The sequence below is a fragment of the Nocardia sp. NPDC060255 genome, assembly GCF_042727395.1.
Classification (GTDB): domain Bacteria; phylum Actinomycetota; class Actinomycetes; order Mycobacteriales; family Mycobacteriaceae; genus Nocardia.
On the sequence record NZ_JBHXAU010000016.1, the window covers coordinates 1 to 115,343 of the forward strand.

The window sequence follows — 115,343 nt, forward strand, 5'->3', positions numbered from 1 at the left end:
TAGGATCCAGTGTTTCGCTCATCATCGATCCTTCCCGCCAAGCAACGCTCGGCGTGTCAGACCAAGATCAAATCCACCGTTTCCCGGACACTCCCAAGCACTTGCCCGGATAAGTGAACCTTTCCGAAGGTCCCTGCGTGTACTGGCCCGGGTTCGTGTACTGAGAGATCTCCGATTGTGTGCTTTCTCAGGGGTTTTCGACTGGTTCATCGGATGACCGGAGTAGTGCTGGGCGCGTCGTGTGCGGTACCCGGCTTTCTCTTCCGCGGCTTGTGATGGGCAACGCTTGTGTTCCAGCGTGAGGACTGGCTGTGGTCCGGTTTAGAGAGGCTGGGAAAACGAGGCAGGCACGGGGTTGTTGATGCCGTCGAGGCGAGTCAAATGGTCGTTGGCGTGATCGAGCAGAGTCATATGGTTACTGGTGAAGATCGTTTAGCGACCATATGACTCTGCTCGATGTTGGGCCCCTGCGGATGGCTAGATGAGCCAGCTTTTGCGTTGGTAGAAGGCGGCTTCTTCGTCTTCCTGGTCGAGGGGGAGGACGTCTCGGTTGGCTTTGCGGGCGGCGATCGAGCGGGCGATGGCTTCGCGTTGTTCGCGGGCCTCGGTCTCCAGCCGCTCTCGCTCTTCGGCTTCGGCGCGGGCCTTTTCCAGCTCCTCCGAGTGCTCTGACCAGAATTCCCGCATGTCGGCGGCGGCGGCCTCGGCGAGGTCGCGGCTGGTGTCCGCGGTCTTGCGGTTGATCTGCTCCAGCTCGTCCAGCAGCAGCGCCGAGCGGCGACGGCATTCCTCGGCGACGCGCTCGATCTCCTCGGCGTAACTCACGATGTCGATTCTCCCCGATCCGCAGGTGGACATCAGCGCGCGGCTTCGCGCCGACACTCGGCTCCGCGTTGTGCGGGCAGCGCGCCATCGACGCGCACTCCCCGCCGCATCCGCACTAGGCTACCGGCTCACCGCTGCACCGCGGAGGCTCACAACGGACCCGCCTCTGCCAGATCTCCCATCGGGCCTGCCTCGGCCAGTTCCGCGCCGCTGTCGAATGGCGCGTCCGGATTCTGTTCTCCTGGCAGGCGTTTGGGCCGGTGTTCGCCGTCTTCACCGCGGCGCATGGGCGGCGGGGTGCCGACCCTGCCGTTCGGTTGGCTGGTGCTCTCTTCGTCGGCATGCGGCTTGTCGCCTGCTTTGTCCTGGCCGGGTGCAGCCGGGGCGGAGTCGGAAGGCAGCGGCTGCGCACCGGGCGCGGGCGAAGGCCTTTCACCGGGCGCGGGCGATGGCTTCTCGCCGGGCGACGCGGATGACGGCTTCTCGTCAGTCGCAGGCGAGTGCTTTTCTTCGGTCGCAGACGGCGCGGGATCCTTCGGCTCGTGCACCTCGATAACCGGCATCCCGTGTTCGTCCAGCCGCACGCTGAACTCCTGCGCCTTGCCGTCGGCTTCGGACATCACCAGTTTCAGCTGGCCGTCCGCCATCTCGAACTTCAGATGCTTACCGGCAACATCGAATTCGGCCGCGGGCTTACCATCCGGCTTTCCGTCGCCGTTCTTGTCGACCTGCGTCGGATCGACGATCCCCTCGACCATCTTCACCGCGTTGTCGACACCGTCCTTGACCGTCCCGGACAGCGAGTTGATCCCGGATTCGACCAGGTTGCTGATCCCGGATGTCAACGGCGACAACTGACTCGCCACTTGGCTCAGCGCCGGTAGCCCCGCCAGCGACGACGTATTCGGAACCGTCGGTGTCGTAGGCGTAGTCGGCGTCGCAGGCGTGGTGGGTGTTGTCGGCACGCTCGGGGTCGGCACCGTGCTTGCCGGAACGGTAGGTGTCGAGGGTGCCGACGGCGACGCGGGCGTCGACGGTGTGCTCGGCGTCGACGGCGCAGGCGTAGTACTCGCCGGAACCGTTGGCGCGGCTGGATTCCCGGGCTGGACGGTGTCCTTCGGCTTATCCGGTGCCGGGGCACCCGCCGGACGCGGGTAGGCAGCGACCGTCATCAGGCTCATCGAATTGATGATCGAGCCGTAGGTACTCGTGACAGCCTTATCGGTCAGGTCGCACGCGTCGGTGAACTTGTGCACCTTGGCCAGATAGTCAGGCTTGAACACGTTGTCCAGCCAGTGCTGGCAGCGATTATTGATGCGTTTGCGGTATTCGTCTCCCGGCCCGACGAGGAAACTTCCCGATCCCTGACCTTCGTTCAAATCAGGAAAGATCTTCCGCAGTTTATCCAGCAAAGTGTCACCGAAGATGGAAGTGCTCACACCCACTGATGTGCCGGAGATGATGTCATCGATATCCTCCGGAGTCTTATCGGCGATCTTGATATCCTCGCCGTTCTGCAGGATGTAGCGCACCACCTCCGCCTTGATCTTGACCGCGGTTCGCAGTGCGTCTCCCGCGGCCGCAATCGTCTTCCAGGCGTCGTTCGCGGTCTTCCAGTCGGTGCTCGCGCGATCGATCTGCTGGTTCAGCATGATGGCGGCCGAATCGGCGGCCGCGCCTTGCCAAATGCTCCCGAGCACGTTCGACTGCGTCCGCTGCTTGTCTAGTTCCGAGTTCGTCACCTGCAGCGCCACTTGCAGCGCCGCCGCGAGGTCGCGCAGCTTGCCCTCGTCCATCCCGTTCTGCTCGTAGAACCGCTTGTGCAGCTGCGCGTAAGTCGACGGGAGTTCGTCTTTGTTGAATGCGCGCGTGAATCGCGGTTCGAACTTCTCGAAATACAACAGGCCGCGCGACCCGATATCCAGATACTCTTTGACGGTCGCGTTCGCGGGAACACTGAAAGCCATGTCCGCCCCTATGCCTTGTTACCGTTGTCGATCTTATCGATATCGAACGAAGTCTGTTCATCGGTATTCGAGATCTTCACCACGGCGGCCCCCACCGCTTCCCCCATGGCCAGCGTCGCCTCCGACCAGTTCCCGAGCCACGTGTAGATCGTTTCAAGCCCGGCCTGAATCTTGCGGCCCTGATCGCCGTAGTGCTCGCCCGCTTGGGCCGGGCCGAACATATGGTGACTCAAGTCCTTCGCGCGGTCCCGCACGGCATGTCCGGACATGCTCAGCTCATTGCCGAGCCGCCCCAACTCCCCCGTCTTGACGCCGACCAACTCGGATCCGGTCACGCGATCCCCTCCGTCCCTGCCTCGTACGATCTCCCCGGACTTACGTCGGCGCCGGGCGTCCCCATACTTCCTTCGACGCGGCACGACGACGTTCGGTTCCATCGAATCCGGCACAAGGCCGTCCCCGGGGAAAATCTACTTGGACGGAAACGGCACGAACAACCGGCCGACGACGAGCTACGTGCCGATCTTCCCGTGGTCGGTGCGCACCCACTCCGACGTACCGTCGGGATGCCGGTGGAATTCCCACGCCGCGTAGTCGCCGTCGCGCTCGACGACCGTGACGTGGTCGGCGAGGCCGTCGTGGTCGTAATCGGTCCAGACCTGCATCGAGTCGCCACCGTTGGTGGTGATGGTGTCGAGGGTGCCGTCACCATCGATGTCCTGGGTGGGGTGGTGCAGTTCGACGGCGCCCAGGCCGTCCAGCGACGAGGACGCGTCGATGCCGGGTAGTTCCAGACCCGGCAATTCACCCGAGGTGATCATTACTCCTCCTCAGCAGGACTCGTGGTGCTGTCATCCAATGACCCGACAACAACGCTATCGCTCCATCCTGACATCCATAGCAGCCCGACGCAGCCCCCTGGGCCTCACTTCTTCGGCATCAGCAGCCACAGCACCAGGTAGACGATGAACTGCGGGCCGGGCAGCAGGCAGGAAAGCACGAACAGCAGGCGCACGATATTGGCATTCCAGCCGAGGTATTCGGCGATGCCGCCACAGACTCCGGCGATCCACTTGTCGTGGGTGGAGCGGGCGAAACGGCGGGTAGGTGCGGTCATGGTCTTCCCTCTCTGATGATGATCTCTTCGAACTCCACTCTGCCGATCCGCACACCGTGGCACATCGGTCCGTGGTGCTATGCCGACCCTGATTTCCTACATCCCTGGTTCAGGGTGTTACCCCGAGTAGGGGGTGGGCTGCGCGAACACGGCAGACTTAGGAAAGTGAGTACCACTCTGCACGCGCGCGGACTGTCCGCGGGACACGGCGAACGCACCCTGTTCGACGACCTCGATCTCACCCTGGCCCCGGGTGACGTGATCGGCTTGGTCGGCGCGAACGGCGCGGGCAAGTCGACGCTGCTGCGCATGCTGGCGGACCGGCGCACCCCCACCGGCTCCATCACACTGAGCCCGCCCGACGCGACCGTCGGCTACCTCGCGCAGGAACCCGAGCGGGTGCCCGGCGAGACGGTACTCGAATTCCTCGGCCGCCGAACGGGTGTCACCGAGGCGCAGCGAACCATGGACGCCGCCGCGGAACGCATCGCCGACGGCGGCGAAGACGAGTATTCACCAGCATTGGAGCGGTGGCTCGCTCTCGGCGGCGCCGACCTCGACCAGCGCGCCGCGGAGGTCGCCGCCGATCTCGGCCTGATCGCCAGCCTGCCCACCGGCCTCGACACCCCGATGACGGGCCTGTCCGGCGGCCAGGCCGCGCGCGCGGGACTGGCGTCGGTGTTGTTGTCCCGCTTCGACATTCTGCTGCTCGACGAGCCGACCAACGACCTGGACCTGGACGGCCTCGCCCGCCTGGAGCAGTTCGTCACCGGTGTCCGGGTGCCGCTGGTGGTGATCAGCCACGACCGAGAGTTCTTGGCGCTGACCGTGAATCGGATCGTCGAGCTGGATCTGGCACAGCAGCAGGTCGGCGTGTACGACGGCGGCTACGAGGCGTACCTGACCGAACGCGAGATCGCCCGCCAGCACGCGCGCGAGGCCTACGAGGAGTTCGCCGACACCAAGGCGGGCCTGGAGGCGCGGGCGCAGATGCAGCGCAACTGGCTCGAGCACGGGGTGCGCAACGCCCGCCGCAAGGCCCGCGACCCGAAGAAGGTCGACTCGGACAAGGCGGGCCGCAAGATGCGCGCCGAGTCCACCGAGAAGCAGGCCGCCAAGGCCCGCCAGACGCAACGCCGCATCGAACGCCTCGACGCGGTCGAGGAGCCGCGCAAGGAGTGGGAGTTGCGGATGACCATCGGCGCCGCGCCCCGCAGCGGGTCGGTGGTGGCCACGCTGTCCGACGCGACGGTCACCCAGGGCGATTTCACCCTCGGCCCGATCACCACCCAGGTCGACTTCGCCGACCGGATCGTGCTGACCGGCGCGAACGGCTCCGGCAAGTCCACGCTGCTCGCGCTGCTGCTCGGAAAGATCAAGCCGCACACCGGATCCGCCACGCTCGGCTCGGGGGTGGAGATCGGCGAGGTCGATCAGGCGCGCGGCCTGTTCCGTGGCACCACCTCGCTGGCCGACACTTTCGGCGCGCAGATGCCGGACTGGCCGGACGCCGAGGTCCGCACCTTGCTCGCCAAGTTCGGCCTGCGCGGCTCACATGCGTTGCGCGCCTGCGAAACCCTGTCCCCCGGCGAACGCACCCGCGCCGCCCTCGCACTGCTGCAGGCGCGCGGCGTGAACCTGCTCGTGCTCGACGAACCGACCAACCATCTGGACCTGCCCGCCATCGAACAGCTCGAGCAGGCCGTCGAATCCTTCACCGGCACACTGCTGCTGGTCACCCACGACCGCCGCATGCTGGACACCGTCCAGGCCACCCGCCGCTGGCACATGGACTTCGGCAAGCTCACCGAAACCGCCTGACGAGCCGAACTCGTCAGGCGGCGTACGGATCAGACCGACCCGACGCGCTTGGCGAGGTCCTCGGCGAGCTGCCTGGCCTGGGCGGGATCGGTGGCTTCCACCATCACGCGAACCAACTGCTCGGTGCCGCTGGGGCGCAGCAGGACTCGGCCGGTATCGCCGAGGATGCGTTCGGCTTCCCGCACCGCGTCCCGGATTTCGGGTGCCGCCGCGACCAGCGATTTGTCGCTGACCGGTACGTTCACCAATACCTGTGGCACCGTTCGCAATACGGCGGCGAGGTCGGCGAGGCTGCGCCGGGTCCGTGCCATCCTGGCCATCAGCTTCAGGCCGGTGAGGATGCCGTCGCCGGTGGTGCCGAACTTCGGGAAGATGACGTGCCCCGACTGTTCGCCGCCCAGCGTATAACCGCCGCGGCGCAGTTCCTCCAGCACATAGCGGTCACCAACGGCGGTGGTGAGCAAGGTGATTCCGGCTTCCCGCATGGCGATGTGCAGGCCGAGGTTACTCATCACGGTGCCGACCAGGGTGTCCTTCGCCAGCTCACCGGCCTCGTGCAGATCGAGCGCGAGCACCGCCAGGATCGCGTCGCCGTCGACGACATTGCCGTCGGCGTCGGCCGCTAGGCACCGATCGGCGTCACCGTCGAGGGCCAGCCCCAGATCGGCGCCGTGCTCACGCACCGCCCGCTGCACCGTGTCCAAATGCGTTGAGCCGCAACCATCGTTGATATTGAGGCCGTCCGGCTCGGCGTTGATCGCGATCACCGTCGCGCCCGCCTCCCGGAACGCGGCGGGCCCCACCTCGGACGCCGCGCCGTGCGCGCAGTCGACCACCACGGTCAGCCCGGACAGGTCCTGCCCGGTCGCCTCGACCAGATGCTCGACGTACCGCTCATGGGTGCCCGCGACGCTGTACTGGTCCGGCACCACCTGTCCGTGGTCGCGCGCGCCGGAGGCGTTGACGACCCGGCCGATGCCGCGCCCGGTGGGTCGCAGTGCGGTGTCCTCGGCGAGCAGCGCCTCGATGCGGTCCTCGATGGCGTCGTCGAGCTTGTGCCCGCCCGCCGCGAAGATCTTGATGCCGTTGTCCGGCATGGGATTGTGCGAGGCGGAGATCATCACGCCGAAGCAGGCGTCGTAGAGACCGGTGAGGTAGGCGACGGCGGGCGTCGGCAGCACGCCGACCTGCAGCACGTTCACCCCGGCGGCGGTCAGCCCCGCGGTGACCGCGGCCTCCAGCATCTCACCGCTTGCCCTCGGGTCGCGGCCGACGACCGCGAGGGGACGCTCCTTGCCACTGCTCAAAATCTGGGCGGCCGCACCCGAAACGCGCAGCGCCAGTTCCGGACTCAACGACTCGTTGGCCAGCCCACGGATTCCGTCGGTGCCGAACAAACGTCCCATACCTCAGCCCCTCATCGGTGGATCCGCGGCGCGTCCGAAGACGACAGCCGGTGTTGCCACGAAGGGCACCCGAAACGCCGCGGCTTATACAGCACGAGAGCAGGCGACCAGCCGTTGCTGGAAGCCTGCTCTCGTACAGGTTGCCCGCCGACCGTACCGCCCCCGGCACCTCCAGGGTGCCGGATGACGGTGGTCGGCGAGGCCAAAATCAGCGCTTCGAGTACTGCGGCGCCTTACGCGCCTTCTTCAGACCGTACTTCTTACGCTCGACGGCACGCGGGTCACGCGTCAGGAAGCCGGCCCGCTTCAGGGCGGGGCGGTCGTCCGGGGTGACCTCGATCAGTGCGCGGGCAATGGCCAGACGCAGGGCGCCGGCCTGTCCCGACGGGCCGCCGCCGTGCAGCAGGGCGATGATGTCGAAGTTCTCGGCCCGCTCGACGGTCACCAGCGGCGACTTGACCAGCTGCTGGTGCACCTTGTTCGGGAAGTAGTCCTCGATGGTGCGGCCGTTGAGCACGAAGTTGCCGGAGCCCGGCACCATCCGCACGCGAACGACGGCTTCCTTACGACGGCCGACGGTCTGCACCGGGCGGTCGATCACGATCGGGGCGAAGGTCTCGACTGCGACCTCGGCCTCTTCGTAGCCTTCGCCGTCCTCGACAACCTCGGCGGCGTCGAATTCCTCGACGACGGCTTCCTCGTTGAATTCCTCAGGAGCGGTCACTGGGCCACCTGCTTGATCTCGAATGGAATGGGCTGCTGAGCGGCGTGCGGGTGGTTCGGGCCTGCGTAGACCTTCAGCTTGCCCGCGATCGCGTTGCCGAGCTTGTTCTTCGGGATCATGCCCTTGACGGCCTTCTCCACGAGCCGGTCCGGACGGCTCTCCAACACCTGACCGACAGTGCGCGACTTGAGGCCGCCCGGGTGCCCGCTGTGGTGGTGGATCAGCTTGTCCGCCTTCTTGTTGCCGCTGATGGCAACCTTGTCGGCGTTGATGATGATGACGAAATCGCCACCGTCGAAGTTCGGTGCGTAGGTCGGCTTCGTCTTGCCACGCAGCAGGTTCGCTGCTTGAACGGCGAGACGGCCGAGCACTACGTCAGTGGCGTCGATGACGTACCACTGACGGGTGACGTCACCAGCCTTGGGGCTGTACGTAGGCACAGTGCTTCCCTGTCTGTAGTCGGTGTTGCCGGCCAGGCATGTGGTCGAAGCTCCCGGCGGCCGGTGGAGACCCGGGATTCGATTGCACGACCGGTTGCCCGGCCGTCCATACGCCAACGAGCCACAATACCAGCCACGATCCGGCGATCGAAATCGCGTCAGATCTCGATCGGTGGCCCCGGATCGATGGCGCGGCGCGGGCCGGGCAGCAGGTAGCGCAGGGTATCGACGCCCGGCTGCCGGCAGTCCTGGTCCGCAGTCCCCTGGTCGTCACGTGCACCGCCCGCCGACAGACCGCGCACGGACGAGATGCCGGGATTGACCTCGTTGGTCACGTACGGCGTCAGCGGGCACACGATCGGGTCGGCCGCGGACGACGGCGCGGGTGCCGCGGTCAGCGTCACCTCGGCCGCGGTCAGCGCGACCCGATCACCGCCGCCCGGCAGCGCGACCACCGCCAGCGCCAGCGCGCCGACCACCGTGTGCGCGCCGAACAGGTTGTCCTTCATCTTGTTCCACAGTTTCCCCTTGCGGGGCCGGCCCTCGTCGTCGTCCTCGGACTCCGGCTCCCGCCACCCGTGCCGCCCGGGTTCGGCATCGGACTGCGGCGCCTGATACGACCGCGCACCGGGCGCCTGGCCGGCCAGTGGCGCGCCACCGGGCGGTCGACCCTGCTCCTCGGGATACTGCCCCGGCGGGCGGGTGAAGCGCTCGGCGAGATTCGGTGGCAGCCGCGGCACCTCGTCGCGGGTGATCCTGGTCGTCGGTTCCTCGCCCTGTGTCGGATAGCCGGGCCCGTATTGCACGGGCGGCACGGTCCGCGGCGGGGACGGATCCATGTGGGGTTGTGGCACGTCCGTTCGGCGCTGCGACGACTCCGCTTGGCGCTGCGCGGACTCGGCCTGACGATGTGCGGCACCGGCCTGACGCTGCCCGGGCGCCGCCTGCTGCGGTGCGGATTCCGCCCGATAGTGCCCGGCCGGATCGCGGTACTGCGGTCCCGGATCCTGGAACTGGGTGGGATCGACCCGCGGCTGCGCCGGCTCGGCATGCCGACCCGACGGCTCCGGCTCCTCGGCTTCGGTATCGGTCACCAGCAGGTGTGCCGCACCGAGCACGAGCGCGTGCATCGGATGATCGGCGACCTGCAACCGGTGGCCGAGATGGTTCTGGAAGGCCAGCCGCAGCGCGTCGTTGAAGCAGACGTTGCCCGACAGCAACACCGTCGAGGTGTCCGCGCCGATCGAGCGGGCCGCGGCCATCACCTCGATCACCACGTTGTCTGCGGACCTGGCATCGCGCATCGACTCCATGGTCACCGGCACGTCCACCGATTCGGTCGGCTGCTCGTCGTCGCCGTGCACCGCGACGACCAGCACGGTCCGTCCGTCGGAGTACACCCCGGTCGCGCCGATGCCGTGCGGCCTGGCCTGGTCCGGCGGGTGCACCAGCCCGAGCGCACGCACATAGCCGGACAACGCGACGCTCTCCGGCAGCGGCTCGACGGTCACGTCGAGCTGTTCCACCAGCCCGGCGTACACCTCGACCTTCTCGTCCGGCCAGCTGTCCGGGAACGGCAACGCCACCAGATCCGGCTTGCCGCGCAAGTGCTTACCGATCGAGGCCAATGGGTTGTACATCCTGGCCCGGAACACCAGCTCCGCGGGCCAAGTGGCCCCGGCCACCACGATCTGCGGATGGCCGAGAATGTCACGGACATCCGCGATCGCCATGCCGAGATCCGGTCGCTGCCGGTCCACGCCCGCCGTGTGCAACCGCCCCGACGAATCCGCCAGCAGATACGCCGGTGGTGTCCACATACCTTCCACCTGGACCGGGCGGATCGGTGTGCCACCGCCACCCGCGGCCACGGACACCACATCCCAGCCGAGATGTACCGCCCCTACTCGCACCGTCACAGGCATAAGTGTGCCTGGTGTGCGGCCGAGATGCTTGCTCTTGTCCGGAGCCCCCGGTAGTGGCCGGAAAATCGCTCGCCCGTCACGCCGCCGACGCCTTCAGTCGCAGCCGCCGCCAGGTGATGACGGCGAGCACCAGGGTGATCAGTACCAGCGCGGCGACGTCCAACGCCCAGATGCCCGGCGTGTGCTGCCATAACGTGTCCGGCTGCGCGCTGGGGAACACCTCACGAATGTTCACCGTCGAGGCACCGGCCGCATACCCCCAGCGCGCCGGGAACAACCAGGACACCTGCTCGAGCACCACCCGGCCGGTGACCGGGATCAGCCCGCCCGCCATCACCAGCTGCACCATGATGGCCACCACCAGCAGCGGCATCACCTGCTCGTTCGACTTGGCCAGCGACGAAAGCAGCAGGCCGACAACGACACAGCACACCGCGGTCAACGCGATGTCGATGTACAGCTCCCCGCTGCCCGAGGCGAGCACCGCGCCCTCGTCCGGCCGTTTCTTGCCCGCGAGCACGATGCCGACCAGCACCGCCGACTGAAACAGCGCGGTGATACTGAACACCGCGATCTTCGCCGACAGATAGGCCGACGGCAGCAGCCCGACCGCGCGCTCGCGCTGGAAGATGGTGCGCTCGCCGACCAGATCGCGCACGGTGAGCGTGGATCCCATGAAGCAGGCGCCGAGGATCAGCACGACGAGCAGCTGCTGGGTCTCGCCGCCGCCGGTGGGCACAAAGGTGCCGTCCGGCAACGCCTTCAGCGCGCCGCGCTGGAAACCGTCCTTGCCCGGCACCACCAGCGACAGCGCGCCGAGAATGAACGGCAGGATCACCAGGAACGACAGATAGCCGCGATCGGCCAGGATCAGCCGGATCTGGCGGCGCGACAGCGTCGAGAACTGTTTGCCGCCACTGGATTGCGGTGGTGAGCCCGCGGACCCGTACTGCTGGGGTGGCGGTGGCGGCGGTGGCGCGAACGCCTGCCTGGATCGATAGGCGGCGAACGCCTGATCCGGGTTGGCCGCCACGTTGGCGAAGATCTCCGCCCAGTCGGTGGTGCCGAGCGCCGCGCCGACCCCGGCCGGGTTGCCGCAGTAGGCGGTCTTGCCGCCGGGCGCGAGCAGCAGCACCTGGTCGCACATGTCCAGGTGGGCGATGGAGTGGGTCACCACGATCACCACGCGGCCCGCGTCGGCCAGCTCGCGCAGCATCACCATCACCTGCCGGTCCAGCGCCGGGTCGAGACCCGAGGTCGGCTCGTCCAGGATCAGCAGCGAGGGGCCGGTGAGCAGTTCCAGCGCGACCGACGCGCGTTTGCGCTGACCGCCGGAGAGCCGGTCCACCCTGGTGTCGGCATGCTCGGTCAGTGAAAGTTCTTTCAGCACACCGTCGATCACCTGTTGCCGGTCGGCCCTGCTGTTGTCCGGCGGCAGCCGCAGCTCGGCCGCGTAGCCGAGCGCCTGCCGCACGGTGAGCTGGCGGTGCAGCACATCGTCCTGCGGCACCATGCCGATCCGGGAGCGCAGCGCCTCGTACTCGGCGTGCAGATTGCGGCCCTCGAAGGTGACCACACCGCCGGAGGGCCGGGTGGTGCCCGCGATCAACCTGGACAGTGTCGACTTGCCCGCGCCGGACGGACCGATCAGCGCGGTCAGCGTGCCCCGGCTGGCCTGCATGTTCACATCGACCAGCAGCTGCTTGTTGCCCTCGACGGTGAACGCCACCCCGTGCACCGCGAGCCCCTGCTCGGCCACCGGCTTCTGCCGCAGCACCAAAGTGCCCTGCTGGACAACGAAGTCGATGTTGCCGATGGTGATGATGTCGCGCTCGCGCAGCACCGCCTGCTGCTGGCGGTGGCCGTTGACGAAGGTGCCGTTCGCCGAGCCGAGGTCCTCGATGGTCAGCCCGTCGCCCGCCGCGACGAGGCGCGCGTGCTTGCGCGAGGCCAGCGGATCGTTGACGACGATCTGGTTGTCGGTGGTGCGCCCGATCGTCAGGCCACCGGCGGGCAGCCGATCGGCCCTGGCGATCGGCGCGGTCGAGGCCCGTGCCCGCACCGGCGGCATGTTCGAGGTGTCGGCGCGGGTGGTCAGATTGACATTCACCTGCGGCGGCGCGTCCTGCGGCTGCTGATAGGCCGGGCGCTGGAACTGCTGGGCGGGCCGCTGACCCGACTGCGGCGGGTGCGCCGAGGGGCGCTGCGGGGGTTGTGGATTGGCGGGCAATAGATGGAGCAGCGGTCCACTGATCGCGTCGCCGAGGCGCACCTGCGTCGGCCGATCGATCGACACCGGTTGGGCGAGCCGGCGCGCGTCGACGAACACGCCGTTCGTGCTTCCGTTATCGGACAGCACCCAGGCGCTACCCTGCCAAGCGAGCGTCGCGTGTACCCGCGAAACCAGCGGGCTGTCGACGAAAAGCGTCACCTCCGGCGCACGGCCCATGGTGACCTGCTGGCTCGAATCGAAGACTCGTTCGTTTCCATCATGGCGCACGGTGATGGTCTGCGCCCCCGGTGAAGACATGCAGCGGATACTATTCCATCACCCGGACATCGGCGGTGCCCCCGACGCGCCTTTTGCCCCGATCCGGCGACGATATTGAACGTGATACCGGCCGATTCAGGGGGAGCCTTGCCGAAAGTCCGTGCGACGGCGATCATTACCGCCGTCTTGATCGTTGTGGTGCTGGTCGCGGGCTGCACCAGACTGGTGGACGGCCGCGCCGTCTCCATTTACGACGACCCGTTCAAGGTGGCGGGATTGCCGACCACGAGTGGTCCGAGCGGCCCGCGCGACGGTGTTCCGGACAGCCCCCTCAAGGCCACCAATGGTGACGGCGGCCCCGAGGACACCCTGGCCCTCAACGCCGTCGACGACATCCAGACCTACTGGCACGCCGAATTCGGCAAGGAATTCCAGAGCGGCGATTTCAAGCCGGTCGACACCCTGCTGTCCTGGAGCGCGAAGGCGCCACGCAGCGATGCACGGGAATTCTGTAAGGAGACCACCTTTCACCTGGTGAACGCGGCCTACTGCCGATTGGACAATTCCATCGGCTGGGACCGTTCCGTACTGCTGCCCGCGATGACCGACACCTTCGGCAAGATGGCCGTGGTCATGGTGCTCGCGCACGAATACGGGCACGCCGTGCAGACCATGGCCAGGCTGGTCGGCGCCAAAGACCCGGTGATCGTCAAGGAACAGCAGGCCGACTGCTTCGCAGGCGCGTTCATGCGCTCGGTCGCCGAGGGCAAATCCAAGCACTTCACCATCAACACCTCCGACGGCCTCAACAACGTGCTCGCCGCCACCGTCGCCATCCGCGACTCCGACCCGAGCGACCCGGAGAGCGTGCACGGCTCGGCCTTCGAACGCGTCACCGCGGTGCAGGCCGGTTTCACCGATGGCGCGAAGGGCTGCAAGCGCATCGACATGGACGAGATCAACCAGCGGCGCGGCTCGTTGCCGAAGGATTTCAACGGCGACACCGGTCGCGGCGAATACGAGATCAACAAGGACACCCTGGTCGAACTCAGCAAGGCCCTCGGCGCGCTGCTGCCGACCAAGCCTTCGCCGACCTACGACTACTCCGGTGCGAAGATCAACTGCCCCAACGGCGTCGCCACCGAGCCGGTCAGCTATTGCCCGGACACCAACACCATCGGCACCGACATTCCCTCCCTCGCCCAGCGCGGCACCTCGAACTGGGATGTCGACGATCCGCTGCCGTTGAAGGTGACCGGCGACTACAACGGTTACATAGTCTTCATTTCCCGATACACCCTCGCGGTGCAGAAGAACCACGGCCAGGACCTGATCGGCCCGAAGACCGGGCTGCGGGCGGCCTGCCTGTCCGGGGTGGTCACCGGCAAGCTCGCGGCGCCGAACCGCCCGACCTCGCAGGGCGACATCGGCCTTGCCGCAGGCGATCTCGACGAAGCGGTATCCGGCCTGCTCACCGACGGATTGGCGGCCAGCGACGTGCAGGGCAACACCGTGCGCAGCGGCTTCGCCCGCGTCGACGCGTTCCGCGCAGGCGTGATCAACGGCGAAAAGACCTGCATCTCGAGGTATTCGTAATCGGCTAGCCGCCGAAGGGCGGTGGAGCGGTGTGTTCGAAGCGCAGGACGCGGTTGCCGAGCATGACCTCGGCGCCGGGCACCAGGACCATGGATTGGTTGGGGGCCAGGCGAATCCAGTCGCGGTAGCCGGGCAGGCGGGTGCGGGTGCCGTTGGTGGAGCCGCGATCCACCACGGTCACATCCCAATTCAGTAGGTGGATCTCGGCGTGCGCGCGGGACATGCCGCCGGAGGAGTCGTCCACCCGCAGCGGGACCAGCCCGCGCTGCGCGGCGTCGGAATGTTCTGGGTCGCGGCCGATCACGGCGTCGGCGGCGAGCACGTAGGTCATGCCGTCGTCGAGGATCAGCATGCCGAGCGGCGGGCGGATCACCTCGATCAGCGCCTGGGTCTGATCCACCGGCATGCCACAGACGGTGCAGAACGCCGCGCGCGGATCGCTGGGATGCGCTCTGGCGCACTTGAATCCCATCACCTTGACGGTGAGCGCGGTGGCCTTCGCGGTCGCCTCCAACCGGCGCTGCAGCTCCGGATCGGGCGGCGGGGCCGGGGTGGTTCCGCTCCCCTCGGTGTGCGCGTTGTGCAGGTCCTCGTCGGGTCCGTGCGCGGCGGTCGAGGCCTGACTTCCGGTGTGCGGCTCCGGTTCTCGCTGCTCTTCGGGCAGGTCGTGGTCGATCCGCGCGGTCGGCAGCCGTTCCTCTTCGTCGTGCTGCCGCGGGCCCGTGCGCGGCAGGCCCGACAGCGCCCTGGTGCGCACCTCGTCGGACCAGATGATCGCGCCACCCGCCTGTGCGATGCCCTCGACCAGCCAGCCGATGCCGCGCTGCGCGGGCAGTTCGGGGATCCGACCCTTCGCGTCGTCGGCGAACAACGCGACGGCCCGGGCGGGCACGCCCGCCACCCGGTCCACGGTGAACGCCGCGTCACCGCCCCGATACCGCTCGACCGTGCCGTGCCCGGCCAGCACCGCCGTCACCGCGCCGTGCAGAAATACCGCCACCCCACCGTTTTCCGCGGTGGACAGGATGCCGAAATCGATCGGCTCCCCCGGACTGATCTGCTCGGCGTGCTTCATCAGCCACCGGGTGGCCTGGCGCGCGATCAACGCCCCCGGCCCTTTCGGCTGCTGCTCGGTCGCCTCGCGCACCAACTCGGCCAACGATTCCAGGGCGAGTACGGCGGGCGAATCCGGTGTCGGCCTGCCCTGTCCGCGATGCCCGACCACCACCACCGCCCCCGCGACACGCACCACCGCGTGACCTCCGACGACGACCTCGACCTGCCGGTCCATCAGAGGTATCGGCCTCTGCCGAGCACGCGGTCCGGGGTCGTCGTCACACGAACCAGGGTATTGCAATCCGACAACTATCGACCCCCCTCGCAGGCGTCCGTCCGGTAACTTCAGTGACAGCACGTGAAGAAACGAGGACCCGTCATGGTTCGGACATCGCGAATCGCGCTTGCCGCGTCGTGTATCGCATTGGCTGGTCTTTTGACCGGGTGCGGCGGCGTGCGGGGCACCGCAACCGCGGGCGAAGTCGACGTACGCCAGCTAGAGGTCGGGACCTACGCGGTCGACCGTCACCAGTACAACCAGGACCCGGGCGACAAGGCCGCGCTCCTCGAGGGCATGCGCATGTCGGACGCGGTGGTCCCGACCGTGCAGATCGATCCGTCCCTCAAGGTCGGCCGGGGCAGCACGGTGATCGCCGACGCCGATCAGGCGCTGGATTTCGTCGCCAAGGTCTCCAAGCCCGTCTTCGACGACCGCAAGCTGATCACCGGCTACGCCGCCAGCGGCGCCGACCAGCCCGACCCGGCCGGGCAGACCAACCCGGCCCCCGACGCCACCGCGGTCACCACCGCGCTGTTCCGCTTCCCCGACCCGGCGGTCACCAAACTCGCCGCCCGCGAGCTCGAGGACGTCGACATCGCCATCTCGCCGGACAACCGCAAACTGCCGTCGACCAAGTACCCCGACGCCTATATCCATTGGCGCCCAGGCGTTCCCACCGTCGGCACCTTCATGGCCTACAAGGAATTCGTCATCTCCCTGTTCATCCAGCGCCCGCGCGCCGACAGCGCCGACCTGACGAGCTGGGTCGACAAGACGCTCGCCGCGCAGGTCGCCCAGCTGGACAAGTTCCAGGCGACGCCGCAGGACCAGATCAAGAATCTGAAGGTCGATCCCGACGGACTGCTCGCCCGGGTCGCCGTCAGCGATCGCAAGAACCGCGCCCCCGACGCCGCCACCTTCGCCATCTTCGGCCCGCACTATATGGTGCACCGTGCCGAGGACGAATCCGCGCACCTGCGCCTGGTCGACGACGCGGGCGTCGACCGCCAGGCCATCGCCGACGACAGCTACGTCGCGCGCACCAGGGACACCGCCGCCGCGCAGAAACTGGCCGACGGTCTGATGGAAAGCGAAGGGGCGCACTACGACACGCTCGGCGCACCCAAGGACGTGCCCGGCGCCAAATGCTTGCAGCTCAATAGCAAAGGCAATCCGGACCGCGAATACAAGTTCCGGTGCTACGTCTCGTACAAGCGTTATGTGGGTGTCGTGACCAGCGACAAAGAACCGGATGTCCGGCAGAAGGTGGCCGCCGAGTACGCGCTACTGGCGAACAGTCTGTGAGGTCGGATCCCGAACGTTGTGGTCGGGTGCCGCGGTGGGTGGTGACGTAGGATTCCGCGGGTACCACAGCCGTCAGGGGGAGATGTTGCAGCTCAGCGCGCGGACGACGCCGCGAAGAACGGCGTATGCCCTGGTCATGGCGGCAGCATTGGCGTTCGTCAGCGGCGGGTGCGGATCGGATGAGCAGCCTGCGGACCACTCGGCTCCCGCCGTTGATCTCGGCAAGCTGGACGTCGGGAATTACGATTCGAATCCGCGTCAATTGGGTGCGGTGAAAAGTCTCGAACAGGCTCGGATAATCGAAGCGGAACGACTGGGCAATTTCGTGCCGGTGCCGCGGGACATCGATCCCGGGTTCGTGCACAGCAATCCGTTCATCGCCACAGTCTTCACCGACCCGAAGTTCGCCCTCGGCAGGATCATGGCTGTCGACCGGTTCGCCGAGGCCGCACCGGATTTCGTCGCAGGCTTCCAGGCCTTCGGCCGCACCGAAGAAGGTCCCCGTGGCGTCGATTTGATGAACGCGGTCATGATCTTTCCGGACGAACAGAAGGCCGCGGACGCGGCGGTCGCGCTGGAGCGGGTCGATCACGAGGCCAGCGACCGCAATACCACCGTGGCGATACCGAAATACCCTGCGGCACATGCACACTGGCAACCGAACCAGCAGTCGATCGGATCCTGGTATGCCACCGGCAAATTCGTCGTCTACACCTGGATCTATGACTACCTGAAGATCTACCTGGAAAAGGTCGATCTACCCGCATTGCTTGCGCTGGTGGAGAAGAGCCTCGACACGGTGGTTCCGTCCATCGCCGAGTTCAGTCCGACCCCGCCCGACAAACTCATGAGCCTGCCGATCGACCTGGACGGCATGCTCAACCGCACCATCGCGCGACCGACGGAAGACGCGTGGCTCAATCCGCCCGGCGCGTACAACGCCCGCACCGCGCTCCATCTCGTCAGTGACCCGGCCAGCACCCTCAGCGCCATCGAGAAAGCGGGCGCCGACAGGTACGCGACGAATGGCGTCGAACTCTATCGAGCCCGCGATTCCGCTGCGGCCGAGACGCTGCAAAAAGACATCGGTGCTCTGACGAAGCGGTTCAAGAAAGCCGACTCCCCGGCGGGTCTGCCCGCGGCCGAGTGCCGGGAGTACATCGGGCGGGGAAGCCTGGCGATTCGCTTCTACTGCTCGGTGTCCTACGACCGCTATGCCGCCTTCTCCGCGTCGCACCAGTTGCTGGACGCGCAACAGCGGATCTCCGCCGAGTACACGTTGTTGGTGAATACCCGATGAAGCGCGCGTTCGTCCTGCCCTTCGCCGCGTTGCTGGCGGCGAGCCTCACCGCGTGCGGATCGACCACGGCCGGGACCTCGCATCCCGCCGAGGTCGACATTCGCAAACTCGATGCCGGGTCCTATCCCACCGAGCCGCCCAATGCGCATGACGACGACTACCTGCCCGATTTCACCAGCATGCCGCACGTCGCCGCAATGCGATTGTCGGACTACGTGCTGCCTGCCTATGAAATCGACCCGGACCTGAAATTCGGTCAACGACCCGCCGAGATATCCCGCGGGCTGCTTCCGGCCGAGCTGGGTAACGAAGACGATTTGAAGCCGATCGCCGACCGGAACAAATTGCTGTTCGGTTTCCGGACAACCGGTTTCGATCAGAAAACGTCGATCGTCCCCTCGAGCTGGCCGATCAAGACAACTCAGCGCGCGACGGTGATCTCGACCATGGTCATGCAGTTCCCCGACGCCGAGCGGGCCACCGCCGCGGCCGCGGAGTTCTACGACGCGGATCTGAGCGCCAACCGGGATAACAATCAGCCGGTCGCTCTGCCGAAATACACTACCGCCCACGCACATTGGCGGCCTGGCACGCCATTTCTGCGCTCCACCCTCGCCCGTGGGCCTTATGTCGTCGCTTTTCTCGTCTCTACCAGCGAGCCCGACCTGAACGCACTCACCGCGCTCGCCGAAAAGTCCTACGACGCCCAGCTTCCCGTGCTGGACCAGCTGAAACCACTGACGGATGAAGAACTGTTCCAACTGCCATGGGACCCCGATCACCTACTGAGCCGCACGTTGAATCCGATCGCGGTCGAGATACCTGCGATCGGCAGCCAGGCCCTCTACGATGTGCGCGGCATCACCCAGTATGCCGACGATCTGAGTGTCGCAAAGCAACGCTTCAGTGCGATGAATGCGAATCGGTTCGCCGTTTCCAATGGCACGATCGTGGCCCGCACGTCGGATTCGGCGGCAGCGAAGAAGATTGTTGCCGAACGACTTACCCCCGCACCGGCGGCGCGCGATGCCGACGCCCCGCCGAATGTGCCGGATTCGACCTGTGTCGAGAACAAGCGCGACCCCGACGACTTCGAGACGAAAAGATTCACCTGCGTCGTCGCCTACCGTCAATACGCGGGATTCGTCACCGGGGATCAGTTGCTCGATGTACAGCAACGCGCCGCCGCACAGTACGCAATCTTCGCGAACAGCCGGTAATGCTACGCACCGAGCCCACCCCGTGCGGTCCAGTATGCTGCCGCATGGGGAGCACGGACTCAGGAGATTGTGGATCATGGCGATAAGCCCCGGCACCATCGTGGGCGGGTACCGCGTCCAGGGCGTGCTCGGTGCGGGCGGCATGGGCACCGTCTACCTCGCCAAACACCCCAGTCTGCCGCGCATGGACGCATTGAAGGTGCTCAGCGGCGAACTCAGCAACGACCACGAGTTCCGCACCCGCTTCGAGCGCGAGGCCAATCTCGCCGCCGGCCTCGACCACCCGAACATCGTCTCGGTGTACAACCGCGGTGAAGAAGACGGTCAGCTGTGGATCGCCATGCAGTACGTCGACGGCACCGATGCCGCAGCCGAGTTGGCCCGCGACAAGCGTGCGATGAATCCGCTTCGCGCACTGCGCATTACCACCGAGGTCGGCAAGGGCCTCGATTACGCGCATCGAAAAGGGTTGCTGCACCGCGACGTAAAGCCCGCCAACTTCCTGCTCTCGTCCACCGAGGGTGACGAAGAGCGCGTCCTGCTCACCGATTTCGGCGTCGCCAAATCCAACGACGACACCACCGAGCTCACCCAGACCGGCAGCTTCGTCGCCACCATCGCCTACGCCCCGCCCGAGCAACTGGTCGGCGGCCACCTCGACCACCGGGCCGACATCTACAGCCTCGCCTGCGCGTTCTTCAAGCTGCTCACCGGCCGAAACCCTTATCCGGCAACGCAACCCGCGCTGGTCATGATGGGACACCTGCACGAGCCGCCCCCGCTGGCCACCGCGGTCGATCCGGCGCTGCCGCCCGCCATCGACCATGTCTTCGCCAAAGCGATGGCGAAAGATCCCACCGATCGGTTCAACAGCTGCCGGGAATTCACCGACGCGGCGGCGAGCGCCCTCTCCCCCGGCTACCACCCGGCCCCTACCGGCACCTCGCCGGCCTATCCCGTTCAGGCCTTCGATCCACGCCCGAATACCGATCCGCGCGTTGCGATTTCGGGTCCACACACGCAGGCGGCGGCTCCCAGCTCCCGCCGACGATGGGTCATCGGAGCCGGCGCGGGTGTCGTCGTTATCGCGCTGGCAGCGGGTCTCGGGATCTGGGGACTCGGTGGTAGCGACAAGCCCGGCACCAACGCGGTCGCTACCACTACGGCCAACGCCACGGTCGCCGTGAGTGCATTGCCGTCGATCGAGCAGGCCCGCGCCACCAATCCCGCCTTCCGCGGCAAGACCATCACGGTCGTGGATGTGCAACGCTCGGTCGCTTCGAGCAAACCGGTGTCGATCTACCTCGGCGGCAGCACCCAGTCGAAGTTCCTCGAGGACCTGGGCTTCGTCTACAACTTGAACTACGTGACGCAGGGTGGCGAACCATCACCGCGCGCGATGAAATCGGCGGACTCGCTCGAGGTGGCGTCCGACAGCTACGTCCTCGCGGTGCGCACCGACGAAGACGCCGGCGGTGGCGGGCTGCGCGGGCTGCCCTACCAGGTCGCGGGCACCCGGGCCACCGTCATTCCGCTCGACGACCCCGAAGCCGTGGCCGCCTTCCGCAATTGGACGCCGGCCTCGGAGCAGACCCTCCTCGACAAGCTGGTCCCGCTGCTGCAGAAGCGCGTGAAGTAGCTCGAGCGGTGTCGCGGGACGACTGTCCCGGATGTTATGTTGCCGGCTGCGATACGTCCGCCGCCGGCTTGGTCAGCTCGCACGAATGCCCTGTGGAGAACACCGCTCGATGGCTCGTCCTCCTGCTCGTCAGCTGATGGAGGAACGATGCGGAGAACGCTGGCCGCCGGACTGGCCGTCCTGGCGATGGGCACCGCGGGATGCGGATCGGACTCCCCGCCACCATCGCCCGCCATCGATATCAGCCAGCTCGACGTCGGCAGCTATGCGACCGCACCACGCCAGATCGGCAAGCCCCGTTTCGATCACGCACGACTCAGCGAAGGCCAGCGCCTCGGCGGCTTTGTCCCCCTACCGATGGACATCGACCCGCGATTCATCTTCCAGCCCTACTCCGAGACCGGCCCGGTGCTGGCGTTCATCGAAACTTTGTACAGCCTCAACCTGTCCATTGACAGCTTCAAGGCGAATGCACCGGGCTTCATCGCCGGTTTCGATGGCCTGGCGTACTCCGAAAACGACGTTTCGATCGCCACCTCCCTGTCGAACGCAGTGCTGCTGTTCGCTGATCAGCAATCCGCCGCGTCGGCCACCGCAGCGCTCGCACACGCCGTCGCCGCAAAGCAGGATTTGCGCGAACCGGTCGCCATCGGCGAGCACCGAGACGCTCTCGCGTTCTGGAAGCCGGGGACGCAGGAGCTCTACTCGTTCCAAGCCGACGGACCTTACGTGATCTACACCGAAGTCAAGGACCAAGCCAAGATCGCAGTCGGCACCACCGATCTACCTGCCATGATCTCCCTCGCGCAGAAGAGTCTCGATACGGTCGGCACTCGGCTGCGCGGGTTCCGGCCGACACCCCCGGACCAGCTGACCGATGTCCCCATAGACCACGACGGCATGCTCGGCCGTTCCCTTCCGCGACCGAACGAAGACGGTTGGCGCAACCCACCCGGGCTGTACGACCGCACCGGCGCGCTGAATCTGAGTAGCGATCCCGTGCGAGACAAGAAGCTGTTCGACGAAGCAGGCGTCGACTGGCTGGTATACAACGCCGGATATCTATACCGCGCCGAAAATCGGAAAGGCGCACAGCTCATTCGAGACAGCCACAGCGCACCGAGCAAGCTGTATCGCCGCATCGATCCGCCGAAGACGCTACCCAATGCACGCTGTCGCGAGTTCCGCCTGAAAGATGTGTTGACCAACAGGTTTCATTGCATAGCGTCCTACGATCGCTACACCGCCGAGGTCTGGTCGAATCAGCTCATCGACGTGTACCAACGGATCTCGGCGCAGTATGCGATTCTCGCGAAGGCGACGTGAGTCGCAGGTCGCGGGACGACGGCCCCGGGTGTTATGTTGCCGACTGCGATACGTCCGCCACAGGCTTGGTCAGCGCGCACGTATACCTCGGGGGGATAACTGGTTCGATGGCTCGTCCTCCTGCTCGTCAGCTGATGGAGGCAACGATGCGGAGACCATTCAGAACGCTGGCCGCCGGACTGGCCGTCCTGTCGGTGAGTACAGCGGGATGTGGGTCGCAATCCCCAGCCCCACCGCCTGTCGTCGATATCAGCCAACTCGATGTCGGCAGCTATGCGACCGCACCACGCGAGATCGGCAAGCCTGGATTCGACCGTGCGCGACTCAGCGAAGGCCAGCGGCTCGGCAGCTTTGTCCCGTTGCCGATGGACATCGACCCTCGGTTCACCATCCAGGCAGGCTCCGAGACCAACCTGACATCGGGATTCATCGAAACCCTATATTCTCTGGAACTTTCCGCTGACAGCTTCCGGCCGATTGCACCGGGCTTCATAGCGGGTTTCTACAGTCTCGGGTATTCCGAGAAAGACACGCTGATCGCCACCTCGATGACGAACACTGTGCTGTTGTTTTCCGACCAGCAGGCCGCCGCACTGGCCGCCCCGGCCCTCGCGCAGGCCGTGGCCGCGAAGAGAGGACTGAGCGAGCAGGTCAGCATAGGAAAACTTCCGGACGCGCACGCGTTCTGGAAGCCCGGGACACAGGAGCTTTACACGTTCCAGGCGAGTGGCCAGTACGTCATCTACACCGCGATCAAGGACCACGCCAAAATCACGCTCGACACCACCGATCTCCCCGCCATGGTCGCGCTCACGGAGAATTGCCTCGACGTGGTCGGCGCGCGGCTGCGTGAGTTCCGCCCGACACCACCGGACAAGCTGACGGATATCCCCCTTGACCACGACGGCATGCTCGGGCGCTCACTGACGCGGCCGAAAGAAGACGACTGGAGTAACCCTCCCGGCCTGTACGACCGCAACGGCGCGCTCCATCTGACCAATGATCCGGTACGCGATAAGAAGCTGTTCGAGGAAGCCGGGGTCGACTGGATGGCGAACTACGCTGGACAGCTCTTCCGCGCACAGAATCCACAAGGTGCGCAACGCATTCGAGACAGTCACAGCGCCCTGAGCAAGACCTACCACAGCACCGAATCGCCGAAGAATCTTCCCGACGCACGCTGTCGCGAGCTCCGCGTGAAGAATTTGTTCATCCCCAGGTTTCACTGTGTCGTGTCCTACGACCGTTATTCCGCGGAAGTGTGGTCGGATCAGCTGATCGATGTGCACCAACGGATCTCGGCGCAATACGCGATTCTCACGAAGGTGAAGTGAGCCGCATGGTCAGCAGAAGCGTACGACTCACCGCAGCTACCGTCGCGCTGCTCGGCGTTGCCGGGTGTGGATCATCGGTGACCGGCCTCCCGACGGCGGGCGAGGTAGACGTCCGCACCTTCGATGTCGGCCAGTACCCCACCGAGCCGTTCGACACCTATGAGGAATACTCACACTCGCTGCCCAGAGGAACCTCGCTGGCGATCTCGCGCCTGGCCAACCATGTGGTGACAGGCATCGATATCACCCCCGAGCTGCGGTACGGCACCGGCGTCCAGGAGATCACCAAACCCGACGACGTCAAGAACGTCTTGGCGGAGCAGAGCGTACCGATCGCCGCGCGCAACAAGATTTTGTTCGGGTTCGCTTCCGGCAGTAGCGATTTCCTGCCGCAGCCTGCGGTTGCGGTACCGCCGGAATCGACACTGACCACGGTGACCGTCATGCAATTTCCGGACCACGAGTCCGCCGAGCGGGCCGCGACAGAATTCGACCAGGCCGATTTCGCCGTGGCTCCGGACCAGAACGAGCGCGTGCAGCTCGCGAAATACCCACTGGCGCATTCTCATTGGCGGCCCGGATCGCCGACGATCGGTTCGGTAATCGCACACGGCAACTATGTGATCAACACATTCATCTCCGCCGCCCAGCCCGATCTCGCCGCCCTGACCACCCTTGTCGAGAAGGTCTACACAGCACAGCTGCCGATGCTCGACACACTCACACCCCTGACAGCCGAACAGGTCCTGAGATTGGACCTCGACCCGGAGGGCGTGATCCGTCGAGTCCTTAATCCGACGAAGCTACCCGTCCCCGAGGTCGGCGGGCTCGCGGCATACGAACTGCAGGGATTTCTGCATTGGCAGACCGACCGCGCGGCGGCGAAGAAGCTTTACGCGAATGGCGAGCGGTTCATTTTCTCGGACGCCTACTCGGCGACGACGAACAGCTACACCAGAGGAATCGCCCAAAGCTTCGGAAAGGGAATTGGGCGGTATCTGGACGGAGCCATCCTGATCCGAACGCGCGATACCGACTCGGCTCGCGCACTGTGGTCGACCATTCTCGACGCACCGGATGCCGGCCAGGCGCCGACAAACGTCCCGGACAGCAAATGCGCCGAGCTTCCGACGGATCGATACGTCAAGGACTGGGTTTGCGCCGTGCGGTATCGCAACTACGTCGGCTATGTCTGGAGCACTCAACTGCAGGACACGCAGCAACGCGCGGCAGCTCAGTACGCGCTACTCGCCAACAGCCAGTAGGCGCGGCCCTGCCACCACTGACGTTTTCCTGTCGATATACCTGCGATCTGCTGTAGCGGGAGCCATAGTGGTTGGGTAAGGTACAAGCAGCCAGCCCACTCGCCAATCAAGACACCAGCGAGCAGGGGGAAGGAGGGGAGCCGAGCGCTGGCGTTGCAAGCATGCCAAGATGACTACGTCCGTCACCTGACGAGCGGCCCACATCCGGCCCCGACAGTGCAGACGAGCAGGGCAAGGGACGCTGGGGTCTGATCTCCGTAGGGGGAGATCCAAAATTTCTCGAGTCGGATGGAACCGATCAGACCTATCGAGCGTCCAATCAGATGTACAGGCCAACTGGGGGCTTCTGCCGTTGGCCGAGACGGGAAACCGAGAAGGAGCCGAAATGGCAGGACAGCTCGAAGCGAATGACACCATCATCGCGAAGTTCGCAGAAAACTGCAGGGATCGTCACGCCGCCCTGCAGAACGCGATCACCGCGCTGAACACGAAGTCGGATGACACCACGGCGACCTGGAAGGGTCAGGCCCGGGGCGCGTTCGACACGCTGATGGACAACTACTTCGCCCAGGCGCGCAAGCTGAACGACGCACTGGACCAGACTGCCGACAAGCTGACCAAGGCCGGCAAGGCCTTCGCGGCGCAGGACGAGCAGTTCGCCCAGCAGGTGGCGCAGCAGGCTTCCAGCCTGACGCTTCCCTGATCGATCAGCCGAACACCAGATACCAAGGAGGAGCCCCAGATGACAGCGAACGACCCCAGCACGATTTCCTCTAACTTCGGAGCGGTCGAGGCTGGCGCCCAGTCCATCGTGTCCGAAGCGAAGAACATCTCGAGCATGCTCGAGGACTTCCACAAGCAGGTCACCGACTTCGTGACCAACTACTGGAAGGGTGACGCCAACGACGCGTTCGCCCAGCTCCAGACGCAGTGGAACACCAGCGTCACCCAGCTGAACGCCACGCTGGAGACCGCTGGCCGGGCAGTCAGCTCCGGTAACACGGATCTGCAGAGCACCGACACCAGCCTCGCAGGACTTTTCTGAGAACCCTGTCTCGGCCAATTCGGCCCCCGGCAAGCTACTTGCCGGGGGCCGAATTATGTGAGTTTCAAACATAGTCGTGCGGCGGTGCGCGGCTACTCGCCTCCGACATCGAGAGATACCTGGGCTTTTCGGCCCAGGTGCCACGCCTTCGCTATCCAGTAATACTTCGTGACGGCGGGGCCGAGGTTACTGAATCACGCGGACTGAACTACCGAAGTTCTCGCAGGTAGTCGATAAAGACTGCCAATCGTTTCCAATATATTGGCAGCCGATACTGACCTGAATTCCGTACTCCAGCAACACATGCCAGCGGACGGTCGAGCCGTCGCCGGGTCGTTCGGTGTACGCAAGGGTGGATCGGCCGCCGTAGACGACGTCGCGCTGCAGATCGGACATCACGCCGGCGGGACGCTGGTTCATCTGGGTTTCGAGCTTTGCCGCGACCTGCTCGTAGCTCGCGCCCGCTGCGACCGGGGTTTGCGTCACTGTGACACGTAGGCGGGCACCGTCATCCGGGGACAGATCAACTCGGGATTTGCCGTTGGCATCGGGGGTCGACGCGATGTGCCAGCCATCCGGGGCCTGAAAGCGTACGCGGCCATACGTTTCCGGCCCGGCAGTGGTGGTCGGCGCGGTCGCACTGGTCGTCGGCGCCGCGGCACTGCTGCTCGGCGCGGCTGCGTTAGGTACAGCGGCAGGAGTGTCGTCGGATCGATTCAGCAGCACAACGCCGCCCACGACAACGGCCGCAACCACGACCACTGCGGCGATGGCCGCGCCCACATAACCGAGGCCACTGCGGGGCGGCCGCTGGGCGGCGGCGCGTGCACGCAGCGGCTGCATCCACTCGGTCTGCGACAGGATGGACGGCACCTCCGGCTGGTGCAGCGGTTCCGTCTGATGACCGCGAATGAGCTCGGGCCCGGTGAGTGCCCGCAACCCGACGCCCGCACCGCACCGCTGTTGCACGGCGGCGCGCAGGAGGTCGAGTTTGCCTGCATCGGTGACACCGACGGTTTGGGCAAGGTCGGCGGGCTGCCCGTCGAGCACCCGGTCGATCAACGCACACAGGGCGGTGAAGCCGGGCGATTCCGGCAGTACTTCGGCGAGCGCGAGAGTTGGCTGGTGCTCGCAGGATTCGATGTGCACACCCTGGTGGCTGCGGATGACCGCGGTGGCCGTGGTGGTGAGGGCGCCGAACTCCAGCACCAGCGTGCGACGGCTGTGGCTGGTGCCCTCGTCCGCCGCTACGGCCCGCACCGCCAGGTCCTCGAACACGACACCCGTCGTGAAGCGACGAGCCGCCTGGTCCAAGACGGAGCGACGCGACGCACCCCATTCGGTCGGGCAGATCAGGGTGATCCGCTCACACGGCGCGGCAATGCGCAGGTTCTCCAGCACCGCGGCGAACACCGCGGTCAGCGCATCGATAACGGACGGGACGCGCGGCAGCAACGCCACAGCCTCGGCCGCCACATACTGCACCGCGGAACTCACCTGGGTCGGCGGAGTCAGCGACTCACCGACCACCAGATCGAACCCGTTGCTGCCCAACACGATCGAGGGTGGCAGGTCCCAGTGCGTCGTCGCGCCACGCGCCCAGACGCGCGTGTCGGTGACAACCAGCTCGACGGTGGACATCAGTTCTGTGGCGGCGTCCAGGCCGTCTGGATCAAACCCTCGAAGTTTCGAGTGACATATGTGCCGCGCCCCGGCGGCATCGCGCTCGGCCGCGTCACACCCATCAGCACACCCTCGTCGCGGCTGCAGCTCATGATCAGACCGGCCGATCCGAGGTCCTTCATCCTGGCCAGCGTCGCCTCGAACATGGCGCGGCCCGCGCCACCCGAACGCCGGGCGATGATCAGATGGAAACCCAGGTCGCGGGCGTGCGGCAGATGCTCGAGCAAGGCCTGGACCGGATTGCCGCTCGACGTGGACACCAGGTCGTAGTCGTCGATGACCACATACAACTCGGGCCCGCTCCACCACGAGCGGTCCCGCAGTTGCTGCGGCGTCACGTCCGCGCCCGGCGTCCTGTTGCTGACGTACGCGGCGAGATCGGCCATGTTCTGGGTGAATTGAGGCGCGGTCGAGCCGTATCCGGCGAGGTAGCCTTCCGGCACCATGCCGAGCATCGAGCGCCGATAGTCGCCCATGATGATCCGCGCACTGTCCGGAGTGTTCGACGCGCAGATGCCCTCGACGATGGAGCGCAGCAGCGCCGTCTTTCCCTTCTCCGTATCGCCGATGATGATGAAATGCGGGCTCTCGGCGAAGTCGATGTATACCGGCGCCAACTCGGCTTCGTTGATACCGATGGGGATTCGCATGCACTTGACCGATTGGTCGACCTGCGAAGGCCAATTGCCTGCCAGGTACAGCAGCTGCTCGCGCGCAAGTTCCTCGGGCAGCATGCGCACCGCCGGTGCCGGACGGCCTGGCGTCAACCGCGCGATCGTCGCGACCGCATCGCCGACGGCCTGGCCGATATCGGTCGGGTCCGAGCTGCCATCGATGCGCGGCAGACCGGTGAGCATGTGCAGACAGTCCGGCGTCATACCGCGACCGGGACGAGCCTGCGGAACCATCGAGGCGAACTTGCGACCGAGATCGGAATCCATCGGATCACCAAGTCGCAGTTCAATTCTGGTGGCGATCTGATCCTTGAGGGCGGGTCGCGCCTCACGCCAGCCTGCCAGCGCGATGACAATGTGCACGCCATACGACAGACCCTGTACCGCCAAGTTCATGATCGTCTGTTCGAGCGCCTCGAAGTCCTGGCGGATGGAACCGAAACCGTCGATCACCAGGAACACATCGCCGAACGGATCCTCGTGCGCACCGGTCGCGGCCGGGCTACTGGACGGATCCATGGCGCGCAGGCGACGGAACTCGGTCATCGACTCGATGCCGAGCTGCCGGAATCGCGCCTCGCGCGTGCGCACGATGGTGGTCATCTCGGCGACGGTCCGCCGGACCTGGTCCCCGTCCAATCGGCTTGCGACAGAACCGACATGCGGCAGGCCCTGCAGGCTCATCAGTGTGCCGCCACCGAAGTCGAGGCAATAGAACTGCACCTGCTCGGCGGTGTGTGTCAGCGACATGGCCATGATCAGCGTGCGCAGCGCGGTCGATTTGCCCGACTGCGGGCCGCCGACGACGGCGACGTTGCCGCGGGCACCGGACAGGTCGACGACCATCGGGTCACGCCGCTGGTCGTACGGCCGGTCGACGATGCCGATCGGAGCGCGCAGCGTGGCCACCGCGGCGTACTCGCCTGTGAGGATGGAGCGCGGGATGAGCTGGTCGAGCGTCGGCGCCTCGTCCAGCGGCGGCAGCCAGATCTCGTGCGCGGGACGGCCGTGGCCGTTGATCCGCGAGACCAGCATGTGCACGTTGGAGACCTGTTCGCCGTCGTCGCTCTGCTGCTCGCCCTCGCTGGGCTCGGCGGGCAGCGGAACCCGGTCGATCGCCCGGAAATCCACGTGGGTGGCGGTGAACGGCCGCGCCTTGATGTCGATGTCGCCGGATTGGGTGGCGACGGTGATGTCACGCTGCGAGCCGCCGCCGACGTAGGGGCCGGAGACGTAGGAGGCCTGGAACCGGACGATCTCGCCGGAGTCCGACTTCAGGTAACCGCCACCGGGGTTGTTCGGCAGGTTGTAGGCGTCGGGCACGCCGAGCACCTGACGGGATTCGTTGGCGGAGAAGGTCTTCAGGCCGATCCGATAGGACAGGTGGCTCTCCAGGCCCTTCAGCTTGCCCTCTTCGAGGCGCTGCGAGGCGAGCAGCAGGTGCACGTGCAGCGAGCGGCCGAGCCGGCCGATCATCACGAACAGTTCCGCGAAATCCGGGTGCTGGGTGAGCAATTCGGAGAACTCGTCGAGCACCACGAACAGCGCGGGCAGCGGATCCAGGTCGGCGCCCGCCGCGCGGGCCTTCTCGTATTCGGAGACGTTGGCGAAGTTACCCGCGGCGCGCAGCACCTCCTGGCGGCGGTTCATCTCACCGGCCAGCGCGTCCTTCATACGATCGACGAGATCGGCTTCTTCTTCGAGGTTGGTGATGACGGCCGCGACGTGCGGGACACTGTCCAGTCCAAGGAACGTCGCACCACCCTTGAAGTCGACGAGCACCAGGTTGAGCTGGTCCGGCGAGTGGGTGGCGAGCAGGCTGAGCACCAGCGTGCGCAGGAACTCCGACTTACCCGAACCGGTGGCGCCGATGCACAGGCCGTGCGGGCCCATGCCGTTCTCGGCGGCTTCCTTGATATCGAGTTCGACGGGCAGGCCGTCGGCGCCGACACCGAAGGCCACCCGCAGCCGTTCCCGGCCATAGCGCGGGCGCCAGGCGTGTTCGGGGTTGAACATGCCGATGTCGCCGAGGCCCATCAGCTGGCTCCAGGTCGAGATCACCTCGGAGTCATCGGTTTCCACGTCGCTGCTGCGCTGGGTCGCCGCGCGATAGGGCGCGAGCCTGCGAGCCACCTGCTGGGCCTGCTGCGGGCTGATCCGGTCGATCAGCGCGAAGCGCTCCTGGTTGCCGGTCGCGCCGCGGCCGACACACTCGCCGTTCTCCACGATCATTTTGATGCCGCGCGACACCGCCAACCGCGGTGCGTACCCGCACAGATCGATGATGGTGACGCCCTCGTAGCCGGATTCGCGCAGCTGATCGTCCTCGGCCTCCAGCAGGCCGCCGTCGACGATGATCACGATGTGCACCATGTTCGCGTTGGCCGGCTGGTTACGCGAGTAGCGGACCCGGTTGCCGAGCAGCGGCTGCAGGCCGGCCATGGCTTCGCGGATCGAGCCGTAGAACATCCGCTGGGTGCCGATGCCGTCCTGCGCGTCGGGGTGCTGGGTGTGCGGGAGCCACTTGGTCCACTCCCATTCACGCGCGGTGTCCGGACCGCAGACCACCGCGAACAACACCTGGTCCGGCGCCTGGAACATGCTGAGCTGCAACAGCATCGCGCGCGTCATGTCCCTGGCCTCGGCCCGGTCGCCGTCCAGGGCGATGGTCGCGAAGCCCTTCACCGCGATCGCGGTCGGCAGGTCGGGCACGGTCGAGTGCGCGCGCACGAAGCGGCGCAGCGAGACGGCCGCGATCGGCTCCAGCTCTTCGACCGGTCCGGTCTCCGGCGCGACCAGGCGAGTCGCCAGCCGCTGGCCGCCGACGCCGATGCGGGCGTGGCAGAAGTCCTTGTCGCCGGCCCGGCGCTCCCACATGCGGCTGGTGCCCGCGAGCATCCAGATCAGGGTGGGCTCGGGGTGGCTCCACTCGACCGAGGCGCGCTGCTGGGTGGCCGTGGTGTCGACGTCGCGGCGCACCTGATCCAGATAGCGCAGATAGTCCTTGCGGTCCTCGTTCGCCTCGGCGGCCTTGGCGCCCTTGCCGCCGCCCTGGCCCGCGAACATGCCGACCATCGAGAACATCATCATGAGCGGGAACATCATGCTCATCGGGTTCGACCCGATGCCACCGCCCTGGGTGAACATCAGCGCCATCATGCCGACCATGCCGATGATCATCACGACCGGCATCAGCTTCATCAGCAGGTTGCCCGGCGTCACCCGGGGGATCTCGGGCGGCGGCTGCAGGGTGACCTCGCCACCGGGCGAGCGCGGCATCTCCCGGCGCGCGCGTCGCTGGAACCGGACGGTACTCATTCCTGCACCTCGCCGGCGCTCGGTTCCCTCATGGTGCGAGAATCCCCCTCCTCGACTGCTGTGATTCCGGCTCAGTGTAGAGGCCGCCGCCGACATGTCGTACAGTTCGACCAGCATTCTGCTGCCCGAACCGTGGGTTCGCAAACTCGACGTAGGGTCTCGGGTTTGCGAAAATACGAGGTAGAAGACGAGTTGGGGGAAGCTTGACGCACGCGCGACTTGACCACATCGATGAAAACTCCTCGCACGGCATCGTGCGCGCACCGGACCTTGCCCGGGTCACCATCCTCGCCAAGCACACCCAGGTGGATATGGCGATCCCGGTGGACGTGCCTGTCGCACTGGTGATCCCGAGCGTCGTCGACATGGTCGCACAGCACAGCCGTACCAACGACTTCGACAACGAGGGCGAGCGCTTCGAGCCCGCCGAGTGGGTGCTGGCCCGGATCGGCCACCCGCCGTTCTCCAATTCGCTCAGCCTGGGCGAGCACGGTGTCCGCGACGGCGAGCTACTCATGCTGGAGAGCGCCTCGCACACCGCGCCGACGCCGCTGTTCGACGACATCATGTACAACGTCGCGATCGCCGACACCGACCACTACCGCAGCTGGACCCCGAAGGTCGCGCGGATCACCGGTTCGGTGCTGGCGGCGCTCACCATGCTGGTCGGCTGTCTCGGCCTGCTGCTCGCGCCCGGTTCGCTGCCCTACTGGGTCAGCGGTTCGGTCGCCTTGGCCGTGACGATCCTGCTCGTGGTCGCGGCCATGGTGCTCAGCCGGATGTACGGCGACACCTCCACCGCCCTGGTCCTCGGCGGCTGCGCGCTACCGACCGCCTTCACCGCGGGCATGCTCTACGTGCCCGATCATTACGGCTGGCCACACCTGCTGCTCGGCTCCGTATTGCTAGGCGCCACAGCGGTATTGGCGTGGCGAGTCAGCGGCGTCGGCCTGGCCCTGTTCATCGGTGCGACCACCCTCGCGGTGTACGCGGTCCCCGCCGCCCTCGTCGGCCTGCTCACCGCACAGCCGGAACGCGCGATCGGCGCGGGCGCCGCGGCACTCGGACTCGCCGGACTCGCCATGGGACCGCGCATCTCCATGCTGCTGTCCAAACTGCCGCTGCCGCCGGTCCCCTCCCCCGGCACCCCGATCGACCCGACCGAGGACGACCCCGACGATCACCGCGCCCTGCCCACCATGGAGGCACTGCGGGTCAAGTCGGAGCGCGCCCGCATGTACCTGGCCGGGCTCGTCGCGGCCACCACCATGGTCACCGTCGTCGGCGCACTGGCCGCGACCGACCCGATGGCCGACGACCCGTACTGGCAGGGCATCGCCCTCGCCCTGGTGTGCGCCGTGGTCCTGATGTTCCGCAGCCGCACCTACGCGGGCGCCGAACAGGCCGTCGTCCTCATCGCGGGCGGCGCCGGCATCGTGCTGATCATGTTGATCGGCGCCAGTTTCGAGATGGACCAGCCACTCGCCGTCTTCGGCACCGCCATGGTCATCCTGATCGCCGCCCTCATCTTCGGCATCATCATCCCCAACCAATCCGCCACCCCACCCATGCGCCGCGGCGTCGAACTCCTCGAATACGCCTTCGTCGCCGCCGTCCTCCCCCTCGTCTTCTGGGTAGCCGGCCTCTACTCCCTCGTCCGCGGACTGTGAACCGGTACCTGCGCACCAGCGCAGCGGCAGTAGTTCTCGCACTGAGCATGTCGGTCGGGCTAGGCGCGAGTCAGGGTGTGGCACACGCGGATCGGCCACCGCCGGTCGATCCGGCCTTGCTGCCGCCGGGCGACCCGGCCCGACCGCCGGACAAGACCGAACATCCGGCCAACTCCCCCTGTTACTCCACGCAGCAGGGCGGCGACGGCCCGACCGTTCCGGCACCGCAGCTGGCACTGAATCTGAAGCGCGCCCAGGAGTTCTCCAAAGGAGAGGGCCAGCTCATCGCCGTCATCGACACGGGAGTCGTCCGTCATCCACGCCTGCCCGACGTGGAGGCGGGCGGTGATTATGTGGCAGACCCTGGTGACGGTGTCAGCGAGGACTGCGATGCGCACGGCACCATCGTGGCGGGCATCATCGCCGCGAAACAGGTAGACGGGCAAGGGTTTTACGGTGTCGCGCCCGAGGCCCGCATTTTGTCGATCCGCCAAACCAGCGCCCTGTACGACACCCCCGGCCGGCAGGACAAGAGACCCGAGGACCCGGCCAAGGGATACGGCAGAATCGAAGCGCTTGCGTCCGCTATTCGTCGCGCTGCCGACCGGCATGCTTCAGTCATCAACATCTCCTTGGTTTCCTGCTTGTCAGCGGACGAACAGCTCGGCGATGGCGCAGTCGGCGCCGCCGTGCGCTACGCAACGCTCGAGATGAACGCCGTCGTGGTGGTGGCCGCGGGCAACACCGACGACAAGTGCAAACCCAGTAATCCCAACCTGATCGACCCGCTGCATCCCGACCGCGACCCGTGGAAAAACGTGACAACCAACGTCACGCCCGCACGTTTCGACGACTACGTTCTCTCGGTCGGATCAATCGACGAAAATGGCGCACCCTCGAAGTTCACTGTTCCGGGACCGTGGGTCGGCATAGCCGCACCCGGAGAGAACATTGTCTCGCTCGATCCACGCGGCACCGGAACCATTACCGGCAAATACGAGAGCCAAGGGCTGATTCCGAACGCAGGCACCAGCTTTGCCGCACCCTATGTATCCGGTGTGGCCGCATTGGTCCGCGCCCGCTTCCCCGAACTCAGCGCGCTCGAAGTGATCAAGCGACTCGAGGCGACCGCGCACGCCCCGGGCGGAGGCTGGAACCCTTACGTCGGCTACGGCGCAATCGATCCGGTCGCGGCACTCACCGCCGAAGTCACCGAACCCCTGCCACCGAAACGCTCCGCCGCACCCAAGCAAGTGCAGCTCGCGGTACCCGCACCAACCCCGCCACCAGACAACCGAGCCCGCAATATCGCCCTGATCGGCAGCGGCACCGTCGCCATCCTGCTAATCCTCGGCATGCTCGCATCCTTTCCGATCCGCCGCCGATTCGGCATCTCCGGCGACGACATGTAGCAGCACGACCTGACCGAAATTCGGGTGCGGTCCCTGTAGCGTCTGCACGGCAAACTGCGGTACACAGGGTGCCGGATCCGAATCGACGCAGGTAGTTCCCATGGAGCAGCAAGTACAAGCGGTCAGCAGCACGTCCATTACCAAGGGGCCGAGTCGCAGGCAGGCGTGGGAGCGGGTCACCGCGGTGCCGATGGTGGTGCTCGCGGTGTTATTTCTCGGCGTCTATGCCTGGTTCGTGCTCGATACCGGCGCTTCGCCGCAGTTGGATGCCTGGCTCGAACGGGTGGACGTGGTGATCTGGGTGCTGTTCGCCGCCGACTTTCTGATGCGGTTCGGGTTGTCCACTCGCCGTTGGCAATTCCTGCGCACCCATCCGGTGGAGCTGTTGATCGTGCTCGTCCCGCCGTTTCGCCCGCTGCGGCTGGTGCGGGCGGCGGTGCTGGTGCTCGGCACACTGAACCGGCACACATTGACGCATCGCACCCGGCTGGCGGTGTTCGTCGGCACCAGCTCGGTGCTGATCCTGTTCCTGTGCAGCCTGGCTTTTTTCGACGCCGAGTACGGCGTCGAGGGCAGCAAGGTGCTGAATTTCGGTGACGCACTGTGGTGGTCGGCCGTCTCGGTCACGACCGTCGGTTACGGCGACGTCTACCCGGTCACCGGCGAGGGCAGGCTGATCTCCCTGGTGCTGATGACCTTCGGCATCGGCATCATCTCCTTCGCCATCGGCACCACCACCAGCTGGGTGATCGATCAGCTGAAGACCGTCGAGGAGTCCGCCGACCGCACCGATCGGGAGATCAATGTGCTGGTCGAGGAGATCCGTGCTTTGCGCGCCGATCGGGAGATCAACGTGCTGGTCGAGGAGATTCGGGCGTTACGCGCCGAGGTCGCCGCGCTACACGCGGACGACCCCGCGGAAACCTCGAATTCCGTTGGCGCGGACGGTCGATAGCTACTTCGACGAGGCGATCGGCTGCTTGGCCGGGCTCGGGTCGGGGGCGATGCCGTCGTGCGCGACCATCGCTTCCTCACGACCCATGGTCGGCCCACCCGCAAGTAGACCGACGATCGGCCATGGTGCGGGTTCCGGCGTCACGCCTCCGTCTATGTCCATACCGAGCGCTTTCGCCGCATCTTTGTTCTTGATGCCGTAGCGGACGCCGGTATCGGAAACGTAGAACAAGCTGTCTTTGCGGCGGCTGTCTACTTCGATGCCGGTGGTTTGGATGAAGGCACCCGAGCCCGGCTTGAAGTACACCGAGTCGACGTTGTCGCCCTTGCCGTCGGCCTGCGCGAGCGGAACCAGCTTGGCGCTCTTCGGCATCGGGAGATCGGTCGCGTCGATCACCGCCAGGTTCGCGCGCACGGCGACGTCGGCGTTACCCACTGCGGCGGCGATCGGCTTCCACGACAGGCAGCTCACCGGACGAGCGGAGGGCTGGACGATCGTAGGCGCGGTCACCGGATACGAGTCCACCTGCAAGGCCTTGGACGGCGGCGGCAGCGTCACCTCGTTGTCGCTGACGGCGGTGCCGTGGTCCGGGTTTCGCTGCGAAGCCCGAATGATGTCGGCGGTCAACGGGTTGATCTGCTGCAAACCATCACGCAGCAGCACGTAATTCTGGTCAGCCTTGCCGGATCGCTGAACAACCGTGCCGATCTTCAAATTATTGATCGAGTAGCCGTTGGGAATCCCACCCGGATCGTCGATCTTCGGCGGCACGATCTGCATCACTTCGGGAATGGAGTTCAGCAGCCCCTCGCTGATGGGGCGCGGCGTTGCCCCGCGGATATTCAACGGCCCGGTGACGTACGGGTCGTTCATGTCGACGCGCGCCCGCGTGTTGTTCCACACCAGGTAAGTCGCAGTCTTGCCCTTCACCAGCAAGGCCTGGTCCTTGCCCAGCTCCGATGCCCTGTCACCGGTGTCGAGATCGCCGATCAGCACCGACGTGGTGCGGTCGTCGCTGCCATCGGTCTTCAACGAATCACAGACGGTCCAGCTCCGCCCCTTGCCCGCCTTGTCGAAAATCAACGAGCTGGGCGCACCGGGGATACCGATCAGCTGGCCGCGCGGCTTCTTTCCGAGCTCGGAATCCTTGACGATCGTCGGCTTGGAGGAATCATCGGCGGCCAAGCGGGCCGAGGCCAGGTTGAGCGTGGGGTACACGACGTCGTCGATCTGCACATAGACGCCGCCGGATTCCTTCGCGATCAGGATCTTCTTGTCGCCGATCTTGTCCTGCGGACGCAGCAGCGCCAGGACACCACAACCGGCCAACACGACGATCGCCAAAACCAGCCCGGCCGCGTACGCCCGCGACTGCGAGCGCATCGGGTCGTGCAGCATCCGCACGTCCCGGCGGACCAGGGCGTGCTCCATCCGGCGGACCAGAAAGCGGTAGCCGCTGACCTGCCACCGAGTGGTGGGTTTTGAAGGCATTATTCCTCCCCCGAACAGTGCTCACGTTCGCGCAACACAGTACAGTTCCCGAGGACTCTTGTTCAGCTCGGCCACTATTAAAGGGCCGACACCGGGTACTTGGGGGACGACGATGGCGGAACCTGCCGGGGCGGGACCACGGCCGCTCTTTGGCCGAATCTCGCTGCAGAATCTGTTGATTGCGCAGGTCATCGGCTTTATCGCAGGCGTGGTGGCGTTGCTCGCCGGACTGCAGCCGCTGATCGCGCTCGGGGTGGGCATCGTCGTCGCGCTGATTCCGCTGATCCCGATCGCCAAGCGCACCGTGCTGGACTGGATCGCGACCTGGTGGCGCTACCTCACCAAGCGTGAGTACACGATCGGCCAGACCGTCGACTATCGCGGCACCGACGGACGCTCGCTCGGCCTGTACTGGGAGGGCAGCCGGGTGGTCACGGTCGTCGAGGTGCTCGCTCCTCCCGGCGGGCTGACCAGGATCGCCCGCAACACCGTGCACGCCTCGCACCTGCTGCCGCTGCCGGAACTGGCGAAATGCCTCAGCCAGCACGACATCCTGCTCAGCGGCATCGACATCGTCAGCCACGGACACCGCAGCAGGTCGGGTACCCCCGCGGGCAAGATCTACGAATCGCTGCTCGGGCCACTGCCCGCCACCGCGCATCGCACCGTCTGGTTGGCGATCAGCTTCGACGCGGTGGCTTGCCCGGAGGCCGCCGCCCGGCGTGGTGGCGGCGCGGAGGGCGCGTCCCGCGCGGTCACCATCGCGACCCAGCGCATCATGCGCACGCTCGAAGACGCCGACTGCAACGCGCGCATCCTGACCGCGCCGGAAATCCGCAAGGCGGTCCTGCAGATCACCAGCGGCTTCGACCCGCGCACCCTCGAACATCGGTGGCGCTACGCCGAAATCGGCAACAGCGTGAACATCGGCATGGCCGTCGACCCGAAGCGGCTCGGCTCGGACCTGCTCGCGCAGCTGTGGGTGGCGCCGTCGCGCGGCACCACCGTGGCGGTGCGGCTGCGGCCGGGTAGCTCCGCCGAGTCGGTGAGCATCGGCGCCGCGTGGCGGCTGACCGCGCGGGAACTGCCGGAGCGCAGCAAGCTTGCCGGCATGGTGTCGATGCACGGGCGGCACCGCGACGGGCTGCTCGCCCACCTGCCGCTGGCCGTGCCCGGCGTGGACGCCGCCGTTCCGATGAGCGAATACCCGATCGACCTGATCGACGCGCTGCACCTGCCGTCGTCCGGCTGCGGGCAGCTGATCGGCTCCGACGACGAGGGCAACGGCGTCGCGGTCCGCATCGTCGGCGCAGGCATCTCGACCGTGTACGTGGCCGGGGAGCTCTATCTCGCACAGCAATTGGTGTTCCGCGCGCTCGCGGTCGGCGAGCGCATCCTGATCCGCACCGATCGCGCGCACGCCTGGGAAAACCTGGTCACCACCATCGGCAACCCCGAGCGGCTCACCCTCGCGGTCGAAACCCACCAGTCCGACGCGGGTTTCACCGCGACCGTGGTGGACGGCGTCCTCGCGCCCGCCCCGCACGCCGGTGTCACCACCATCTACGTCACCGGCGACCCGATGGGCTGGCCCGCCACCCGCCCCGACCTCGCCATCCACCAGCCCTCGGCGATCGGCAACCACGTCATCCTGCGCACCGGCACCGCCCAGGTAGACCTCACCCTCGTCTCCATCCCCCGCGAAGCCACCTACATCGGCCACCCGCGCGGCCGCCGCGGCGCCCCCGTCCCCAGCGCAGGCTGACCCCGCACCCACCGTGCGCACCGACGTGCCGCGCACGTTCCAGTCCGCCGCGCACGAATTAGCCAGCAACTTCGTGCGCAGCAGAACAATCAGTGCGCCGCAGGCACATTGATGCCCGCACGCTGATCGGTGCGCGGCGGGCGGTGGTCAGCCTGGGTACGGATCGGTGGTTCGGGCGGTGCGGAGGGTTTTTGCCCACCAGGACAATTGGCGGAGCATTCGGTCTGCGGCGTCGATGGCGGCGCCGCCCTTGGTTTCGCCTGTGGCGTCGAATTGGCGCTTGGCCTGGTGGAAGCTGACGGTTTCGCGGAGCGAGACCATGTGGATTTCGGCGACGACCTGACGCAGCTGTTCGACGGCGCGTAGGCCGCCGGAGAGTCCGCCGTAGGAGACGAAACCGATGGGCTTGGCGCGCCATTCGTGTTTGGCGGTGTCGAGGGCGGTCTTCAGGGCGGCGGGATAGCCGTGGTTGTACTCGGAGGTGATCGCGACGAAGGCGTCGGCGGCGGCCAGGCGGGAGCGGTAGGCGGTGACCTCGGGGGTGTCGGTGAGGTCGAGGGGCAGGTGGGTTTCTGCCAGATCTATGACACCCGTGTCGAATTCGGGATGCGCGCGTAATGTGCGCAGGAACCAGTCTGCGACCACCGGAGCGAACCGCTCCGGACGCACGCTGGCCACTATGACCTCGAGCCGCAACGGAGTGTCCATCGCGTGAGCTTAACGCGGGCGCGGCGGTCCGAAAGGAAGACGAAATGATCTTGGTAACCGGCGCCACCGGAAACATCGGCGGCGAACTCGTGACGGCGCTGAGCGAGTCCGGCACCCCGGTGCGCGCGCTGGTGCGCGATCCGGCGAAGGCCGCCCTGCCCGCCGGTGTCACGGCGGCGACCGGCGATCTGAACCGCCCGGAGACCCTGGCCGACGCCCTCGACGGAGTGAGCGCGCTGTTCCTGCTGCCGGGTTACGACAACCAGGCCGACTTCCTCGACCGCGCGAAAAAGGCCGGTGTGCAACGGATTGTGCTGCTGTCGAGCGCCGCGGCGGGACTGCGGGACCTGGACAACGCAGTCTCTCGCTACATGACGCTGTCCGAGCAGGCGGTGCGCGAATCCGAACTTGCTTGGACGTTCCTGCGTCCGCGGTCGTTCATGTCGAACGCCCTGCGCTGGCTGCCCCAGCTCGCGGCCGGCGACACGGTCCGGGTGCAGTTCCCCGATGTCCGTGTCGGCGCGATCGATCCCGCCGACATCGCCGCCGTGGCCGCCCTTGCCCTCACCGGCGACGACCTCGACGGCCGAGTCCTGGACCTGACCGGCCCGCAGGCCTTGCTTCCCGCCGACCAAATCGCCGTGCTGGCAGCAGTTTTGGACCGGCAACTGGTCTCGCACGGACTCACCACCGAGGAGACCAAGGCGGAATTGGCAGCCACCATGCCACAGCACTACGTCGACGCCTTCCTGAGCTTCTTCGCCGACGGCACCCTGGACGAGGCGACCCTGTACCCCACCGTGCGCGACCTCACCGGACGCCCGCCGCGTACCTTCGAGCAGTGGGCGCACACGCACGCCGCCGACTTCGCGCACTGACCTCGCAACCGGGCCCCGTGCTCGACCCGCGCTGCCGAATCAGGCACGATATGCACTGGCTATCAGCCTGACCGTGGCATAGTGTTCGACTCGGGAGGGGGATTTGTGATACTCGGGCGCTGGCTGCTCATCGAAACGCTCGGACACGTCGATACCTGGTCGCTGCTTGCGGTCGGTACGGCGCCGCGCGAATGGAAGTCGTTCCAGCGCACGGTATCCACACGATTACAGCCTCTCGTCGCCACCGCCTACACCACCGGTTCGATCGTCGACCAGCAGCTGCCGCAGTCCCGGCACAACTGGTCGGGCCAGCGCATCCTGGTGGTGCCGCTGCACGGGCCGGACCACCGGGTGCATGCCGTCCGGGTCTGGGTGGGCTCCGGCGATCCACCGCCGCCGGTCGGCGTCGCCGCGTTCGGGGTCGACGCGCGTACCCGCCGAATCGAGGCCCTCCCGCACGACCTCGGACCGTATTTCGCGCACGACCGCATCGTCTGGATCGGCGCGGAGTCCTTCGAGCTGATCGAAAGATTCGATGGCGCACTCGATCTCGTGGCCATACTGGCCAGGTCCGCACCCGGCGACCGGTGGCTCGACACGGCGACCGTGCGTGCGCCGACCGGTCCGCGCACGCTGCTGCTCGCCGCCCGCAACCCGGACGAGAACCGGTACCACTGGGTCGGCCTTGCCGTCGATGTCACCGACAGTGTTGCGCCGCAACGGAAATCGTTCGAGGCCGCGACCCTCGACCTACTGCGCGGCGCACAACCGAATCTCTACCTCGCGATCGTCGACCTGGCCCAGGTGCGGCTGATCCGGTGGGTCACCGACCCCGTTCCCGGGCTGCGCTGGGGTCGCGGCACCGACGAACGGACCGTGCCGCACCCCGCCGACCGAGACCGAATCATTGTTGCCCGCAACGACATCCGATCCGGCGCCGAACGGGTGACGATGCCGGGCATGCGGCTGGCCACCGACAACGGCGACTGGCTCGTCGCCGACCTGGCGGCCTCACCGCTACCCGGCGGCAGCACGGGCGCGCCTGAATTCGCCCTCATCCAACTGGATATCATCGAGCGCCCACCGGCCCGGTGACTCGTCAGCCGGCCGCCGCTCCTTCGGCCGAAACCGGCACGCCTGCCGCCGAAGCCACCTGCACCGGAGCCGCAGCCACCTCGGCCGGAGCCGCCGTGAACTCGGCCAGCCCCCGCCTCGGCGCCACCACCGCACTGAAACCCAGTGTCCGCCTGGCCCGTTCGGGATCGGCAACGAAATGCCGCACATCGCCGAGGTGATACTCCCCGGTGACCACGGGCGCCGGTCCGCCGCACGCCTTGGCCATGATCGAGGCGACCTCCCACAGCGTGATCGGCCGCCCCGACGCGATATTCAGCGGAACGAACCCGGGCAGCGCCCGCTCGATCGCCGCGAGCATGGCGGCGGCGACATCGCGCACATGCACGAAATCCCGAACCTGCCCACCGTCCTCGAACACATGCGGCGCGCGCCCCGCGTCCAGCGCGGCCCGCACCTGGCCGACCATCCCGGCGCGCGCGCCGTCGCCGTAGACCTGATGCAGCCGCAGCGCGGTCACCGCGCCGCCGACGTTCAATCCCCAAGCGAAGGCGTAGTTTTCCTGCGCCACCTTGCTCGCGCCGTAGCTCCCGCGCGGGCGCAGCGGCGCGTCCTCGCTCACCGGCTCCCAGGTCAGCACATCCCCGGTGCGCGGAGCCCGGTGATCGAACAGACCCCGATCCATGTCCGCGCGCCTGCGCAACCCCGGAAAGAACGGCCCGCCGCGCACGCTGCGGTAGCGGCCCTCGCCGTACACGGCGATCGATGACGCGAGCACCAGCCGGCGCACCTTCGCCCGCTCCATCGCGCCGAGCAGCGCCGCGGTGCCGAGATCGTTGTGTGTCGCGAAGTCGGCCGGGCCGCCCGCACTGACCGCGGCGAGATGACAGACCACGTCGATGCCCGCCAGCAGCGGCACCAGCGCGTCGGCGTCGCGCACGTCCACCCGCGCAACGCCCGCAGGCGGCTGCGCGTCCGGACCGTGCACCGCGTCGAGCATCAGATCGACCGCGATTACCTCATGTCCTGCGGAAGACACGACTTTGCACACGTGTGTTCCGAGGAAACCGGCCGCGCCGGTGACCAGCACTCTCATTCACCGCACCTTTGTTCGGCACCCCACCTGGGTCACGGTAGCTCGAAAGGCAGCGACACTCCGGTATGTACGCGGCACCGATCGCAGGTGTCGGTGTCGGTGACCGCGGCCACCGAGCGGCGGATCAGGTCCTTGAACGGGGCCAGGTTGCGCTTGAACTCGGCGAAGACGTCGATCGCGTGCACACCGCCGCCCTCCTCCAGTCCCGCGTCCAGGTCGGTCACCAAAGCGACTGCGGCGTAGCACATCTCGAGTTCCCTGGCGAGCACAGCCTCGGGGTGTCCGGTCATGTTCACCAGGTCCCAGCCCTGCCCGGCGAACCAGCGGCTCTCGGCCCTGGTGGAGAACCGCGGGCCCTGCACGACGACCATGGTGCCCGCGCCCTTCATCGGCAGCGTGTCGTCGGCGGATTTGATCGTCGCGGTGCGCAGGTCGTCGCAGTACGGGTCGGCGAACGAGACGTGCACGCCGCCGCCGTCGAAGAAGGTCTGCGGGCGGCCGGAGGTGCGGTCGACCAGCTGGTCCGGCACCGCCACCGTGCCGGGACCCCAGTCCGCGCGCAGGCTGCCCACCGCGCACGGCGCGAAGATCCGGCGCACTCCCAGCGAACGCAGCGCCCACATGTTGGCCTGGTACGGCAGGGTGTGCGGGGCGAATTCGTGGTTCTTGCCGTGCCGCGGCAGGAACGCGACCGGGCGGCCCTGCACCTCGCCGACCGCGATCGGCGCGCTCGGCGGCCCGTAGGGGGTTTCTACCTCGACATTGGTCGACTCGTCGTCGAAGAAATCGTAGAAGCCGCTGCCGCCGATGACGGCGAGCGCGGGCTTGGCATGCGAACTCATGCACCAATTCTCTCGTCTCGGCGCGCCCGCCGCGCGACGGGGATCGAAACTTCCGGCGCGCATCGGGCCGCAGCACGCCCGCGCTACCCCGGCGGACCAGCGCCTGCCTGACAAGTCCGACGGAAAACTGTACCCTAGGGGGGTATTAATTCCGGTCCGGCCGCCGACCGGGCGGCCAGCGAGGAGACACGGTGACACCCACCCCACAGGACCACACCGCGCACGATCACGCCGCGCACGGCTACATCACCGCAAAGGACGACTACCTCAAGCGGCTGCGCCGGATCGAGGGTCAGGCGCGCGGCCTGCAGCGGATGGTGGAGGAGGAGAAGTACTGCATCGACATCCTCACCCAGGTCTCCGCGATGACCAAGGCGCTGCAGGCGGTGGCGATGGGGCTGCTCGAAGACCACATCAGCCACTGCGTGGTGGACGCCGCAGTCGCCGGTGGGCCCGAGGCCGAGGCGAAGATCAAAGAGGCCACCGACGCCATCGCCCGGCTGGTCCGCTCCTGACCCACGCTCGTACGGCCGCTAGCCATGCCAGCGGCGGTAGACCTCGGCGGCGCCCGGATGCAGTGGGACCGGTGCGGTGCCGATGAGGGAACGGCCGTCCAGGAATTGCGTGCCCGCCGCCTCGGTGGGCACCAGCGAATCAGCTTGGTACACCAGAAGTTCCACGATCGATGCGGCGATATTGTCGGGCATGGACGCGGCGGCGAGCAGATAGTTCGCCACTCCGATGGTGTGCACGGCAACGCCGCCGGGGTAGGCGTCGGCGGGGACCTCCACCCGGTCGTACGCCGGGCCGAATCGCTCGCGCATCGGCACGGCCAGCTCACCCATATCCACCAGTCGCATGCGTTTGGGGATCTCCAGCACGCTCGTCGGCACGCCGCCCGCCCACAGCAGCGCGTCCGCCTCCCCTGATATCAACTCCGCCATCGCCTCCCGCAACGGCCGATGCGAAACCTCCACGTCCGCTTCGGGATTCAGCCCGGCCACCCGCAGAATCCGGTCACCGGTCAACGCCGCCCCCGACCCGTCGGCCCCCAGGCTCACCCGCCTGCCGCGCAGTCCCGCGACGCTCCCGATCGAGCTGTCCGACCGCACCACGAGCTGCAGGTAGTTCTCGTACACCCGGCCGAGCGCCAGCATCCGATCCGTGTTGTCCCCGACCGAATCCGACAGTGCCAGAGCCGCATCCACCTGCCCCCGCGCCAGCATCATCAGATTCTCCTGCGACCCCGACGTGGTCACCCGCTCGATCCGCACGTCCCCCGACCGAGCCGCCGCCGCACCCAGCAATCCCGCGAACGCGTAATAGAACCCGCCGACCTCCCCCGAAGCCAGCCGCACGACCGGCCCACCACCACTCGGCCCACACCCGGCAATACTTGCCACCGCTGCCGCACCGCTCAGCGCCAGAAATCCCCGCCTTCCCATCATCGCCACGGCACCCCGCATTCGCCTGCCGCGTCGGATGCCGCCTGGGCCAACCAGTTCCGCTCCGACTTGCACACTCCGCCGCAGGAAGCCTGTCGTGCACGACGAGGCCGCGCGGGTCGACCGCCGCGGTGGGCAGGGCACCGCACCAACCGATTCCAGCGCTCAGTCATCTGGATTCCGCCACACGCAACATGATCTGCACGACGAGGCCATGCGAGTTCGTCCCCGCGACGGCGAGAGTGCTGCACCATGCAGTCCCAGCGCTTAGCCATCTGTACTCCGCTGCGGGCGGCCTGATCTGCACGACGAGGCCGTGCGAGTTCATCGCCGCCATGGCGAGGGTGCCGCACCAACCAGTTCCAGCGTTCGGTCATAAGGACTCCGCCGCGGGCAGTCTGATGTGCACGGCGAGGCCGTGCGGGTTCATCGATGCCACAGTGAGGGTGCCGCCGCGGGCTTGGGCGAGGGCGGCGGCGATGGGGAGGCCGAGGCCGGAGCCGCCGCTGACGGCTGTCGAGCCGCGGAAGAAGCGGGTGGTGAGGCGGTCGATCTCGTCGGCGGGGACACCCGTGCCATCGTCGTGGATGGTGAGGGTGACCCAGCCGGGCTCAGTGCGCACGGTGACCACGGTTCGGGTGCCGGGTCCCGCGTAACGACACGAATTGCTCAGCGGCACATCGAGAATCTGCGCGAGTACATCGGCGGAGACGGCAACATCGGCGTGTTCGGACGATGGGCTGACGCGCAGTTCCTGCCCCGCGGCCTCGTATGCCGAGCGCCATGCGTCGAAACGATCGGCGACCACTTGCACCGCGTCGCAATGATTGTCGACCGTGCCGAGCTCGGTCAGGTCGAAGGCGGCCGGAGTTTCGGCGGAGGCCAGCGCCAGCAGGCCGTCGAGCAGTGCGGTCAGCCGTTCGACCTCCGCGCTGGCGCTGCGAAACGTGTTCGCCGCGTTGCCGGGTACTGAATGTTCTAATGAATCGAGTCGAATTGTTAAGGCAGCCAACGGGTTCCGCATGGCATGCGCGGTATCGGCGACGAGCTGACGTTGCGCGTCCACCGAGTCGGCGACAGCCAGCGCCATGGCGTCGAAAGATTCCGCGACGGCACGCATTTCGGGTGGCCCACCGTGATGTCTCGCGATCGATACCGGATGTGCCGCGGCATCGCGCGGTTTGGGCAGTGTCGCGGTGAGATCCGCGACCGCATGGGAGAGCGCCGCGAGCGGCCGCAGCACCCAGCGGCTCAAAGTCAGCGCCAGCAAGGTGAACAGGGCCATCGCGACCGTACCGCCGAGCACGATCAACGCCCAGGTCCGCGCGATATCGGCGCGCGCACGCGCGGTCGACGCCTCGATCACCACCGCGCCGTTCACCTGCACACCGGTGCCGACCGGACGCGCGATGAGCATGGTCCGCGCACCCCACGGCGTCAGCTGATCCTCCGCATGCGGTCGCTGATTGCGCCGCGCCGCCGCCACCGCCGCCCCGATACCGGGATCGTCCATGTTCGCGCCACCGTTGGCGGTAGTCGCGCCCTTGGCATCGACTACCAGCACGTTTTCGCCGTACAGCTCGTGATAGCGACCTACCTCGTCCGACAGCGCGCGACTGTCGCCCGCGGTCGACGCGGCGGCGGCGAGGTTGGCGAACCGATCGGCGTCGCCGGACCGGGCGAGCACCAGCTGCTGGGTCCGGCTCGTCGCCACCGTCAGCGACAGCGGGACGGCGAACGCCAGCACCGCGATCGCGGCGAACACTGTCAGCGCGATGAGTAGCCGGCGCCGCATGGCCTCCCCCTGGTCACTGCCCCCACCGATATCCGTAGCCGCGAATCGTGGTGATCAGCCCCGGCCGATTCAGCTTCGCGCGCAGCCCCGTCATGTGCACATCCAACGATCGCGAGACCGCGACGAACGCGTCGCCCCAGATCCGATCCATCAGCTGCTGGCGGCTCACCGCGGCACCCGGCCGCTCCACCAGCGCCTGCACCAATTCGAATTCCTTCTGCGTCAACGTGATCGGCGCGCCGCCCACCTCGACCACCCGCGCCTGCAGATCCACCCGCACGTCCCCGGTGACCACCACCTGCTTCGCCGGTTGCGCCGCGGCGGCCGCGCGCCGGGTCACGGTCTCCAGCCTGGCCATCAGTTCCGCGATCCGCGGCGGCTTCACCAGGTAATCGTCGGCCCCGCCGCGTAATCCACGCACGATCGACCGTTCGTCGCTGCGCGCGGTCAAGATCAGCACCGGCACCTGACTCACCTCACGCAACTGCCGCAGTATCTGCAGCCCGTCGGCATCGGGCAGACCGAGATCGAGAATGACCGCGTCATAGCCACGGTGCGACATCAGCAGATCCGCGCCGCGCCGTTTGCGCTCCGCCCGGTAGCCCCGGGCGTTCAGCGCCTCGACCAGCGCGTCACCGACGCCGTCGTCATCTTCGACCACCGCAAGCCGCACGCGCCGATCGTCCCACAGCGGGTCGATCGGCGCGGGTGGCGGGCGGTCAGTCACGCATGCTGGGCCAACGGACGGCCCGGCTCGGCGTCCGTGGCGGTGGGCTGCTCGGTGTCGATGGTCGACGAGGCCGACGTCTCCCGCATGAAGAAGTAGGTGACCAGCGAGATGAGGATGCACCCGGCGACGTACCAGAAGTACACCGATTCGTGGCCCGCCTGCTTCAGCCAGAGGGCGATGGTTTCCGCGGTGCCGCCGAAGATGGCGACGGTCAGCGCGTAGGGCAGGCCGACGCCGAGCGCGCGGATCTTGGTCGGGAACAGCTCCGCCTTCACGATGGCGTTGATCGAGGTGTAGCCGGTGATGATCACCAAGGCGAGCATCATCAGCGCGAACGCGGCGAGCACGTTCGTGGTGTGCGCGAGCACGGTCATGATCGGCACGGTCAGCAGCGTGCCTGCGACGCCGAAGAAGATGAGCAGCTTGCGCCGCCCGATCCGGTCGGACAGCGCGCCGGCCAGCGGCTGCAGCACCACGAACACGAGCAGGGCGATGAAGTTGATCCAGGCGACGGTGCCCTTGGAGATGCCCGAGGTGTTGATCATGAACTTCTGCATGTAGGTCGTGTACGTGTAGAACGCGACCGTGCCACCGAGGGTCAGACCCATCACCAGCAGGCATTCGCGCGGGTACTGCAGCAGCATCCGCAGCGAACCACGCGCGGGCGGCGGCTTCGGCTCGCCTCGCTGCGCGGCAGCCGCGGCGGCGGCCTTATCCTTCCCGGACTGGTAGGCGTGCTCGGCGATCCCGTCGGTGATGAAGACCCGGTTCTCCGGGTCTGCGGCCGCGGCCCGGAACTGCTCGGACTCGTCCATGCTGCGCCGCAGCCACATCACGATGAGCGCACCCGCCGCACCGATGAAGAACGGGATGCGCCAGCCCCAGTTGTTCATTTCCGCGGTGGTCAGGAACTGCTGCAGGATGATCTGCACGCCGAGCGCGACGAGCTGGCCTGCGACCAAGGTGACGTACTGGAAGCTGGAGTAGAACCCGCGCTTGCCCGACGAGGCGACCTCGGACAGATACGTTGCGCTGGTGGCGTATTCACCGCCGACCGAGAGGCCTTGCAGCAGCCGGGCGATCAGCAGGATCGCGGGCGCGGCGAGGCCGATGGTCTGGTAACCGGGGGTCACCGCGATCAGCAGCGAACCCGCCGCCATCACCGTCACCGAGAGCGTCAGCGCCGAGCGGCGGCCGAACTTGTCGGCGTAGCGGCCGAGCAGCCAGCCGCCGATGGGACGCATCAGGAAGCCGACGGCGAAAACGGCGGCGGTGGACAGCAGCTGCGCCGTCGGATCATCCTTGGGGAAGAACGTTTTCGCGAAGTAGACGCTGAACGCGGCGTAGACGTACCAGTCGTACCACTCGACGAGATTGCCGATGGATCCGCGCAGCACGTTCGCGACGACCCGCCGCTCGCTCACGGGCTTTGTCGTAGTCACAAGATCTCCTTCTTCGACGCATCAGCGCGTCAGCCGAGATCGAGTGTGTCTGCTGTCACAGGCGCAAGGGAACTGTCCGAGCCCGTTCTTAACACTCCGTTAGGGCGATCGCTCGCCGAACTTCCCCTGGTCACCGCCGGTACAAGATCGCACCCCGCACAAGGTGTCTCGACTTGGTGCGGGGTGCGAATGGTGGTGCGTGCGCCGCTCAGGCGTTGCTGTTCAGCAGCGGTGCCAGCGTGCGCAGCACGGCGAGGTAGTCCTCGTTGAGGACCTGGATCGCGACGTGGTTGCCGCCTGCGTCGAGGTGCGCATTGAGCTGGGCGACAACCTGATCCGCGTTGCCGTGGGCGATGACGGCGTCGAAGACGCGACCGCCGGGGTTGGCGAGTTCTTCGTCGGTGAAGCCGAGCCTGGACAGATTCGAGGCGTAGTTGGTGAGGCCGAGGTAGAAGCCGACGATGCCGTCGGCGAGCGAATGTGCTTGTTGCGCATCGTCGGTCAGGACGACCTTGTGCTCGGTGGCGATCCAGGCGTCCGGGCCGAGGGTGGCGCGGGCCTGCGCGGTGTGCGTCGACGGGACGAAGTAGGGCAGCGGACCCGCCGAGCGAGCTGCGGCGAGCTTCAGCACTCGCGGGCCGAGGGCGGCCACCGCGCGGCGCTCGACCGGAACGCCCAATTCGTCCAGCTCATCGAGATATTCGACGAGGGCGTCGTAGGGCTTGCGGTACTCGCCGGTGTGCTCGGGGTGACCCGCGCCGACGCCGAGCAGGAAACGTCCGGGGAACCGCGCCTCGATCCGGTGGAACGACTCGGCGGCCTGCTTCGCGGGCGAGGACCAGATGTTGACGATGCTGGTCGCCACGTTGATCGTCTCGGTTGCCTCGAGCAACGGCTCGACAGTCGACAGATCGGCGGGCGGAGACGACCCGAGCCATAGCGTGCCGTAGCCGGATTTCTCCAGCTCCTGCGCGTCTTCCGGGGTGAAATTGTTGTACGCCCGCCACACACCGAACCGTCCGAGACCCTCGTTTGTCATGCTTTGCGGAACCACCGTGCCAACGTTCCTATTCCGGCACAGCGAAACCTCGGAGTGCGTGATTCAGCTGCCGCAACAACCTTCGCCGGACGGCACCGTGCGTACTTCTCTGGTCTGCGCGTTCCGGGCGGCGAGGTCCGCGTCGGCGGGATAGTCGACGGCGACCAGGCTCAGACCGTGCGCGGGAGCGACGGTGACCGAGCTGGAACGTTCGGTTTCGGCCAGTAGACCGCCGACCCAGTCCGGGGTGCGGCGGCCCTCGCCCACCGCCAGCACGGCGCCGACCAGGCTGCGCACCATGGACCAGCAGAACGCGTCCGCGCTGACATAGGCGGTGAGCAGATCGCCGTGCCGGGCCCAGTCGAAACGCTGCAGTTCGCGGACCGTGGTCGCGCCCTCACGGCGGCGACAGAAGGCGGCGAAGTTGTGCAGGCCCAACAGCTTTCCCGACGCCGCGCGCATGGCGTCGATATCGACGTCGTGGCGGCAGGCGACAATGCCGCGCGCCAGCAGCGGTTCGGCGCCATAGGGGGCGGTGGTCAGGCGGTATACGTAATGACGGCGAATCGCCGAGAAACGAGCGTCGAATTCGGGCGGGGCGACACGAATCTCCTTGATGCGCACGTCTTTCGGCAGGAAGCGTGCCATCCGATGCACCAGCTTGCCGGTGTCGACCTCGGCGGCCGTATCGAAGTGCGCGACTTGCCCTTCGGCGTGCACCCCGGCATCGGTGCGGCCCGCGACGGTCAGTTGGACCGGTTCCCGGAACACCTTGCTCAGCGATTCCTCCAGCACGCCCTGCACGGTGCGCAGCCCGGGCTGTCGCGCCCAGCCGGTGAAATCGGTGCCGTCGTAACTGATATCGAGCCGAAAGCGGCTCGACGGACGCCCGGCCGCTACCGAATCCTGCTTCGGTTCAACCGAATCCGACGACGTGGCAGCCGACAGCATCGAGTCCTCCGCGCTCACTTCGATCTCCTGGTCAACGAACGAACCCGCCGACCCGCATAAGCGGGCGGCGGGCTCGTGTCAGAACTGGACGCGACCTCAGGCCTTGTCTTCGTCCTTCTTGTCCTCAGCGGCCTCATCGGCAGCAGGCGCCTCGACCTCAGCGGTCTCGGCAACAGCCTCGTCAGCGGTCTCCTCGACAACCTCAGCGGCCGGGGCCTCTTCGGTCTTCTTGGAGGAAGCGACCCGACGAGCCCGGTCGGCCTCGTTGGTCACGGTCTTCTCGCGGACCAGCTCGATGATGGCCATCGGCGCGTTGTCACCCTTACGCGGCAGCGTCTTGGTGATGCGCGTGTAGCCGCCCTCGCGACCCTCGAACGAGGGGCCGATCGTGGCGAAAAGCTCGTGCACGACGTCCTTGTTGCGGATCACCTTGAGCACCTCGCGACGGTCGGCCAGAGTGCCGCCCTTCGCCTTGGTGACAAGCTTCTCGGCGTAGGGGCGCAGCGCCTTGGCCTTGGACTCGGTGGTCGAAATACGACCGTGCTCGAAGAGCGCCGTCGCCAGATTGGCGAAGATCGCCTTCTGGTGCGACGCCGACCCGCCGAAGCGAGCACCCTTCTTGGGCTTGGGCATTGTTTGTTCTCCTTGTGTGAGGCCGGGCCGGGGTGCCTACCCCAGCGGCCTAGAGCTGTTCGGTCTCGGCGTAGTCCTGCTCGCCACCGTCGGTGTCACTGAACGTGCCGCTGTCGCTCCACGTTCCGGTGCTCGCGTCGTAACCCACCACAGACGAAGGATCGAACGACGCCGGGCTGTCCTTGAGCGAGAGGCCGAGCGCGTGCAGCTTGACCTTGACCTCGTCGATGGACTTCTGGCCGAAGTTGCGGATGTCCAGCAGGTCCGACTCGGTGCGGGCGACGAGCTCGCCCACGGTGTGCACACCCTCGCGCTTGAGGCAGTTGTAGGACCGGACGGTGAGGTCCAGGTCCTCGATCGGCAGACCGAACGAGGCGATGTGGTCCGCCTCGGCCGGCGAAGGGCCGATCTCGATGCCTTCGGCTTCGACGTTGAGCTCACGGGCCAGGCCGAAGAGCTCGACCAGGGTCTTGCCCGCCGAGGCGAGCGCGTCCCGGGCGCTGATGGAGTTCTTGGTCTCCACGTCCAGGATCAGACGGTCGAAGTCGGTGCGCTGTTCGACACGGGTGGCCTCGACCTTGTAGGTCACCTTGAGCACCGGCGAGTAGATCGAATCCACCGGGATCCGGCCGATTTCCGCACCGGACGCCTTGTTCTGCACGGCGGGGACGTAGCCGCGACCGCGCTCGACCACGAGCTCGATCTCCAGCTTGCCCTTGTCGTTCAGGGTGGCGATGTGCATGTCCGGGTTGTGTACGACGACACCGGTCGGCGGCACGATGTCACCGGCGGTGACGGTGCCGGGGCCCTGCTTGCGCACGTACATCGTGACCGGCTCGTCCTCCTCCGAGGACACGACCAGACCCTTGAGGTTCAGGATGATGTCGGTGACATCTTCCTTCACGCCGGGGACGGTGGTGAACTCATGCAGCACGCCGTCGATACGAATGCTCGTGACCGCGGCCCCCGGAATCGAGGACAGCAGGGTACGCCGAAGCGAATTGCCCAGGGTGTAACCGAAACCGGGCTCGAGCGGCTCGATGGTGAACTTCGAGCGGTTCTCGGCAACGACCTCTTCGGTCAGTGTCGGACGCTGTGAAATCAGCATTTAGGATCATCCTCCTGTTTGGGCGCCCGCTATTTGACGCCTCGTTTAAGGGGTTGTGTGTGGTCCACCGACTAGATGGACCACACACCATGTAGCAGCGTGTTACTTCGAGTAGTACTCGACGATCAGCTGTTCCGAGAGCGGCACATCGATCTGGGCGCGCTCGGGCTGCTGGTGCACCAGGATCCGCAGGCGGCCCGGGATGACCTGGAGCCAGCCGGGAACCGGACGGTCGCCGACGGTCTCGCGCGCGACCTGGAACGGCAGCGTGCTGAGCGACTTCTCCTTGACATCGATGATGTCGTACTGGGTCACCTGGAAGCTGGGAACGTTGACGCTCCGGTTGTTCACGGTGAAGTGACCGTGCGACACCAGCTGGCGCGCCTGACGACGGGTACGGGCCAGACCGGCGCGGTACACGACGTTGTCCAGACGGCACTCGAGCAGGCGAAGCAGGTTGTCACCGGTCTTGCCCTTGAGGCGGTTGGCCTCTTCGTAGTACCGGCGGAACTGCTTCTCCATGACGCCGTAGGAGAAGCGAGCCTTCTGCTTCTCCTGCAGCTGGAGCAGGTACTCGCTCTCCTTGATCCGCGCGCGGCCGTGCTGGCCGGGCGGGTAGGGGCGACGCTCGAACGCCTGGTCGCCGCCGACGAGGTCGACGCGCAGACGACGCGACTTGCGGGTGATGGGGCCTGTATAACGAGCCATTTTTTATCTGTTTCCTTTCCCGCTAGACGCGACGACGCTTGGGCGGACGGCAGCCGTTGTGCGGCTGGGGGGTGACATCGGAGATCGTGCCAACCTCCAGGCCCGCGGCCTGCAGCGAACGGATCGCGGTCTCGCGGCCCGAACCCGGGCCCTTCACGAAGACGTCGACCTTCTTGACGCCGTTCTCCTGCGCCTTGCGGGCAGCGTTCTCGGCGGCGAGCTGCGCGGCGAACGGGGTCGACTTGCGCGAACCCTTGAAGCCGACGTGGCCCGAGGACGCCCACGAGATGACGTTGCCGGCCGGGTCGGTGATCGACACGATGGTGTTGTTGAACGTGCTCTTGATGTGCGCGTGGCCGTGCGGGACGTTCTTCTTTTCCCGGCGACGCGACTTCTGGGTCTTCTTGGGGCCGGAGGCCCTGGACTTCGGAGGCATCGGTTATCCCCTACTTCTTCTTGCCGGCGACGGTGCGCTTCGGGCCCTTGCGGGTGCGCGCGTTGGTCTTGGTGCGCTGACCACGCACGGGCAGGCCACGACGGTGACGCAGGCCCTGGTAGCAGCCGATCTCGATCTTGCGACGGATATCGGCCTGCACCTCGCGGCGCAGGTCACCTTCGACCTTGAGCTCGGGCGAGCTCTCGATGTAGTCACGCAGCTGCGTCACCTGGTCGTCGCTGAGATCCTTGCTGCGCAGGTCCAGGCTGATGCCGGTGGCCGCGAGGATCTCCTTGGAGCGGGTACGGCCGACGCCGTAGATGTAGGTCAACGCGATCTCCATGCGCTTTTCGCGCGGGAGATCAACGCCCATGAGACGTGCCATGTGGCAGGTTCCTTCAACTGTTGCGGAGGTCTGCTCCCTGTCCGTCCCCGCGTCTTGTTGGGGCACCGGCCTCCGTACCGGTGGTTGGCGCACACGCCTTCCGAGCGAACCCGGAATACCGCAGCGTGCGGCTGGAGCTGGGAGTTCTTCTTTATTTGGCCAAGCCGATCAGTGATCGGTGCCCGGCTGGTGATCGACGGGGCGCGAACCCCGCTTGATCAGCCCTGGCGCTGCTTGTGGCGCAGGTTGTCGCAGATCACCATGACCCGACCGTGACGGCGGATCACCTTGCACTTCTCGCAGATCTTCTTGACGCTCGGCTGAACCTTCACGTCCGTCCAATCTTCTTGTGGTTCACACGGGTGTGAACACAGTTTTTCCCCAGCCCAACTGGCTGGGGAAGTCTGTTGTGTCGCTCTGTCGAGCGACAGTCTCACCTTGTCGGCGAGGATCCCACCTTACCGAGCCCCCTCCGGGGGTCCGGGGGCGAAGCCCGCCGGGCGGGTTGTGGGGGTTGCACCCCCACAAAACACCAAGTGGATCGACTTCAGGCGAGCGCTCTCCGCGAGCAGCGGTCGCCCACTCGATTCACTTGTAGCGGTAGACGATCCGGCCGCGCGACAAGTCGTAGGGCGACAGCTCGACGACCACGCGGTCCTCGGGGAGGATACGAATGTAGTGCTGCCGCATCTTCCCGCTGATGTGCGCGAGAACCTTGTGACCGTTCTCGAGCTCGATCCGGAACATCGCATTGGGCAGCGGCTCGACAACTCGACCCTCGACCTCGATGGCCCCGTCTTTCTTCGCCATGTCCTCCGCGATCCCGGTTACGCTCAACCTGGTTTGTTTGGCTTGTTTCTGCTTACATGGATCTGTCGGTCGAAGTGACCGGTAGACACACAAACAGTCGGCGCATAGGTGCACCGCCGCTCCAGCTTACCGGTACCGGATGGTTCCGGCAAAAATGGCCTGCGCCAGCACCACCCGCCGGTACTCTTTTCGCCCCGATCAGAGTACGAAATCGGGGCCTGTGAGCCCCTGGCCTCCTGCCCTGCTGCCGTGTCCGGACGTCGCGTAAACTGACCGCTGTCCAGGTAAAGGGTCGAGCAGATCGAGGGGGACCCCGTGAGCGAGCGCAGCGAGCGAGCCCCGTACGCAGCGCCCATGGCCATGGCGGAGCTGAGCGCTAGCGAGGTGGCGGCTGCGAGTGAGCGAGCCATCGACGCAGCGCCCGCGGGTACAACGGAGCCGAGCGCTGGCGAGGTGGAGTTGTGAGTGAGCGCAGCCAGCGAACCATCAATACAGCGCCCACGGGCACAACGGAGCCGAGCGTTAGCGGGTGGAGTTGTGAGTGAGCGCAGCGCGCGGGCCATCGACACAGCGCCCGTGGGCACAACGGAGCCGAGCGTTAGCGAGGTGGAGTCGTGAGTGAGTGCACGCGCGAGCCATCAATACAGCGCCCGTGGGCACAACGGAGCCGAGCGCTAGCGGGGTGGAGTCGTGAGTGAGCGCAGCGCGCGAGCCATCAATACAGCGCCCACGGGTACAACGGAGCCGAGCGTTAGCGAGGTGGAGTTGTGAGCCGTAATAATGACGGCCTCCCCATGTTGCCGCCGTGGCTGTCCGAGAGCGACGTCACGCAGGTCGGCTACGAAGCGCCGGTACAGAATCTACCCTCCGACGATTTGATCGAAGAGGGACCTAGCCGCAGACGCGGGCGTCAAGAGAAGCGTGGTCGACGCTGGGGGCGCGACAAGAACAACGAGCAGCCCGCCGAGGAACAGCAGCCGCCCGCACCGCACGGACGTGCGCCGGAACCGGCACCGCAGCCCGAGTCACCGCGCGACGACCCGTGGCGGCAGCCGGGTTTGAACGCGTACGTTCAGCCGCGTCAGGATGACCCGTGGCAGGCCGGACCGCCGCGGACGGACGCATCGCGCTCCGAAACACCGCCCACCGAAGCACCTCAACAGCGCACCGAAGCACCGCAGCAGCGCACTGCTGCACCCGCGCAGGGTCTGCCCACCCGCAACCCTGGCCCGCCGCCGCCGGCCTTCCAGCCGCTCGGCAGGCGTACCGCGCCCGAGCCGCCCGCATCGGACGACCTGACCACCCGGCACCAGCCGGCCCGGCCCGATCTGCCTCCGCCACCGCCACTTCCGGATCCTCCGCAGCAGGCGCCGACGGCCGAGTCACCGCAGGCATCGACCGGTGTGTCGCAAGCACCCGCCGAGCGTTCCGCACCGCCCGAGTCCAGTGGCCCGCCGCCGTGGTTGGCCGGACCGCGGCCCGAGCAGCCGGCGCCCGGTCCGGTCGCACCGTCACGCCGTCCACCACTGCCCGATCCCCCACCGTCGCAGGGCAATCCGCCGGTCGGCCGGTCGACAGCGCCGCCCGCCGAGCAGGGACCGGCGCGTGGCGTGGCCGGTCCACCGCAGCGCGGACAAGAGCCCCCTACCCCGGGGCGGGAACCGCAGTCGTCGCACGACACCGCAGCCACCCAACGACCAGGCCCCGCAACGCCTCCAGCAGCTCAGGAGCCCAGCCGTGCCCCCGGCGACGGCGTGCTGCCCGCCGAGCGACCAAGCGCGACAACAACTCCGGAGTCTGTCACCGGAAGCCGCACGCAGCACGCACCGGATCGCGCACAGCCGGGCACCGAGCGCGCTGCGACGACGCCTCTCGGCACACCGCCAAATCAGGAACTCCCGAGCCGAGCACCCGCCGCGAGCTCGACACCGTCGGGCCCGAAGCGCGGACCGCAGGCGCCCGGCGGCGACACCGGCCCACACGGGCGGCCGCAGCCTGATCGCCCGGCCGCCGAGCAAGCCCCGAACGGCACGGCAGCGTCGCAACCGCCCGCCTGGCTGACCGGACAATCGGCACCGAGCAGCACCGAATCCGGTCCGCCGCAACGTGACTCCGGTCGGCAGGCACCCGATTGGGTGCCCTCGTCCAACGCCGGAACGTCTCGGACAACGAGCAGTGGTCGGCACCGCCTGCCCTCCGAGATCGAGGGACAGCCGGGAGCAGTCGACCAGCCCGGTCCACAAGCACCGCAGCCGAACGACCTCGCACAACCACCGGCCGGTCCGCATTCCCCGGGCGGCCCGTCCGGCTACCCATCCCAGGCACCGGGCAGCGAACAGCCAGGCCCTCCCACACCGGCCGAGCCATGGCGCAACGCGGCGGCCCCGGTGTGGGCAGACGAAATCGTCACGCCGACACCGTCCTCCGTCGGTGGACAAGCTTCGGGCAGTGAACGACCCGGCCCGCAGACACCCGGCGAACCCTGGCGCAACCAGGCAACCTCGGCACCGACCGGCGAAACCACCGGTCAGACACCACCTTTCGTCGGTGGACAAGCACCGGGTAACGAACAGCGCGGCCCGCAGGCACCCGGCGAACCCTGGCACAACCAAGCAGCACCCGCACCGACCGACGGAACCACCGGTCAGACACCACCTTTCGTAAGCGGACAAGCACCGAGCAGCGAACAACGCGGCCCGCAAGCACCCGGCGAGCCGTGGCGCAACCAGGCAACCTCGGCACCGACCGGCGAAACCGCCGGCCGGACACCACCATTGGCGGGCGGACAAGCACCGGGCGGCGAGCAGCTCGGACCGCAGCAGACCGGGCCGCAGCAGCCCCAGACGCAGACACGGGCGCCCGGCGGATTCGCCGGGCCGCAGATGGGCGGGCAAGCGCCGGGCACACCGTCTGCGCCGCCGGGACAGTGGGGTCGCCCGCCAGGGCAGATCCCGCCCGGTGGGCAGTACCAACCGGGTGTGCAGTATCAGTCCGGGCCGCCGCCGTCATTGGATGACGTGCCGATGCGGCGGGCCAAGAAGTCGCCGGGCAGTGGCTGGCGGAAAGCCGTGCATCACGTGTCGGGTGGCGCGCTCAATCCGGGCCTGTCCGCGGAAGAGATGCGCCTGCAGGAACTGGTCGCACGGATCAGGCAACCGGTCCGCGGCGACTATCGGATCGCGACGCTGTCACTGAAGGGTGGCGTCGGAAAGACCACCACGACAATGGGTATCGGGTCGATCTTCGCGTCCATCCGCGGCGACCGAGTGATCGCGGTGGACGCCAACCCCGACTTCGGCACACTGTCACAACGGGTTCCGCTGCAAACCAGGTCCACTGTGCGCGACCTGCTACTCGACCCGTCGATCCAGCGCTACTCGGATGTCCGCAGGCACACCTCCCAGGCCACCAGCCGACTGGAAGTGCTTGCCAGCGAACGCGATCCGGCAGCGTCGGAGGCCTTCAGCGAGGAGGAGTACCGCGCGGTCGCGCGCATCCTGCAACGCTTCTACAACATCATCCTCACCGACTGCGGCACCGGCCTAATGCACTCAGCGATGTCGGGCGTCCTAGATCTGGCCCACTCCCTGGTCCTGATCTCCTCCCCCGCGATCGACGGAGCCCGCAGCGCCGCAGCAACTTTGGACTGGCTGTCCCTCCACGGCCACGACCACCTGGTCCGCAACGCAGTGGTCGTGATCAACTCCCCGCGCGCCGGTTCACCGAATGTCGGCATCCAGCAACTACGCGAGTACTTCCTCTCCCGCTGCCGCGCCGTACACATCATCCCCTTCGACGCCCACATGTCCGAAGGCGCCGAAATCGACCTACACCGCCTCCACAAACAAACCAAGCGCGCCTACGTCGAACTCGCCGCCACCATCGCCGACGATTTCGCCACCGACCACCGCCGCTACCAACCCTGAAACACCCCCATGTCACACCGTCACGTGACACCGACCCCACCCACACCACACTTCCAAAGATCTGCACTCCCTCTCAGGATCCGCACCGACTCTAGGCCCCTATTCCGAGTGCCGATCCCGAGTAAGAGTGCGGATCTATGGCGAAGCCCGGCACAGCACGACCTACACTGAACCGCTCACCCCCTGTCTAACCTGCACACCCGCTATACCGGGTGAGAGGATTAGACAAAGGGTGAGCACCTTCCAATTACCCACGCGGACAGCGGAATCGACACTCCGTGTCGGAACCACGCACCCGGATCAGCCCCTACTGCCGGGCCGATTCGCCCTACTGCCGGGCCGATTCCGAGAGCGGGTGCGAATCGCCGGTGAAACCGGGTACAGCACCCCGTCACGAGTGCCCGGCACCCCCACCCCACCACGCCGAACCCAGAATCTGCGCACTCTCTCGGGACCTGCACCGGCTTTAGGGCCCTATTCCCAGTGCCGATCCCGAGACAGAGTGCAGATCCCGGGCATACCGGCCCGAGAGCCCCCGTCACAGGCTGATTGATCACCCGCACTCGCGCACCCCGTGCGGAAAACGGCGCACCGCACACAAACACGGTGCACCCCCCGCACTCACCACGCCGACAACAGAATCTGCGCACCCTCTCGGGACCTGCACCGGCTTTAGGGCCCTATTCCGAGTGCCGATCCCGAGTGTGGGTGCAGATCCTGGGCATACCGGCCGGAGAGCCCCCGTCGCAGGCTGATTGATCACCCGAAGTCGCGCACCCCGTGCAGAGAATACGCACCCGGCGCGACCCCCGCACTCACCACGCGTGCAACGGAATCCGCACTCTCACTCGGGACCTGCACTGGCATTAGGGCCCTATTCCCAGTGCACATCCCGAGTGAGGGTGCAGATCCTGGGCATACCGGCCGGAGAGCCCCCTTCGCAGGCTGATTGATCACCCGCACTCGCGCACCCCGTGCAGAGAACGCGCACCCGGCGCGCCCCCCGCACTCACCACGCGGGCAACGGAATCCGCACTCTCACTCGGGACCTGCACTGGCATTAGGGCCCTATTCCGAGTGCACATCCCGAGTGAGGGTGCAGATCCTGGGGATACCGGGGCGGGGGGCACCTGACGGGGTTGATCGCGCACCGAAACCGCCGCCGGCCAACCCGCTCTTATCCAAAGCGCTTGTGACGCAACCACAGCCAGGTGACCACCTCGGAAACGTGACATCGCGCACCTGACGCGCACCTAAAGTCGGGTACCCCACCTGACGTGCCCAGCACTACTCACAAGAAAACATGGGATCAGGTCTTCAGCTCACTGGACAGGTCATCGCCTGGAGTCCCTAAGCAGCACTTGCCCGGATAAGTCCACCTTTCCGAGGGTCTGTTTGTGTACTGGTCCGGGTTGGTATACGCACAGAGAACTCCGGTGGTGTGCTGGCTCAAAGGTTTTCGACTGGTTCATCAGATGACCGGAGTAGTGCTGGGCGCGTCAGGTGGGTACCCGGCCTGCTCTTCCGCGGCTTGTGATGGGCAACGCTTGTGTTCCAGCGTGAAGACTGGCTGTGGTCCCGACTCAAGACCCGAAAAGCCAACGCTCCAGGCGGTTTTGAGCTGAACCCACAGAGCGTCCATACCCCTCACAGGGACTATAAACGCTGTGAGGGGTATGGACGCTCTGTGAGACTCAACCTCGCACCCGTCGAGGGGGACGACGGAAGGGGTTGGGGGGCTACGGGGTTGGGGTTACCACTCGGGCAGGCGGCGTCTGCCTGCGAGGATGTCTCGGACGAGGTCGTCGTAGGCGTCGGCGAGTTCGGCGAGGTGATGCCATGCGCCGTGCAGTCTTTCGTCGTGTGCGTCGAGGGTCATCAGGGCGTGGTGGGCGCGGACCGAGGATTCGGCGAGGCGGTCGATGACCGCGCCGACAGTTTCGGTGTGCAGGGTGGCGCCGAGTCGGTGCTGGGGCACGCTGCGGGCGACCCAGTCGTCGATGGCCATGACCAATTCGACTCTGCGGCGCTCGATTTCGAGGACGACCAGCGGGTCGGTGTCCACCGAACCGCCGCGGCCGACCAGTCGCCGCTCGTGCAGCACCGCGAGATCGCGGGCGAACCAGAGCAGCGGACCACCGACCACGCGGTGCCCACGGCACGCCCGAACAAGTAGATCCGAGGTGGGAAGCAGTCCAGGAGCGTGGGACTGCACCACCGAATCGGTACACCGCAGTGTGCCGGGAAGAGCCATTACGACTGTTGTATCCGAACCTGCCACGTTGCCTCGCCGTCATCGCCGCACAACACCGGATCAGGACGTTCATTACAATAAACCTCTGAAGGCACCTGTCAAGCGTTACCGGGCCGTAGGAAGTCACGAAGAGTACACTTCGTTACCTGCACGACCAACCGAGGAGCAAGATGGCGGACGGTCCGACGTATCACCGGATCGCAGACCTCCTCCGCGAGGAGATCCGCGCAGGCAAGTGGAAACCGGGTGATCGGTTGCCCAGCCACACGGAGCTGGCCGAGCACATGCAGGTCTCGCTTACGACCGCTCGCAATGCGATTCAGGTGCTGGTCACCGAAAATCTTGTCTACACAGCGACTTCCCGCGGCACCATCGTGCGAAACCAGGAGGTCCTGGAATCGGTTGTCACCGACCATATTCGACAGGACCGGCCGAAATCGCCGCACGATATCTTCGAGGAGATCGCGCGCGCCGCACACCGGATACCGTCCAAGGAGTTCAGCGCGAAGATGGAGCCGGCCGGTCCCGCAGTAGCGTTATGGCTCGGCGTGCCGGAGGACTCCTGGGTGCTGGCCAGGACGGTCGTCCAGTTCCTCGATAACGAGCCGTGGTCCTGGGAGGTCAGCTTCTATCCCCGAGACTTGGCCGAGGCCACCGGAATCGACTCCCCGCACGACATTCCGGAGGGCACCACCCGGCGGTTGGCCGATCGCGGCCACGCGGAGACCGCGCACCGCGACACGTTGACCGCACGGCCCGCCTCCGCGGAAGAGGCCACCGTGCTCGGCGTGGCGGCGGGCACGATCCTGCTCGATCACCTGCGGATCGGCGCCAATCACGAGCGAGTCACCAGGGCGACTCGCCATCGTTCCATCGCCGCGAGCAACCGGCTCGCCTACCAACTCGGCGATGCCGAGGGTCTCGGTGTTATCGGACGCACGCTCGGCGTGCCGTATGAGCCAGGTGTGCCGTCAGCATGAGTAATATCGCGTTCCGCCAGGCCACAATTGGCGATCTGGGCTTCATCTGCCGACTACGACTGCAACGCACCGCGTGGCTGACCGCGCGCGGCTCCGATCAATGGACGGTCGCGGGCCGCGGAAAACCGATCGAGATCTTCGCGCGGGCGGTCGGCCGGTCGTTGGACGCGGGCGAGACCTGGATCGCGGAGGTAGCCGACGAACCCGCGGGCACCATCACTGTCGATCGCCACGCCGACCCGGGGCTGTGGTCACCGTGGGAACTATCCGACGCGGTCGTCGTCCACTACATGATCGTCGACCTGCGATTCGCCGGCTACCGGATCGGCCACCACCTGCTCGCCCACGCGGGAATGCTTGCGCGCCAACAGGAACGCGACTGGGTTCGCCTCGACGCGTGGACCACCAACACCGAACTGCATGACTACTACCGCAGGGAGGGCTTCCAGTTCGCCCGCATCGCGGGCCCGATCGCGACCGGGCCCTCCCGTGCACTCTTCGAACGACGCACCGACAGTTGGGATTTCGACACACCCGTCACCATCCCAGCCATCCGCATCGCGGGCAGCACACCCAAACTCGGTGCAGTCCAAGCCAATAACTGAGCCTAGACGGTCGGCGGAAGGTAGGCGATCTGCACCATCTCCTCTGCCCTGCTGCGCGAGGCCAGCGTGCCGCGGCCGGGCGGGAGCTTGCTCGGGCGGATCTCGCCGATGATCTTGCCCTCGTCCCGGGAACCGCTCATGATCAGCGTCTCCACCGACAGGTTCTTCATGCCGCCGATGATCGGGTCATAGAGGGCGCGCGAGACGCCACCCATGCGCCGAGTAACCACGAAATGCATGCCGATATCGCGGGCCTGCGGCAGGTATTCGATCAGCGGGGTGAAGGGATTGCTGCTGGCGGCCACCATGTCGTAGTCGTCGACCACGATGTAGATCTCCGGGCCCTCCCACCAACTGCGGTCGCGCAGCTGCTGCGGGGTGATATCGGAGTCCGGGATCCGCTGGGACAGGTACTGCGCGACCTCTTGGATCATCGGCCCGCAGGTCTGCGACGAGGTGGAATACCCGGCGAGTTGCTCGCCCTCGACCACGCCGAGCATGGTCCTGCGGTAGTCGATCATGATGATCTTCGCCTCGTCCGCGGTGGAATTCTCCACCACGCCCATCACGATGTTGCGCAGCAGCGTCGTCTTGCCGGATTCGACGTCGGCGAAGGCCATGAAATGCGGTTCGGTACTGAAATCCAGTACCAGCGGCTGCAATTCGGATTCGCCGAGACCGACGACCACCTTGGTGGGGCCGAGCTCGATGCCCTGCTCCCGCGCGGCGGCAAGCAGCCCGTCGCGGTCGAGCTGCCCCGGCAGCATCCGCACCTCCGGCGCGCGCCGGCCCGCGTGCAGCTCCGCGAGTTCCTGCCGCGCCCGGGTGACACCGTCGGCCAGCGAGCTCGGATCGGAGTCGGAGTCCAGTCGCGGCAGGGCGATGAGCATGTGCAGCTGTTCCGGGGTGAGACCACGGCCCGGGCGGCCGACCGGAACCTGAACGGCGGTGCGCCGCCCCATCTCCGAGTCCGACGGGTCGCCGAGGCGCAGCTCCAGCCTGGTGCCGATCTGATCCTTGATCGCGGGCCGGATCTCGGCCCACCGGGACGCACCGATGATGAGGTGGATGCCGTACGACAAGCCTTGTGCCGCAATGGCGGTGATCTGCGCCTCCAGCACGTCGAACTCTTCGCGGATCGCGGCCCAGCCGTCGATCACCAGGAACACGTCACCGAATCGGTCGTCGGCCAACGGATTTCCGGCCGATGCCGCGCCGTCGGGCACGTGCGCCGCGGCGGCGAACTTGCGCCGCCGGAATTCGGCCATCGACTCGATACCGAGCTCGGCGAAGCGTTCCTCGCGCTGGCGCATCAGTGAGGTGAGCTCGGCGATGGTGCGGCGCACCCGGTCGCTGTCGAGGCGACCGGCCACCGAGCCGACGTGCGGCAGCCCGACCAGGCCCGCCATCGAGCCGCCACCGAAGTCGAGGCAGTAGAACTGCACGTGCTGCGGGGTGTGGGTGGCGGCGGCGGCCATGATGATGGTGCGCAGGGTGGTCGATTTACCGGACTGCGGACCACCGACGACCGCCACATTGCCTTGTGCGCCACCGAGACTGATGGTGAGCACGTCACGGCGCTGCTCGTACGGCTTGTCGATGACGCCGATCGGCATCCACAGCTGGCCGTGCCGGTTGACCGGCGAGCGCCAATCCGGGTCGGGCAGCAGCATATCCACCGTCGGGGATTCGTCGAGCGGCGGCAGCCACACCTCGTGCGCCGGGCGGCCGTGTCCGGTCAGTCGCTTGACGACGGTGTCGAGCAGCGAGTCCGGAATGCCCTCCTCCGAGCCGGGCGCGGCGAAGGCCGACGGTGGCGGTGGGAGTTCGAGCATCGGGTTCATCGGTGACGGTGGCAGATCCAGCGCGGAGTCGGTCTCGACCGGTTCCGGCATCTCCACCGGCCCCGCGGTGAACACCGCGAGCCGCTGGCCGCCAACCGGGGCGCCGTCCTCGCCGGTCACCGTGCCGACGGGCGCGACATACGGGCCCGACACGTAGCTTGCGTTGAACCGCAACGGATCCGAGGCGTCGCTCTTCAGATATCCGGCGCCGGGCACGCTCGGCAGGTGGTAGGCGTCGGTGATGCCGAGCACCGCGCGCGACTCGTTGGCCGAGAAGGTGCGCAGGCCGATGCGGTAGGACAGATGCGACTCGAGGCCGCGAAGTTTGTTCTCCTCCAGGCGCTGCGAGGCGAGCAGCAGGTGTACATGCAGCGAGCGGCCGAGTCGGCCGATCATCACGAACAACTCGGCGAAATCCGGCTTCTGCGACAGCAGTTCGGAGAACTCGTCGACCACGACGAACAGCGCGGGCAGCGGATCGAGCGGAACGCCTGCGGCCCTTGCCTTCTCGTAGTCGGTGACGTTGGCGTAGTTGCCCGAGGCCCGCAGCAGTTCCTGCCGCCGGTTCATCTCACCGGCGAGCGCGTCCTTCATGCGGTCTACCAGCGACAGTTCCTCTTCCAGGTTGGTGATCACCGCGGCGACGTGCGGCAGTGAATCCAGGCCGAGGAAGGTCGCGCCACCCTTGAAGTCGACGAGCACCAGGTTCAGCGCGTCCGGCGAGTGCGTGGTGACCAGCGAAAGCACCAGGGTGCGAAGGAATTCCGACTTACCGGAACCGGTCGCGCCGATGCACAGGCCGTGCGGGCCCATGCCGTTCTCGGCCGACTCCTTGATGTCGATCTCCACCGGGGTGCCGTCCGGGGTGATGCCGATCGGCACGCGCAGCCGTTCCCGCGCCGTGCGCGGCCGCCAGACCCGGGCCGGGTCGATCTGCGCCGCATCCGGGATCTTCAGCAGGGCCATCAGCCCCGGATCGGCCGTCGAGCCCTCGCCGAGGCTGACGATCTGGGCCGCGGTGGCCAGCCGGTAGCGCGACAACGTCCGCGAAAAGGCCTCGGCCTCAGCCCAACTCACCACGTCGGCGGTGGCGAACTTCTCCACGCCCGCCGCGCTGCGGGCCGACACGTCGCGGTCGGCGGCGACCAACTGCAGCCCGCGCCGGGCCGCCAGCCCGCCCTCCGGGGCGGTGAGGTCGAGCACGGTCACCGAGTCCAGTCCGGATTCGCTGATCAGCCGTTCGTTGCCGTTGACGTATCCGTCGTCGATGATCACCACCAGGTGCAACCGCCCCTGGGTGGGCTGCGGGTTGCGCATGAAGCGGCCCCGCTCCATCAGCTCGGCCGACAGCGCGGTCTCCAGCTCGCCGAGCGAGGTGTACATCATGCGGGCCGAGCCCATGCCATCGCGCAGGGTCGGATGTTGCAGGTGCGGAAGCCATTTCGCCCACGCCCACGGCCCGTCCGGGTCCGCGCAGACGATGGCGACCGCGAGATGGTCGGGTCCGTGGAAGGTGACGAGTTCCATCAGCATGGAGCGGGTCAGCATGCGCGCGTCCTCGGGCGTGCCGCTGATGTTGATCGCCGGGAAGGCGCGCATCGACACCGCGGTCGGCAGGCTGTGCACCACCGAGTGGGTGCGCACGAACCGGCGCAGCGCGACGGTGGAGACCGGCTCCAGATCCTCCAGCGGACCGGTTTCCGGCCGGGCCAGCTTGGTGGCCAGCCGGTGGCTGCCCATGCCGACCCGGACGTGCCCGAAGTCGGGATCGTTGGGCCTGCGCTCCCACATCCGCCTGGTGCCGATCAGCGACGGCAGGTCGGCCGGATCCGGATGGCTCCAGGCCAGGGTCTCCAGCTGCTTGTTGCCGGTGCGCCGCACGTCCTTACGGATCTGATCCAGGTAGCGGAAGTAGTCCTTGCGTTCCTCGTTGAGCTCGACCGCCCGCTTGCCCGTGCCGCCGCGGAAGCCGGCCATCATGCCGACCATCGACATCAGCATCATCATCGGGAACATCATGGACAGCGGGTTGGCCAGCAGGTTGCGACCCATCATGGCCATCATCGCGATCATGCCGACCACCGCGACCACCATGACGATCGGCATCAGCTTCATCATCATGGGGGCGGGCAGCGCGCGCGAAATCTCCGGTGGCGGGGTCAGCGCCACCTCACCACCGGGTGCCCGTGGCGGCGCTATCCGGGGGCGTCGTACGAAACCTTCGGTAGCCATGGAGTCCTTCGATCGGTCGAGCTGTCTGCGTTCGGCGGGCAGCCCGCGCTACGGGTCGAATTCGGCGTCGATCTCCCGGCGTCGGCGGCGGTACGGAATCGATACCGCGATGCCGATGGCCAGGGCGGTCAAGCAGGTCAGCGAGCCGATCACCGCGACCCGGCGTGGCCGAGGGTCGGGGCCGGGCTGGATGACCGGCGCGGCGATCGCACGTGCGACATCGGCACTGTCGCTCACGGACTTGTCGGGCAGTTGCGCGGTGAGCGCGGCCAGCGGGTCGATCAGGCCTGCGCCGATCGCGTCGTCACGGCCGGCGCCCGGCGCCTGCGCGGTGCGGATGATGCGGTCGATCACCTGTCGCGCATCGAGATTCGGGAATCGGGACCGCACCAGCGCCGCCAGCCCGGCGACGTAGGGTGCCGCGAAACTGGTGCCGTCGACCGGGCGGATGCCCTCGTCGGTCTGCACGCCGTTCACCACGCCGACGCCGCCGGCCTTGCTGTCCAGCGACACGATATTGCGGCCGATCGCGGCGACGCCGACCCACGGGCCGTGCAGCGACAGGTCCGACGGCTTGCCGTCCGCGTCCACCGAGGCCACCGCGAGTACATACGGCGAGAACCAGGCCGGGCTGGCCACGGTGTTGACCGAATCCCAGCCGGAACCGTCGTTCTGCTTCTGGCATGGGCCGTTGTTCTCGACGTTCCCCGCGGCCGCCACCACGACGACATTACGTTCCGAGGCGTACTTCACCGCGGCTCCGAGCGCGGAGTCGGCGGTGTCGGATCCGGCTGGACTGCAGGCCACTTCGGAGATGTTGATGACGGTGGCGCCGAGATCGACCGCACGCACCACGGCCGCGGCCAGCGTGAGCACGCTGCCGTAGCCGTCGGCACGAATGGTGCCCGGCGGCTTTTCACCGCCGCGGTCCTTTTTCTCGTAGGCCAGGCTGAGCTGCCGGATGCTCAGGATCTCCGCATCGGGCGCGACCCCGGTGAACGCGTCGCCGGGACTCGGCTGCGCGGCGATAATTCCGGCCACCAGGGTGCCGTGCCCGTCGCAGTCGACGGTGCCGTCGGAATCGGAGACGTAGTCGCCGCCCGGCTGCAGGGCCGCCAAGCGCGGATGCCGTTGCACCCCGGTGTCGATCACCGCAACCTTCTGCCCGGCGCCCCGGCTGAACTGCCACGCTGCGGGCAGATCGAGCACCCGCTGCGAGATCGGTGGCTCGTTCGGCGGCGACCCGGTGAGCGCCGGTTCGGCGCACTGGTCGGCCTGCTGGGTCGGTTCCAAGGGCGCGGGACGACCGCTCAACACCTGTGCGATACCCAGCGCGCCCGGATCGATGCTGGGCGGCGAGATAGCGGCGGCGGGCGATGCGGGTGCGCTCACCAGGCCGACCACCGCGGCGGCACCGGCCATCCGCAGCAGGTTGCGACGGAAAGCGCTAGGGCCCATCGGTTCCCGCACTCATATGTTCCTGGCCATCGAGTAGACCCCCATGATCCACAGGACCAGCGGGATCAACGAGATGATCAGCAGGTACTCGAAGATTTCGATCATCCGCCTGGTGATCGGCGTGACCTCGATATGCGGTCCGATCACGCCGAAGCCCACCGTGCCCGCCGCGAAGGCGACGAGCAGGCCGACCCCGAGCAGTTCGAATTCCGTGTCGCCCAGCGCCAGACCGGCGGCCAGCCCGACGAAGGTCACGCAGCCACCCGCGATCAGCGTCGCGGCCTGGGTGAGATCGGCGAAGGACCGGCCGCGCAGGCACAGGATGATCCCGGTGACGACGGCGAGCACGATGCCCTGCCAGCGCGCCGAGCCGAGCGGGTCGGCCGCGCCGAACGCGCCGATCACCGCGGTCGCCGTGCACGCGACGATCAAGCCGGATTGGTACTGGTTGGCCGCGCGGGACCGCTCGCCGAGGCCGGACGCCGACGGCAGCGCGGTGGCGCCGATCGCGCCGATGCCCTCGATGGTCGGGCGCTGTTCATGATCGGCCGGGTCGATCGCGCCACCCGCGGTCGGCACCGGCGGGATCGGCAGCCGGGCCAGCCCGGCGGCCAGTCGCGGCACCATGGACAGCAGCGCGATGCCGACCACCACCAGGCCACCGGCCAGCTTCGGCAGACCGGGATGCCAGACCAGATACACCGCGGCGGCGATACCCGCGATGACGCTGAGCGCACCCGCGGCGGAGAACAAGGTCGCGCCCGCGCCGATGATCCGAAAGCCGAGCACCGCAGCCACGATCGTCACCGAACAGCCCAGCAACAGATGTGCGCTGCCCAGCGGACCCGGCACGAAAAGCGCGGCGCCGCCGAACAGCAGCAGCAGACCATCCAGTGACAACCAGACGGCGGAGAGCTGGTCGAGGTATTTGCGGGCGGCGAAGCCCGCGGCGACGAAGGCCCCGATACCCACGCCGGACAGCGCGAACGCGGGGGCCAGCGGATCGCCGTGCCCGCGCGAATTGATCAGCAGCGCCAACACGGTGAGCACCGTCAGCACCGAGGAGACCAGGCCCATCCAGCGCGCGGAGCCGCCGGTCCAGCTACGGAATTCCTCGGCGGTGAGCCGGGATACCGCGTCGATCACGTCGTCGAAGAGCGCGGGCGCTTCCTTCGCGGTGACCGAGCGCAGCACGAGCAGTTCGCCGTCGTGCACATCGGCGTCGTTGAGCGTGCGGCTCGGCGCGAACGCGTCCTGGCCGAGCCGCGCCAACGTCCAATGCTGGGCCTGCAGCGGCACCGAGTCGTCCTCGGCGTCGAACTGGTCGGGGTTGCGGGATTCGATCAGGGCCACCAGGTCGCCGATGAAGCCGGCGATCGGCACGGTTGCGGGCAGCCCGACATCGAGCTGAGTGTTCCCGCCGATGACGGAAACGCGGCTCAGCTCCGGTTCAGCGGCTCGCGTGCCACTGGTTGGTGACTCGATCAACGACCCCGGACCCCCGGCCTCTCCACTGACGATTGTTCACGCCTCGACGGCACCGGGTGGAACGTCTTCTGAGTGAACGACTTCGACACCCGTATGACTCTCACCTAGACAACACATGCGTTGCAACCTCTGGGCAGCTGAACCTAATGTAACGGACAGACCAGGCACTGCGCGATCGGTAGTCTGGGGGGCATAAAGAACTCATCCGCTACTACGAACGAAGACTTCGGGGTCCGACAGCCATGACCGGCAATCGCCAAGCACAACGCGCCTTCGACGCCGGAATTCTGTCGCTGGGATTGTCCATCGAGGGGCAGGAGTCCGCGCGCGATCTCGAGTACGCGAAGCTCGCCTTCCAGCGCGCCACCGAGTGGGATCCCACCATGTGCGACGCCTGGCTCGGCCGCGCCGCCGCGGGCGAGCTCACCAAGGACGTCTTGTTCAACATGCACAAGACCAGCGCGAGCACGCTGTACCGGGAGCAGCGCAGGCTCGGCCTGCAGCCGCGCGACCTGGCCGGCCGGTTCCTGCCCGGCCTCTATATCGACTACCCGCTGGCCAGCTACACCGAGATCTGGCTCGCCTGGGCCGCATTCCTCATCGCGGACAAGGAATACGACGAGGCCGAGCGGGTGCTCGACGAACTCGACACGTACCGCAGGTCCCAGCTGAGCGACCCGGATCGCGCGATCGACAACCGCATCTGCGCGTATGTCCGCGGCGTCATGCACTACAACACCCAGCGCTGGTCCGATGTGATGACCGTGCTGGCCGGTTCGGCCGAGTGGGACGACCCGTACCTCGCGGCGGGCGCGAACGTCATGGTCGGTACCGCCTGCGCGCAGCTCGGGCTGTTCGGTGAGGCGATCCGCCGGATGGAACAGGCCGAAGCGGGCCCGATCCCGGCCGCCCGATCGACCGCCATGTTCTGCCGCGGCCTGTGCCTGCGCGAATCCGGCAACGAAGAGGTGGCGCAGGGACTGTTCGAGAAGGTGTACTCGCAGGCCCCGGATTTCGAGGCGAACACTGCCGCGATGCGTGACCGCACCTATCGGATCAGCGTCACCTCCCGCGAAACGATCGACGCCCGCACCAACAGGTGGGATCCGGCCTCCGCGCCGTCGATGAAGGCGCTGGAGCAGGCCGAGACCGAGGATCGGGCCAAGAAGATCCTCGCCGACGCCCGGGCCGAACTGGACTCCCAGATCGGCTTGACCTCGGTGAAGACCCAGGTGGCCAAGCTGCAGTCGAGCGCGCAGATGGCGAAGATCCGCGCCGAGAAGGGCCTGGCCGCCGGGGCGCGCGGGCAGCACCTCGCGTTCACCGGCCCGCCTGGCACGGGTAAGACCACCATTGCCCGGGTGGTCGCCAAAATCTATTGCGGCGTCGGCATTTTGAAGACCGACAAGGTGGTCGAGGCCAAGCGCGTCGACTTCGTCGCCCAGCACCTCGGCGGCACCGCGGTCAAGTCGGAGGCGCTGATCGACAGCGCGATGGACGGCGTGCTGTTCATCGACGAGGCGTACACGCTGATCCAGACCGGCCTGCAGGGCGGCGACTCGTTCGGCCGTGAAGCCATCGATACGCTGCTGGCTCGGATGGAGAACGACCGCGACCGGCTGGTGGTGATCATCGCCGGATACGACGGCGAGATCGATCGCCTGCTCGCCGCCAATGATGGTCTGGCATCGCGGTTTTCCAAGCGCGTGCAGTTCCCGTCCTACACCCCCGCGGAACTCGGCGAGATCGGCAACGTCATCGCGCGCAAGCGGGATTCGGAACTGTCCGATGAGGCGCTCGCCCTGCTCGTCACCGCCTGCACCCAGCTCTACGAACTGCAGAGCACCGACCAGAGCGGTCAGCCGCGCCGCGGCGTCGACCTGGCGGGCAACGGCCGATTCATCCGCAACGTCATCGAAACCGCCGAGGAAGAGCGCGAATTCCGGCTGGCCAACGACGAAACCCTGGATCTGGCCAATATCGACGAGAATATGCTGATGCGCATCGAGGCGCCCGATATGCACGCCGCGCTCTCCAGCATCCTCGCCTCACTGAATGTCGGCTTCACCGGCTGACATACGGCCGCACGGCTAGTGCTGCGGCTCCAGCGGCAGCTGATCGCGCGCGATGAGCGCTTCCTTCGGCGACAGCGTGGCACCGGGAACCATCTGGCCGATGATCGCCCACGGCGCGAGCCGCGGGGTGTCCCCGAGACCGAGCACGCCCGCGGTCGCCATATCCGGAATGCCATAGCGGACACCGTTATCGGCGACGTAGAACAGGCTGCCGCGCCGTGGGCTGCCCGGCTCCATGCCGGTCACCTGAACGAACTCACCGCTGCCCGGCGGGACGTACACGGCGTCCACCCGGTCACCGGTGCCGTCGGCGGTGGCGAGGTCGACGGCCTTCGCCGACTCCGCGATCGGCACGCGCACACCGGCAAGCAGGGTGACCGACGCGCGTTCGGCCGGACCGTCACCCGCGTCGACCTTGCGGTTGGCCGGGGCCGTGCCCGGTGTCTTGGACCAGGCCACGCAGGTGACCGGGGCATCCTCGGCATTCAGGATCTTCGGGGTATCGACCGGAAAGTCGTTGATCGGCAACACGTCGTGCACCACTCGCACCCGGTCGAGCACGTCCGGCGGCATGGTCGGGATGTCGCTCATCCCGTGCGAGTCGGCGAACCGGATGAGCTGCGCGGTGAACGGGCTCACCGGCTGCAGCGCGTCAGCTAGCACGGCATACAGCTCGGGCTTGCCGTCGCCGAAATCGCGCACCGAGATGACGCCACCGACCGGAACATTCGACAGCGGGCCGGGGCCCGGCTGACCGGCCTGCGGGATCTGCGGCGCCCCGAGCGGCGGGACTTCCGTTGTCGCGCCGAGCATTCCGGTACCCACCGGACGCGGCCGGTGCGCAGGCAGGTTCAGCGCGCGCACCAGCACCGAGTTGCCCGGGTCGACCTCGGCCCGCTTGCCGTCGTAGACCAGGTAGGTCTTGCCGCTGCGCTTCACCAGCAGCGCCTCGTCCTTGCCCACCGTGCGGGTGCGATCACCGAGCGCCGGACGGCCCGCGATGATCGTCGTGGTGCCGCCGGTGGCCGAGGCCGCGCTACCGCCCTGCGACAGCGTGATCGTCTCGCACAGCGCCCATTCCGACCGCGGCCCCTGCGCCGACCCTGGCAGCGCGCTGGGCGCGCCGGGGATGCCGACCATCGGTCCGCGCGGCATGTCGTTGAGCTTGCTGTCCTTCACCGCGTTCGGCTCGGCATTGCTGCCGGTGATCAGCCGGGCGGAGGCCAGGTTCAGGACCGGATGCAGCGTCTTGGTGCCGTTCTGGCCCTGCACCACGACATACAGCGCGCCGCTCTGCTTGCCCGACACGATCACCGAGTCGCCGACCGCACCCTGCGGCTTCAGAAAGCTCAGGATGGCCGCACCGGCGATCACGAGTATCCCGAGCACCAAACCGACCATGAGCGAACGCACCTGGGACCGCATCGGATCGTGCAGCATGCGCACATCGCGCCGCACCAGCGCGTGATCGAGTCGGCGCAACAGGAATCGGTACCCGTTGACCTGGGCTCGGGTGGTCAGCTGTGCCGGCACAAGGTCTCCATCGAACTGTCGAGAGCCATCTTCATCGACACGGTACCGTAATTCCAGGACGGCCCTGAACCGATGATTTCATGGTCATGGGCGGTGGTCGTACAGGTGGCAGACAGGGACAACGCGTGACGACAACTGAGCAGCAGACCAGGCCCGACGGGGCGACCGAGCCGGAAGGCAGTGGTGCGCCGACACCGCCGGCCGACCCGGCTTCGGCCTACGACACCCTGCGCGACCCCGAGTTCTGGCTCTTCCGTGTCTATCCGCTGCGGGTGGTCGTGCCGGTGGTGGTGCTGGCCGCCGCGCTGGCCTGGATCGTGCTCGCCACAACGCATTCGCTGTGGGGTGCGATCGGCGCGGGCATCGGTTTCGCAGTGATCTTCCTGCTCCCGATCCGCGACCGCACCCCGGCCGGGCGGATCGGCGGCATGCTGGCCCGGCGGCGCACCGGGCGGCCCGCCGATCTGCTGACCCAGTCGCCCGCCTTCGATGTGCCGTTCAGCGAGGGCGGCGGTTACGGCGTGCGCTGGGACGGCGAGCTGCTGCTCACCATGCTGCGGATCGATCCGCCGCCGGACACGTTGACGCTGCTGCGCCGCGGTGAGCTGAGCACCGATCAGCTGCTTCCGCTCACCGAGATCGCCAGCTGCCTCGATCAATTCGATCTGACCCTGGCCGGTGTCGACATCGTCAGCACGGGCGCGCGCACCGCGGGCACCGGCATCGTCTCGCACCTGTACGACAGCATTCTCGGCCCGCTGCCCGCCATCGCGCACCGCACCCTGTGGCTGGTGCTGCGGCTGGATCCGCTGGCCAATGCCGAGGCGGTGGACAAGCGCGGTGGCGGCGGCACCGGCGCCCTGCGCACCGCGATGATCGCCACCCGCCGGGTGGCGAACCGGCTCGCCGCGCACGACATCGCCACCTCGGTGCTGACCGCCACCGAAATGAACACCGCGGTCCGCGAACTCACCCACGGCTTCGAGCTCGACCAGCTCGCCGAATCGCCGCGGTCCCTGGAGTATCAGGGCCGCTATATGACGCACTATCAGATCGGCGCGGACCTGATCGCCCCGCGCGGGCTGGCCGACATCTGGACGGTGCAGAGCCTGTCCACCACGGTGATCCTGCGGTTGCGTCCCGGAGCGAACCGGCACGACACCCGTGCCGACCATGCCGGCACCGTTGTCCTCAATGCCGTTGTCCGGTTCGACACCACTTTCGAACCGGAGGAGCCGCCGCTGCCCGGCCTGCGCGAACTGCCGGGCAATCAGCTGCGAATCCTGTTGGACACCTTGCCGATCGGGTCGGGCGGGCGCTGGGGCGCGGACACCGGATATCGCGGCACGATGACCGCGCTCACCGCCATCGCGGTGCCGACCGCGGGCTGCGGGCAGTTGATCGGGGCCGACGAGATCGGCCAGGGCATCGCGGTGCCGCTGGTCGGCGAGGGCACCCGGCACCTGGAGGTGATCGGCAACCTGGACCTGGCCCAGCAGGTGATCCTGCGGGCGACCGCGCTCGGCGCGCACGCCATCGTGCACACCGCACGGCCCGACGCGTGGCACACCATGGTGACCAACCTCGATGCGCCGCATGTGATTTCAATCGCGCCGCGGTCCGCGGGAGCCAGCTACCACGCACCCGCCGCACCGCCGCTACCCGCCGCGCCTTACCCGAGCACCACTGTCGTGGTGTTCGACGGGATCGCCCCGACCACGCACGCGGGCGGCGCCACCATCGTGCATGTACGCACGCCGGATCAACCGCCGGCGCCGATCGATGCCGACGTCACGCTGGTCCAGGATCCGGACGCGCCGAACCGGATCACCGTGCGCACCGCGACCGCGAGCGCGACCGTGTTCATGGTGACCACACCGGACGAGATGCACTACATCGGCGAATCGCTCGCCGCGCGCTGATCCGGGAATCCCTGCGCTGGTTCGGAAACCACAGCGCTGGCTCGAAGACCACTGTGCTGGTCTGCAAACCGAAACGGCCGGCCGGAACTGGATGTCCCGGTCGGCCGTCAGGTCGCGAACATGTCAGGAGAAGCCGTCGCCGACCTTCTTGTCGGCCGCGAGCGCGCGGTTCAGCGCGTCGTCCACCTGAGTGGCCAGGTCGTTCAGCTTCGCCACAGTGTCATCGAGCGCCGTGCTGAGTTTCTTGTGCTTCGCGTCGAAGCCTGCGATGGCGTCCGCGCCGGACAGGTTGTCGTGGAACCTTCCAGCCAACCTCTGGAGCGTGTCGATTTCGTTCCGTATATCTGTGCCATGCGTGCGCAAGTCGTCATGCAGCTGGTTCATAGTCCGCGGGTCGTAAAGCATGGGAGACGTCATTTTTTATTCCTTCGAACGATGGATCAGATGAATTGGTATAGGGCAGACCTATCAGGACTCGTCCACCTGCGTGAGGTACTTGCTGCCCTCGTCGATTGCTGTATTGAAATTGGTGAGCTCATTGTTCAGGTCGTCGGACTCGTGGCTCCAGGCGTCCACAACATCGTGGAACTTCTTGGCCGCTATGCCCTGCCAGCCGTTCTTCGCATCAATTGCGGAATGCTCAACTGCCTGGACCGATTTTCTGAGCTTCTCGATCACTACATGTATGTCGTTGACAACACTGCCGACGCCGGCGGCATCCTGGCCGACAGCATTGCCGGAACCACCAAGGTTAGTAAGTGCCATTTCATTGACCTTTCGTCATATGTGATGACCGTTCCCATGCGAACGATCTCGTCGAATTGCGAGACAACCGAAGTTGCCACCCGAGAACTACTGAGGCAGCCACCTCCCCCCGGGCAGCCCCTCGATCAACGTGGCGACTGCTTGCGCAACCCGGTGGTCGGAACCTGGCGTGACCGTGGACCAGACCTGCTGATCCGGGGAAACCGTCGGTGCTACAACGATCCGCCCACGGGCGGTGTCGTACACGGCGACGGCACCAGATGCTCGTGTGGTCACGCCATCCTCATGGGCGCACGCCACGATCTCGGCGTAAGCGTGCGTCGCACCGAACGCGAGCCCCAACTTGGTGGCGTCGCGTTCAGTGGCACCCAGGGCATAGAGAGCGTCGGTGAGCTCGCTGGAGGTGGCGGCGGCGTTGAGCCGCTCGGCCAGCTCCGCGGCTGGGACGCTGAATTGGGGAATGTCGGCGGGCGGGCACGGATCCATAGCGGCCAGCAGCGGCCGCACCAAATCGGCCGCGGACCCATCGGTCCACACCTGCCGCACCTCGAAGTCGTCGCCGGAGCGGACCGCGACCGCGTGCGCGTCACCACGACGCACCACACAGACTCGGCGCGAACCGTCTTCGGTGTAGATGCGGGCCACCAGTTCATGCTCCGGCAAGGCCAGTGTGAACAGCGTTTCGGCCAGCTCCGTTGCCACTTCGCCGTGCGCGTCGATCAGGCCGTCGCCGATCAGGGTGGCCACGGCCTGCTCCTGCGCCTGCTGCCATTCCTCGAATGAATCCTGTTGCGGCCCAACCGAAAGCACCAGCGGCAGGGTCTGTACCCCGAGCCGGTCGGCGACGGCGAGCAACGCGTCGTTGGTCAGCGTGGTCACGGCGCACCGCCGGTTTCGCTCCGAGTCTCGTTGGGCGCCTTGGTCACCGACTCGGTGCCGCCGAGAACCGCTGGCGCGGCTTGGATTTCGCCTTCGAGCCCGATCTGGTCCGCCTCGTCCGCCAAGCTGGCGCGCGGGAACCGGGCCGAGTCTTGGGACGCGCCTGCACCACCCATCGCACCGGGCGCCATCGGCGCGGTCTGGCCGGTCGCGTTCGTCGCGCTGACCTGGGTCGATTTGGTAGTCGACTCGGTGGTCGTGGTGGCTTGCGAGTACACCGGCGCGCGGTAGGACGACAGCGCCCTGGGTGGCAGGGTCGGCATCGTGATCGAGCCGATCGGCATGCCGCTGAAGCTCGGCGTCACTTTCGGTGCCTCAGCCGCCGCTGCGGCGGTGGCCTGCTCGGCGGCCAACGCCTCTGCCGGAGCGATCTTCGGCGGTTCCTGATGCTGCCACGGCATCGCCAACGGTTCGGCGGCCGTTTCGTAGCTGCGCATCACCCGCGACGCAACGGCTTTCGCCATGTCCGCGTCCGCGTCGGTGTCGGCGGCGATCGCCTGAATCGGCGCGCCGAGCATGGCACCCATGCTTTTCAGCATGTCCTGCACCTGCTGGATCTGCCGGATGTCCGCGGTGTTCGGCATGGTCAGCCTGGCCACCTCGTACGCGGCGACCTGCGTCTGCAGCCGGGTGGCGTTCGTGGACGCGGTGGTGGCCGCGTCCACCAGCCAATCCCTGAGCTTGGTCACCGTTTCCATGACCTCGCCGCTGCGACCGGACTGCCACGCGACGCGCAGCGAAGCAAGGACCCGCTCGTATTCGAGCACCGCCGCACCGAAAACCGTGGCAAGCCGCGCCCATTCGGCGGCTGCCTCGGCCATCGGCAGCGAGCCCGGCCCGGTGGTGAGGTCTCGCGCGAGCCGATCCGGCTGCCGAGCTTCCCACACCACGCCGGTGAACCCTGGCTTCGGTGGTTCGATCATTGCTGCGCTGTGCCTTTCCAAGACAGGCCTTTCCACGGACCGTGCTTCAGGCGGATGTGCCGCCTGCCGCGTTGAAGCCCGCGACGCTGTCGCTTTCCATCTGGTTGAACTCGTTGGTGTGTAACCGCAACGTGGCGGCCAGCTTTCGCATTTCGGTCACGCTGGCCTGTGCGCTCGCCAAGTACGAGGACGCGACCTCGTTCCCGGTCTGCGCGGCCCGGCCGGAGACTTCGTCTGCCCCCGCCGGCTGGATCGTCAATGCCTGTTCGGCGGCCTGCAGATCCGCCGCCAGCCGGTCGGCGAGCACATCGAGTCCACTCGATGCCTCTCCGGCCGCGACAGCGTCGAACTGAAAGCTCGTGAACGCGCCATCACTACTCATGAGACCCTCCTCAAAGTCAGAGCGTGAGTTCTTTATCCGGCGGTGGTTCCGACGTGGTGTCGGCCGCGCCGACCACCGGCAACGAGACCCCTTCGATCCGGCCGACCACTTCGTCGCCGTGCTGACTGGTCACCAACTGGCCGCGCAGCGCGGTGCTCGACTCGCCGTCTTTGCCGAGTCCAGCGACACCGCCGGCACCTGACATCGGCATCCCGCCCATGCCTCCGGTGCCACCGGTCGACATCGCCGTTGTCATGGCGGGACTCGACCCACCGACACCGCTCAACGAGCCCATCGAGCCGCTCGCGACTCGCGTGCCCTGCCAAGGGTTCAACGGAGCGGCAGGTGCACCCGCAGCGCCGGGGCCAGGGCCACCGAACGCACCGGGACCACCCATCCCACTCGCCGCTTCGGCCTTCGCCTTCTCGTCGTCGGAGAGTTGGCCGCCCTCATGGGCTTTCGAGTCGACGACCGGCTTCGGCGCGCTGAGCGCCGAACTCGCCTGGGCCAGCTGGCCGAGCGACTGCGCCGCCGTGCTCGCGGTGCTGATCAGCGGCGTCACCATGCTCATCAGCTGACTCAGCTGATCGGCGCCGCCCGCGCCCGCAACGCCCTTGGGGGCGTTGGTGATCGGGACCTTGGTCCCCGTCGCGGTCATGGTGGCGCTGTGGCCGAGCAGTTCGCCCTTGGTCTTGACGGTGATGCCGAGCGCCTCGGCCATCGACTCGACCGCCGAGGCCGCCAGGAACACCTGTCCCGCCGGGGTTGCCGCGTACAGCGGAGCCAGCGCGAGAGTGGTGGACATTTTCGCCACCACCGCGGACATCAGTCCGGCGCCGGTGAAGACGCTGCCCGCCGCGTTGGTGAGACCCACCTTCTCCTGGACGCTTTGGGTCTCCAGCTTGCCCGCGTCCGTCGCGGCCTCGCCCGACTTCTTCGCCGCCTCCATCGCCGCCATGCCCTGCCACACCGACATCACCGTCTGAATGGCGGAGGTGCCGACCTGCATCACGGTCTGCATCACGGTCGAGATACCGGTCAGCAACTGGGTCGGGTCCATCGGCGGTGGCGGTGCCGCCGCGTTCTGGGTGCCGTCAGCATTGGCCGGGACCGGCTGGGGTGCCGGAGGGGCGCCGAGCTTTCCACTGCCGAACGCGGCTGCCAGATCGGTCAGCGGCCGCATCAGCGCGGTGAGGTCGAGCGGCGGCAGCGGCGGCATCTCGGGCATGTGGATGAACGAGGGCATCTCCGGCAGGTTCGGCAGCCCCATGTCCTGCAGGATGTGGTTCACCGGCTGGTCGAGCATCGGGGCTAAGGAGCTGCCCCGCAACAGATCCAGCACGGTCGGATCCAGCGGCTCCGCCCCCGGCGGTGGAATGGCCCCGGGGATGGTCATGACTTCGAGATGACCGATCCGATGGCCGTACCGGACTCGCCATCGGTGGACTCGTAGGTGCTGGCGGCCTGGTGTGCGGTCAGCGCCGTACCGGCGTGCACCGCGGCCAGTTCGGCCACCGAGCTCAGATGGTTCGCCTGCGCGAACGCGAACGAGGCGAGGAATTCCTGGCCGATCAGGCCGAACACCGGCACCACCGTGCCGATGGTTGCCGCCTGGTCCACCGCGCCCGCCGAGGCGACGCCCGCTGCCATCGCGGCCGAGGCGGAGCCGTAGGCCCGAACCGCATCTGGAACAACTTCAATGTGATTCATGACTTGACATCCAATCCCGAAACACCATAAGGCGTTTCGTCAGACCTTACCTAGAGAAGCATGTATGCGCTGATCACGGCGTAATTTCTCGATCACCTCGCCGCACTTTCCTCGTTATATGCGGTGACGAGCTGGGCCCGCTCGGCGAAGGCGCGATAGGCCGCCGCCCGCGCGGTGCCGACCAGCGTCTTCTCGAACTCGGCAGGCGAAAGCTTCGCGACCGCACCGGAAAAGCTCAGCTCGACCAACGCGCCGTTGCCGTCCACCGAGGCGGTGATCGCGCCGTCCTCGGACGTCTCGGTCATCAAGATGCCGGTGGTCGCCTCGTTGAGGTCACGCAGCCGGTACATCTGCTGCTGCACCCGCGCGATCAACTCGTCCATCGTGTCGACCATGACTACCTCCCGAATTCCCGTCCTGGTCAGACTGATCGAAGCCAGCTCTGCGGCTCGGTCTCGTACTCCTGCTCTTCGATGATCTCCTGCCGCGCCACTTCCTGCTCAGTGGGTAGCCCGGTCATCGCCAGCATCTCGGAGGTGAAACCCGCCTCTTGCAGTTGCGCTCGGCGGGCCAGCCCAGCCCGGTTCGCCGACTGCTTGCAGAGCCGTAAGATCTCGGCCGCCAACGCCGCCGGGTCGCGCCGCAATTGATCCTGGTCCAGCTTGATGCCCAGCGGCAGCCCCTGCTCGGTGGTGCGCACGGCAATCGAACCGGTCAGCGAGGTCACCACGAATTCCGCCGGAAACTCCTGTGGCGTATCGCCATTGGGTACCGTCACGGCCGCTCCCTCTCCGAACATGGGATCAATAACAGCGTCTCACGCATGTCAACTCCTTAACAACTCCTTATACGCGCTCGTCTTTGATGGCACGGACCACCTCGGCGATTCGACCGTTGATCAACTGCACGAACCGCTTGCTGTCCGCCGCAACCGCCGTAGCCGGGGTTCCCTCGGTAACGACGTAACGACCGTCGCCTTCGATGTCGCGCCAGTCGAGCCGATGGCGAGTAACTCCACGCGGGCCGAACCGGGAGCGGCCCTGAGTGATGTCGATAGTGCCTACGAATTGGTCCGGAGCGGCCACAAACCGTGCGGACCGTGAGTGCACAGAATCTGTAAAGGAATCTTGCACAACAGAACTGGCGAATGAATAGTCCAACTCTTCCGCCCGGTCCTCGGTCGGCAGGATGTAGTCCGCCTCCCTACCGGCCTCGGCCTCGGGAATTGCTTGCACCACCAGGTCCGCCAATCTCAGTGCATCGCACTCGGTGACGGTATATCCGCCACTGTGCCAATAGGTTTCACCGGGTTTCTGGCTTACCACGTAGCCGGTATCGCCACGGCGAACGCCATATACGCGCACCAGAGTATCCGGTTTCATGGTGTCGCTACCGTCGGATCCGTGCACGGCGATCTGGATATCAGGCTCGAGCAGTGTCGCCAACACCGTATCGATGAACTCAGGGTGCGCACGTTCCACCCGATTCAGCGCCTGCCGCATCTGCGAATCCAATTCGCTGCGGGTGCGCACCCGCGCGGTCATGACCAACGGCCACGGCAGCCACGTCGTCGTTGCCCGTTCCCACAGGGCAAAGAGTTCGAGGTCGGTAAAACTCCACGTGCGGTTCATTGTTCAACAATGGGTTTGACCACTACCGGCGCCTCGCCGATCGCATCCTCGAGATGCTCGGTGGAGTCGAGATAGTCGGCGCGCTTGTGCTCCTTCTGCTGCCCCTGAGCACCCGGGCCGGGGCCGGGCCCCATGCCCATCCCGGCACTCGACGCGAGGCCCGCTCGCGCACCGCTCGCGGCGGCGTTTGTCGCCGCCTCGGCCCGCGGGAACAACTTGGCGGCCTTGTCCAGGGTCTGACCGACGCCGCCCAGTTTCGCGGCGCTGCCAGGACCAGGACCCCCTGCGCCTTTCGCCGAGGCGGTGCCGAGCGCCTTCTTCGCCTGCTCCTCCAGATCCTTCATGCTCGGGAGGGTAGGCAGTCCGGCCAAGCCTGCTTGCTGCGCGGCTTGCTGTGCGGCAGCGGCCAATTGCGACCCCATCTGCTGGGCAGCCTGCGAGAGCTGCTGCCCGATCTGCGACGCCATCTGGGTGGCCTGCTGGCTCGCCTGCTGCGCGGCTTGCTGGGTGGCCCGCTGCTGCTCTTGCTGCTGCTGCAGCTTCTCGCGCTGATCCTGCTGTTCCTGTGACCGCCGCTGCTGGTCTTCCAGCGTCTTGCGCTGCTGATCCATTTGCTCTTGGAGCCTGCGCTGCTGGTCCTGCTGCTGTTGCTGGTTCTGCAGTCCGGGGGCACCGGGACTCGCCTTGCCTGGCGCACCCGGAGGGCCCGGGGGGCCCGGAGTTCCCGGCGTGCTGTTGTTCTGCTGCGGTTTGGGGCCCTGCGGAAGAGGCATCGGCGGGATGGCGGCAGAGGTCGCGGCGATGCCCTGCTCATACCAGCCGCCGTAGGCCGCTCGGGCCAGCCCCAATTCCAGAATTTTGTTTCGATCGGACATCGTCGCGGCCGGCTGGCTCGGCATATTGACCTGAGTTGTTTTCCCCCAGTTGTACGCGTCCAGCGAGATCGTGCCCATGTTGTACATGGTCTGGACCAAGGCCTTGCCGGTGCCGGTATAGATGTGCACCGCGTTCTTCGCGCTCTCCGCGCCGTAGCCGGTCCACTTCTCCGAGTCCACCAGGCCGGAGATATTCGCGTTGAAGTCGGTGAACCCCGCGTCCAGCTTGCCGGCCATGCGATTCCAGCCTTGCGAGACATCCCTGGCCGCGTACACGCCGTTCAGGCTGGAATACAGCTTGTTGAAATCTTCATATATCAGCGATACGGCGGGTTCCGCATCGATCGCGGCCCCCTTATCGGTGGCTTGCAGACCAGAAGGCAATCCCCCGTACTTGCCGACCTGCCAGTTCCCCTTGTCGTCCGGCGTGGCCCGTTGGTAGTTGCTCGGATCGGTGACCGGGGTGTCGGCCCAACCGTATACATCGCCTTTTGTGGTGCACAGGACGACCTGCCAGGACTGCCCGACACGGACAATGCCTTCCCTGGGTTCCCGACTGTTCTTGATCGCGTCCAGATCTGTCTTCGATTGTGCGTCCGCGTTTTTGTAATGGTTGCCCGCGATCAGAAACGACTGGGCCATATCCGTCAAAATCTTCTTATGGCTGTCCAAGACCTCGTCACGAAACTTCTTGCCGGCCTTGACGAACTCGTCCGTCAACCGATGCCCCGAGGGCAAATGGCCGAACATTTCAGGTTCGGTCGGCACGACTCTGGTGACATCTGCCGCGACGAGATCGATGACGTCGAGCATATCGGCGCAATAGGTCGCCGCCTGCTTCGCGACATCATCGTCCAATTTGAGGGCGCCGGGCCGTTTGAAGCCCTTCCAGTCGTCCTTCGGGTCACCCATTGGTCACACTCCTGCCGGCGGAAAGTTCCGAGTACGGCCGCGGGCCGACACGACAGGGACAGAACAGCCACCTGCCCTCGGCATCGAACGGCGCTCGTGCACTGGATCTCTCATCCGCTACTGGCCCTCCTCGTAGCTACGACGCTGCTGACGTTGTGTGCGCACGTCGGCGTCGCAGCTAGTTCCTACAGCGTGCCAATTCTATGGGTACTAGCGTCGACCCCGCATGTACAGACCCGAATCTTGGTGGCACGCTTGCGCTGAACGCACTTTGACCAGTGAGTTTGCCGATGACCATGGGGTTGCTGCTGCTCGGTTCTCTCATTCGTCCTGCTCGAACGCACGATCGATCGCGGCCTGACGGGCGGCCGCGTTGGTACCGTCCAGTTGGCCCGCGAAAGCGGCGTTGGCGGCGGCGATCAGTTCGTCGGAGATGGCGGGATGAGCGTCAGCTATCTGCCAGAGCGCTTCCACGGTGCGCAGATCGAGGCCGTTGTCCGAGGAGACGCCGCCGCCGCCACGCACCGAAGTGAGTGCCTCGGCGAAGTTTTGCCGCAGTTCGTCCTCGGTCGGGTAGTCCAAGAGCATGATTCCTCCTCGTCTGTCTTAGTGGAAAACTCCGGCACACTGTCGCGGGTCGGCCAGCACGTCGCGAATCATCAAACCCAGGTCGGTACCGGCACCGCCGAGCGGGTAGGGGAAGTCGACGACGGGTTCGCCGCCGACGCGCACCTGGAAGCGAGCTTGCTGCGGACCGAGATGTTGCCAGCCAACGTCGACGGCGGGCGCGTCGAGGTCGAACTCGTTGGGGCCCAGGCGCAATGTCAGGCGGCCCGCCTTGCGGTAGAAGACGGCGAGGACCTCGCCGAAGTAGCCGAGTACGCCGCCGACCGGGTTGGTGGCCGTGCCTGCCGCACGCAAAGAGCCGGTTTCCGGGTCGAAGGTGGCCAGGCGGCCGCCATCGAGTGGCTGGATGACGATTTCGCTACTGGGCGTGGGGTTTTCGCCGTTCCAGCGGCGGCGGTCGCCATTGCGTTGGCCCGCGGCGCCGGCCGGTGCGCCTGCCATCGGCGGCATCGGTGGTGGGGCCATCGGCGGCTGCTGCTGGTCACCGGCTGGTGCGCCGTTCGGCGGCCACGGGTTCTGGTGTTGGCCGTTCTGGCCGTTCTGGCCGGGGAATCCGGGTTGGCCCGGAAGTGACGGCTGGCCTGAGAATGGTGCTGTACCAGGCTCTCCCGGGTATGGGGGAAGCGTCTGCGATGGGGATGGGGGCTGCGTCGGATCCGGCAACGTCGGAGGCGTGGGCGGGGGCATCGTTGGCGGAGTTGTCGGGGGCATCGTTGGAGGCGTAGTCGGAGGAGTTGTCGGCGGCGTCGTGGGAGGAGTCGTTGGCGGCGTCGTCGGAGGTGTCGTCGGCGGCGTGGTCGGCGGTGTCGTCGGAGGCGTGGTCGGAGGAGTTGTCGGCGGCGTCGTCGGAGGTGTGGTGGGCGGCGTCGTCGGAGGAGTTGTCGGCGGCGTCGGCCGTGTCGTCGGTGTGGTCGGCGGAATTGGACGCGGCGTGTGCGGCCGTGTCGGCGGTACCGGAGTCCGTGGTGGAGCCGGCGGGTGTGGCGGAACCGGCGGGTGCGGGGGCACGGGCGGGTGCGGGGGCTGCGGCGGCTCCGGAAGATCCGGCATGGGTACGTGAATGTTGAGCGGGGGTCCTACCTCCGGCGGGAACTCGAACTCGTACTCGTGCGGCGGATGCGGGATGCGCGAACGGAAAATCGGCGAGTTCGGCTCACCACCGCGGAACCGATCATCCCCGCCATCATCGTCCCCGTTGTCGGAGCCGCGATCGCGATTCGAACCGCCATCGGTGGTCCCGGAGTCCGAGTCGGACTCGTCCGACGAGTCGTCATGCTCGGAATCGTCGCGCTCGGAGTCGCCATCGGACTCACGAGTCCGATCCCGCGCAGACACCGAATCACCCGACGACTCATCACCTTCGGAATCATCACGATCCGGGTCACCCTCGGACTCATGCTCCCGGTCCCGCGCAGACACTGAATCGCCCGGCTGTTCAGCGAGTTCGGAGTCGTCACTGTCGCGATCACGAGTCACGCCCGCGTCAGGATCGGCCGACTGCTCGCGAACAGAACCGTCGGTGTCTCGATCTGTCGCCGAGTCCGAATCAACCGGCTGCTCAGTGGGATCGGAGCCGTCGCTGTCGCGACGCGGGGCGGGGGTCGAATCGCCAAGCGGTTCTTGCCGGTTCGTGTTCTCTTCGGTCGGGCGGGTCCGGTCGCCGGTGTTCGGGTCGAGCGGTGTCAGTTCTTCGGCGCGGGTCTCGGCGTGTGCCAGTTCCTCTTCGATGCGACCCACTTCGGCTTCGGCGACCAGGTAGTCCTTGGCCGCGCGCTCGAGTTCGGCGACCTTGTCGAGGCGGGCCTGCTGCTGGGTGATGTCCAAGGTTCGTGCGCGCAAATCCTCTGCGCGCGCTTCGATTTCACGCTCGGAGCGCAGCTCGTGCGGCTCGATCGTCAGGGACAGGCTCGCGGCGGCCTCAGCGCGCGCCGCTTCGGCACGATCGAGCCGATCCTGGGCCTGCACCAATTCCGATTCGAGACGCTCCCTGAGGTCCGCCACTTCCTGCCGAGCGGCAGCATCACGTTGCGCGTCCGAATCATGTTGCGTCACATCAGGTTGCTGCGGTATCTCGGCAACCGGGTTGGCGAGTTCGCGCTGACCACCGCGTACCAGCGCACGCGCTTGTTCGAGCTCGATGTCGTGGCGTTCGATGTTCTGTTCGTGGCGGCGCACGTTCTCCGCCGCTTTCTCGAAGTCGCGGTAGGCCTGGGTCAGGTCGTCCACCTGACGCCGGCCTGCCGCGTCCGGTTGCTGCGCCCGCAGGTCCGCCAGCCGGGTGCCGATGGGCTCATCGGAGCCGAACAGCCAGGCGGGGTCGATGCCGAGTCGCTGTTCCAGCGCGAGCAACGTATCGGTGCGCGCGTCCAAAGCAGCTCGCGCCTCGGACAATTCGAGCTGGTAGCGGTCGCGCGGCAGGAACGGTGCCGGCTCGGCCAACGGTGCGGCGGCGTAGGGAATGTCCTTGCGCCAGCCGGTCAGTGGCGGCCGGTCCGCGTCCCAGTGGAAGCCGAGCACGACCGCGTGCGTGTTCGCGTCGTGCCAGGTCTTCTTCCAATTCTCCGGATCGCGCAGGAATTCCGATTCGGCGAGCGCGTCGTAGAGCAGCACGATGTCCTGCTTCAGCGGCTCGCCCGCCACCAGCCGGTTGATCGCCTCGGCGACATCGGCCAGCTGATCCATCCGCTTGCGCACCACTTGGCCGTTGGGATCGGTGTAGTCGGTGACCAGATGCTCGTCGTTCATCAGGTGATCGATGACCTGCTGGATCTGCTCCCTGGTGAATCGCGGCGGCGGCACTGCTCCTTCGGCGGTGATGTCGTGCCACATGTGCGGCGCCAACTCCTCGGCCATTTGATTGAGCCGATCGTCGGTGATGCGACCGGTGTTCCGCTCGTCGAGCAGCAGATTCCGAATGTCGGCGATGGTGTCGCGGACCGCGATTCGATCGTTGCCCTCGAACATGCCGACGGTGCGCCCGGCCAGGTCATCGATCTGCTGGTCGATCCGGGCCAGCTGCTGGGCGACGTCGGGCCGGGTCGGGTCGATGCCGCGGTGGGCGTCCACCAGTTCCGTGCGGACCAGGTCGATCAGTCTGCGCGCGGCGCCTGTCTGCTGATCTTCGCCGTAGTGCGTCAGCTGATCGGCGATCTTGCCGGCCAGCTGTGGGTCGGCGCGGAACCGGTCGTATTCACCGTCGGCCCAGTCCTGGACCCGCCGCCAGTCGGCGATCTCCTGGTCGAACTGCCGCTGCAGCCAGTCGGGGATCTCGACGTGGTCATAACGACGCGTGTGTTCGCCCTCGTCCCAGTCCCGGTACATCGGCTGGATATTGGTCTCCGGCGGCTTGTGCCAGTCGAATCCGGCCCACACCGTCCCGAACGGCGGCAGCTTCTGCAGCCACGGCCTGGCCTTGACCCAATCGCCGATCGCCGGGTGCCGCTGGATCCAGTCGCGCACCATCGGGTGATCGATCGCCGCGAGCAGGGTACGGATATCCCGCTGGATGGCATAGAAGTCACCACCGACGTGGATGGTGACGATGTCGTCGGCCGGGACACCGTCCTGGAAGTACTCGACCGGCGCGCTCATCGGGTTCATCGGCAGCATGTTCTTCGCGATGTGTCCCGGCGGGATATCGGCGAAAGGTGTTGCCAGGTCATTGATGTAGTCGGCGAGACCGGCCCACCAATCCGGGTCACCGGGGTTGTAGCCGTCCAGCTCACGCCGCGAGGCGCGGGTGCCGTCCTCGCGCACATTGGTCGACCAGTCGGGCCTGCTCGGGTTGACCGTGTGCCAGTCCCCGGCACTGTCGCGCCAGCGGACCACCAGCATGCCCGGGTCGCCCTTGATCCAGCCCGTCGCCGAGCGCTCCACCGGCGGACCCGCATGGACCACGGTTTCCTGCCCGGGGGCGGTCTGCCGGTATTCGATCTGCGGGTGCCGCAACATCGCCTGCGCGACAGCGGAATTCGTGCGAATCGCATGTTCGAGCGCGGCATCGTGACCGCCGCGCGGCCGCGCCGCATCCGGCTGCTGACCGAAGACCACGATCCGGGGGCGCTCGCCGCCCTCGATGATGCCGACCCGGTCGGTCGCCATCCGCCCGCCTTCGGCGCCGATCTCATCGCGCCACGCGACGACCTCGTGCCACCGCTCGGTGAGCTCCGTCATCTGATCTTGCACACGCCGCATCGCGTTGTCGGCCTTGATCACGTCGGCGGCGGCGTCCGCGAGTTCCTGGAGCATGCGCGGTCGCTCAGGATTGGTGCTGTCGTCGATCCGCAGGTGGTGCTCGATCGTCTCGGCCAGCTGTCGCGGATCGGGGCCGAGCTCGGACAGCGGCACGTCCAGATGCTCCGCCAACTCCTCCAGCACCGTCCGGCGTGGCCTGCTGTCGCGGAAGATGTCGGCCCGCTGGCGCGCCAGCCGATCCAGCGCGGCGACAACATCGTCGGCGAGCGGACGGTCCCGGTCCACCTCCTGCCGGTGCAGTTCCTCGAGCCTGCCGTCGATCCCGTCGACCAGCTGATCGAGCCGGTTGAACGCGTCGACGGCCTGGACCAGTCGGCGGATGTCCCGGTCGCGCATCTCCCGCTCGGGGCCGGCCACCGGCTCGTGTACAACCCTGGACGGGTTGTCGAGGCTGCCGGGCATCCGTACGGTCCGCGAGCGCGACTCGTTGTACAGCTCGAGCACTCGCCGGTCGAACGCATCGCCGGTCAGCTCGGTCACATTCAGTCGCGCGGCGAGTTCATCCCTTGTCGCGCGGGCGGATTCGCGTTCACGCGCCCGCGCGCCCCGCTCATCGAGCAGGCGGTCATATTCGGCCTCCCTGGTTTCCAGCGGGCCGTGGTCGGCATCCAGTTGGGCCAGTTCGGCATTCAACCGCACGATCTGTTCCGCGGCCTCGGGCACCCGATTGGACAGCCGCTCCAGTTCCTTGAGCCGGAGCACCTCGTGCGGCGACCGCTCCATCCCCTCGACGCGGTGCTGTCGCAACTCCCGCAGGGTGTCGGCGAGGTTGTCGCCCGGCCGGAGCGCCGCGAAATCATCGGACGGATCCACGCCGAGGTAGGTGGCCAGGTCGTTGCGCCTGCGGAGCGCGACGTCGTGGTCTTCGATGGCGAGATCACGCGCTGCGGTCAGTTCGGCGCGACGCTGGGTGTCGTCTGCCTCGTGCGTCGGGTCGGGTTGCGGGGCCGGCTCGGACCGAGGCGTGCCCGCGGGTTCCGAAGCGCCCTCGGATCTCGTTGTGCTGCTACCGTTTTCGGTGCCGCCCGGCCGCTCGGGACCACCAGGGACCTGCGGTTCGCCCGGTCGTCCCGGCCCACCGTCACCCGGCTTGTCCGGCCTGCCGGACGATCCGTCCGACGCGGGCGGGTCGGTCTCCGGCCGCACGTTCTCCTCGAGCTTCGTCAACCGGTCGAGGACGGACTGATGCCAATCCGGGTGCTCGGCGAAGGCCGGCGCCAGCGCCTCGATCCGGCCGCGGATCTCGGCCAACTCGGCCGCGCTGAGGTCGTGCTGGCGCCACTGCAGCGCACCGTCGGGGCCGCGCTCGAGGAAGTGATGGGCGAACCCGCTGCTGGTTTCGGCATCAGGGCGCTTGCCGTTGCCGAACGCGAGGCTGTGATCGATACCGCTGATGCGTCCGTCCGCGGTGACCAGCCAGTTCGTCATGCCGCGGTCCGGCATCCGAATCAGCGTGTCCAGCAGGCCGAGTCGAACGCCGCCCGGCGTTTCGGTCAACCCGGTGTGCTGCGGGCTCCACGCGCCGGGGTGCAGCGCGCTGGCCCAATCGCCCGGCATGAACTGCATGTAGATCACGTTGTCGCCGGCCCGCACGATGTGCGGCACGCCGGCGCCGACGGCGCGACCGACCTCTGCCGCAAGCACTTCCGCGTCGGCGTGCCGGACATTGCTGAGCGTCTTGCGGATCAGCTGGGTGCCGTCGTCGAGGGTGATCAGCTCGACCCGCTCCGCCATCAGCAGCGCGCCCTCGCTGAGCACCTCGACCCGGACCACTTCGCCGGACTCCGGCGCTGCTTCGAACCGAGCCACCGCTTGCGCGAGAGCCGCAGCGTCCGAGTTTGTTTCGCTCGGTTCGTCGGCGGGACCGTTCTCTGGTGGACGGTGTCCGCCGCCGGAATCACCGTCACCGGCGTCGCCTGCCATCGGAGGCGGCGGCGTTTGTGGCGGCTTCTGACCGCCGTCGTCGCCGCCGGTCGCGGGCTTGGGAGCCGAATCCTCCGGCGCCTCTTCAGCTTTCACATCGGCGGGGCGCGATCCGTTGTCCTCGCGAGGTTCCTCGCCCGGCGACCGGTTCGTTCCGGAACCGTCATCCGACGAACCGGTCCGTGCCGGTGTGCCGCCGCCGGGCGCGGGTGGCGCCGAACGGATCGGTCCGCCTGCGGGATCCGGACCGCTCGGCGGCACCAGATCGACGACGGACACCCGCCCCTGATCATCGACCAGCACCTGCCGATAGACGACCTCGACACCCTGTTCGGCCAGCTGCGCGCGCAGGCCGGGTTCGATGATGTGGTCCGGTACCCGGAACGGTGAAGCCACCAGCAACCGCTGCGCCTCGCCCGGCAGCACGGCGACGCCCTCGGCGTTGGGCAGCGGCCGCCCCTCCGACGCGAGCACGTCGCGCGCGATCACCCTGGCCGCCTCGGCGCGCAGTTCGTGCTTGGTCCGCACCGACTCGTGATACTGCCCCAGCGTCCGCGTCACCTCGCCGGTCACCCGCGCGACCTCGCCGTAGTGCTGCTGCGCCGCGTGCAGATCGTCGAAGTACTGCACCATCTCTTCGGACGGAACATGCTGTTGGGCTTGCAGTTCCGCGACCCGGGACTCGGCGTTGTCCGAGGCTTCCCGAGCCGCCTGCTCCAGCTCGCGGGCATTCAGGCCGTCCGGGTTCACGCCGAGTCCGCGCAGCGACGCGCGCGCCTGGTCGAGCAAACGCTGGCCGTTGTCGGCCGCCGCGGCGATCTGGTCGACCAAGCCCTCGAATTCCGGTGTCCGGGTAGATGGTTCGTAAGGGCGCGGCTCACCCACTGTCGACCACTGCCCGGCCTGCTCGCCTGCCGGTGGCCGGGGCGGACTGCCCGGGTCACCTGGGTCACCGGCCTGTAGCACAGGCGTGAGTTCCGGTGCGGCACCATCGAGTTCACGGACGCGCGCATCCGCAGCGAGGAGCTCCGGTGCGAGACGGAGGATCTCGTTGCCACGATCGAAATCGTCGCCGATCATTGCGATCTCGCGCAGCTTGCGAGTGGTCGCCTCGATGTTGGCCGGATCGAACGCACCCTCGGAGAACTGGTACCGCATCTGCCCGCCCAGTTCCCGCAGGCGCGCACCCAGCTCATCGCGCCGGGCCACCGCGTCCGCATAGGCATCAGCTGCGCCCTCGGGCACACGATGGCGGCCGCTGTCGGCACTACCCTCGTCACCCGCGGTGAGCGGCTCCGGCTTGTTCGCCGCGCCGTCCTCGGCGGGCTCGCGCACAGGCGTTGCTGCCTCGCCGGGCTTATCCGCCTCACCCTCAGTCTTATTCGCCTCGCTCGCGGGGCTGTCCCCCACCACTTCCGGCTTGTCCGCCGGTCCGGCAGGCTTGTCCGTCTCGTTGACGGGCTCGTTCGGCTCGCTGACAGGCTGGTTCGCCTCGTTGGCAGGCTTGTCCGCCGCACTCGGGTCTTCGCCCGACTTGATCTGTGCCGCAGCATCATCCGCTACCGGAGGGCTCTCCGCTTTGCCCGGTTCCGGAGCTTCGCCGGTCGGCGGCTTCTTCGCGCCGCCACCATCGCTCGGCGAGTCGGGTTCGGGGCGGGGTGCCGCCAGCGGTGGCGCGTCCGGCGGATCGGTCCGGTGCACCTCGGTGCGACCGTCTTCCCCAGGGACAAGACGGAAGACGACGATGTTGTCGCGGTTCGGACCGATCAGATCAGCAAGCTCGGGGTGCAGCGCCGCAGCCCGCTCGATCAGCGTGCTCGGGTCCGCCGACTCGCCGCGCACCACAACGACGGCCTGTGGTGGGTCACCCGGAATTATGCCGATCTGCGGCACCCCGTCCAGCGGCTCAGCACCGGCGTCGAACAACGTGTCTTTCCGCAGCTGATCAGTCAGCTGCCGATCCGCCTCGGCCACATCGCGCATGGCGTGCTGCTGCTGCTCGAACGCTTGCTCGGCCTCGGCCTGATCGCGTGCCTGACTCAGCTGCTCATCAGCCTCATCCCGAATACGCACGGCCTCGGCCTTCGCGCGCTCCAGGCGATCGATCTCGTTGCTCCGATGCCGCGCGTACGCCTCGTCATAACTTTGCTGGCGCTGCAAGGCTTCTGCGGACTGCGTGGGATCTTCCGGCGGATCGGTCCGGTGTACCTCGGTGCGGCCGTCTTCGCCGGGGACAAGGCGGAAGACAGTGACGTTGTCGCGGTTCGGCCCGACGAGATCGGCTAGCTCCGGGTGCTGCGCCGCGGCCCGCTCGATCAGCGTCGTCGGGTCCGTAGACTCGCCGCGCACCACAACTACCGCCTGTGGTGGGTCACCCGGAATTATGCCGATCTGCGGGACCCCGTCGAGCGGCTCCGCACCAGCCTCGAGCAACGTGTCTTTCCGCAGCTGATCGGTCAGCTGTCGATCTGCCTCGGCCACATCGCGCATGGCGTGCTGCTGCTGCTCGAAAGCCTGCTCGGCCTCAGCCTGATCACGCGCCTGACGCAGCTGCTCATCAGCCTCATCCCGGATGCGCACGGCCTCGGCCTTCGACCGCTCCAGCCGATCGATCTCGTTGCTTCGCTGCCGCGCATCCGCCTCGGCGTAGCTTCGCTGCCGCTCGGCTTCTTCTTGCTCCTCGGCGATCCTTTGCTCTTCGGCTTCTCTTCGCTGCCGCTCGGCTTCCGCGGCCTGCGCGGGATCGGTCGAATCCCTTTCCGACGCAGGCAGTTCCGGATTCTCGCCACGCGTCACCGCGCGGGCGCGTTCGAGGTTGACGTCGTGCTGCTCGAGGCGCTGTTCGAGGCGGGTGACCTCCGCGCCTGCTTCGTCGAAGGCACGCAACGCGCGCGACACATCATCGATCCGCTGCCGACCGGCCGCATCCGGTTGCTGCGTCCGCAGATTGGCCAGCCGGTCGGCGGGATCGACTGCGCCGAACAGTCTCTCGGGATCGATCCCGGCCAGCCGTACCGCCTCGAGCAGCGCGGCCGAGCTGGCCTCCCACCGCTGTCTGGCGTCGGACAGCTGCAGCTCGAAGCGATCACGCGGCAGGAACGGCTCCGGCGCGGCGAGCGGTTCCGGCGCGTACGGAATGCCCGCGCGGTCACCGGTCAGCGGCGGGCGGTTCGCGTCCCAGTGGAAGCCCTCGGCGACCGCGTGCGCGTTCGCGTCATGCCAGGTCCAGCGCTCGTTGGGCGGCGCGGGAGTGCGCAGGAAGTTGGATTCGGCGAGTGCGTCGAGCATGAGGACCACGTCCGCGGGCAGCGGATTACCGTCCACGATCCGGTTGAGTGCCTCGGCCACGTCGGCGAGCTGATCCATCCGCCGCGTCCGCGGCGTGCCATAGGGATCGGCGTAGTCGGTGGCCGGGTGCTCGTCGGTCAACAGATGATTCAGGATCTGCTGAATCTGGTCCCTGGTGAAGGCCGGGAATTCGGGTCGCGGCGGGGCGCCGTCGGGCTGCGGGCGTTCCGGGAAGGGATCGGGCCACGAGTGTTCTGGGATCTTCGGCGGCAGCGGCCGCATACCGGGGGTCAGCTCGTCGACGATCCGGGTGATGTCGGCGTCGGTGATCCCGTGCTCGTTCTTGAGGTCGAGCAGGCGTTGCCGGATATCGGCGACCGTGTGCCGGATCGCGACCCGATCATCGGTGGCGAAGTGGTCGAAGGAATCGTCGGCGATCCGGTTGATGGCTTCATTGATCCGCTGCACCTGCCGGTCGACACCGGATTGGTCCGGGGCGACACCGCGGTGCGGATCGACCAGTTCCTTGCGGATGCGATCGACCAAATCCTGTGCGCCGACCCGCATCTGCTCCTGCCGGTACTCGGCGAGCGGTTCGACCATGCGGTCGGCGAGCTGATCGTCGGCCCGGAACCGGTCGTACTCGCCGTCGGCCCACTCCTGGACCCGCCGCCAGTTCGCGACATCCTGATCGATCGCGGGCCGCAGCCACTCCGGGATCTCGGTCCTGGCATGCTCGGCCTGCTCCCAGGTGCGGTACATCGGCTGAAAGTTGGTCTCGGGCGGCCGGTGCCACTGGAACGACGACCACATGGTGCCGACCGGGAAGAACCGCTTCAGCCACGGTCGCGCCAGCACCCAGTCGCCGATCGCCGGATGCCGGTGAATCCAATCGCGGACCGCCGGGTGGTCGATCGCCATGAACAAGGTGCGGATATTCCGTTGAATGGACGCGATATCGCCACCGAGATGCAGGCTGACGATGTCGTCCGCCGGTATGCCGTTGTCGAAGTACCGCGTCTCCACGTTCATCGGGTTCAGTTCGAGCATGTTCTTCGCGATATGCCCCGGCGGGATATCGGCGAACGGCGTTGCCAGGTCGTTGATGTAGTCGGACAGGCCGCCCCACCAATCCGGATTGCCCGGATCGTATTTCTCGGGCGCTTCGGGACCGCGATTGGTGCGCCGGTCCGGCACGCTCGGATCGACGGCGTGCCAGTGACCGTCCGAGTCCTGCCAGCGCACCACCAGCAGGCCGGGGTCGCCGTTGATCCATCCGGTAGCAATGCGCTCGACAGGCGGACCACCCATCTGCACCTGCCGCACCGTGCCGTCGGGCTCCACGACTATCCGCCGGTATTCGATCCGCGGTTGCCGCATCATCGCCTGTGCCACAGCGGGTTCCGTGCGGATGGCGTGCGCGAGCGCGTCGTCGTGGCCGGTGCGCGACGGCTCGAATTCCGCGCGCGGACCGAACACGATGATGCGCGGACGCTCACCGGGGATGATGCCGACCCGGTCGTTGACCATCCAGCCGTCTTTGCTCTCGGCCTTGACGAGATCTCGCCACACATCGTTGAGCCGGGCCATCTCGTCGCGCAGCTTGCCCATTTCGTGTTCGCCGACGACCACATCGACCGCGGCGGCTTCCAGCGCATCGAACACGGCGTGGCGCTCGATCTGCTCGCCGATGTCCGCCCGCATCGTCCGCGACCGCAGCCATTCCAGCGCCGTTGCCACATCACGTGGCCGCGGGCCGAGCTCCGAGAGCGGAATCCCGAGCCGCCGGGCCAGTTCCTCCATCACCGGCCGTCGCGCCTCGACCTGGCGCAGCAGGTCGGCGTGCTCGGCGGCCATCCGATCGAGCACGCTGGAAATATCGCCGGAGCGCGGGCGCTCGCCGACAACGCCCTCGTCCCGCAGTTGCGCGAGGCGTCCGTCCTTCTCGGCAATGGCCGCGTCGAGACGCTCGCATTCCCGCATGGCCTCGCCCAATTTGCGCAGATCGCGCAGGTGCGCATCGCGTTCCGACCCACTGAGCTGTTCCCGGACGATCCGTTCCGGGGAGTCCAGGTTGCCGGGGATCCGGGTCCGCCGCGTTTGCGCCTCGTCATAGAGGTCGAGCATGCGGCGCTCGAACGCGGGGCCGGTCAGATCCTTGAACCCGAGGTATGCGGCGAGCTCATCGCGCTGCGCCCTGGCGAATTCGCGCTCGTGGTCCAGCGCGCGCCGTTCCTCGAGCAAGCGGGCGTATTCGCCCTCGGGGGTCTCGAGTCGCGCTGCCGCACGTTCGGCTTCTAGCGATGCCAGGTCGTGATCGATCCTCGCGATCTCGTTGTTCGCGTCGGCGACCCGATTGGCCAGCCGCTCGAGCTCGTCGATGCGCGCGTGCTCGCTCGGCATCTCCGTACGCACCTCCATGGTGCGTCCGCGCAACTCCTCCAGGGTTTGTGCAAGGTGATCGGGATGCAGTGCCGCCCAGTCGTTTTCCGACGAGACGCGCAGGCGGCCCGCCAGCTGATCGCGCTGCTGCTGTCGCGCGTCCCGCTCGGCCACGGCACGGTCACGCTCAGCGTTCAGCTCGTGCTCACGCGCGTCGAACGCGTCCTCGGGTCGCGGGGTGCCGTCGGATTCATGCGGCGGCGTGCCGTCGGACTCGTGTGGCGGGGTGCCGTCGGACTCGTGCGGCGGCGTGCCATCGGACTCATGCGGCGGCGTGCCGTCACCAGGCTGCCGATCGCGATCGTTCGCGCCGCCTTCACCCGGATCGCTCGAATCGCCAACGCGCGGTGGCGATTCCGGCGGCTTCTGCCCGCCGCCTGCCTCGTCGGGCTCCGGCCGCGCGGACGAATCCGCACGCGGCGCCACCTTCACATCGCCCGGATGCGGGACTTCGCCCTCCGGAGTGCGGTGCTTGCCCGCGTCCGCCGGCGGCACCTCCGCCGCGGGCCGCGGCAGCACGCCGTCGGCGATGTCGCGGGCGAACTCGGCCCGCAGCGCCAACATTCGCGCCCGCCATTCGGCGTGGTCGGCCCGCATCTGGGTGGCCCAGTCCGCCGGTCCGGTATCCGCGAGCTGCCGCATGGCCGCGGCGTGCTCGGCGGCCATCCGTGCTGTCCACTCGGCGGTCTCGGCCCGCATGCGGTCGGCCCAGTCCGCGGTGCTCTCGTGTCGGCCGCCGTGGTCGTTCCCACTGGCGTCGGGATCGTGCGGTGGGTCGATCGCCATCCGGGCCGGCTGGTCCGTCGGATGCGGCAGGCCGTCGAGGCCCTGCAGACGTGGAGCCAGCACCTCTGGTCCCAATTTCGCCAGGTCGGTCAGCATCTTGTGCAAGACCTGTGCGGGCTCACTCGCCCGGTCGCCGTGCAGTTCTACGTCACGGAAGGCGTCGGCTACTGCTTCGCCCGGCCGGAAGACACCATGTTCGTCGAAGCTGTACGGGCCGAGCTGTTTCAGCCAGTTGCGGTATCCCGCACTGGTATTGGGGACCGCCGGGTCCAGCTCGGCTTTGTGCCGATAGTGATCCTGCAGGACCTTGTCGGTATAGGTCAGCGAGTGCGGATCGTCCGGGTGCAGCGGTCGGAGCGCGGTGCGCTGTCCGTGGAAGTCCACCGCGTGGCCGAATTCGTGCAGCAGCATCTTGTAGACAGCACGGGTGGTGGCGGACTGATCGAACCGTCCGAGATCAACACCCGCCTGGACCTTGCTCCGGAACAGGTCCAAGCTGCCGACAATTTCCTGATTGAACTTGATCGACTGCGCGTACCGCACCCCGGTCTCCGGGTGGCGGCCCGGAATCAACTCCGCCAGGTTCCCGCTCGGGAACCTCCCGACGCCGACGCCACCGAGAACGACGTGCGGATACTTGGCCCGCATTTCGACGACGCCCCTGGCGATCTCGCGCGCCACCTCGGCATCGAAACCGGGCATGTCGAACCCGTAGACCTTCAGCCCGGTCTCTCTGGCCAACTCCTCGCCGACCTGTGCCGCGTCCAGCGGCGTCCACTTGTCGGCGATGTGCGGCTCCGGCTGTGCACCGTCGTGCGGAACGCTGCCATCCATTGCGTGCACCGGGTCCGTCGCCGGACGACGCGGCGGCAACATGTGCGAGGCCGATTCGCGCTCGCGGGACAGGAAGTGCTCGGCCGGCGACCTGCCGGGCTCGCCCGGACGTGGACGCGGCTCGGACGCCGAATCTCCTTGCAGCCGAGGCACTTCCGCGGGGCGACGTGGCGGCAGCATGTGCGAGGCGGATTCGCGCTCGCGCGGCAGGTGCGAATCGGGCAGCGGCTTGTCCTGCTCGCCCGGACGTGGACGCGGCTCGGACGCCGGATGTTCTTGCGGCCGAGCGGCATCCGCCGGATGCACATCCCGCGAACGGCCGTCGCCGGGGTCGGTCGGCGATTCGGGCGTCTTGTTCGGACCCGCGCTATCGGCGGGCCGTTCGTGCGGGGCACGCTCGGACTCCGGATGCGCCGGTGCTTCCGGCGTCTTGTTCGGGCCCGTGCTGTCCGAAGGTTGTTGCCGCGGAGCACGTTCGGCCTCGGCCGGCTGTTGCCGCGGGGCGCCCTCGGACTCGGGGTGGTCGATCGGCCGGGTGACCGGCTCATCAGTGTTCGGCGTTTCGAGCGGCTTCCTGATTCCCGAGCCATCGTTCTCCGGAATCAGCCCCTTGTCGGCGAGCTCACGCACCCGCTCGGCCGCCCGATCGGCTTCCGCCCGCAGCCCCTCGTCCTGCGGGTACTGGTCGGACAGCCTGCGCAGTGCTTCGGCCTCCTCGACCTGCACGCGGGGCGGGATCTCCGCATCCTCGTGTTTCGGCCGGGCGATCAGGTCGTCGGGGTCTTCGTTGCGCGGAAGGTTGCCGTCGTCATGCGGCCGCCCGTCGAAGGGCTGACCGACCCGGGATCGGTCGCCAGAATTCGTTTGCGCTCCGGCATCGGCCGTCAACCGCGCCCGATCCGCCGCGTTCAGCGAATGTTCGGGCCGCCCCTGCCCGTCGAACACGATGGCGTGCGAACCGCTCATGTTCGGCGAAACCTGCGGCGGATAGCGGTGATCGGCCAGTCCGGCACCGAGGTCGCGGACGATGATCTCGCCACCCTGGTTCACCAGGAGATAGGCGTGTGCGCCGACGCCGTACGCGTCCCGGGCACCCGAATACGTGTCGACCATCAGCGCCGACGAGCCGTCGCCGAGGTCGAGCAGTCGCTGGTGCGTGTCCGCATGGGTGGTCGGCTGCAGGTGACCGCCCGCGGCCAGCTGCAGTTCCTCCGGGGTCATGCCATCCGGGCCGATCGGGCGTTCGGGCAGCCGGACATGGTCCTCGCCGTACAACGCCCGCAGTTCTTGCAAGGACAATTCGCCGCAGCGACCGCGGCGATCATCCGGATGCGCGACCGGGTTATCCGGCGCGTGCTGGATCGGGCCGTTGCCTGTGGGGTCGGGAGCGCCCGCATCCGGCGTGGCCGCGGCGGGCTGATGCTGCGGTTGCAGACTGTCTCTGGATACGACGCCACCGATATCGTGCATCGGCACCCGCACACCATTACGGTCGAGCTTGAACTTCGCGAAATCCGCTTTACCGTCTATGTCGACGTGCACCTTGTGGTATTCGATATCCAACGTGCCGTCGTGGTGCGCTTCCAGCAGTTGTCTACGAATGTCCAGCAGCGCCGGGCCTTCTGGCCGCGCGAGCAGAGCCGCTTCGGGTTCGGTCAGAATCGTCCGGAGATTCTCGTCGATGGCCAGCGTGCGGCGCAGGTACTCCGGCGAGCCCTGCTGCGCCCGGCCCGCGGGAGTCGTCGCAGCGCCCAGGTCCGAGCCGACCCCCTTGGCCTCGATCACCACCAGCCTGGCCGGGGTGTCGCCGTCCCGGGGAATGAAAACCGCGATGTCCACGGAGTTGTTGCCGTCGAACGCACCCTCGAATGGGGTGATCTGCACCGCGCCCGGATGCAGCTCCGGGTCGAAACCGTATGCGGTAGCACCCAACTCGCCGAGCCGCTTGGAACTCGCCACCATCTCCTTGCCGCGGAGATTGTATTCGTTGGCGTTGTCCACCATGTCGTACAGACGGGTGAGCTTGTCGGCTTTCTGCTCGGGTGTCAGATGCCGAGGATCGCTTTCCGGGAGTCGCGCCTGCTTGTTGATCGCCTCTTTGATTCCGGAAACCGTATCCTTGAGGTTCTTCTCACTCAGCTTATTGACATCGAGTTTGTTCTCTTTGCCCCGGACGTTGAACTCGTCCATTTGCGGCTTGAGCAAATCGTAAGCATCAGTACGGAGCTTGCCCAGCCTGATCCGCTCTGCGGACTCGTCGGCCAAGGCTTTCAGTGCTTCCGGATCTTTGACCGGATAGTCACCTTCCTCGGCGACCTCGGCCTTGAACGCCAAGTCTTGGCCAGAAAGATGGTCTTTGATCCATCGGTGGCCGTCGGTCAGGTTGAAGCCCTTGTCCCGGAACGTGCCCGGCGCATCGTTGACGTGATGCCAGGCGCCGTCGGGCGTGCGGTAGACCTGCGGCGGGTCGTTGGGGTGGCGCAACAGTCCGTCCGCGCCGCGCTGCAAACCCTGCGGCACCGGACGATCGGCCGGGAAGAAATCGTGGTGCTGGCCGGGCAGATTACCGATCCGTCCCGCATCGGCGAGATCACGCTGCGGAGCGAGCAGCTCGTCCCGAATGTGGCTCGGCACCTTGTCGACCGGCGTGCCGTCCGGCTTGAACATGATCGCGGCGGTGCTGTGCAGTTCCTTCGGCGCCCGCGGCGGGAAGCCGTGCTCGGCCCCCAGGCCGGGGTCGTGCACCTTGATCTTGCCGCCCTCGTTCACCATCAGGTACGCGTGCGCGCCGACACCGTGCTCGTCACGCGGACCCTTGTAGGTGTCGACAACCAGCGCCCTGGCACCGTCGCCCATCTTGAGCAGCCGCCGCTCGATCGCCTCGTGGCCGCCCGCGAACTCGCGCAGCTGCCCGCCCGCGGCGCCGACCAGCTCCCGCGAGGTCATGCCGTCGGCACCAATTGTCCGCTCCGGCAGCCGGATCGAATCACCGAACTCGTCGCGGAGTTCGCGCAGCGAGAGCTCGCCACACTTGCCGCGATTCGGATCGTCGGGCTCGAGCGGTCGCTTGCTGTCGGCGTCGCCGTCCTGTCGCGGCGGCGCGGCGTCGCCGTCGGCGCCGTGCTGACGCGGCGTGCCGTCTGCTCCCGACTGCCGCGGATGAGCGCCCGCGCCCGCATCCGCGACCGGAACGATCCCTACATCGTCATGAAGTCGGCGGCCCTCGGAGTCGTCACCGTGGTCGCCGCGCCGCGCGGGCTCGGCGTCGCCCGCCCGGTCCGGGGCGTCGCCGACCGGCCGAGAGTCGCTCGCGCGCGGGCGGCCCGCTTCGTCCCTGGCATGCGGCTCGGCACCGGCGTGTGGCCGATCCTGTTGTGGCACACCGGCTTCTGGCTTGTTCCTAGTTTCCGGCCCATTGGGGTCCTGGTGCGGCCGAGCATTCTCGTCCGAATCCTGGTGCGGCCGAGCGCTTTCGTCCGAATCAGGATGTACCTGTACATGCTCGTCCGCCGCGCCTGCCGTACGTTCCGGCGCACGGGACGCCTCGGAGCCGCTCGCCTCCGCGCGCACACCGGGAGTCGAATCCTTGCCTGTCCGAGCAGGATTCGAATCCGAGACGCCCGCGCGTGATTCGCCTCGGGGACGATCGGCGCTCGGCTTGGCGTCCGGCGATCCGGCCCGCGAGTCGCCCGCACGCGGTTCGGAGCCCGACTGCGGACGGGTTTCGCCACCACGCGTCGGCTCCGCACCACCGGGCCGGGCTGCTGCGTCGCCACCGGGCCGGGCCGCCGCGTCACCACTGTGCCGGGGTGTCGCGCCATCGCCACCGGGCCGGGCCGTCGCACCGTCAGCACCGGGCCGGGCTGTCGCACTATCACCGACGCGCCCAGCATCACCCGAATTATGCGTTGCCGCAGCACTTCCCGGATCTGTACCGGCATGCTGCGGTGTCACCGGCCGATCGGCACCGGTGCCCGAGTCGCCAGTGCCACCGTCGTGCGTGGTGCCGCTGTCGTGGGTGCCGCCACTGTCGGGAATGCTCGCCCGGCTGCGATCCGCGCCGCTACCGTCGGCTCCGGTGTGCTGCTCCGACGAACCGCCATGGTTCTCGGAGGCACCGTTGTGCTGCTGACCACCATCGGTCCCGCGGCTCTCCGAACCACCGTGTTGCTGAGCACCATCGGTCCCGCGACTTTCCGAACCACCCTGCTGCTGAGCACCATCGGTCCCGCGACTCTCCGAACCACCCTGCTGCTGACCACTATCAGTGCCACGACTCTCCGAACCACCCTGCTGCTGACCACCATCGGCACCACGGCTCTCCGAACCACCGCCCTGCGGCCGGTCGCTGTCGGTGCTGTAGGTCCGCTCCGAGTCGCCCGTGCGGGACGAGTCGCCACCGTGCGAAGTGTCGTCGGTCCGCGTGGACGACCCGTCACTCGAACTATTGCTGCGATTGTTGGCCCCACCGCCGACGTTGTCGCCGCCGGTCCGGTCACCACCCGTGCCGCCGTGTTCGCTCTGACCGACGCCGTCATGCGTCGTGCTCGCACCATTGGTGCCGGCCGGACGCATGTCCGGGCCGCCATTGCTATGCGTACCAAGGCCTTCGGGCCCGAGGCCACCGATCCGAGCCCCGTTCGTCGGCCCGACACCGATCGGCGCGCCCATCCGGTCGAAGTGGAACTTGGTGGCCCGCGCCTTGTTCCCGCCCGACATCGCGCCGTTCGACAGGCCGGCGGTAATCATGCGCGGGTCGAAGTTCTTGGCCACTTCATCCCAGCCGCCGTGCGCGAGGTCCATCGCGAATTGCGGTGCGTACCCGGCGATCGACCCGGCGAAGCCCGCGCCGAGGCCGGTGATCGCGCCCTTCATGCCGGGGCCCAGATGAGCGCCCTTCAAAAGGTGTCCGAGCCCATGGCCGGCCGCCGCGCCCCCGAGTGCGCCCGCGCCCGAGGACAACGCGGTCATCCCGACCTGGTTCCAGTCGATGTTTTTGCGGTGTCCCTGTTCCTTCTGGATCCACTGGATCCCCAAGTCCTGGATGGTGCCGAGCGCCAGGTCGAGCGCGACGTGCTTGAAGAGGAACTTGACGCCATTGGTGATGGCCAGCTTGAGGACGTGCTTGAGGACAGCCATCAGCCCTTGCCGGGCGATCATCCGGATCGTCACCCGGGTCGCGGCGATGGCGGTCAGTTCCACGGCGGGTGCGGTGGGCGGAAACAGCCACGCCGCAGCGAGTTCGATAGCCAGCAGGCCCAGCGAGGACCACATCATCCACTTGGCGTACTCGATTTCGGTGCCGACGCCGTCCGCGGATTCACCGATCTTGTCGAAGAACTCCGCGAGCTTCTTGAGGTTGTTGTTCGCCTCGTCCCCGCTGGCACCGGTGCCGTCGCGCATCTTGTCGAAGGCGCCCGCGATCTCATCGCGCGCCGCACCGGACGGGTACGCCTTGAGCGCGGCCGACTTCGCCGTGTTGATGTCGGCCATGATGCCGCGCAGCTCTTCGGCGGCCTTGCGCCAGTCACCGGCCAGATCCCGCATGCCGGTTTCCGAGCCCTCGGGCCAGTCGCTACCGGCGACCCACCCGAGGGTTTCGAGGAGCCCGTCCCAGAAGTCCATCTAGATCACCAACCGGAATCGGTGACCCCACGCTCCCGGGACTTCGCAGTGTCGAGCGACTCGACATTGTCGAATGTCATGGCGGCGCTGTCGGTTCCGGCAGTGATAGCCCGCTCCAGCGAATCGGGTTTGCTCATCGGCGCGTAGGTTTGCGCGGGCATTTGGCCGCTCAGGTCCGGCATGCCCTCCACCAGATCCGACAGTTTCGGCAGGCGCGCCCGCTCCTGCTGGAAAGGCGCGAGCAGTTCCTGCGATTGGCGGCGCACATCCGCGATGGCCTCTTGCGCCGCCTGGGTGACGGCACGCGCCAATTCCGCGTATTCCAAATCCTCGATGCCGCGACCGAACTTGGTCTCGATAACGGCACCGTCCGCGTTGACCACGACGGTCACCCGGCCACCGCGCACCGTCGCCTTGCCGACCAGCGCAACGCGCTGTTGCTGCAATCGCGCGATGGAATGGAGCTGCGATTGCACCTCTTCCATCAGGTCGGCGACGTCTCCCCGAGAAAAATCGTGTGCCACGGCTACCGACCCTTACTCACTTAGTGAAGCTTTCGCCATTGCGCTCGTCGAGGTCGTGCTGCAACTTGTCGGCAACCGTGCGCTGGTTGGCGGCCACGTTATTGAAGCTGACTGCCATACCGGTGGTGCCGTCGACAAGGTTCTTCTTCGACGACTGGTAACCGTCGTTGCCGCCGGGGCCGTCCGAGAACTGTTTGCCCATCTTGTCGTCGCCCCATGGGGCACCGCGACCGGCAATCGTCGTCTTCAGGTTGTTCACCACGTCGGTGATCCGGTCACCGACATGGGCGGTCTTGCCCGCGGCAGTACGGAATTCGTCCGGGTGGAACTCGAATTTCTCGTCCGCCACAATGCACCCTTTCCCGCAGTGCGAGGGCAGCCAACCCCCGGCTCGAACCTGAAATCATTGGCGGAGTTCATGATCAGTTCACCCGATCTCCGCCATCAGTCAATAAACCGTAACACCAACGTCAGTGGTGGACCACTCCAATGGAACACCCCAGTCCTGGGGGCATCGAGCCCGCTATCAAGCGTCTACCTGGCCATGTCGCCGCTGGAATCGCTGCTCGAACTCGGCGATGTAGAGCGACGGCGCCACCGAGGACGACGACTGTTCCAGCACGCCGTCATCGGCGATGTAGAACAGCGCCCGGCCGATCGCGATCTCGCCCGGCGCGGTCGGCACGTAGACCATCCACCCGATGCTGATCCGATCCGCACGCAGGCCGTCCACCGGATACCGGGAGGTGTCGATCTCGCTGTCCAGGATGAATTGCCGCACCCTGGCGATCGCGTCCTCCTGCGGCATCGGCTCCGGCACCGTCATCGTCACACCGGCCATGGTGAGCTGGTAGAGGGCGCCGTCGATATCGAAGGAGCCGTCTTCGCCGAACACATCGACGAGGGTGGACCGGGTGACCACACCGATCTCCGCGGCGGACACCAGATTCGCGACGGCCTGCCGCTGGCGCGGGCTCGGCGCATCCGCGATCAGGCCGGACACGATATCGACCACGGAATCCGGCGACCACATGCCGGGCACCGCGTCGCTCAGTTCGTCGGCGATCGGCGAGTCACCGCGATACCAGTTGCCACCTTCCCACCAGTAGCAGAAGGACAGCAGACCAGTGGCCGCACGCGAATTCAGCACCGGATTGGCCACCCACTCCGGCGCGCCCGCGTAGAAGTCGGGCATCGGCACGCCCCGGTTGTAGACCGCGTCCAATGCCGGTGCGTTCCATACCCCGCCGGACAACACGGCCCGGCCACCCGGCACCGAGTACAGCGTGGATCCGCTGCGCCTGGAACCTTCGAACCAGCTGAGGGCGGGCAGGACTCGCGGTCCCAGCGGCGATCCGGCCGCGACGAAACCCGCGGCGATCACCGCCCAGCGGGCCGCCAGCAGCGGGAACGCGGGAAAGTCGGTGGCCGCCAACACCCCGCGCCTGCCCGCGTCCCGATCGGCCCGCGCCTGGACCGCGGCCTCCTGCGGCGTCCGCGACTGCCGATCGGCGTGGCCGATGTAGGCCGCCAGCCACACCGGGAGTTTCTCCCGGGGGTACATCTCGAGGTCGGCGCGGTAGATCTCCGGTGCGAAGAGTTGGTCGTCCGGGAACGGCTCATCGCCGTAGTCGTAATCGACCTCGACCTGACCGCTGCTGGTCAACGTCATGAGGTAGCGCCACCACGGCCCGTCGCTGAGTTGCGCCGACACGTGCCGATGCTGACGGACCAACGCCAGCACTTCCTCCGTCGGATATGCCCGCGCCATGCGGTCCTCGTCGTCGGTGAAAACGGCGAGTGCCACTTCGGCCGCGACGGTCACCGCGAAGACCGCCTCCAACCGCTGCCAGCCTGCCGGGCCGTCGGCCGCCAACTGCCTGACGATCTGATGGCTGATCGCGGTGGCGAGCTCGGCCGGATCCTCGACCGGCGGTGGGATGGGCGGCGCGCCCGCGAGGGTGAACCCGACATCGGGTTCCTGGTCATCGGCGCCGCCGGGTTCGCCGTCAACCGGCTCGGCGATACCGTCTTGCGCACCGGGCGATACCAGGAACCGCCGCATGAAAGCCGTTTGGGCAGCGGTTGTCTCGCCGCCGGGTCGCGGATGTTCCGGAGCCGACTCGTCGCGCGGCCTTGGGTCCGGAGCCTGGTCGTCTGGACTGGTCACGTCGCGGAAATCTCCTCAATCTGCGCACCGAAAAAGCAGCCGTGCCGAAGAGGTAGCCGCCCCCGCCAATCCTGGCACAGATCGCCGAACGGCGAGGTGCTGGTGCGCGGACGGGCGGCGGCGTGCGTCAAGCCTCGACGGGCAGTCCGAGCAGCGGCAATTCGAGCGGGCTGTTCGCCGATTTTTCGTTCCACGCCTGATAGACCAGCGCCGTGGGATCGGCGATCCGGAAGGCGTCCCGCAGCCCGGTCACCACCATGTCCGCCACCTTTCGATAGGCCGCCGAAGCTACCGGCCACGGCAGCTCGACCCACCAATTCTCGATGTGGTCGTCATCGGGTTCCCGCCAGCCCGCTTCGCGAATCAGGTGCCGCCCCGCCTCGCCCGCCTGCACCGTGGGATCGAGCCAGCGGTCGCCGGACAGCTGAGCCCAGACACTGTCGTCGAACTGCCGGAACTGCGCGATCCTGCTCTTGGCCGACGAGGTCGGGGCCTCGCCGATGACCACAACCGCGCCGGACGGCAGCGTCGCCAGTTGCCCGGCCAGTCCGTCGGCAAACTCCGCCCATCCCGTCACAGCAGCCCCTGTTCCTCCAGATCGACGGTCTCGTCATGATCGGCGAGCCAGGAGTTGGCCATCAGAAACAGTTCCAGCGTGGTGCCCGGGTCGCGCAGCACGAGCGTTGTTTCGGCACCTGCCCAGCGGATCTCGGGTACCGCACCGGGGATCCGGGCGGTCGGCTCGCCGAACGCACCGCTCAGCGCGGCGACCATGCCCGCGAACGCGTCCCGCGTCTGCCCGGGTTCGGCCTCGTCGTCGGAGGCGACCTGGACCTCGATCTCGCCGACCTGGCCGTCCCGACCGGTCAGCTTGGCGCTGCCCGGCCCGAACCCGGAGTCGAGCATGACCCAGTTGCCCCGCGCCGTCACCACGGTCCAGCCCATCGCCGACGCCAACCGCTCCGCGTCGTCGAGCCGCCATGACCAGTCGAGTGACCGCAGCCGACTGGCCAGCTCGACGACTTCCTCGTCGGTCAACGCATGCCATTCCGTCATGCAATCACCCTAGCTCTACCGTCGGACCTCGTCTTTTCCGCGCGATCGACTGTGCCACAACGGGTAACCATGCACAACAGACCGCCCCGGCGAATCGACGGCGGTGCGCGCTATGCCGACAGCGGACCCCTGTCGCTCTGTGCGCGCTCGATCTCGGCGACGAACCGCTCGACACCGTCGAGGGCGGCGCGGGCCTCCGGCAGGAATCGGTGACCCACCTGGAATACATGGAACATGCCTGGCCACAGCTGTACCTCGCAGCGTCCGCCCGCGGCGCGTTGGGCGGCGCCGTAGTGTTCGGCGTCGGCGCTGAGCATTTCGCTGCCGCCCGCCTGCAACAGCATCGGTGGCAGGTCGGGGCCGACATGGGCGGCCACATTCAGCCGAGGGTCGTCGAAATGGGTTGTGCCGGTGTACAAGCCGGTCATTCGGGTGGCCAGGCCGAAGGACATGAAGGCCTCGTCCACCTCCGCGCGGCGGGCGTCGGCCAACGTCCAGGTCGAATCGACCAGTGCCGAGAAGCCGACGAGTGCCTTGGGCTGAGGCAGGCCGAGCTCACGCAACTGCACGCACAGGCCGAGTGCCATGTGGCCGCCCGCCGAATCACCCATCAGCACAATGTCTTCCACTGCATGGCCCTGTTCGAGCAGCCAAAGGTAGCCGTTCAGCACGTCGTCGTGTGCGGCGGGGAATCGGTGTTCCGGGGCGCGGCGGTAGCGCAGGGTGAATGCGGAGCGGTCGAGTCGCCGCGCCAGCTCGGACACCAAGCCTCGATGGGTGGCCGGGCTGCAGCCGACATAGCCGCTGCCGTGCAGGTAATAGATGAGCGACCGGCCCGGTCGCGGTACCGCGCCGACCCACTCCCCCATGGTTCGGCCGCGCGGCCCGGCGGCATCGACCGGCGTGGTCGGAAGCGTGCGGTCGAACCAGATCCGGCAGGCGACGGCCAATCCGAGGCGCGCGCCGGCGACCCCGAGCCGATTGGCGGGCAGCCGCGCGCCGAGTGGGCGCAGGGTGGAATGCAACGCGAAAATCACGCCACGACTGGCCAGGGACAGCGGATCACCATTGATCATCTACCGATTGAACCGAACCGAACCCGGCCCTGGCAATAACGGCCGGATCGACCTGTCACAGTGCACAAAAGCGTGGTCTACCTGCTGTCTTTTGGCACAGGACCCGATGCGTACTGACTCGGTCAGGCGAAGATCGCGGCGCGGCGGGACGGGTCGGAAAGTACGTCGCGGACCAGCACGCCGAGATCCATTTCGGCGGGGAGGGAACGGTAAATCACGTCGAAAGCTGGAACGCCTGCGACGCTGACCACGAATCTGGTGTTGCGTTGGTCGTAGGGATACCAGTCGACCGCGACTGGGCCGTCGAGATCGATATCGTGGTTGCCGACGCGCAACCCGAGTCTGCCGTTGTGGCGGTAGAGCACCACCGGGACATCGCCGAGATCGCCGTAGACGCCGCCGAGTTGATGCTGGCCGGGCTGCGTCGCTTGCAGCGCGCCGGTCATCGGATCGAACTCGGCGAATACGCCGTAGCCGACGTATGGGCGCACGACAATTGTTGTGTCGCTGCCGGTTTCGCGGGTGTACGACCGCCGGCCGTGACCGTTGCCGCCATTGCGGCTGCCGTTGCCGCCCGGCTGGGGCGCGCCGCCCATGGGTGGTGGGGGCATGGGGGTCCACGGAGGCTGGGGTGACCCGGACGGATCGCCCGATGGAATCGGTCCGCCCGGTGGTGGATTCGATGGCCCGGGTAGCCCAGGTATTCCGGGGACACCAGGGGGAACAGGTCCACCGGGGGATGGAATCGGCGGATGCGGGAGGGTCGGCGGGACCGGCAAGTTCGGCGGCACCGGCAGTTTCGGTGGCACGGGCAAGTTCGGTGGGACCGGCAGTTCCGGTGGCTCCGGCAATTGCGGCGGTTCTGGCAGCTGCGGCGGTTCTGGCAACTGTGGTGGGACAGGAGGATTCGGCGGGAACGGAGGATTCGGCGGGAACGGCGGCACAGGTGGCACCGGCGGAGTCGGCGGCACAGGTGGAGTCGGTGGCACGGGCGGAGTCGGTGGCACGGGCGGAGTCGGTGGCACGGGCGGAGTCGGTGGCACGGGCGGAGTCGGCGGTGTCGGCACCTGCGGTGGCAAAGGCGGAGTCGGCGGTACCGGAACCTGCGGCGGCACCGGTGGGCGCGGCGGCTGCGGCTGCGGCTGCGGCTGCGGCTGCGGCTGCGGCTGCGGCTGCGGCTGCGGAGGAACCTTCGGAGGCTCCGGCGGTACCGTCGGCGGTTGCGGGTCTGGTACCGGCCATGGTTTCGGCGTGATGTCCACCGGGTCGGGGAATTCGAACTCGTAATTCCGCGGCGGATGCGGAATATGCGACCTCAGTGCCCGCCCAGGCAACTGCGGAGGCCGTGAATGCCGCTGGCCTGGACCAGCTTCCGGCGGATCACCACCGTCCCCTCGACTCGTACGCGAGCCGCCAGGTTCCTGCCGCGGCGCGGACTCATCCGCCGTCTCAGATTTGCGCGGCGGCTGTTCTGACCCATTCTCGGATTCCGAGTCATCACCATGCTCTCGACTGATGTGTGAGCCATCATCACCGGCCGCCTGTTGCGGAGCTGACTCATCCGGCGACTCAGATTTGCGCGGCGACTGCGAAGACCCAGCCTCAGATTCCGACTCACCGCCGTGCTCTCGGCTCGTGCGCGCACCACCATCACCGGTCTCCTGGCTCGGCGTGGACTCGTCTAGTGACTCAGGTTTGGGTGGCGACTGTTCAAGCCCAGTCTCGGATTCCTGCTCGTCGCCAGGCTCTCGACTGGTGCGTGAGCCGGCATCGGCGTTGTCCGGACTCGGCGTGGGGTCGTCGGCTGAGCCCGGCTGGCGCGGAGGTGACTGTTCCGAATCCGTCGAGGACTCTCCGTTCGTCAGCGATTCAGCGGTGGACCGGCGCGGCGATTGTTCGGGGTCTGTCGCGGGCTCGTGGTTCGACGGCTGCTCAGTACCGGCCGACGGCTCCTCGGCTGCGGCAGGATCCGGGTGTACTGACGGATCGTGGTTCGCTGATCCTGGCGGGTGGGACGGCGGACCTTGAGGGAGCACGGCGGTGGTGGGTGGGTCTTCGTCCGGGCCGTTGGAGTAGCGGCGGTCGAGTTCGTCGAACTTGGCGGTTATTTCGCGGTGGGCGTTGTCCAGGTCCGCCATCAGTTGCTGGTGTTCGAGCTGCGCCTCGAGGTCGCTGCGCATCTGTTCGAGGTGATCGAGCACCCGGCGCAGTTCGGCGTCGGCCGACTCGGCATGACGGCGGTATGCCTCGTCCAGCTTCGCCAGTTCACGGGTCAGCGCTTCATCGATTCGGGAACGCCGGTCTGTCGAATCCGACTCCGGCACACCATCATGCGCGTCGCGCTGTCCAGCCAGCTCCCGGCCGACTTGCTCCAGATGATCGAGCACCCGCTGCAAATCGGCGTCGGCCTCGTCCGAATGACGCTGATAGGACTCGTCGAGCGTGGCCAGCTCACGCGCCAGCGCCGCATCGATCCGCGAACGGGGATCCGCCGAATCCGACTCCGGCACACCATCATGCGCGTCGCGCTGTTCAGCCAGCTCGCGACCGACTTGCTCCAGATGATCGAGCACGCGCCGCAGATGAGCATCGGACTCATCCGCATGACGCCGGTAAGCCTCGTCCACCTTGGCCAGCTCACGCGCGAGCGCTTCGTCGATCCGGGTGCTCGGATCCATCGAATCCGACTCTGGCACACCATCGTTCGTGTCGAGCGGCCCGGACAGATCGCGGCCGACCTGTTCCAGATGATCGAGCACCCGCTGCAAATCGGCGTCGGCCTCGTCCGAATGACGCTGATAGGACTCGTCGAGGGCGGCCAGCTCACGCGCCAGCGCCTCGTCGATCCGGGTGCTCGGGTCCGGCTGCGCATCCGTATCCGACCGATCGTCACGCACTTCCGGTTCGGTGCGCAGCGGCGTCTCGGTTACCGACTCGGGTGTCTTCGCCCTGTCACTCGTCTCATGGGGTGTCTGTTCCAAGTCTGGCTGCCGCGCAGCGGTATCCGTGTCGGGACGATTCGGCGAACCGGTCGTTTCTTCCGGTTGCCGACCGTTGCCCTCGATAACCGGGCGCTCGGCGGCACCGTCCGATCCGGGCAGGCGAGGCGGCGGGTCGGTGGTCGAGGTAGGGGTGGGACCGTTCTCGTCAGGCCCGTCCAACTTGGGCGGAGTAGCACCGTCACCAGGGTGTCCGGACTGCTCGCCCGCAGGCAACTGCTCCGGCGCCCGATAGAACTCCTCGGCCAGGTCAGCGAGGTCGCGGATCTGCGCCGCCCGCTGCCGAACCTCGTCGCGCATCTTCGCGATTTCCGCGGCCAGTTCCTTGGGGCTCAGGCCTTCATGCTTTTCGATCTTGCCGTCGCGGTAGGCCTCGTACACCTTGCGGAAGGTCGCGTCGTCGGCCCCGGCGAGATCGACGCCGACCAGTCGGGCCCAGTCCCGGTTGGGGTCCGGCCGACCGGTTTCGGCGTCGCTGTCGCGATTCCAGGTGCCGTCGCCGTCGGGTCGGCCCGGGTGGTCCGCGAGGGTCTGCCCGAAGTCGAGTGCATCCCCGGAACGCAGTGCGTCAGCGATGATCTCGCGCAGCGCGTGGATCGCCTCGGGGTCATGGATCGGCGGCTCACCCGTCACCCGCGGGTCGGCGGACAGATCACCGCGCGGCACATCGGAATACGGATCGATCTTGATCAACGCGTCCGCGTACTCGGTGAGCGCGCTCTTCACCAGGTCCTGCTGGCCGCCGCGCTCCATCTGCGCGAGCAACTTACGCAACTTCTTCGGATCCAGGCTCTTCGAGTCGAGCCCGTGCACCAGCCTGCCCGCGTCGTTCTTGTGGTACTTCGGCGGGAACAGCTCTGACGGCTCGACCCCGAGTCGCTTCGCCAGCTGATCACGCGCGGCGGCGAAGGCGTCGGGGTCGAGGTCGCGCAGTTGCTTGGCGTACGCGACGATGTCGCCGACTTGCTGCGCGCGCAAGGCATTTCGGAACGAGCTGTCGGTCAGCGCGTCGGCAATGCGCTGCGGGGTCAACTCCGCCTCGGGGATGCCGAGACGAGTGGCCAACTGGCTGCGCGCGTCACCGATGTCGTTGAACGACTCGATAGCGTTCATCGAGCGGGCGAAGTCGGCGAGTGCCTCGATCTGCCCAGCCCGAACGGCGTTGTCCAGCTTCATATCCGCGATCGTCTGCGCCAGCCGGTCCGGGTGTAGCGCCTCCGGCTGCAACCCGAGGCTCCGCGCCAGATCCACCAGGTCCGTGAGGACTTCGGCGCGTGGTCGCGGCGGCGCATCCGGCGCATCCGCCGCCGACGGCCCGGTGTGTGGCGCGTCGGCGTTGTCGAGCACCACCGGTCGCCACTGACCGTCGCTGTCGCGCAACAGCGTTACCGCCAGATCGCGGCCGTCGATCGTCTCGCGATGGTGATAGACGTCCGGCGTCTCGACCGGTTCGAGATGGATATTGCCGTTCCGATCGGTGCGTGCCTTGTGGTAGTCGACCTCGACTTCGCCTCGGTTCACCGCCCGCGCGAGGTCCGGGTTATCGGCAAGCACCCGGGCCAGCGCGGCGGCACGGTCCTGCGGCCCATCGATGACCACGAGCCGGTCCGGCACGTCCTCGCCGACCGGAATCCGGATCACCTGGTCGCCGAACGGTTCGCCGATCGGCGGCTGATCGTCGGATTCGGGATGCACGCGAATCTCGGCGGCATCGGCGAATTCGGCGACCCGATCGGCGCGCGCCTGATTCGCGGCCCGGAGCTCGTCGATGCGCTGCGTCGTCACCGTGTCGATGTCGAGCCCGAACATCTGTGCCCAGGTGGACAATTCGTCACGGAGCTGGTCGCGGCGCAGCGCGTGCTCGAAGTACGCGCGCGGTCCCTGGTCGCGACCGAGCTCGTTGTCGTCCGGCCCGATATCACCCCACTCCTTGAGCGGGTCCGCGCCGTTGCCGACCGGCGTGTACTGCTGCACACCCGGTTCGCCCTCGAAGGCCGCGTTGATCTCCTTGAGGAAGCGGCCCATCGGGTTTTCGTCGAAGAAGCTGACCTCGTCGGAGTACGGGATCGGCACCCCGGCCGGGTCGGGCTCGCCGCGTCGGACCGGACGACCGTTGTCATCGTCGAACTCGTCCTCGTCGAGGAAAAAGTCCTCGTCCCCCTCGTCGCGCCGGTGCGCGTCGGGTCCTTCGATTTCACCGGGCGGCCGATTCCGCTGCTCGCCCTCGTCGAGTGCGGGCCGTGAATCCTGCCCTGCCACATCCTCTTTGGTGTACGGCCTGGTCTGTTCCTCGGTGAATCGCCGGTGCGCGTCGGCGAGGCCCTCGATCGCCGCCGCCTCGCGCAGCGTGCGATACTCCTGCTCGTCGATCACCCGGCGCACCGACGCCGGATCCTCGTCGGGCAGGTCGAAACCGAGCCGATCCGCCATGTCCGAGAGCGACTCGTGCTCGGGCGGTGGACCGTCCGGCTCGGGCGTCGGCGCCGGGTGCTCGGGCGGCTCCTGCTCGAGCACCCTGGCCTCGTCCTCGGAGACCAGTCCCAACCGCTCCATATCGTCGACGATCCGCTGCCGCTGGTCCGGATCCGACACGGCGAGTGCGTCTTCCAGGACGGCCCTGGCCTCGTCCGCCGAAATCTGTTTGACCTCGAAGAGATCGGTGATGGTCTCGCGCACCAGGTCCGGGTCGGCGTCGCTGACCCAGAAGCGGTACTCCTCGCCGTCCGCATTGCGCGGAACCACGAAATCGCCAGCGACATCGGGAGTTCGACCCGACAACTTACCGAAGATCGGGAGATGTTCGCGGTTCTTCCAGATCGTCGCTCCCTCCTTCAGGATACGAGCGACGTTGGGCGCCTTGTCCGATGATTCCGGAGCGGACCCGACGTGTGGGACGTCGGGCGACTGCGGCACGTGCGGCGTCGGAGCGGGAGCCGGCTCGAACAGATGCGGCGCGTTGGCGACACCATCACGCAGAGCCGTCTGCCCGCGGCCGTCCTCACCGGAGCCGGACGGATACTTGGGGTTGTCGCCCTCGTAGCCGCGAATGTAGATCTTGTCTCGAATGCGTTCCCACGCACGGCGAACCGGCGACTTCTTCTCGACCTCGCCCGAACCCTCGTGCCGCGCAGGCGGTTCCCCATCATCGACGGGCACCGCGCGCCAACGATCCTCGCCGTCCGGATGCAAGGCCAGCGGCACCTGTTCGCCGTCGACGTCAAGGGTGAGCGGATGAGTGTCGTCGGCCAGCACCACCTCGTCCGGTTCCAGAGCCTTGGGCAGGCCGGAGTCGTTGTCGCGGTGCGAGTTCGAGTCGTCGCCGGGATCACCGGGCGAGGCTGGTGGCGGTAGTTCGTTCGGCGGCTTCTTGCCACCGCTGTCCGAACCCGACGCAGGCTCGACCGGATCGCCGGGCGGCCGTTGCCCGACATCGACATTGCGCATCGCTGGTTCCCGCGGCGGCACCTCGGTATCACCGTGCTGGTGCGGAACTCCGTTCTCGTCGAACAGGATCGTGCGGGTGACCTGCACCGGATAGTCGGAGCCCGGCAGGATCGGCGGGAAGTCGTGTGGCGGGCCGACGGTCGGATCGTGCACCACGATCTCGCCGTTCTCCTTGAGCAGCACGTAGGCGTGCGCGCCGACGTTGTGCTCGTCGGACTTGCCGTACACGTCGACGACCAGCGCGGCCACCCCGTCGGGGCGCTCGATCCGGTTGCCGTCGGAGTCGAGCACGAAGCTCCCGTCCGGCCTGGTCTCGTACCTCAGCGCGTCGCGAATCTCGTTGTGATCCGCGACATCTCGCAGCGGCGCGTGGGCCGCCTGCTCGATTTCCCCCTGGGATACCCCGTCCAGGCCGATTTCCCTGGTCGGCACCTCGATCACGTCGCTGCCGGTGACCTGGCGGATCAGTTCGAGACTGCGGATCGCGCAGTCGCGCGGCTGCTCGGTGCCGGACGGATCCGGTCGCGCGGCGGTGTGGTCGTCAGCGGTGCCCGCGACGGGATCCGGGTGCGTGGTCCGGTCGGCGCGCGGCGACGAATCGGAGCCGTTCACCGGGGCGAGCGGCAACAAACCTGCGGCGTCGAGCGGCGACGGGCCGTCGCCCTCGTGTCGAGGTTGCACACCATCCACAGGGGAATCGACCTGCCGCGG

At 67.2% G+C, this 115,343-nt stretch carries 78 protein-coding genes (1 of these 78 running past the window's edge); 23 read left to right on the plus strand and 55 right to left on the minus strand.

The genetic code is table 11. From position 1 onward, the window contains the following. Window positions 1-477: 477 nt before the first annotated feature. The 5 genes from ACFWF1_RS26705 to ACFWF1_RS26725 all read right to left on the minus strand — a co-directional run bounded on the left by ACFWF1_RS26705 (window position 478) and on the right by ACFWF1_RS26725 (window position 3,909). Complete coding sequence (locus ACFWF1_RS26705; RefSeq protein WP_379286880.1) at window positions 478-825, minus strand: hypothetical protein; 348 nt, start codon at window positions 823-825, stop codon at window positions 478-480. A gap of 149 nt (window positions 826-974) precedes the next feature. Continuing rightward, entirely contained in the window at window positions 975-2,792 is a 1,818-nt protein-coding gene (locus tag ACFWF1_RS26710; protein ID WP_379286878.1) for a hypothetical protein, read from the minus strand. 8 nt (window positions 2,793-2,800) lie between these two features. Continuing rightward, window positions 2,801-3,127, minus strand: coding sequence for a hypothetical protein (locus tag ACFWF1_RS26715; protein WP_379286876.1), 327 nt, complete (start codon window positions 3,125-3,127; stop codon window positions 2,801-2,803). Between the two features lie 177 nt (window positions 3,128-3,304). After that, window positions 3,305-3,613, minus strand: coding sequence for a DUF6802 family protein (locus ACFWF1_RS26720; protein ID WP_379286874.1), 309 nt, complete (start codon window positions 3,611-3,613; stop codon window positions 3,305-3,307). 104 nt (window positions 3,614-3,717) lie between these two features. Further along, complete coding sequence (locus ACFWF1_RS26725; protein WP_379286872.1) at window positions 3,718-3,909, minus strand: PspC domain-containing protein; 192 nt, start codon at window positions 3,907-3,909, stop codon at window positions 3,718-3,720. Between the two features lie 165 nt (window positions 3,910-4,074). Between ACFWF1_RS26725 and ACFWF1_RS26730 the strand changes: the two genes are divergently transcribed. After that, window positions 4,075-5,730 (plus strand): ABC-F family ATP-binding cassette domain-containing protein, encoded by a 1,656-nt coding sequence (locus tag ACFWF1_RS26730; protein WP_379286870.1) that lies wholly within the window; start codon window positions 4,075-4,077, stop codon window positions 5,728-5,730. 29 nt (window positions 5,731-5,759) lie between these two features. On the opposite strand, the gene glmM is transcribed toward ACFWF1_RS26730, so the two are convergent. From glmM to ACFWF1_RS26755, 5 genes are all read right to left on the minus strand, one after another. Continuing rightward, window positions 5,760-7,136 (minus strand): phosphoglucosamine mutase, encoded by a 1,377-nt coding sequence (glmM, locus tag ACFWF1_RS26735; RefSeq protein ID WP_379286868.1) that lies wholly within the window; start codon window positions 7,134-7,136, stop codon window positions 5,760-5,762. 208 nt (window positions 7,137-7,344) lie between these two features. Beyond that, window positions 7,345-7,860, minus strand: a complete 516-nt coding sequence (gene rpsI / locus ACFWF1_RS26740; RefSeq protein WP_357386364.1) for a 30S ribosomal protein S9 — start codon at window positions 7,858-7,860, stop codon at window positions 7,345-7,347. Next, window positions 7,857-8,300 (minus strand): 50S ribosomal protein L13, encoded by a 444-nt coding sequence (gene rplM / locus ACFWF1_RS26745; RefSeq protein WP_107654232.1) that lies wholly within the window; start codon window positions 8,298-8,300, stop codon window positions 7,857-7,859. Before rplM ends, rpsI begins: the two co-directional genes overlap by 4 nt. Before the next feature lie 158 nt (window positions 8,301-8,458). Continuing rightward, complete coding sequence (locus tag ACFWF1_RS26750; RefSeq protein WP_379286865.1) at window positions 8,459-10,225, minus strand: hypothetical protein; 1,767 nt, start codon at window positions 10,223-10,225, stop codon at window positions 8,459-8,461. Window positions 10,226-10,301: 76 nt separating this feature from the next. Next, window positions 10,302-12,755 (minus strand): FHA domain-containing protein, encoded by a 2,454-nt coding sequence (locus tag ACFWF1_RS26755; protein ID WP_379286863.1) that lies wholly within the window; start codon window positions 12,753-12,755, stop codon window positions 10,302-10,304. A gap of 108 nt (window positions 12,756-12,863) precedes the next feature. On the opposite strand from ACFWF1_RS26755, the gene ACFWF1_RS26760 reads away from it, so the two are divergent. Further along, the gene (locus ACFWF1_RS26760; protein ID WP_379286861.1) at window positions 12,864-14,312 is read left to right on the plus strand and encodes a metallopeptidase; all 1,449 of its coding nucleotides are present in this window, start codon (window positions 12,864-12,866) and stop codon (window positions 14,310-14,312) included. Window positions 14,313-14,316: 4 nt separating this feature from the next. Here ACFWF1_RS26760 and ACFWF1_RS26765 read toward each other — a convergent pair whose 3' ends face one another. Continuing rightward, complete coding sequence (locus ACFWF1_RS26765; protein WP_379286859.1) at window positions 14,317-15,603, minus strand: FHA domain-containing protein; 1,287 nt, start codon at window positions 15,601-15,603, stop codon at window positions 14,317-14,319. A 219-nt stretch (window positions 15,604-15,822) separates the two neighbouring features. On the opposite strand from ACFWF1_RS26765, the gene ACFWF1_RS26770 reads away from it, so the two are divergent. The 9 genes from ACFWF1_RS26770 (at window position 15,823) to ACFWF1_RS26810 (ending at window position 26,082) form a co-directional block, all read left to right on the plus strand. Next, the gene (locus tag ACFWF1_RS26770) at window positions 15,823-16,953 is read left to right on the plus strand and encodes a hypothetical protein (protein ID WP_379286857.1); all 1,131 of its coding nucleotides are present in this window, start codon (window positions 15,823-15,825) and stop codon (window positions 16,951-16,953) included. Window positions 16,954-17,089: 136 nt separating this feature from the next. Next, complete coding sequence (locus ACFWF1_RS26775; RefSeq protein ID WP_379286855.1) at window positions 17,090-18,253, plus strand: hypothetical protein; 1,164 nt, start codon at window positions 17,090-17,092, stop codon at window positions 18,251-18,253. Beyond that, window positions 18,250-19,473: a hypothetical protein gene (locus tag ACFWF1_RS26780; protein WP_379286853.1), complete on the plus strand. Its 1,224-nt coding sequence runs from the start codon at window positions 18,250-18,252 to the stop codon at window positions 19,471-19,473. Before ACFWF1_RS26775 ends, ACFWF1_RS26780 begins: the two co-directional genes overlap by 4 nt. Window positions 19,474-19,549: 76 nt before the next feature. Next, window positions 19,550-21,112 (plus strand): protein kinase, encoded by a 1,563-nt coding sequence (locus ACFWF1_RS26785; protein WP_379286851.1) that lies wholly within the window; start codon window positions 19,550-19,552, stop codon window positions 21,110-21,112. Window positions 21,113-21,259: 147 nt separating this feature from the next. After that, window positions 21,260-22,438, plus strand: coding sequence for a hypothetical protein (locus ACFWF1_RS26790; RefSeq protein ID WP_379286849.1), 1,179 nt, complete (start codon window positions 21,260-21,262; stop codon window positions 22,436-22,438). A gap of 134 nt (window positions 22,439-22,572) precedes the next feature. Beyond that, window positions 22,573-23,772, plus strand: a complete 1,200-nt coding sequence (locus ACFWF1_RS26795) for a hypothetical protein (RefSeq protein WP_379286847.1) — start codon at window positions 22,573-22,575, stop codon at window positions 23,770-23,772. Between the two features lie 5 nt (window positions 23,773-23,777). Beyond that, window positions 23,778-25,037, plus strand: coding sequence for a hypothetical protein (locus ACFWF1_RS26800; RefSeq protein ID WP_379286845.1), 1,260 nt, complete (start codon window positions 23,778-23,780; stop codon window positions 25,035-25,037). A 385-nt stretch (window positions 25,038-25,422) separates the two neighbouring features. Then, complete coding sequence (locus ACFWF1_RS26805) at window positions 25,423-25,740, plus strand: WXG100 family type VII secretion target (protein ID WP_379286843.1); 318 nt, start codon at window positions 25,423-25,425, stop codon at window positions 25,738-25,740. 39 nt (window positions 25,741-25,779) lie between these two features. Beyond that, the gene (locus ACFWF1_RS26810) at window positions 25,780-26,082 is read left to right on the plus strand and encodes a WXG100 family type VII secretion target (RefSeq protein WP_379286841.1); all 303 of its coding nucleotides are present in this window, start codon (window positions 25,780-25,782) and stop codon (window positions 26,080-26,082) included. A gap of 186 nt (window positions 26,083-26,268) precedes the next feature. Here the strand turns inward: ACFWF1_RS26810 and ACFWF1_RS26815 are convergent, their stop codons facing one another. Both ACFWF1_RS26815 and eccCa (ACFWF1_RS26820) read right to left on the minus strand, forming a co-directional pair. After that, window positions 26,269-27,723 (minus strand): type VII secretion-associated protein, encoded by a 1,455-nt coding sequence (locus ACFWF1_RS26815; protein ID WP_379286840.1) that lies wholly within the window; start codon window positions 27,721-27,723, stop codon window positions 26,269-26,271. Beyond that, window positions 27,723-31,757, minus strand: a complete 4,035-nt coding sequence (gene eccCa, locus ACFWF1_RS26820) for a type VII secretion protein EccCa (RefSeq protein WP_379286838.1) — start codon at window positions 31,755-31,757, stop codon at window positions 27,723-27,725. The genes ACFWF1_RS26815 and eccCa (ACFWF1_RS26820) overlap by 1 nt, the downstream gene beginning before the upstream one ends. Window positions 31,758-31,960: 203 nt before the next feature. Here eccCa (ACFWF1_RS26820) and eccD (ACFWF1_RS26825) point away from each other — a divergent pair, with 203 nt between their 5' ends. The 3 genes from eccD (ACFWF1_RS26825) (at window position 31,961) to ACFWF1_RS26835 (ending at window position 35,794) form a co-directional block, all read left to right on the plus strand. After that, window positions 31,961-33,427, plus strand: a complete 1,467-nt coding sequence (gene eccD, locus ACFWF1_RS26825; protein ID WP_379286836.1) for a type VII secretion integral membrane protein EccD — start codon at window positions 31,961-31,963, stop codon at window positions 33,425-33,427. Between the two features lie 77 nt (window positions 33,428-33,504). Next, on the plus strand, window positions 33,505-34,839 hold the full coding sequence (gene mycP, locus ACFWF1_RS26830) for a type VII secretion-associated serine protease mycosin (protein ID WP_379286835.1): 1,335 nt from the start codon (window positions 33,505-33,507) through the stop codon (window positions 34,837-34,839). Window positions 34,840-34,939: 100 nt separating this feature from the next. Continuing rightward, window positions 34,940-35,794, plus strand: coding sequence for an ion channel (locus ACFWF1_RS26835; protein WP_379286833.1), 855 nt, complete (start codon window positions 34,940-34,942; stop codon window positions 35,792-35,794). Here the strand turns inward: ACFWF1_RS26835 and eccB (ACFWF1_RS26840) are convergent, their stop codons facing one another. Further along, window positions 35,795-37,285: a type VII secretion protein EccB gene (gene eccB / locus ACFWF1_RS26840; RefSeq protein ID WP_379286831.1), complete on the minus strand. Its 1,491-nt coding sequence runs from the start codon at window positions 37,283-37,285 to the stop codon at window positions 35,795-35,797. It lies immediately after the preceding gene. A 112-nt stretch (window positions 37,286-37,397) separates the two neighbouring features. Here eccB (ACFWF1_RS26840) and eccE (ACFWF1_RS26845) point away from each other — a divergent pair, with 112 nt between their 5' ends. After that, on the plus strand, window positions 37,398-39,050 hold the full coding sequence (gene eccE / locus ACFWF1_RS26845; RefSeq protein ID WP_379286829.1) for a type VII secretion protein EccE: 1,653 nt from the start codon (window positions 37,398-37,400) through the stop codon (window positions 39,048-39,050). A gap of 147 nt (window positions 39,051-39,197) precedes the next feature. Here the strand turns inward: eccE (ACFWF1_RS26845) and ACFWF1_RS26850 are convergent, their stop codons facing one another. Then, window positions 39,198-39,758, minus strand: coding sequence for an NADPH-dependent FMN reductase (locus ACFWF1_RS26850; RefSeq protein ID WP_379286828.1), 561 nt, complete (start codon window positions 39,756-39,758; stop codon window positions 39,198-39,200). Window positions 39,759-39,802: 44 nt separating this feature from the next. Here ACFWF1_RS26850 and ACFWF1_RS26855 point away from each other — a divergent pair, with 44 nt between their 5' ends. Both ACFWF1_RS26855 and ACFWF1_RS26860 read left to right on the plus strand, forming a co-directional pair. Continuing rightward, window positions 39,803-40,636, plus strand: a complete 834-nt coding sequence (locus tag ACFWF1_RS26855; protein WP_379286826.1) for an NAD(P)H-binding protein — start codon at window positions 39,803-39,805, stop codon at window positions 40,634-40,636. Between the two features lie 105 nt (window positions 40,637-40,741). After that, window positions 40,742-41,731: a GAF domain-containing protein gene (locus tag ACFWF1_RS26860; RefSeq protein ID WP_379286825.1), complete on the plus strand. Its 990-nt coding sequence runs from the start codon at window positions 40,742-40,744 to the stop codon at window positions 41,729-41,731. Between the two features lie 4 nt (window positions 41,732-41,735). Here ACFWF1_RS26860 and ACFWF1_RS26865 read toward each other — a convergent pair whose 3' ends face one another. Together ACFWF1_RS26865 and ACFWF1_RS26870 are read right to left on the minus strand one after the other, a co-directional pair. After that, the gene (locus tag ACFWF1_RS26865; protein WP_379286823.1) at window positions 41,736-42,806 is read right to left on the minus strand and encodes an NAD-dependent epimerase/dehydratase family protein; all 1,071 of its coding nucleotides are present in this window, start codon (window positions 42,804-42,806) and stop codon (window positions 41,736-41,738) included. A gap of 32 nt (window positions 42,807-42,838) precedes the next feature. Then, complete coding sequence (locus tag ACFWF1_RS26870) at window positions 42,839-43,648, minus strand: S-methyl-5'-thioadenosine phosphorylase (protein WP_379286821.1); 810 nt, start codon at window positions 43,646-43,648, stop codon at window positions 42,839-42,841. Between the two features lie 191 nt (window positions 43,649-43,839). On the opposite strand from ACFWF1_RS26870, the gene ACFWF1_RS26875 reads away from it, so the two are divergent. Next, window positions 43,840-44,163: a metal-sensitive transcriptional regulator gene (locus ACFWF1_RS26875; RefSeq protein ID WP_357386312.1), complete on the plus strand. Its 324-nt coding sequence runs from the start codon at window positions 43,840-43,842 to the stop codon at window positions 44,161-44,163. Between the two features lie 18 nt (window positions 44,164-44,181). Here the strand turns inward: ACFWF1_RS26875 and ACFWF1_RS26880 are convergent, their stop codons facing one another. The 13 genes from ACFWF1_RS26880 to infA form a co-directional block, all read right to left on the minus strand. Further along, window positions 44,182-45,096 carry a TAXI family TRAP transporter solute-binding subunit gene (locus ACFWF1_RS26880; RefSeq protein WP_379286819.1) on the minus strand — a complete coding sequence of 305 codons (915 nt, stop codon included), beginning with the start codon at window positions 45,094-45,096 and terminating at the stop codon, window positions 44,182-44,184. Between the two features lie 370 nt (window positions 45,097-45,466). Beyond that, on the minus strand, window positions 45,467-46,888 hold the full coding sequence (locus tag ACFWF1_RS26885; RefSeq protein WP_379286817.1) for a sensor histidine kinase: 1,422 nt from the start codon (window positions 46,886-46,888) through the stop codon (window positions 45,467-45,469). Between the two features lie 13 nt (window positions 46,889-46,901). Then, window positions 46,902-47,561: a response regulator transcription factor gene (locus tag ACFWF1_RS26890; protein WP_379286892.1), complete on the minus strand. Its 660-nt coding sequence runs from the start codon at window positions 47,559-47,561 to the stop codon at window positions 46,902-46,904. 50 nt (window positions 47,562-47,611) lie between these two features. Beyond that, window positions 47,612-49,060 (minus strand): MFS transporter, encoded by a 1,449-nt coding sequence (locus ACFWF1_RS26895; RefSeq protein WP_379286815.1) that lies wholly within the window; start codon window positions 49,058-49,060, stop codon window positions 47,612-47,614. Between the two features lie 208 nt (window positions 49,061-49,268). Then, a complete protein-coding gene (locus ACFWF1_RS26900; protein ID WP_379286813.1) occupies window positions 49,269-50,099 on the minus strand; it encodes an LLM class F420-dependent oxidoreductase in 831 nt (276 codons plus the stop codon). A gap of 63 nt (window positions 50,100-50,162) precedes the next feature. Then, window positions 50,163-51,050, minus strand: a complete 888-nt coding sequence (gene truA / locus ACFWF1_RS26905; RefSeq protein WP_379286890.1) for a tRNA pseudouridine(38-40) synthase TruA — start codon at window positions 51,048-51,050, stop codon at window positions 50,163-50,165. Window positions 51,051-51,146: 96 nt separating this feature from the next. Further along, complete coding sequence (gene rplQ, locus ACFWF1_RS26910) at window positions 51,147-51,683, minus strand: 50S ribosomal protein L17 (RefSeq protein WP_357386302.1); 537 nt, start codon at window positions 51,681-51,683, stop codon at window positions 51,147-51,149. A 49-nt stretch (window positions 51,684-51,732) separates the two neighbouring features. Next, a complete protein-coding gene (locus tag ACFWF1_RS26915; protein ID WP_014981770.1) occupies window positions 51,733-52,791 on the minus strand; it encodes a DNA-directed RNA polymerase subunit alpha in 1,059 nt (352 codons plus the stop codon). A gap of 102 nt (window positions 52,792-52,893) precedes the next feature. Continuing rightward, the gene (rpsD, locus tag ACFWF1_RS26920) at window positions 52,894-53,499 is read right to left on the minus strand and encodes a 30S ribosomal protein S4 (protein ID WP_357386299.1); all 606 of its coding nucleotides are present in this window, start codon (window positions 53,497-53,499) and stop codon (window positions 52,894-52,896) included. A 22-nt stretch (window positions 53,500-53,521) separates the two neighbouring features. After that, on the minus strand, window positions 53,522-53,935 hold the full coding sequence (rpsK, locus tag ACFWF1_RS26925; protein ID WP_040731638.1) for a 30S ribosomal protein S11: 414 nt from the start codon (window positions 53,933-53,935) through the stop codon (window positions 53,522-53,524). Window positions 53,936-53,945: 10 nt separating this feature from the next. After that, complete coding sequence (gene rpsM / locus ACFWF1_RS26930; RefSeq protein WP_379286811.1) at window positions 53,946-54,320, minus strand: 30S ribosomal protein S13; 375 nt, start codon at window positions 54,318-54,320, stop codon at window positions 53,946-53,948. Window positions 54,321-54,538: 218 nt separating this feature from the next. Then, window positions 54,539-54,652 carry a 50S ribosomal protein L36 gene (rpmJ, locus tag ACFWF1_RS26935; protein WP_011207363.1) on the minus strand — a complete coding sequence of 38 codons (114 nt, stop codon included), beginning with the start codon at window positions 54,650-54,652 and terminating at the stop codon, window positions 54,539-54,541. A 256-nt stretch (window positions 54,653-54,908) separates the two neighbouring features. Next, complete coding sequence (infA, locus tag ACFWF1_RS26940; protein WP_003418601.1) at window positions 54,909-55,130, minus strand: translation initiation factor IF-1; 222 nt, start codon at window positions 55,128-55,130, stop codon at window positions 54,909-54,911. A 767-nt stretch (window positions 55,131-55,897) separates the two neighbouring features. On the opposite strand from infA, the gene ACFWF1_RS26945 reads away from it, so the two are divergent. Next, complete coding sequence (locus ACFWF1_RS26945) at window positions 55,898-59,056, plus strand: AAA family ATPase (RefSeq protein ID WP_379322224.1); 3,159 nt, start codon at window positions 55,898-55,900, stop codon at window positions 59,054-59,056. Window positions 59,057-60,809: 1,753 nt separating this feature from the next. Here ACFWF1_RS26945 and ACFWF1_RS26950 read toward each other — a convergent pair. Continuing rightward, window positions 60,810-61,310, minus strand: coding sequence for a DUF4254 domain-containing protein (locus ACFWF1_RS26950; RefSeq protein WP_379286808.1), 501 nt, complete (start codon window positions 61,308-61,310; stop codon window positions 60,810-60,812). 170 nt (window positions 61,311-61,480) lie between these two features. Between ACFWF1_RS26950 and ACFWF1_RS26955 the strand changes: the two genes are divergently transcribed. Then, the gene (locus ACFWF1_RS26955; protein ID WP_379286806.1) at window positions 61,481-62,290 is read left to right on the plus strand and encodes a GntR family transcriptional regulator; all 810 of its coding nucleotides are present in this window, start codon (window positions 61,481-61,483) and stop codon (window positions 62,288-62,290) included. Then, window positions 62,287-62,895 carry a GNAT family N-acetyltransferase gene (locus ACFWF1_RS26960; protein ID WP_379286805.1) on the plus strand — a complete coding sequence of 203 codons (609 nt, stop codon included), beginning with the start codon at window positions 62,287-62,289 and terminating at the stop codon, window positions 62,893-62,895. Before ACFWF1_RS26955 ends, ACFWF1_RS26960 begins: the two co-directional genes overlap by 4 nt. Before the next feature lie 2 nt (window positions 62,896-62,897). Here ACFWF1_RS26960 and eccCa (ACFWF1_RS26965) read toward each other — a convergent pair whose 3' ends face one another. The 3 genes from eccCa (ACFWF1_RS26965) to eccD (ACFWF1_RS26975) are packed head-to-tail and all read right to left on the minus strand — an operon-like array spanning window position 62,898 to window position 69,917. Further along, window positions 62,898-66,971, minus strand: coding sequence for a type VII secretion protein EccCa (eccCa, locus tag ACFWF1_RS26965; protein WP_379286804.1), 4,074 nt, complete (start codon window positions 66,969-66,971; stop codon window positions 62,898-62,900). A gap of 48 nt (window positions 66,972-67,019) precedes the next feature. Beyond that, complete coding sequence (gene mycP / locus ACFWF1_RS26970; RefSeq protein ID WP_379322225.1) at window positions 67,020-68,429, minus strand: type VII secretion-associated serine protease mycosin; 1,410 nt, start codon at window positions 68,427-68,429, stop codon at window positions 67,020-67,022. A 12-nt stretch (window positions 68,430-68,441) separates the two neighbouring features. After that, window positions 68,442-69,917 (minus strand): type VII secretion integral membrane protein EccD, encoded by a 1,476-nt coding sequence (eccD, locus tag ACFWF1_RS26975; protein ID WP_379286802.1) that lies wholly within the window; start codon window positions 69,915-69,917, stop codon window positions 68,442-68,444. Between the two features lie 242 nt (window positions 69,918-70,159). On the opposite strand from eccD (ACFWF1_RS26975), the gene eccA reads away from it, so the two are divergent. After that, window positions 70,160-71,992 carry a type VII secretion AAA-ATPase EccA gene (eccA, locus tag ACFWF1_RS26980; RefSeq protein WP_379286800.1) on the plus strand — a complete coding sequence of 611 codons (1,833 nt, stop codon included), beginning with the start codon at window positions 70,160-70,162 and terminating at the stop codon, window positions 71,990-71,992. 15 nt (window positions 71,993-72,007) lie between these two features. Here the strand turns inward: eccA and eccB (ACFWF1_RS26985) are convergent, their stop codons facing one another. Beyond that, entirely contained in the window at window positions 72,008-73,525 is a 1,518-nt protein-coding gene (gene eccB / locus ACFWF1_RS26985) for a type VII secretion protein EccB (protein ID WP_379286798.1), read from the minus strand. A gap of 125 nt (window positions 73,526-73,650) precedes the next feature. On the opposite strand from eccB (ACFWF1_RS26985), the gene eccE (ACFWF1_RS26990) reads away from it, so the two are divergent. Then, on the plus strand, window positions 73,651-75,447 hold the full coding sequence (gene eccE / locus ACFWF1_RS26990) for a type VII secretion protein EccE (protein WP_379286796.1): 1,797 nt from the start codon (window positions 73,651-73,653) through the stop codon (window positions 75,445-75,447). Window positions 75,448-75,570: 123 nt separating this feature from the next. Here the strand turns inward: eccE (ACFWF1_RS26990) and ACFWF1_RS26995 are convergent, their stop codons facing one another. The 20 genes from ACFWF1_RS26995 to ACFWF1_RS27090 all read right to left on the minus strand — a co-directional run. Continuing rightward, entirely contained in the window at window positions 75,571-75,759 is a 189-nt protein-coding gene (locus tag ACFWF1_RS26995) for a hypothetical protein (protein WP_379286795.1), read from the minus strand. 156 nt (window positions 75,760-75,915) lie between these two features. Beyond that, window positions 75,916-76,212, minus strand: coding sequence for a WXG100 family type VII secretion target (locus tag ACFWF1_RS27000; RefSeq protein WP_379286793.1), 297 nt, complete (start codon window positions 76,210-76,212; stop codon window positions 75,916-75,918). 87 nt (window positions 76,213-76,299) lie between these two features. Further along, entirely contained in the window at window positions 76,300-77,091 is a 792-nt protein-coding gene (locus ACFWF1_RS27005) for an ESX secretion-associated protein EspG (RefSeq protein ID WP_379286791.1), read from the minus strand. Next, window positions 77,088-78,074 (minus strand): PPE domain-containing protein, encoded by a 987-nt coding sequence (locus ACFWF1_RS27010; protein WP_379286789.1) that lies wholly within the window; start codon window positions 78,072-78,074, stop codon window positions 77,088-77,090. The genes ACFWF1_RS27005 and ACFWF1_RS27010 overlap by 4 nt, the downstream gene beginning before the upstream one ends. 46 nt (window positions 78,075-78,120) lie before the next feature. Further along, complete coding sequence (locus ACFWF1_RS27015) at window positions 78,121-78,456, minus strand: PE domain-containing protein (protein ID WP_379286787.1); 336 nt, start codon at window positions 78,454-78,456, stop codon at window positions 78,121-78,123. Window positions 78,457-78,472: 16 nt separating this feature from the next. Then, window positions 78,473-79,852, minus strand: a complete 1,380-nt coding sequence (locus tag ACFWF1_RS27020; protein ID WP_379286785.1) for a hypothetical protein — start codon at window positions 79,850-79,852, stop codon at window positions 78,473-78,475. After that, window positions 79,849-80,166: a type VII secretion target gene (locus tag ACFWF1_RS27025; RefSeq protein ID WP_379286784.1), complete on the minus strand. Its 318-nt coding sequence runs from the start codon at window positions 80,164-80,166 to the stop codon at window positions 79,849-79,851. Before ACFWF1_RS27025 ends, ACFWF1_RS27020 begins: the two co-directional genes overlap by 4 nt. Before the next feature lie 92 nt (window positions 80,167-80,258). Continuing rightward, window positions 80,259-80,561, minus strand: a complete 303-nt coding sequence (locus ACFWF1_RS27030) for a YbaB/EbfC family nucleoid-associated protein (protein ID WP_379286783.1) — start codon at window positions 80,559-80,561, stop codon at window positions 80,259-80,261. A 26-nt stretch (window positions 80,562-80,587) separates the two neighbouring features. Beyond that, entirely contained in the window at window positions 80,588-80,944 is a 357-nt protein-coding gene (locus ACFWF1_RS27035) for a hypothetical protein (protein WP_379286781.1), read from the minus strand. Between the two features lie 67 nt (window positions 80,945-81,011). Further along, window positions 81,012-81,797: an ESX secretion-associated protein EspG gene (locus ACFWF1_RS27040; RefSeq protein ID WP_379286779.1), complete on the minus strand. Its 786-nt coding sequence runs from the start codon at window positions 81,795-81,797 to the stop codon at window positions 81,012-81,014. After that, complete coding sequence (locus tag ACFWF1_RS27045; RefSeq protein WP_379286778.1) at window positions 81,794-83,584, minus strand: hypothetical protein; 1,791 nt, start codon at window positions 83,582-83,584, stop codon at window positions 81,794-81,796. Before ACFWF1_RS27045 ends, ACFWF1_RS27040 begins: the two co-directional genes overlap by 4 nt. 321 nt (window positions 83,585-83,905) lie before the next feature. Next, on the minus strand, window positions 83,906-84,172 hold the full coding sequence (locus tag ACFWF1_RS27050; protein WP_379286776.1) for a hypothetical protein: 267 nt from the start codon (window positions 84,170-84,172) through the stop codon (window positions 83,906-83,908). An 18-nt stretch (window positions 84,173-84,190) separates the two neighbouring features. Then, window positions 84,191-103,363, minus strand: coding sequence for a hypothetical protein (locus tag ACFWF1_RS27055; RefSeq protein WP_379286775.1), 19,173 nt, complete (start codon window positions 103,361-103,363; stop codon window positions 84,191-84,193). A 5-nt stretch (window positions 103,364-103,368) separates the two neighbouring features. Continuing rightward, on the minus strand, window positions 103,369-103,887 hold the full coding sequence (locus ACFWF1_RS27060) for a YbaB/EbfC family nucleoid-associated protein (protein WP_379286773.1): 519 nt from the start codon (window positions 103,885-103,887) through the stop codon (window positions 103,369-103,371). 16 nt (window positions 103,888-103,903) lie between these two features. Then, window positions 103,904-104,236 carry a hypothetical protein gene (locus ACFWF1_RS27065; RefSeq protein ID WP_379286772.1) on the minus strand — a complete coding sequence of 111 codons (333 nt, stop codon included), beginning with the start codon at window positions 104,234-104,236 and terminating at the stop codon, window positions 103,904-103,906. 177 nt (window positions 104,237-104,413) lie between these two features. Further along, entirely contained in the window at window positions 104,414-106,057 is a 1,644-nt protein-coding gene (locus tag ACFWF1_RS27070) for a hypothetical protein (RefSeq protein ID WP_379286770.1), read from the minus strand. Window positions 106,058-106,184: 127 nt separating this feature from the next. After that, the gene (locus tag ACFWF1_RS27075; RefSeq protein WP_379286768.1) at window positions 106,185-106,634 is read right to left on the minus strand and encodes a hypothetical protein; all 450 of its coding nucleotides are present in this window, start codon (window positions 106,632-106,634) and stop codon (window positions 106,185-106,187) included. Then, the gene (locus ACFWF1_RS27080; protein WP_379286766.1) at window positions 106,631-107,113 is read right to left on the minus strand and encodes a DUF6301 family protein; all 483 of its coding nucleotides are present in this window, start codon (window positions 107,111-107,113) and stop codon (window positions 106,631-106,633) included. The genes ACFWF1_RS27075 and ACFWF1_RS27080 overlap by 4 nt, the downstream gene beginning before the upstream one ends. A 110-nt stretch (window positions 107,114-107,223) precedes the next feature. Continuing rightward, the gene (locus ACFWF1_RS27085; protein WP_379286764.1) at window positions 107,224-108,189 is read right to left on the minus strand and encodes an alpha/beta hydrolase; all 966 of its coding nucleotides are present in this window, start codon (window positions 108,187-108,189) and stop codon (window positions 107,224-107,226) included. Between the two features lie 122 nt (window positions 108,190-108,311). After that, window positions 108,312-115,343, minus strand: the 3' portion of a protein-coding gene (locus ACFWF1_RS27090) for a hypothetical protein (protein ID WP_379286763.1). The gene runs 2,283 nt beyond the window's last position; the window shows 7,032 of its 9,315 coding nt (coding positions 2,284-9,315); the start codon falls outside the window, past its right edge — the gene reads right to left on this strand; the stop codon is at window positions 108,312-108,314.

Coding starts and splice junctions, on each gene's coding strand:
- ACFWF1_RS27020 (WP_379286785.1), bottom strand. CDS start 79,852: ATGACCATCCCCGGGGCCATTCCACCGCCGGGGGCGGAGCCGCTGGAT.
- rpsD (WP_357386299.1), bottom strand. CDS start 53,499: ATGGCTCGTTATACAGGCCCCATCACCCGCAAGTCGCGTCGTCTGCGC.
- ACFWF1_RS26785 (WP_379286851.1), top strand. CDS start 19,550: ATGGCGATAAGCCCCGGCACCATCGTGGGCGGGTACCGCGTCCAGGGC.
- ACFWF1_RS26870 (WP_379286821.1), bottom strand. CDS start 43,648: ATGAGTTCGCATGCCAAGCCCGCGCTCGCCGTCATCGGCGGCAGCGGC.
- ACFWF1_RS27015 (WP_379286787.1), bottom strand. CDS start 78,456: ATGAGTAGTGATGGCGCGTTCACGAGCTTTCAGTTCGACGCTGTCGCG.
- ACFWF1_RS26950 (WP_379286808.1), bottom strand. CDS start 61,310: ATGGCTCTTCCCGGCACACTGCGGTGTACCGATTCGGTGGTGCAGTCC.
- mycP (WP_379322225.1), bottom strand. CDS start 68,429: ATGGGCCCTAGCGCTTTCCGTCGCAACCTGCTGCGGATGGCCGGTGCC.
- ACFWF1_RS26900 (WP_379286813.1), bottom strand. CDS start 50,099: ATGACAAACGAGGGTCTCGGACGGTTCGGTGTGTGGCGGGCGTACAAC.
- ACFWF1_RS27055 (WP_379286775.1), bottom strand. CDS start 103,363: ATGGACTTCTGGGACGGGCTCCTCGAAACCCTCGGGTGGGTCGCCGGT.
- ACFWF1_RS26805 (WP_379286843.1), top strand. CDS start 25,423: ATGGCAGGACAGCTCGAAGCGAATGACACCATCATCGCGAAGTTCGCA.
- ACFWF1_RS27080 (WP_379286766.1), bottom strand. CDS start 107,113: ATGACGGAATGGCATGCGTTGACCGACGAGGAAGTCGTCGAGCTGGCC.
- ACFWF1_RS27000 (WP_379286793.1), bottom strand. CDS start 76,212: ATGGCACTTACTAACCTTGGTGGTTCCGGCAATGCTGTCGGCCAGGAT.
- ACFWF1_RS26915 (WP_014981770.1), bottom strand. CDS start 52,791: ATGCTGATTTCACAGCGTCCGACACTGACCGAAGAGGTCGTTGCCGAG.
- ACFWF1_RS26835 (WP_379286833.1), top strand. CDS start 34,940: ATGGAGCAGCAAGTACAAGCGGTCAGCAGCACGTCCATTACCAAGGGG.
- ACFWF1_RS26865 (WP_379286823.1), bottom strand. CDS start 42,806: ATGAGAGTGCTGGTCACCGGCGCGGCCGGTTTCCTCGGAACACACGTG.
- rpsK (WP_040731638.1), bottom strand. CDS start 53,935: ATGCCTCCGAAGTCCAGGGCCTCCGGCCCCAAGAAGACCCAGAAGTCG.
- ACFWF1_RS26960 (WP_379286805.1), top strand. CDS start 62,287: ATGAGTAATATCGCGTTCCGCCAGGCCACAATTGGCGATCTGGGCTTC.
- ACFWF1_RS27010 (WP_379286789.1), bottom strand. CDS start 78,074: ATGATCGAACCACCGAAGCCAGGGTTCACCGGCGTGGTGTGGGAAGCT.
- ACFWF1_RS26710 (WP_379286878.1), bottom strand. CDS start 2,792: ATGGCTTTCAGTGTTCCCGCGAACGCGACCGTCAAAGAGTATCTGGAT.
- ACFWF1_RS27040 (WP_379286779.1), bottom strand. CDS start 81,797: ATGAACCGCACGTGGAGTTTTACCGACCTCGAACTCTTTGCCCTGTGG.
- ACFWF1_RS26795 (WP_379286847.1), top strand. CDS start 22,573: ATGGAGGCAACGATGCGGAGACCATTCAGAACGCTGGCCGCCGGACTG.
- ACFWF1_RS26815 (WP_379286840.1), bottom strand. CDS start 27,723: ATGTCCACCGTCGAGCTGGTTGTCACCGACACGCGCGTCTGGGCGCGT.
- ACFWF1_RS27085 (WP_379286764.1), bottom strand. CDS start 108,189: ATGATCAATGGTGATCCGCTGTCCCTGGCCAGTCGTGGCGTGATTTTC.
- ACFWF1_RS26755 (WP_379286863.1), bottom strand. CDS start 12,755: ATGTCTTCACCGGGGGCGCAGACCATCACCGTGCGCCATGATGGAAAC.
- glmM (WP_379286868.1), bottom strand. CDS start 7,136: ATGGGACGTTTGTTCGGCACCGACGGAATCCGTGGGCTGGCCAACGAG.
- ACFWF1_RS26800 (WP_379286845.1), top strand. CDS start 23,778: ATGGTCAGCAGAAGCGTACGACTCACCGCAGCTACCGTCGCGCTGCTC.
- ACFWF1_RS26955 (WP_379286806.1), top strand. CDS start 61,481: ATGGCGGACGGTCCGACGTATCACCGGATCGCAGACCTCCTCCGCGAG.
- ACFWF1_RS26720 (WP_379286874.1), bottom strand. CDS start 3,613: ATGATCACCTCGGGTGAATTGCCGGGTCTGGAACTACCCGGCATCGAC.
- ACFWF1_RS26790 (WP_379286849.1), top strand. CDS start 21,260: ATGCGGAGAACGCTGGCCGCCGGACTGGCCGTCCTGGCGATGGGCACC.
- ACFWF1_RS27050 (WP_379286776.1), bottom strand. CDS start 84,172: ATGCTCTTGGACTACCCGACCGAGGACGAACTGCGGCAAAACTTCGCC.
- ACFWF1_RS26850 (WP_379286828.1), bottom strand. CDS start 39,758: ATGGACACTCCGTTGCGGCTCGAGGTCATAGTGGCCAGCGTGCGTCCG.
- eccCa (WP_379286838.1), bottom strand. CDS start 31,757: ATGAGTACCGTCCGGTTCCAGCGACGCGCGCGCCGGGAGATGCCGCGC.
- eccE (WP_379286829.1), top strand. CDS start 37,398: ATGGCGGAACCTGCCGGGGCGGGACCACGGCCGCTCTTTGGCCGAATC.
- ACFWF1_RS26810 (WP_379286841.1), top strand. CDS start 25,780: ATGACAGCGAACGACCCCAGCACGATTTCCTCTAACTTCGGAGCGGTC.
- eccA (WP_379286800.1), top strand. CDS start 70,160: ATGACCGGCAATCGCCAAGCACAACGCGCCTTCGACGCCGGAATTCTG.
- ACFWF1_RS26855 (WP_379286826.1), top strand. CDS start 39,803: ATGATCTTGGTAACCGGCGCCACCGGAAACATCGGCGGCGAACTCGTG.
- truA (WP_379286890.1), bottom strand. CDS start 51,050: ATGCTGTCGGCTGCCACGTCGTCGGATTCGGTTGAACCGAAGCAGGAT.
- ACFWF1_RS26780 (WP_379286853.1), top strand. CDS start 18,250: ATGAAGCGCGCGTTCGTCCTGCCCTTCGCCGCGTTGCTGGCGGCGAGC.
- ACFWF1_RS26725 (WP_379286872.1), bottom strand. CDS start 3,909: ATGACCGCACCTACCCGCCGTTTCGCCCGCTCCACCCACGACAAGTGG.
- eccCa (WP_379286804.1), bottom strand. CDS start 66,971: ATGGCTACCGAAGGTTTCGTACGACGCCCCCGGATAGCGCCGCCACGG.
- ACFWF1_RS27045 (WP_379286778.1), bottom strand. CDS start 83,584: ATGGGTGACCCGAAGGACGACTGGAAGGGCTTCAAACGGCCCGGCGCC.
- eccB (WP_379286831.1), bottom strand. CDS start 37,285: ATGCCTTCAAAACCCACCACTCGGTGGCAGGTCAGCGGCTACCGCTTT.
- infA (WP_003418601.1), bottom strand. CDS start 55,130: ATGGCGAAGAAAGACGGGGCCATCGAGGTCGAGGGTCGAGTTGTCGAG.
- rplQ (WP_357386302.1), bottom strand. CDS start 51,683: ATGCCCAAGCCCAAGAAGGGTGCTCGCTTCGGCGGGTCGGCGTCGCAC.
- ACFWF1_RS26885 (WP_379286817.1), bottom strand. CDS start 46,888: ATGCGGCGCCGGCTACTCATCGCGCTGACAGTGTTCGCCGCGATCGCG.
- ACFWF1_RS26750 (WP_379286865.1), bottom strand. CDS start 10,225: ATGCCTGTGACGGTGCGAGTAGGGGCGGTACATCTCGGCTGGGATGTG.
- ACFWF1_RS27025 (WP_379286784.1), bottom strand. CDS start 80,166: ATGAATCACATTGAAGTTGTTCCAGATGCGGTTCGGGCCTACGGCTCC.
- ACFWF1_RS27030 (WP_379286783.1), bottom strand. CDS start 80,561: ATGGTCGACACGATGGACGAGTTGATCGCGCGGGTGCAGCAGCAGATG.
- rpsM (WP_379286811.1), bottom strand. CDS start 54,320: ATGGCACGTCTCATGGGCGTTGATCTCCCGCGCGAAAAGCGCATGGAG.
- ACFWF1_RS26775 (WP_379286855.1), top strand. CDS start 17,090: ATGGCGGCAGCATTGGCGTTCGTCAGCGGCGGGTGCGGATCGGATGAG.
- ACFWF1_RS26880 (WP_379286819.1), bottom strand. CDS start 45,096: ATGATGGGAAGGCGGGGATTTCTGGCGCTGAGCGGTGCGGCAGCGGTG.
- ACFWF1_RS26765 (WP_379286859.1), bottom strand. CDS start 15,603: ATGGACCGGCAGGTCGAGGTCGTCGTCGGAGGTCACGCGGTGGTGCGT.